Annotated in this window: 96 protein-coding genes, 1 tRNA gene, 11 pseudogenes and 1 other annotated feature (1 of these 109 cut by a window edge); of the genes and pseudogenes, 56 read left to right on the top strand and 52 right to left on the bottom strand. The window is 66.0% G+C overall.

Annotation, left to right across the window (positions count from 1 at the left end; genetic code table 11):
- Both G6N07_RS05350 and G6N07_RS20160 read left to right on the top strand, forming a co-directional pair.
- On the top strand, positions 1-116 hold the 3' portion of the coding sequence (locus G6N07_RS05350) for an acyl-CoA dehydrogenase family protein (RefSeq protein ID WP_085192003.1). 1,099 nt of this gene lie to the left of the window's left edge; the window shows 116 of its 1,215 coding nt (coding positions 1,100-1,215); its start codon lies beyond the left edge, outside the window; it ends in the stop codon at positions 114-116.
- A gap of 71 nt (positions 117-187) precedes the next feature.
- Positions 188-504, top strand: a pseudogene (locus G6N07_RS20160) (oxidoreductase); the annotation flags it as partial.
- A 125-nt stretch (positions 505-629) separates the two neighbouring features.
- Here G6N07_RS20160 and G6N07_RS05340 read toward each other — a convergent pair.
- The gene (locus G6N07_RS05340) at positions 630-1,604 is read right to left on the bottom strand and encodes an esterase family protein (RefSeq protein ID WP_099050260.1); all 975 of its coding nucleotides are present in this window, start codon (positions 1,602-1,604) and stop codon (positions 630-632) included.
- Positions 1,605-2,178: 574 nt separating this feature from the next.
- On the opposite strand from G6N07_RS05340, the gene G6N07_RS05335 reads away from it, so the two are divergent.
- From G6N07_RS05335 to G6N07_RS05250, 18 genes are all read left to right on the top strand, one after another.
- Complete coding sequence (locus G6N07_RS05335; RefSeq protein WP_085192005.1) at positions 2,179-3,381, top strand: CaiB/BaiF CoA transferase family protein; 1,203 nt, start codon at positions 2,179-2,181, stop codon at positions 3,379-3,381.
- Positions 3,378-4,283, top strand: a complete 906-nt coding sequence (locus G6N07_RS05330; RefSeq protein ID WP_085192006.1) for a hydroxymethylglutaryl-CoA lyase — start codon at positions 3,378-3,380, stop codon at positions 4,281-4,283. Before G6N07_RS05335 ends, G6N07_RS05330 begins: the two co-directional genes overlap by 4 nt.
- A 164-nt stretch (positions 4,284-4,447) precedes the next feature.
- Positions 4,448-4,849 (top strand): Rv3143 family two-component system response regulator, encoded by a 402-nt coding sequence (locus G6N07_RS05325; protein WP_085192007.1) that lies wholly within the window; start codon positions 4,448-4,450, stop codon positions 4,847-4,849.
- 169 nt (positions 4,850-5,018) lie between these two features.
- Positions 5,019-5,393: an NADH-quinone oxidoreductase subunit A gene (locus tag G6N07_RS05320; protein WP_059089607.1), complete on the top strand. Its 375-nt coding sequence runs from the start codon at positions 5,019-5,021 to the stop codon at positions 5,391-5,393.
- On the top strand, positions 5,384-5,938 hold the full coding sequence (locus G6N07_RS05315; RefSeq protein WP_085192008.1) for a NuoB/complex I 20 kDa subunit family protein: 555 nt from the start codon (positions 5,384-5,386) through the stop codon (positions 5,936-5,938). The genes G6N07_RS05320 and G6N07_RS05315 overlap by 10 nt, the downstream gene beginning before the upstream one ends.
- Positions 5,935-6,630 (top strand): NADH-quinone oxidoreductase subunit C, encoded by a 696-nt coding sequence (locus G6N07_RS05310; RefSeq protein WP_085192009.1) that lies wholly within the window; start codon positions 5,935-5,937, stop codon positions 6,628-6,630. Before G6N07_RS05315 ends, G6N07_RS05310 begins: the two co-directional genes overlap by 4 nt.
- Positions 6,630-7,970 carry an NADH dehydrogenase (quinone) subunit D gene (gene nuoD / locus G6N07_RS05305; RefSeq protein ID WP_085192010.1) on the top strand — a complete coding sequence of 447 codons (1,341 nt, stop codon included), beginning with the start codon at positions 6,630-6,632 and terminating at the stop codon, positions 7,968-7,970. Before G6N07_RS05310 ends, nuoD begins: the two co-directional genes overlap by 1 nt.
- Before the next feature lie 28 nt (positions 7,971-7,998).
- A complete protein-coding gene (nuoE, locus tag G6N07_RS05300) occupies positions 7,999-8,847 on the top strand; it encodes an NADH-quinone oxidoreductase subunit NuoE (protein WP_085192011.1) in 849 nt (282 codons plus the stop codon).
- Positions 8,844-10,202, top strand: coding sequence for an NADH-quinone oxidoreductase subunit NuoF (gene nuoF / locus G6N07_RS05295; protein WP_085192012.1), 1,359 nt, complete (start codon positions 8,844-8,846; stop codon positions 10,200-10,202). The genes nuoE and nuoF overlap by 4 nt, the downstream gene beginning before the upstream one ends.
- Positions 10,202-12,595, top strand: a complete 2,394-nt coding sequence (locus tag G6N07_RS05290; RefSeq protein ID WP_085192013.1) for an NADH-quinone oxidoreductase subunit G — start codon at positions 10,202-10,204, stop codon at positions 12,593-12,595. The genes nuoF and G6N07_RS05290 overlap by 1 nt, the downstream gene beginning before the upstream one ends.
- Positions 12,592-13,842, top strand: coding sequence for an NADH-quinone oxidoreductase subunit NuoH (gene nuoH, locus G6N07_RS05285; RefSeq protein WP_085192014.1), 1,251 nt, complete (start codon positions 12,592-12,594; stop codon positions 13,840-13,842). Before G6N07_RS05290 ends, nuoH begins: the two co-directional genes overlap by 4 nt.
- Positions 13,835-14,359 (top strand): NADH-quinone oxidoreductase subunit NuoI, encoded by a 525-nt coding sequence (gene nuoI / locus G6N07_RS05280; RefSeq protein WP_085192015.1) that lies wholly within the window; start codon positions 13,835-13,837, stop codon positions 14,357-14,359. Before nuoH ends, nuoI begins: the two co-directional genes overlap by 8 nt.
- Positions 14,356-15,159 (top strand): NADH-quinone oxidoreductase subunit J, encoded by an 804-nt coding sequence (locus tag G6N07_RS05275; protein ID WP_165756769.1) that lies wholly within the window; start codon positions 14,356-14,358, stop codon positions 15,157-15,159. The genes nuoI and G6N07_RS05275 overlap by 4 nt, the downstream gene beginning before the upstream one ends.
- On the top strand, positions 15,156-15,455 hold the full coding sequence (gene nuoK, locus G6N07_RS05270; protein ID WP_085192016.1) for an NADH-quinone oxidoreductase subunit NuoK: 300 nt from the start codon (positions 15,156-15,158) through the stop codon (positions 15,453-15,455). The genes G6N07_RS05275 and nuoK overlap by 4 nt, the downstream gene beginning before the upstream one ends.
- A 135-nt stretch (positions 15,456-15,590) precedes the next feature.
- On the top strand, positions 15,591-17,471 hold the full coding sequence (gene nuoL, locus G6N07_RS05265) for an NADH-quinone oxidoreductase subunit L (RefSeq protein WP_085192017.1): 1,881 nt from the start codon (positions 15,591-15,593) through the stop codon (positions 17,469-17,471).
- Positions 17,465-19,024, top strand: coding sequence for an NADH-quinone oxidoreductase subunit M (locus G6N07_RS05260; protein WP_085192018.1), 1,560 nt, complete (start codon positions 17,465-17,467; stop codon positions 19,022-19,024). The genes nuoL and G6N07_RS05260 overlap by 7 nt, the downstream gene beginning before the upstream one ends.
- A 38-nt stretch (positions 19,025-19,062) precedes the next feature.
- On the top strand, positions 19,063-20,595 hold the full coding sequence (gene nuoN / locus G6N07_RS05255; protein ID WP_235849845.1) for an NADH-quinone oxidoreductase subunit NuoN: 1,533 nt from the start codon (positions 19,063-19,065) through the stop codon (positions 20,593-20,595).
- Positions 20,596-20,686: 91 nt separating this feature from the next.
- A complete protein-coding gene (locus tag G6N07_RS05250; protein WP_085192038.1) occupies positions 20,687-21,460 on the top strand; it encodes an enoyl-CoA hydratase in 774 nt (257 codons plus the stop codon).
- 216 nt (positions 21,461-21,676) lie between these two features.
- On the opposite strand, the gene G6N07_RS05245 is transcribed toward G6N07_RS05250, so the two are convergent.
- Positions 21,677-23,161: a flavin-containing monooxygenase gene (locus G6N07_RS05245; protein WP_085192020.1), complete on the bottom strand. Its 1,485-nt coding sequence runs from the start codon at positions 23,159-23,161 to the stop codon at positions 21,677-21,679.
- A 164-nt stretch (positions 23,162-23,325) separates the two neighbouring features.
- On the opposite strand from G6N07_RS05245, the pseudogene G6N07_RS05240 reads away from it, so the two are divergent.
- Positions 23,326-23,825, top strand: a pseudogene (locus G6N07_RS05240) (flavin monoamine oxidase family protein); the annotation flags it as partial.
- A gap of 139 nt (positions 23,826-23,964) precedes the next feature.
- On the opposite strand, the gene G6N07_RS05235 reads toward G6N07_RS05240, so the two are convergent.
- Together G6N07_RS05235 and G6N07_RS20675 are read right to left on the bottom strand one after the other, a co-directional pair.
- Complete coding sequence (locus tag G6N07_RS05235) at positions 23,965-24,921, bottom strand: alpha/beta fold hydrolase (protein ID WP_085192021.1); 957 nt, start codon at positions 24,919-24,921, stop codon at positions 23,965-23,967.
- A gap of 46 nt (positions 24,922-24,967) precedes the next feature.
- A complete protein-coding gene (locus G6N07_RS20675; protein WP_263858026.1) occupies positions 24,968-25,093 on the bottom strand; it encodes a hypothetical protein in 126 nt (41 codons plus the stop codon).
- A 43-nt stretch (positions 25,094-25,136) separates the two neighbouring features.
- On the opposite strand from G6N07_RS20675, the gene G6N07_RS05230 reads away from it, so the two are divergent.
- Positions 25,137-26,108 (top strand): NADPH:quinone oxidoreductase family protein, encoded by a 972-nt coding sequence (locus tag G6N07_RS05230; protein WP_165756770.1) that lies wholly within the window; start codon positions 25,137-25,139, stop codon positions 26,106-26,108.
- A 4-nt stretch (positions 26,109-26,112) separates the two neighbouring features.
- On the opposite strand, the gene G6N07_RS05225 is transcribed toward G6N07_RS05230, so the two are convergent.
- Positions 26,113-26,577, bottom strand: a complete 465-nt coding sequence (locus tag G6N07_RS05225) for a hypothetical protein (protein WP_085192023.1) — start codon at positions 26,575-26,577, stop codon at positions 26,113-26,115.
- A gap of 260 nt (positions 26,578-26,837) precedes the next feature.
- Here G6N07_RS05225 and G6N07_RS05220 point away from each other — a divergent pair, with 260 nt between their 5' ends.
- The 3 genes from G6N07_RS05220 (at position 26,838) to G6N07_RS05210 (ending at position 33,117) form a co-directional block, all read left to right on the top strand.
- A complete protein-coding gene (locus tag G6N07_RS05220) occupies positions 26,838-29,741 on the top strand; it encodes an FAD-binding and (Fe-S)-binding domain-containing protein (protein WP_085192039.1) in 2,904 nt (967 codons plus the stop codon).
- A gap of 134 nt (positions 29,742-29,875) precedes the next feature.
- Positions 29,876-31,543, top strand: coding sequence for a dynamin family protein (locus G6N07_RS05215; protein ID WP_235849840.1), 1,668 nt, complete (start codon positions 29,876-29,878; stop codon positions 31,541-31,543).
- Positions 31,540-33,117: a GTPase gene (locus tag G6N07_RS05210; RefSeq protein ID WP_085192024.1), complete on the top strand. Its 1,578-nt coding sequence runs from the start codon at positions 31,540-31,542 to the stop codon at positions 33,115-33,117. The genes G6N07_RS05215 and G6N07_RS05210 overlap by 4 nt, the downstream gene beginning before the upstream one ends.
- Before the next feature lie 185 nt (positions 33,118-33,302).
- Here G6N07_RS05210 and G6N07_RS05205 read toward each other — a convergent pair whose 3' ends face one another.
- The 3 genes from G6N07_RS05205 to G6N07_RS05195 all read right to left on the bottom strand — a co-directional run bounded on the left by G6N07_RS05205 (position 33,303) and on the right by G6N07_RS05195 (position 36,226).
- Positions 33,303-34,943, bottom strand: coding sequence for a peptide chain release factor 3 (locus tag G6N07_RS05205; RefSeq protein ID WP_085192025.1), 1,641 nt, complete (start codon positions 34,941-34,943; stop codon positions 33,303-33,305).
- 81 nt (positions 34,944-35,024) lie between these two features.
- A complete protein-coding gene (locus G6N07_RS05200; protein WP_165756771.1) occupies positions 35,025-35,312 on the bottom strand; it encodes a DUF4873 domain-containing protein in 288 nt (95 codons plus the stop codon).
- Positions 35,309-36,226, bottom strand: a complete 918-nt coding sequence (locus tag G6N07_RS05195) for an AurF N-oxygenase family protein (protein ID WP_085192026.1) — start codon at positions 36,224-36,226, stop codon at positions 35,309-35,311. The genes G6N07_RS05200 and G6N07_RS05195 overlap by 4 nt, the downstream gene beginning before the upstream one ends.
- Before the next feature lie 157 nt (positions 36,227-36,383).
- Here G6N07_RS05195 and G6N07_RS05190 point away from each other — a divergent pair, with 157 nt between their 5' ends.
- Positions 36,384-37,016: a TetR/AcrR family transcriptional regulator gene (locus G6N07_RS05190; protein WP_085192027.1), complete on the top strand. Its 633-nt coding sequence runs from the start codon at positions 36,384-36,386 to the stop codon at positions 37,014-37,016.
- Between the two features lie 70 nt (positions 37,017-37,086).
- Here G6N07_RS05190 and G6N07_RS05185 read toward each other — a convergent pair whose 3' ends face one another.
- Entirely contained in the window at positions 37,087-38,112 is a 1,026-nt protein-coding gene (locus G6N07_RS05185; RefSeq protein ID WP_085192028.1) for a cation diffusion facilitator family transporter, read from the bottom strand.
- On the bottom strand, positions 38,109-38,525 hold the full coding sequence (locus G6N07_RS05180) for an ArsR/SmtB family transcription factor (protein ID WP_133055555.1): 417 nt from the start codon (positions 38,523-38,525) through the stop codon (positions 38,109-38,111). Before G6N07_RS05180 ends, G6N07_RS05185 begins: the two co-directional genes overlap by 4 nt.
- Positions 38,526-38,624: 99 nt before the next feature.
- On the opposite strand from G6N07_RS05180, the gene G6N07_RS05175 reads away from it, so the two are divergent.
- A complete protein-coding gene (locus tag G6N07_RS05175; RefSeq protein WP_179960023.1) occupies positions 38,625-38,990 on the top strand; it encodes a SpoIIAA family protein in 366 nt (121 codons plus the stop codon).
- A 62-nt stretch (positions 38,991-39,052) separates the two neighbouring features.
- On the opposite strand, the gene G6N07_RS05170 is transcribed toward G6N07_RS05175, so the two are convergent.
- The 3 genes from G6N07_RS05170 to G6N07_RS05165 all read right to left on the bottom strand — a co-directional run bounded on the left by G6N07_RS05170 (position 39,053) and on the right by G6N07_RS05165 (position 41,380).
- Complete coding sequence (locus G6N07_RS05170; RefSeq protein WP_235849841.1) at positions 39,053-39,514, bottom strand: hypothetical protein; 462 nt, start codon at positions 39,512-39,514, stop codon at positions 39,053-39,055.
- A gap of 27 nt (positions 39,515-39,541) precedes the next feature.
- Positions 39,542-39,673 (bottom strand): hypothetical protein, encoded by a 132-nt coding sequence (locus G6N07_RS20670; protein ID WP_263858025.1) that lies wholly within the window; start codon positions 39,671-39,673, stop codon positions 39,542-39,544.
- Between the two features lie 105 nt (positions 39,674-39,778).
- Positions 39,779-41,380 (bottom strand): hypothetical protein, encoded by a 1,602-nt coding sequence (locus tag G6N07_RS05165; protein WP_197913015.1) that lies wholly within the window; start codon positions 41,378-41,380, stop codon positions 39,779-39,781.
- Positions 41,381-41,384: 4 nt separating this feature from the next.
- Here G6N07_RS05165 and G6N07_RS05160 point away from each other — a divergent pair, with 4 nt between their 5' ends.
- The gene (locus G6N07_RS05160) at positions 41,385-41,726 is read left to right on the top strand and encodes a hypothetical protein (protein WP_133055556.1); all 342 of its coding nucleotides are present in this window, start codon (positions 41,385-41,387) and stop codon (positions 41,724-41,726) included.
- A 19-nt stretch (positions 41,727-41,745) separates the two neighbouring features.
- Here G6N07_RS05160 and G6N07_RS20920 read toward each other — a convergent pair whose 3' ends face one another.
- The 7 genes and pseudogenes from G6N07_RS20920 to G6N07_RS05125 form a co-directional block, all read right to left on the bottom strand.
- Positions 41,746-42,219, bottom strand: a complete 474-nt coding sequence (locus G6N07_RS20920) for a nucleotide-binding domain-containing protein (RefSeq protein ID WP_404822151.1) — start codon at positions 42,217-42,219, stop codon at positions 41,746-41,748.
- A 136-nt stretch (positions 42,220-42,355) separates the two neighbouring features.
- Positions 42,356-43,142, bottom strand: a pseudogene (gene istB / locus G6N07_RS05150) (IS21-like element helper ATPase IstB).
- A 14-nt stretch (positions 43,143-43,156) separates the two neighbouring features.
- The gene (gene istA, locus G6N07_RS05145; protein ID WP_085187172.1) at positions 43,157-44,782 is read right to left on the bottom strand and encodes an IS21 family transposase; all 1,626 of its coding nucleotides are present in this window, start codon (positions 44,780-44,782) and stop codon (positions 43,157-43,159) included.
- Between the two features lie 109 nt (positions 44,783-44,891).
- Positions 44,892-45,773, bottom strand: coding sequence for an SMODS domain-containing nucleotidyltransferase (locus tag G6N07_RS05140; RefSeq protein ID WP_163784096.1), 882 nt, complete (start codon positions 45,771-45,773; stop codon positions 44,892-44,894).
- Entirely contained in the window at positions 45,770-46,444 is a 675-nt protein-coding gene (locus tag G6N07_RS20915) for a type I restriction-modification system subunit M N-terminal domain-containing protein (RefSeq protein WP_372507559.1), read from the bottom strand. The genes G6N07_RS05140 and G6N07_RS20915 overlap by 4 nt, the downstream gene beginning before the upstream one ends.
- Positions 46,445-46,600: 156 nt before the next feature.
- Positions 46,601-47,050 (bottom strand): hypothetical protein, encoded by a 450-nt coding sequence (locus tag G6N07_RS05130; protein WP_235849956.1) that lies wholly within the window; start codon positions 47,048-47,050, stop codon positions 46,601-46,603.
- Between the two features lie 203 nt (positions 47,051-47,253).
- Positions 47,254-48,906: an alpha/beta hydrolase gene (locus G6N07_RS05125; protein WP_085192933.1), complete on the bottom strand. Its 1,653-nt coding sequence runs from the start codon at positions 48,904-48,906 to the stop codon at positions 47,254-47,256.
- A 308-nt stretch (positions 48,907-49,214) separates the two neighbouring features.
- Here G6N07_RS05125 and G6N07_RS05120 point away from each other — a divergent pair.
- The 4 genes and pseudogenes from G6N07_RS05120 to G6N07_RS05105 all read left to right on the top strand — a co-directional run bounded on the left by G6N07_RS05120 (position 49,215) and on the right by G6N07_RS05105 (position 53,302).
- A pseudogene (locus G6N07_RS05120) lies at positions 49,215-50,483 on the top strand (IS3 family transposase).
- Positions 49,515-49,646: a sequence feature (AL1L pseudoknot), on the top strand. It overlaps the preceding pseudogene by 132 nt.
- A 251-nt stretch (positions 50,484-50,734) precedes the next feature.
- Entirely contained in the window at positions 50,735-51,979 is a 1,245-nt protein-coding gene (locus G6N07_RS05115; RefSeq protein WP_163784094.1) for an alpha/beta hydrolase, read from the top strand.
- A 227-nt stretch (positions 51,980-52,206) separates the two neighbouring features.
- The gene (locus G6N07_RS05110) at positions 52,207-52,689 is read left to right on the top strand and encodes a hypothetical protein (protein WP_165756789.1); all 483 of its coding nucleotides are present in this window, start codon (positions 52,207-52,209) and stop codon (positions 52,687-52,689) included.
- A 16-nt stretch (positions 52,690-52,705) separates the two neighbouring features.
- A complete protein-coding gene (locus G6N07_RS05105; RefSeq protein WP_085192936.1) occupies positions 52,706-53,302 on the top strand; it encodes a DUF7255 family protein in 597 nt (198 codons plus the stop codon).
- Positions 53,303-53,404: 102 nt separating this feature from the next.
- On the opposite strand, the pseudogene G6N07_RS05100 reads toward G6N07_RS05105, so the two are convergent.
- Both G6N07_RS05100 and G6N07_RS05095 read right to left on the bottom strand, forming a co-directional pair.
- A pseudogene (locus G6N07_RS05100) lies at positions 53,405-53,632 on the bottom strand (IS3 family transposase); the annotation flags it as partial.
- 336 nt (positions 53,633-53,968) lie between these two features.
- The gene (locus G6N07_RS05095) at positions 53,969-54,466 is read right to left on the bottom strand and encodes a hypothetical protein (protein ID WP_133055585.1); all 498 of its coding nucleotides are present in this window, start codon (positions 54,464-54,466) and stop codon (positions 53,969-53,971) included.
- 550 nt (positions 54,467-55,016) lie between these two features.
- On the opposite strand from G6N07_RS05095, the gene G6N07_RS05090 reads away from it, so the two are divergent.
- The 3 genes from G6N07_RS05090 to G6N07_RS05080 all read left to right on the top strand — a co-directional run bounded on the left by G6N07_RS05090 (position 55,017) and on the right by G6N07_RS05080 (position 59,629).
- Positions 55,017-56,594: an Rv0964c family protein gene (locus G6N07_RS05090; RefSeq protein WP_085192939.1), complete on the top strand. Its 1,578-nt coding sequence runs from the start codon at positions 55,017-55,019 to the stop codon at positions 56,592-56,594.
- A gap of 9 nt (positions 56,595-56,603) precedes the next feature.
- Positions 56,604-57,494 (top strand): Imm52 family immunity protein, encoded by an 891-nt coding sequence (locus G6N07_RS05085; protein ID WP_133055586.1) that lies wholly within the window; start codon positions 56,604-56,606, stop codon positions 57,492-57,494.
- Between the two features lie 945 nt (positions 57,495-58,439).
- A protein-coding gene (locus tag G6N07_RS05080) for an IS3 family transposase (RefSeq protein WP_163784090.1) occupies positions 58,440-59,629 on the top strand; the annotation gives its coding sequence in 2 pieces (ribosomal slippage) (positions 58,440-58,695 and positions 58,695-59,629; 1,191 coding nt in all).
- A gap of 1,005 nt (positions 59,630-60,634) precedes the next feature.
- On the opposite strand, the gene G6N07_RS20665 is transcribed toward G6N07_RS05080, so the two are convergent.
- From G6N07_RS20665 to G6N07_RS05070, 3 genes and pseudogenes are all read right to left on the bottom strand, one after another.
- Positions 60,635-61,177 carry a transposase gene (locus G6N07_RS20665; protein ID WP_263858024.1) on the bottom strand — a complete coding sequence of 181 codons (543 nt, stop codon included), beginning with the start codon at positions 61,175-61,177 and terminating at the stop codon, positions 60,635-60,637.
- The gene (locus G6N07_RS20660) at positions 61,116-61,856 is read right to left on the bottom strand and encodes a helix-turn-helix domain-containing protein (protein ID WP_263858023.1); all 741 of its coding nucleotides are present in this window, start codon (positions 61,854-61,856) and stop codon (positions 61,116-61,118) included. Before G6N07_RS20660 ends, G6N07_RS20665 begins: the two co-directional genes overlap by 62 nt.
- A gap of 365 nt (positions 61,857-62,221) precedes the next feature.
- Positions 62,222-62,746: pseudogene (locus G6N07_RS05070) on the bottom strand (IS3 family transposase); the annotation flags it as partial.
- Here G6N07_RS05070 and G6N07_RS05065 point away from each other — a divergent pair.
- From G6N07_RS05065 to G6N07_RS05055, 3 genes are all read left to right on the top strand, one after another.
- Positions 62,746-63,396, top strand: coding sequence for a hypothetical protein (locus tag G6N07_RS05065; protein ID WP_085191702.1), 651 nt, complete (start codon positions 62,746-62,748; stop codon positions 63,394-63,396). The pseudogene G6N07_RS05070 and the gene G6N07_RS05065 overlap by 1 nt on opposite strands.
- A 30-nt stretch (positions 63,397-63,426) precedes the next feature.
- Positions 63,427-64,296 carry an ETEC_3214 domain-containing protein gene (locus G6N07_RS05060; protein WP_133055550.1) on the top strand — a complete coding sequence of 290 codons (870 nt, stop codon included), beginning with the start codon at positions 63,427-63,429 and terminating at the stop codon, positions 64,294-64,296.
- A gap of 181 nt (positions 64,297-64,477) precedes the next feature.
- Entirely contained in the window at positions 64,478-64,807 is a 330-nt protein-coding gene (locus G6N07_RS05055; protein WP_133055549.1) for a hypothetical protein, read from the top strand.
- A 65-nt stretch (positions 64,808-64,872) separates the two neighbouring features.
- On the opposite strand, the gene G6N07_RS05050 is transcribed toward G6N07_RS05055, so the two are convergent.
- Genes G6N07_RS05050 through G6N07_RS05040 form a run of 3 tightly spaced genes read right to left on the bottom strand, consistent with a single transcriptional unit; the run spans position 64,873 to position 67,859 of the window.
- Entirely contained in the window at positions 64,873-65,688 is an 816-nt protein-coding gene (locus G6N07_RS05050; protein ID WP_085191700.1) for an ExeA family protein, read from the bottom strand.
- Entirely contained in the window at positions 65,685-67,154 is a 1,470-nt protein-coding gene (locus G6N07_RS05045) for a DDE-type integrase/transposase/recombinase (protein WP_085191704.1), read from the bottom strand. The genes G6N07_RS05050 and G6N07_RS05045 overlap by 4 nt, the downstream gene beginning before the upstream one ends.
- Positions 67,155-67,202: 48 nt before the next feature.
- A complete protein-coding gene (locus tag G6N07_RS05040) occupies positions 67,203-67,859 on the bottom strand; it encodes a hypothetical protein (protein WP_085191706.1) in 657 nt (218 codons plus the stop codon).
- Between the two features lie 262 nt (positions 67,860-68,121).
- On the opposite strand from G6N07_RS05040, the gene G6N07_RS20910 reads away from it, so the two are divergent.
- On the top strand, positions 68,122-68,583 hold the full coding sequence (locus G6N07_RS20910; RefSeq protein WP_372507511.1) for an excalibur calcium-binding domain-containing protein: 462 nt from the start codon (positions 68,122-68,124) through the stop codon (positions 68,581-68,583).
- A 201-nt stretch (positions 68,584-68,784) separates the two neighbouring features.
- Here G6N07_RS20910 and G6N07_RS05030 read toward each other — a convergent pair whose 3' ends face one another.
- The gene (locus G6N07_RS05030; protein ID WP_085191698.1) at positions 68,785-71,115 is read right to left on the bottom strand and encodes a hypothetical protein; all 2,331 of its coding nucleotides are present in this window, start codon (positions 71,113-71,115) and stop codon (positions 68,785-68,787) included.
- Positions 71,116-71,755: 640 nt separating this feature from the next.
- Here G6N07_RS05030 and G6N07_RS05025 point away from each other — a divergent pair.
- Together G6N07_RS05025 and G6N07_RS05020 are read left to right on the top strand one after the other, a co-directional pair.
- The gene (locus G6N07_RS05025; RefSeq protein ID WP_133055547.1) at positions 71,756-72,274 is read left to right on the top strand and encodes a hypothetical protein; all 519 of its coding nucleotides are present in this window, start codon (positions 71,756-71,758) and stop codon (positions 72,272-72,274) included.
- Positions 72,237-73,160 carry a hypothetical protein gene (locus G6N07_RS05020; RefSeq protein ID WP_133055546.1) on the top strand — a complete coding sequence of 308 codons (924 nt, stop codon included), beginning with the start codon at positions 72,237-72,239 and terminating at the stop codon, positions 73,158-73,160. Before G6N07_RS05025 ends, G6N07_RS05020 begins: the two co-directional genes overlap by 38 nt.
- 371 nt (positions 73,161-73,531) lie before the next feature.
- Here the strand turns inward: G6N07_RS05020 and G6N07_RS20905 are convergent, their stop codons facing one another.
- Together G6N07_RS20905 and G6N07_RS21170 are read right to left on the bottom strand one after the other, a co-directional pair.
- Positions 73,532-73,714 (bottom strand): transposase, encoded by a 183-nt coding sequence (locus tag G6N07_RS20905; protein WP_197913013.1) that lies wholly within the window; start codon positions 73,712-73,714, stop codon positions 73,532-73,534.
- A 59-nt stretch (positions 73,715-73,773) separates the two neighbouring features.
- Positions 73,774-74,694: pseudogene (locus G6N07_RS21170) on the bottom strand (helix-turn-helix domain-containing protein); the annotation flags it as partial.
- Here G6N07_RS21170 and G6N07_RS19945 point away from each other — a divergent pair.
- Positions 74,675-75,676, top strand: a complete 1,002-nt coding sequence (locus tag G6N07_RS19945; protein ID WP_220096636.1) for a hypothetical protein — start codon at positions 74,675-74,677, stop codon at positions 75,674-75,676. The pseudogene G6N07_RS21170 and the gene G6N07_RS19945 sit on opposite strands and share 20 nt — an antisense overlap.
- A 206-nt stretch (positions 75,677-75,882) precedes the next feature.
- Here G6N07_RS19945 and G6N07_RS05005 read toward each other — a convergent pair whose 3' ends face one another.
- Positions 75,883-76,683, bottom strand: a complete 801-nt coding sequence (locus G6N07_RS05005; protein WP_085190010.1) for a transposase family protein — start codon at positions 76,681-76,683, stop codon at positions 75,883-75,885.
- 330 nt (positions 76,684-77,013) lie between these two features.
- Positions 77,014-78,096, bottom strand: a pseudogene (locus G6N07_RS05000) (AAA family ATPase); the annotation flags it as partial.
- An 82-nt stretch (positions 78,097-78,178) separates the two neighbouring features.
- Here G6N07_RS05000 and G6N07_RS04995 point away from each other — a divergent pair.
- A pseudogene (locus tag G6N07_RS04995) lies at positions 78,179-79,863 on the top strand (IS1634 family transposase).
- 104 nt (positions 79,864-79,967) lie between these two features.
- Here G6N07_RS04995 and G6N07_RS04990 read toward each other — a convergent pair.
- The 3 genes and pseudogenes from G6N07_RS04990 to mobF form a co-directional block, all read right to left on the bottom strand.
- Positions 79,968-80,414, bottom strand: a pseudogene (locus G6N07_RS04990) (AAA family ATPase); the annotation flags it as partial.
- A 24-nt stretch (positions 80,415-80,438) separates the two neighbouring features.
- Positions 80,439-81,709, bottom strand: a protein-coding gene (locus G6N07_RS04985) for an IS3 family transposase (protein ID WP_099050197.1) whose coding sequence is annotated in 2 segments (ribosomal slippage) — positions 80,439-81,430 and positions 81,430-81,709 — 1,272 coding nt in all. Because the reading frame shifts where the segments join, the coding sequence is not laid out codon by codon here.
- Between the two features lie 51 nt (positions 81,710-81,760).
- A pseudogene (gene mobF / locus G6N07_RS04980) lies at positions 81,761-83,035 on the bottom strand (MobF family relaxase); the annotation flags it as partial.
- Between the two features lie 476 nt (positions 83,036-83,511).
- On the opposite strand from mobF, the gene G6N07_RS04975 reads away from it, so the two are divergent.
- The 4 genes from G6N07_RS04975 to G6N07_RS04960 are packed head-to-tail and all read left to right on the top strand — an operon-like array spanning position 83,512 to position 85,743.
- The gene (locus G6N07_RS04975; RefSeq protein WP_064917597.1) at positions 83,512-83,691 is read left to right on the top strand and encodes a helix-turn-helix domain-containing protein; all 180 of its coding nucleotides are present in this window, start codon (positions 83,512-83,514) and stop codon (positions 83,689-83,691) included.
- Entirely contained in the window at positions 83,688-85,031 is a 1,344-nt protein-coding gene (locus G6N07_RS04970; RefSeq protein WP_109749304.1) for a site-specific integrase, read from the top strand. The genes G6N07_RS04975 and G6N07_RS04970 overlap by 4 nt, the downstream gene beginning before the upstream one ends.
- 35 nt (positions 85,032-85,066) lie before the next feature.
- Entirely contained in the window at positions 85,067-85,417 is a 351-nt protein-coding gene (locus G6N07_RS04965) for a type II toxin-antitoxin system RelE/ParE family toxin (protein ID WP_085190014.1), read from the top strand.
- Positions 85,418-85,419: 2 nt separating this feature from the next.
- Positions 85,420-85,743, top strand: coding sequence for a type II toxin-antitoxin system RelB family anti-toxin (locus G6N07_RS04960; protein WP_085190015.1), 324 nt, complete (start codon positions 85,420-85,422; stop codon positions 85,741-85,743).
- Positions 85,744-85,840: 97 nt separating this feature from the next.
- Here G6N07_RS04960 and G6N07_RS04955 read toward each other — a convergent pair whose 3' ends face one another.
- From G6N07_RS04955 to G6N07_RS04940, 4 genes are all read right to left on the bottom strand, one after another.
- On the bottom strand, positions 85,841-88,291 hold the full coding sequence (locus G6N07_RS04955) for an ATP-binding protein (protein ID WP_085190017.1): 2,451 nt from the start codon (positions 88,289-88,291) through the stop codon (positions 85,841-85,843).
- A 581-nt stretch (positions 88,292-88,872) separates the two neighbouring features.
- A tRNA-Met gene (locus G6N07_RS04950) sits at positions 88,873-88,949 on the bottom strand.
- A gap of 100 nt (positions 88,950-89,049) precedes the next feature.
- Positions 89,050-92,061, bottom strand: coding sequence for a UPF0182 family protein (locus G6N07_RS04945; protein WP_085190019.1), 3,012 nt, complete (start codon positions 92,059-92,061; stop codon positions 89,050-89,052).
- Between the two features lie 84 nt (positions 92,062-92,145).
- Entirely contained in the window at positions 92,146-93,174 is a 1,029-nt protein-coding gene (locus G6N07_RS04940; protein WP_085190280.1) for a YlbL family protein, read from the bottom strand.
- A gap of 90 nt (positions 93,175-93,264) precedes the next feature.
- Between G6N07_RS04940 and G6N07_RS04935 the strand changes: the two genes are divergently transcribed.
- The 3 genes from G6N07_RS04935 (at position 93,265) to G6N07_RS04925 (ending at position 96,991) form a co-directional block, all read left to right on the top strand.
- Complete coding sequence (locus G6N07_RS04935) at positions 93,265-94,680, top strand: zinc-dependent metalloprotease (protein WP_085190021.1); 1,416 nt, start codon at positions 93,265-93,267, stop codon at positions 94,678-94,680.
- Positions 94,681-94,741: 61 nt separating this feature from the next.
- The gene (locus tag G6N07_RS04930) at positions 94,742-95,611 is read left to right on the top strand and encodes a cyclodehydratase (protein WP_235849683.1); all 870 of its coding nucleotides are present in this window, start codon (positions 94,742-94,744) and stop codon (positions 95,609-95,611) included.
- Between the two features lie 45 nt (positions 95,612-95,656).
- The gene (locus G6N07_RS04925; protein WP_085190023.1) at positions 95,657-96,991 is read left to right on the top strand and encodes a macrolide-binding ATPase MABP-1; all 1,335 of its coding nucleotides are present in this window, start codon (positions 95,657-95,659) and stop codon (positions 96,989-96,991) included.
- Positions 96,992-97,012: 21 nt separating this feature from the next.
- On the opposite strand, the gene G6N07_RS04920 is transcribed toward G6N07_RS04925, so the two are convergent.
- A complete protein-coding gene (locus tag G6N07_RS04920; RefSeq protein WP_085190024.1) occupies positions 97,013-97,294 on the bottom strand; it encodes a WhiB family transcriptional regulator in 282 nt (93 codons plus the stop codon).
- Between the two features lie 499 nt (positions 97,295-97,793).
- A complete protein-coding gene (locus G6N07_RS04915; RefSeq protein ID WP_085190026.1) occupies positions 97,794-99,917 on the bottom strand; it encodes an ATP-dependent DNA helicase UvrD2 in 2,124 nt (707 codons plus the stop codon).
- A gap of 72 nt (positions 99,918-99,989) precedes the next feature.
- On the opposite strand from G6N07_RS04915, the gene G6N07_RS04910 reads away from it, so the two are divergent.
- Positions 99,990-100,238 carry a mycoredoxin gene (locus G6N07_RS04910; protein WP_085190028.1) on the top strand — a complete coding sequence of 83 codons (249 nt, stop codon included), beginning with the start codon at positions 99,990-99,992 and terminating at the stop codon, positions 100,236-100,238.
- 106 nt (positions 100,239-100,344) lie between these two features.
- On the opposite strand, the gene hypB is transcribed toward G6N07_RS04910, so the two are convergent.
- A complete protein-coding gene (hypB, locus tag G6N07_RS04905; protein WP_085190030.1) occupies positions 100,345-101,136 on the bottom strand; it encodes a hydrogenase nickel incorporation protein HypB in 792 nt (263 codons plus the stop codon).
- Positions 101,137-101,145: 9 nt separating this feature from the next.
- Positions 101,146-101,508, bottom strand: a complete 363-nt coding sequence (locus G6N07_RS04900) for a hydrogenase maturation nickel metallochaperone HypA (protein ID WP_085190285.1) — start codon at positions 101,506-101,508, stop codon at positions 101,146-101,148.
- 163 nt (positions 101,509-101,671) lie between these two features.
- On the opposite strand from G6N07_RS04900, the gene hypF reads away from it, so the two are divergent.
- Genes hypF through hypE form a run of 4 tightly spaced genes read left to right on the top strand, consistent with a single transcriptional unit; the run spans position 101,672 to position 106,431 of the window.
- On the top strand, positions 101,672-104,032 hold the full coding sequence (gene hypF / locus G6N07_RS04895) for a carbamoyltransferase HypF (RefSeq protein WP_085190286.1): 2,361 nt from the start codon (positions 101,672-101,674) through the stop codon (positions 104,030-104,032).
- The gene (locus tag G6N07_RS04890) at positions 103,975-104,259 is read left to right on the top strand and encodes a HypC/HybG/HupF family hydrogenase formation chaperone (protein WP_085190032.1); all 285 of its coding nucleotides are present in this window, start codon (positions 103,975-103,977) and stop codon (positions 104,257-104,259) included. The genes hypF and G6N07_RS04890 overlap by 58 nt, the downstream gene beginning before the upstream one ends.
- Positions 104,256-105,365 carry a hydrogenase formation protein HypD gene (gene hypD / locus G6N07_RS04885; RefSeq protein WP_085190034.1) on the top strand — a complete coding sequence of 370 codons (1,110 nt, stop codon included), beginning with the start codon at positions 104,256-104,258 and terminating at the stop codon, positions 105,363-105,365. Before G6N07_RS04890 ends, hypD begins: the two co-directional genes overlap by 4 nt.
- Positions 105,358-106,431, top strand: a complete 1,074-nt coding sequence (gene hypE / locus G6N07_RS04880; RefSeq protein WP_085190288.1) for a hydrogenase expression/formation protein HypE — start codon at positions 105,358-105,360, stop codon at positions 106,429-106,431. The genes hypD and hypE overlap by 8 nt, the downstream gene beginning before the upstream one ends.
- A gap of 8 nt (positions 106,432-106,439) precedes the next feature.
- Here the strand turns inward: hypE and G6N07_RS04875 are convergent, their stop codons facing one another.
- The 8 genes from G6N07_RS04875 to G6N07_RS04840 all read right to left on the bottom strand — a co-directional run bounded on the left by G6N07_RS04875 (position 106,440) and on the right by G6N07_RS04840 (position 114,601).
- Positions 106,440-106,691 (bottom strand): hypothetical protein, encoded by a 252-nt coding sequence (locus tag G6N07_RS04875; protein ID WP_085190035.1) that lies wholly within the window; start codon positions 106,689-106,691, stop codon positions 106,440-106,442.
- A gap of 89 nt (positions 106,692-106,780) precedes the next feature.
- Positions 106,781-106,999, bottom strand: coding sequence for a hypothetical protein (locus tag G6N07_RS04870; protein ID WP_133055529.1), 219 nt, complete (start codon positions 106,997-106,999; stop codon positions 106,781-106,783).
- Positions 106,992-107,480 carry a hydrogenase maturation protease gene (locus G6N07_RS04865; RefSeq protein ID WP_085190039.1) on the bottom strand — a complete coding sequence of 163 codons (489 nt, stop codon included), beginning with the start codon at positions 107,478-107,480 and terminating at the stop codon, positions 106,992-106,994. Before G6N07_RS04865 ends, G6N07_RS04870 begins: the two co-directional genes overlap by 8 nt.
- Positions 107,464-108,930 (bottom strand): Ni/Fe hydrogenase subunit alpha, encoded by a 1,467-nt coding sequence (locus tag G6N07_RS04860; RefSeq protein ID WP_085190040.1) that lies wholly within the window; start codon positions 108,928-108,930, stop codon positions 107,464-107,466. The genes G6N07_RS04865 and G6N07_RS04860 overlap by 17 nt, the downstream gene beginning before the upstream one ends.
- A gap of 20 nt (positions 108,931-108,950) precedes the next feature.
- On the bottom strand, positions 108,951-109,475 hold the full coding sequence (locus G6N07_RS04855) for an NADH-quinone oxidoreductase subunit B family protein (RefSeq protein ID WP_235849684.1): 525 nt from the start codon (positions 109,473-109,475) through the stop codon (positions 108,951-108,953).
- A gap of 98 nt (positions 109,476-109,573) precedes the next feature.
- Positions 109,574-110,278 carry a 2Fe-2S iron-sulfur cluster-binding protein gene (locus G6N07_RS04850; protein ID WP_085190043.1) on the bottom strand — a complete coding sequence of 235 codons (705 nt, stop codon included), beginning with the start codon at positions 110,276-110,278 and terminating at the stop codon, positions 109,574-109,576.
- Positions 110,275-112,062, bottom strand: a complete 1,788-nt coding sequence (locus tag G6N07_RS04845; RefSeq protein WP_085190290.1) for an NAD(P)H-dependent oxidoreductase subunit E — start codon at positions 112,060-112,062, stop codon at positions 110,275-110,277. Before G6N07_RS04845 ends, G6N07_RS04850 begins: the two co-directional genes overlap by 4 nt.
- A gap of 178 nt (positions 112,063-112,240) precedes the next feature.
- Entirely contained in the window at positions 112,241-114,601 is a 2,361-nt protein-coding gene (locus G6N07_RS04840) for a glycoside hydrolase family 65 protein (protein WP_085190292.1), read from the bottom strand.
- A gap of 299 nt (positions 114,602-114,900) precedes the next feature.
- Here G6N07_RS04840 and G6N07_RS04835 point away from each other — a divergent pair, with 299 nt between their 5' ends.
- Positions 114,901-115,335 carry a pyridoxamine 5'-phosphate oxidase family protein gene (locus tag G6N07_RS04835; protein ID WP_085190045.1) on the top strand — a complete coding sequence of 145 codons (435 nt, stop codon included), beginning with the start codon at positions 114,901-114,903 and terminating at the stop codon, positions 115,333-115,335.
- The last annotated feature ends 8 nt before the right edge of the window (positions 115,336-115,343 follow it).

Below are 115,343 nucleotides of genomic sequence, written 5' to 3'. Positions count from 1 at the left end.
TGGAAAAGTGGGCGCGCGACAGCAAGATACTCGACATCTTCGAGGGCACCCAGCAGATCCAGCAGCTCGTGGTGGCCCGCCGACTGCTCGGCCTGACCTCGGCACAACTGAAGTAACAACTGAAGTAAGTAGGCGCTCCCATTTCGAGCAGCTGTCGAGCCGGTACGAACGCGGCGAGCCGGAGCCCTTGGTAGCCAAGGACCGAAGTCCACAACGGGTCGACGAAGACGCCGGCGTCTTCAAGGACGCTCTGGCCTTGACACCCAAGGGCGGTGTGGTGCGCGACTACCCGATCCTACCGGGCATCGAACTGACCGTGAGGTGGTGGCCTCCCAAAGCGACGAGAGTTCGGTGTCGGCGACCTGGTGCTGGCCCACGGCGATGACATCGGCACCCCAAAGCACGGCGGTTACGCGGAGTCCGCCCGGCTTCACCGAGCGCGGCATCCGCCCCGACGATGGTTCGATCGTCGTGACCGGCGCCAGCAGAGGCGTCGGATCGATCTGCGCCGCTGGGTGAGGCCCGCTGGGCGGGCGCCGTGGACTGCGTCGGCGTGCGCGCCGGCCGGTATTCCGGCAGGCCAGTGGTTCGGGTGGCCGGCGGCTTCCAGGCCGCCGGCCGTCGGCGGCTCAGCCCAGCAGCACGCGCTGCAGGTCGGGCTTCATCTGCTGCAGCTGCTGGCCCCAGTACTGCCAGGTGTGCGTGCCGCCGGCCGGGAAGTTGAACACCCCGTTCTGTCCGCCGGCCGCGATGTAGCGCTCCTGGAAGGTGATGTTGGTGCGCAGCGTCAGGCTCTCCAGGAACTCCTGAGGCAGACCGGCGCCGCCGAGTTCGCCCGGCTTGCCGCTGCCGCAGTACACCCAGATCCGGGTGCCGTTGGCCACGAGCTTGTCGATGTTCACCATCGGGTCGTTGCGCAGCCACGCCTCGCTGCCGCCCGGGCCCCACATCGGCTCGCTCTTGTAACCGCCGGCGTCACCCATAGCCAGGCCGACCAGGAACGGCCACCAGCCCTCGGACAGATTCAGGAAGCCCGACAGCGACGCCGCGTAGATGAACTGCTGCGGGTGGTAGATCGAGAGCACCAGCGATGCGGACCCGGCCATCGACAGGCCGACCGCGGCGCTGCCCGTCGGCTTGACGTCGCGGTTGGCCGCCAGCCAGTTCGGCAGCTCCGAGGTCAGGAACGTCTCCCACTTGTAGGTCTGGCAGCCCGCGTTGCCGCAGGCGGGGGCGTACCAGTCGGTGTAGAAGCTGGACTGTCCGCCGACCGGCATCACCACCGACAGACCGGAGTCCAGGTACCACTCGAAGGCCTGGGTCTCGATGTCCCAGCCGCTGAAGTCGTCGCGGGCACGCAACCCGTCGAGCATGTAGACCGCAGGAGATCCGGGGCCACCGCTTTGGAACTGGACCTTGATGTCACGTCCCATCGCCGGTGACGGGACCATCAGGTACTCAACCGGCAATCCCGGCCGCGAGAACGCTCCCGCGAGTGCCGTGTTTCCGGTGAGGCCGATCATGCCGGGAAGCAGTGCCGCCACGGCGGTGGCCACCGCGATGCGGCGTGCCCAATGGCCTCGAATCTTGTCAACGATCGTCATAAAGCAATCCATCCATCTTCCGGTTAACGCGTATCACGCTCGTCCCAGCGGACACAGTCCCCAAAGGCCCCGCAGCGCATTTCTGCACTGTGTTGTCCGCGCCCGCTCAACTGACCGGTGCGGCAGAGAGCGGACCGAGAGATTCAGTTGTTGCGCACTGAGTAAAACATGGGCCCTTAACTGAGAAAACCCCATAAAGGCGCAGGCAGGGCCCTAGCCGCGGGGAAACCTCCGGCGAAGCACCGTTCTGCGACTTTCGAACGAAACCATGTCACCTGCGGAAACGGCTGTTGTCGAGGGCTATGCCGAGGTCTCGTTCGTCCGGGCACCGGCCGGCTTTGTGTCCACAACTGGATACACCACGGTTACCTGATCGTTGCCGCGGAGGACCTGCCCTGCTGCCGATCTCCAAGGTCGCCGTCGAGGACGCGTCGGGCACGGCATGCGGCCCACCGGCAGGAAATCGGCGGCGCCAACCACCACCACGCCGGACCCCAGCCACGTGAGACGCTGTGGAGGCGGTCGGCATCTGTACGGAGCGGCTGCACCGCCACGGGTTCTCAATGGAGGGCGAATGACAGCAGGCGCACTGGACGGTATCCGGGTCATCGAGATCGGGACGCTAATCTCCGGACCGTTCGCCGGTCGGTTGCTCGGCGACATGGGCGCCGAGGTGCTCAAGATCGAACCGCCCGGCGCCCCGGACCCATTGCGCACCTGGGGCCAGGCCGAACTCGACGGCCACCACTTCTTCTGGACCGTTCACGCCCGTAACAAGAAGGCGATCACGCTCGATCTGCGCACTCCACGCGGTCGTGCGATCTTCCTGGAGCTCGTCGAGCAGACCGACGTCATCGTCGAGAACTTCCGGCCCGGCACCCTCGAACGCTGGGAGCTGGGCTACGACAGCCTCAAGGCCCGGAACAAGGGAATCATCCTGGTGCGGGTGTCCGGCTACGGCCAGACCGGGCCGGACGCGCGCCGCGCCGGCTACGCGTCGGTCGCCGAGGCCGCCAGCGGCCTGCGCCACCTCAACGGTTTCCCGGGCGGCCCGCCGCCCCGGCTGGCCCTGTCGCTGGGCGACAGCCTGGCCGGGATGTTCGCCGCCCAAGGCGCGTTGGCGGCGTTGTACCGGCGCACCGTCACCGGCGAGGGTCAGGTGGTCGACACCGCCCTCACCGAGTCGTGCCTGGCGGTGCAGGAGTCAACGATCCCCGACTACGACGTCGGCGGCGTGGTGCGCGGCCCGTCGGGAACCCGGCTCGACGGCATCGCCCCGTCGAACATCTACCGCACCGCCGACGGCAGCTGGGTCGTGATCGCGGCCAACCAGGACACCGTGTTCCGCCGGTTGTGCGCCGCGATGGGGCAACCGGAACTGGCCGTCGACGACCGGTTCGTCGATCACCCTGCGCGGGGCCGCAATCAGGACGAACTCGACAAGATCATCGGCGACTGGGCGGCAGAACGTCAGCCCGTCGACATCATCGATACACTCTCGGCGGCCGGTGTCATCGCCGGGCCGATCAACACCGTCGCCGACGTGGTCGAGGATCCGCAACTTCGGGTGCGCGGTATGATCGCCGAGCACTGGGACGAACGCGTCGGACGCGCCGTCCTGGGACCGGGCATCGTTCCGGTGTTGTCGGAATCGCCGGGCACCATCCGCAACGCGGGTCCGGCGCGTCCGGGTCAGCACAACGACGAGGTCTATGCCGGAATCCTCGGCAAGACCGCCGACGAACTGGCCGAACTGCGAGCGGAGGGCGTGCTGTGAGTGCACTGCCCGCCAAGGTGGCCATCCGCGAGGTCTCGATGCGCGACGGCTTGCAGATCGAAACGCCGATTCCGTTGTCGGCCAAGCTACAGCTGCTCGAGGCGATCGTCGCCACCGGTGTCCGCGAGGTGGAGGCCACCGCGTTCGTCTCGCCGTCGAAAGTCCCCGCGCTCGCCGACGCCGCCGAACTCGTCGCCGAACTCGGCCGATTCGACCAGGTCGAGTTCTCGGCTCTGGTCGCCAGCGCCAACGGCGCCAAACGGGCCATCGCCGCCGGGCTGCGGTCGATCGAGTACGTGGTGTCGGCGGCCGACGGCCACAGCCGGGCCAACGTCGGCCGGTCCAGCGCGGAGGCGACCGCCGCCATTTCGGACATCGCCGCAATCGCCCACGACAGCGGCGCGACCGTCGAAGTGATCGTCGCGACGGCGTGGGACTGCCCGTTCGACGGCCCGACACCACGGCAGCGGGTCCTCGACGTCGTCGAGGCGGCAACCGGATTCGGCGCCGACCGGTTGACGATCGCCGACACCATCGGCACGGCCACCCCCAGGCGCGTCAGCGATCTCGTCGCGCTGGTGCGCTCCCGCATCGGCGACCTGGCCCTCGGCGCCCACTTCCACAACACTCGCGGCGCCGGGCTGGCCAGCGCCTACGCCGCCGTGCGGAGTGGCGTCACACGGCTCGACGCGTCGGTGGGGGGTCTGGGCGGTTGTCCGTTCGCGCCGGGTGCGAGCGGAAACATCGCCACCGAGGATCTCGTCTACCTGTTGCGCGACAGTGGTGTCGACACCGACGTCGACCTGCGGGCCGCCATCGCCGCCGCCGAGGTCGCCCGCACGGTCGTCGGCCATGACCTACCCAGTGCGCTGCTGCGCGCCGGCGACCGGATCACCGGCTGAGCGCGGCCATGGCCCCGGAGCCGTCCGCGCTGAGCAGCAAGGGCAGCCAGACCCGGTACCCGATCGAGCAGGCGACCAAAAGTCGTTCGTCGCGCCGTCGTGGTACAGCAGAGGAAATTCCTCGAGTCGGTCGCGATGGGCGACGCAGCCGTTAACATCGGCCCATGGCAGCACCGCCTCCTACGCTGCAGATCCTCGTCTACAGCGACAATCCGCAGACCCGGGAGGCGGTGCGAATGGCGCTCGGCAGGCGGGTCCACCCCGAGTTACCCGAGCTCGACTACCTTGACGTCGCAACTGCCCCGATGGTGATCAATCAGCTCGACGCAGGTGGTTTCGACCTGGCCATCCTGGACGGCGAAGCCTCCCCCGCCGGCGGTATGGGCCTGGCGAAGCAGATCAAGGACGAGATCCCCGGCGCTCCGCCGATCTTGGTGCTGACCGGCCGGCCCGACGACGCCTGGCTGGCGACCTGGTCGCGTGCGGAAGCGGCGGTCCCGCACCCGATCGACCCGATCCGCCTCGGTGACGCGGTGGTGTCGCTGCTGCGGCTTTCCGCGCAGTAGCGAATCCCTCAAACCTGCTGGCCCGCTGCGGGATACGTCCAAGTCCGGGCATGCCGACGCGCCACGCCGCACTGGTGAATGATACTAACGAAAGATGTGGCGCAGATCTTAAACATGGCTAAGCTGTGGGTCAGCTCACATTTGACAGTCGAGGGAGCGTTTCGCCGGTATGGACCTGTACACGCCGATCTTGGTACTCGGCGCCATCGCAGCGGTGTTCGCGGTGGTGTCGGTGGTGATCGCCGGCGTGATCGGTCCGACCCGCTACAACCGGGCGAAACTCGAGGCCTATGAATGCGGCATCGAACCCCTGTCACCCACAGGGGCCAACGCCCAGGCGACCGGTCAGCGGTTCCCGATCAAGTACTACCTGACCGCGATGCTGTTCATCGTCTTCGACATCGAGATCGTGTTCCTCTACCCGTGGGCAGTGGCGTTCGACAGCCTTGGCCTCTTTGCTCTGGTGGAGATGCTGCTCTTCATGCTCACCGTGTTCGTGGCCTACGCCTACGTATGGCGGCGGGGAGGACTCAATTGGGACTAGAGGAACGCCTGCCGGGCGGCATCCTGCTGTCGACGGTCGAGAAGGTCGCAGGTTACGTTCGCAGCGGCTCGCTGTGGCCGGCGACGTTCGGCCTCGCCTGCTGCGCGATCGAGATGATGTCCACCGCGGGACCACGGTTCGACATCTCCCGCTTCGGCATGGAGCGCTTCTCTGCGACGCCGCGACAGGCCGACTTGATGATCGTCGCCGGCCGCGTCAGCCAGAAGATGGCACCGGTGCTGCGGCAGATCTACGACCAGATGGCCGAACCGAAATGGGTGCTGGCGATGGGCGTGTGTGCGTCCTCGGGCGGCATGTTCAATAACTACGCGATCGTGCAGGGCGTCGATCACGTCGTCCCGGTGGACATCTATCTGCCCGGCTGCCCACCCCGTCCCGAGATGTTACTCCACGCAATCATCAAGCTGCACGAGAAGATTCAGGAGATGCCGCTGGGCGTCAACCGCGACGAGGCCATCCGGGAGGCCGAACGGGCGGCGCTGGCGGTGCCGTCCACGATCGAGCTGAAGGGTCTGCTGCGGTGACGGACGCAGACCAGGCCACCGCTGACGGCACCGGAGACCCGGAGGTCATCGGCGTGCGCCGAGGGATGTTCGGCGTCAGAGACTCTGGTGACACGTCGGGTTACGGCAGGCTGATCCGGCCGGTCACGCTGCCCGGCGGTTCGCCGCCGCCGTACGGCGGATACTTCGACGAGGTGGTCGACGCCCTGACTACCGCACTGGGCCAGGACGAATACGACGCATCGGTCGAGCGCGTCGTGGCGTACCGCGACGAACTGACCCTCGAGATCACCCGGGCCCGATTACCCCGCGTCGCAAAGGCGCTGCGCGACGACGCCGCCCTGCGGTTCGAACTGTGCCTCGGCGTCAGCGGCGTCCACTATCCCGACGACGCCGGGCGCGAACTGCATGCGGTCTACCCCCTGATGTCGATCACCCACAACCGCCGGATCCGGTTGGAAGTGGTCGCCCCCGACGGTGATCCACACATCCCGTCGCTGTTCTCGGTGTATCCCACCACCGACTGGCACGAACGCGAGACCTATGACTTCTTCGGCATTGTCTTCGACGGCCACCCGTCGCTGACCCGGATCGAGATGCCCGACGACTGGGTCGGACATCCACAGCGCAAGGACTACCCGCTGGGCGGCATCCCGGTCGAGTACCACGGCGCCCGGATACCACCGCCCGACGAGCGGAGGGCCTACAACTGATGAGCACCCCCACTGACCCGCCCGTCGCGGGCGGTGACGCACGCGATGGTACCGACACCGTGATCGTCGTCGGCGGTGAGGACTGGGAGCAGGTCGTGGCCGCCGCCGAACAGGCGCAGGCCGGTGAACGCATCGTGGTCAACATGGGCCCGCAGCACCCGTCCACCCATGGGGTGCTGCGCTTGATCCTCGAGATCGAGGGCGAGACGATCACCGAAGCCCGTTGCGGGATCGGCTATCTGCACACCGGCATCGAGAAGAACCTGGAGTACCGGAACTGGACCCAGGGCGTCACCTTCGTCACCCGGATGGATTACCTGTCGCCGTTGTTCAACGAGACGGCCTACTGCCTTGGTGTGGAGAAGCTACTCGGAGTCGCCGACGCGATTCCAGACCGTGCCAACGTCATCCGGGTGATGATGATGGAACTCAACCGCATCTCGTCGCATCTGGTCGCGCTGGCCACCGGCGGTATGGAGCTCGGGGCGATGAGCGCGATGTTCTACGGCTTCCGAGAACGCGAAGAGATCCTGTCGGTGTTGGAGATGATCACCGGGCTGCGGATGAACCACGCGTACGTCCGGCCGGGTGGGCTGGCCGCCGACTTGCCTGACGGTGCCGTCGAACGCATCCGCGAACTGCTCGCGCTGTTGCCGGTGCGGCTGCGCGACCTGGAGAACCTGCTCAACGAGAACTACATCTGGAAGGCGCGCACGCAGGGCATCGGCTACCTCGACCTGGCCGGCTGCATGGCACTCGGCGTCACCGGCCCGGTGCTGCGTTCGACCGGGCTGCCGCACGATCTGCGCCGGGCCCAGCCGTACTGCGGCTACCAGGACTACGAATTCGACGTGATCACCGACGACGGCTGCGACGCCTACGGCCGCTATTTGATCCGGGTCAAGGAGATGCGCGAATCGCTCAAGATCGTCGAACAGTGTGTGGACCGGCTGAAACCCGGACCGGTGATGATCGAGGACCGGAAGCTGGCCTGGCCGGCCGACCTCGAACTGGGGCCCGACGGTCTGGGCAACTCTCCCGCCCACATCGCCCGCATCATGGGGCACTCGATGGAGGGCCTGATCCACCATTTCAAGCTGGTGACCGAGGGCATCCGGGTGCCGGCCGGGCAGGTGTACACGGCCGTCGAGTCACCGCGCGGCGAACTGGGAGTGCACATGGTCTCCGACGGCGGTACGCGGCCCTATCGCGTCCACTACCGCGATCCGTCGTTCACGAATCTGCAAGCTGTAGCGGCGATGTGCGAGGGCGGAATGGTCGCCGACGCCATCTCCGCCGTCGCGTCGATCGATCCGGTCATGGGCGGGGTGGACCGCTGATGAGCGCTCGCGCGAAGAAGAGACGACCATGAGCATCTTCCTCGAACTCGGCCAGCGGCCGGACGAACCCGGACCGCCGATCAGCGGACCGGTGTCCTACGAGCCAGCGGTCGCCGCACGCCTGACCGACGACGCCGCCCGGATCATCGCGCGGTACCCTCAGGGCCGGTCGGCGCTGCTACCGCTGCTGCACCTGGTGCAGGCCGAGGACGGCTGCGTCACCACCGCCGGAACCGCCTTCTGCGCCGAGCGACTCGGCTTGACCGACGCCGAGGTGACGGCAGTGGCCACGTTCTACTCGATGTACCGGCGCACGCCCACCGGCGACTACCTGGTCGGGGTCTGCACCAACACCCTGTGCGCGATCATGGGCGGTGACGAGATTCTCGACGCGCTGCAGGACCATCTCGGCATACCCGCCGGGCAGACCACCGCCGACGGCCGCGTAACGCTGGAACACATCGAATGCAACGCCGCGTGTGACTACGCCCCGGTCGTGATGGTGAACTGGGAGTTCTTCGACAACCAGACGCCCGCCTCGGCCCGCGATCTCGTCGACTCGCTGAGCGCGGGCACTCCCGCCGCTCCCACCCGCGGCGCACCGCTGTGCACCTTCCGCGACACCGCACGCACCCTCGCCGGACTCGCCGACCAGCGTGCGGTCACCACTCCCGGGGGGACGGGTGACGCGACGCTGGCCGGCCTACGGGTGGCACGAGCGAACGGTATGTCGGCCCCGGATCCCGCCAGCACCGAAGGGGAAGGGAGGCAGCCGGATCCGGAGATCACCGAGGCGGCCGACTCGACCACCGATGAACCTGCCCCCGCGCCCACGGAGGGCGTGCCGGCTAAACCCGTCGACGGGCCGGCGCCATGACCGCGCTGACCCCGGTGTTGAGCCGGTTCTGGGACGAACCCGAACCCTGGACGCTGGACACCTACCGGCGCCACGGCGGGTACCGCGCGCTGGAACGGGCGCTCGGCACCGCTCCCGACGACGTCATCGCCACCGTCAAGAACTCCGGGTTACGCGGCCGGGGCGGTGCGGGTTTTCCCACCGGCACCAAGTGGTCGTTCATCCCCCAGCAGCCGAGCTCGCGGAGCGACCAGAAAGCAGCGGGCGACGACGGGCCCGCCGCCAAACCGCACTACCTCGTGGTCAACGCCGACGAGTCGGAACCGGGTACGTGCAAGGACATCCCGCTGCTGCTGACCACCCCCCACTTCCTGGTGGAGGGCGCGATCATCGCCGCGTACGCGATCCGAGCCCATCACGCCTTCGTCTACGTTCGCGGTGAGGTGGTACCGGTGTTGCGCCGGCTGCAGGCGGCGGTCGCCGAAGCCTACGAAGCCGGCTATCTGGGCGCCGACATCCGCGGATCCGGATTCGACCTCGACTTGATCGTGCACGCCGGGGCGGGCGCGTACATCTGCGGTGAGGAGACCGCGCTGCTCGACTCGTTGGAAGGTCGTCGCGGCCAGCCGCGCCTGCGCCCCCCGTTCCCGGCCGTGGCCGGGCTCTACGCCTGTCCGACGGTGGTCAACAACGTCGAGTCCATCGCGAGCGTGCCGCCGATCCTGCTCAACGGCATCGACTGGTTCCGCTCGATGGGGTCGGAGAAATCGCCTGGCTTCACGCTCTATTCGCTGTCCGGCCACGTCACCCGGCCAGGACAGTACGAGGCGCCGCTGGGAATCACGCTGCGCGAACTACTCACCTACGCCGGCGGTGTCCGCGCCGATCACCAGTTGAAATTCTGGACGCCGGGAGGCTCCTCGACGCCGCTGCTCACCGCTGAACACCTCGACGTGCCACTCGACTACGAGGGGATGGCCTCGGTCGGGTCGATGCTCGGCACCAAGGCGCTGCAGATCTTCGACGAGACCACCTGCGTGGTGCGTGCGGTGCGCCGCTGGACGCAGTTCTACGCCCACGAATCCTGCGGCAAGTGCACCCCCTGCCGCGAAGGCACCTACTGGCTCACCCAGATCTACGCGCGCCTGGAAAGCGGCGACGCCACCGAGGCCGACGTCGACAAACTGCTCGACATCTCCGACACCATCCTGGGGAAGTCGTTCTGCGCGTTGGGCGACGGTGCGGCGAGCCCCATCGTCTCGTCGATCAAGTTCTTCCGCGACGAATACCTCGCGCATCTCGGCCCCGACTCTGCTGGGTGCCCGTTCGATCCCCACGCCTCAACACTGACGGCCAGGCGAGAGGTGGGCGTGTGATGACCCGGACCGCCGACACCGGAACGCCCAGCACACCGCCGGTCGAGATGGTGGAGCTGACCGTCGATGGCGTCACGGTCAGCGTGCCGAAGGGCACGTTGGTGATCCGGGCCGCCGAGCTGATCGGCATCCAGATCCCCCGGTTCTGTGACCACCCGCTCCTCGACCCGGTCGGGGCGTGCCGGCAGTGCCTCGTCGAGGTGGAGGGCCAGCGCAAGCCGATGGCGTCGTGCACCACCGCCGTGAGCCACGACATGGTGGTACGCACTCAGTTCAGCTCCGAAGCCGCCGACAAGGCGCAACGTGGCGTGATGGAACTGCTGCTGATCAACCATCCGCTCGACTGCCCGGTCTGCGACAAGGGCGGTGAATGCCCGCTGCAGAACCAGGCGATGTCCAACGGACGCACCGAAACCCGGTTCACCGACGTCAAACGCACATTTCCGAAACCGATCAACATCAGCTCCCAGGTATTGCTGGACCGGGAACGCTGCGTGCTGTGCGCGCGGTGCACCCGGTTCTCCCAGCAGATCGCCGGCGACCCGTTCATCGAACTGCTGGAACGCGGTGCGTTGCAGCAGGTCGGCATCGCTCCCGGCGAACCGTTCCAGTCGTATTTCTCCGGCAACACCGTGCAGATCTGCCCGGTCGGCGCGCTGACCGGGGCCGCGTACCGGTTCCGTGCCCGGCCGTTCGACCTGGTCTCCACGCCCAGCGTGTGCGAGCACTGCGCCTCGGGCTGCGCCCAGCGCACCGACCACCGCCGCGGAAAAGTCCTGCGCCGCTTGGCCGGTGACGATCCGCAGGTGAACGAGGAGTGGAACTGCGACAAGGGCCGCTGGGCGTTCACCTACACGGCCGTCGGTGACCGAATCACCACGCCGATGGTCCGCGCCGAGGACGGTGCACTGCGGCCGACGTCGTGGTCGCAGGCACTCGCGGTGGCGGCCACCGGACTGGCCGGCGCGGTAGGCAGCGCCGGGGTGCTGGTGGGCGGACGGGCCACGGTGGAAGACGCCTACGCCTACGCGAAGTTCACGCGGATGGTGCTCGGTACGAACGACGTCGACTTCCGGGCGCGGCCGCACAGCGCCGAGGAGGCCGATTTCCTGACCGCCCACGTGGCGGGCCGTCCCATGCAGGTGACCTACGCCGACCTGGAGAACGCGCCCGCGGTCCTGCTGGCCGGGTTGGAACCGCAGGACGAGTCACCGATCGTGTTCCTGCGGCTGCGCAAGGCCGTCCGCAAGAACGGACTTCAGGTGCTGTCGGTCGCGCCGTTCGCCGGCCGTGGGCTCACCAAGCTGTCCGGTCGCCTCGTCGCGGCCGCGCCGGGCGGTGAGACCGCCGCCCTCGACGGCCTGACCGACGAACCGCTGCTGCGTCTGCCCGGTGCGGTCGTCGTCGTGGGGGAACGCCTGGCCACCACACCGGGGGCATTGACGGCGGCCGCCCGGCTGGCCGGCGTGACCGGTGCCCGTCTGGCGTGGATTCCGCGGCGCGCCGGTGAGCGCGGCGCCGTGGAGGCCGGCGCGCTGCCCACCCTGCTGCCCGGCGGCCGCCCCGTCACCGACGGCTCCGCCCGTGCTCAGCTGGCAGCCACCTGGCACAGCGACGCACTGCCGGAAACCCCGGGCCGCGACACCGGCGCGATGATCGACGCCGCGCGTTCCGGGGCACTGGGCGCACTGGTGGTCGGCGGTGTCGAGGTGACCGATCTGCCGGACCCGGACGCCGCGCTCGCCGCGCTGACGGCGGTACCGTTCGTGGTGAGCCTCGAGCTACGCGAGAGCGACGTCACCCGCGCCGCCGACGTGGTGTTCCCGGTGGCGCCGGTGGCCGAGAAGGCCGGGGCGTTCCTCGACTGGGAAGGCAGGCTGCGGTCCTTCGAACCGGCGTTACGCAGCAACGCGATCCCCGACCTGCGGGTGCTGAACTTCCTGGCCGACGAGATGGGCGTCGACCTCGGCCTGCCGGATGTGCAGAGCGCCGGCGCGGAACTCGCGCGGCTGGGCTGGTGGGACGGTCCGCGCCCGCCATGCGCGCACCAAGTGTCGGCGCCGCCGCGCATCGGGGCGGGGCAGGCGGTGCTGGCGGGGTGGCGCACGCTCCTCGACCTCGGGCGGATGCAGGACGGCGAACCGCATCTGGCGGGCACCGCGCCGCCCGCCGTCGTGCGGCTGTCCGGCGCCACCGCGGAGGTCATCGGCGCGGCGCCCGGTGAGCTGGTCACGGTCGGGACCGGCCGCGGACAGGTGAGGCTCCCCCTCACCGTCACCGACATGCCCGACGGCGTCGTGTGGCTGCCGCTGAACTCCCCCGGCTCACAGGTACACCGCCAACTGGGTGTGAGCACCGGCGCCGTCGTGTCGATCGGGCGGGCCGCCCCGTGACCTACCCCGACCCCACGCTGTTCGGCCACGACCCGTGGTGGCTGATCCTGGCCAAAGCCGTCGGCGTCTTCGGGTTCCTGGTGCTCACCGTGCTGGCCGCGATCCTGATCGAGCGCAAGGTGCTGGGCCGCATGCAGATGCGGTTCGGCCCCAACCGGGTCGGCCCCAAAGGGCTGTTGCAGTCCCTGGCCGACGGCATCAAGCTGGCCCTGAAGGAAGGCATCACGCCGGCCGCGGTCGACAAACCGATCTACCTACTGGCCCCGGTGATCTCGGTCATTCCCGCGTTCCTGGCGTTCGCGGTGATCCCGATGGGCGGTGAGGTCTCGGTGTTCGGCCACCGCACCGCACTGCAACTGACCGATCTCCCGGTGGCGGTGCTCTACATCCTCGCCGTCACCTCCGTGGGGGTGTACGGCATCGTGCTGGCAGGCTGGGCCTCCGGATCGACGTATCCGCTTCTCGGCGGGCTGCGTTCAAGCGCGCAAGTGGTGTCCTACGAGATCGCGATGGCGCTGTCGTTCGCGACCGTCTTTCTCTACGCAGGCACGATGTCCACGTCCGGGATCGTCGCCGCCCAGAATTCGACCTGGTATGTCTTCCTGCTCCTGCCGTCGTTCCTGGTGTACGTGACGTCTATGGTCGGGGAGACCAACCGCGCGCCGTTCGATCTGCCCGAGGCCGAGGGCGAACTGGTGGGCGGCTTCCACACCGAGTACTCGTCGCTGAAGTTCGCGATGTTCATGCTCGCCGAGTACGTCAACATGACGACGGTCTCGGCGTTGGCCACCACCATGTTCCTGGGCGGCTGGCAGGCGCCGTGGCCGATCAGCCTGTGGGACGGCGCGAACAGCGGGTGGTGGCCGTTGCTGTGGTTCACGGCGAAGGTGTGGGTGTTCCTGTTCGTCTACATCTGGTTGCGAGCCACGCTGCCACGACTGCGCTACGACCAGTTCATGGCGATCGGATGGAAGGTGCTGATCCCGGTGTCACTGGGCTGGATCATGGTCGTTGCGACCGCGCACGCGCTGCGCAGCACCGGCTACGGCGGTGGGGCGAGCGGTGTGCTGATCCTCGGCACCGTGCTGACTTTCGTACTGGCCGCGATCCTGTGGCACACCCTGCGATTCCGTCCGGACCGGGCGGTGCCCGAACGCACCGCCGCGGATGTATTCCCGATTCCGCCGATACCCGGCCGCGCGGACACCGCGCGTGCGGCCGAAACCAGGGAGACGACAGATGCCTAAGTTGTGGGACGCGGTCGCCGGTTTCGCCGTCACATTCGGGACGCTGTTCAAGAAGCCGATCACCGAGGAGTATCCGGAGAAACCGGGTCCGGTCGCCCCTCGATATCACGGCCGCCACCAATTGAACCGGTATCCCGACGGTCTCGAGAAGTGCATCGGTTGTGAACTGTGCGCCTGGGCTTGTCCTGCCGACGCGATCTACGTCGAAGGCGACGACAACACCCCCGAGGAACGCTATTCCCCCGGTGAACGTTTCGGCCGCGTCTACCAGATCAACTACCTACGCTGCATCGGCTGCGGTCTGTGCATCGAGGCGTGTCCGACCCGAGCGCTGACGATGACCAACGACTACGAGATGGCCGACGACAACCGGGAGAACCTGATCTGGGGCAAGGAGAAACTGCTCGCACCGCTGCGCGACGGCATGCTGGCGCCACCGCATCCGATGGCGCCCGGCGCTACCGACGAGGACTACTACCTGGGCCGCATCGGGCCCGTCACCGAGGACGTCAGGTGAGCACGGAGATCGTGGTGATCGCCGCGGAGGGCGCGGCGATCACCTCGACCAGCGAGGCCGTCGTGTTCTGGATCGTCGGTGGCGTCGCGCTGATCGGGGCGCTCGGCGTGATCTCCGCGCCCAAGGCGGTGTACTCGGCGATCTTCCTCGCCACCACCATGATCGCGCTGGCGGTGCTCTACATCGCCCAGGAGGCGCTGTTCCTCGGGGTGGTGCAGGTCGTGGTCTACACCGGCGCGGTGATGATGCTGTTTTTGTTCGTGCTGATGCTCGTCGGCGTCGACTCCTCGGAGTCGCTGGTGGAGACCATCCGGGGGCAACGAGCCGCGGCCATCGCCGTCGGCGTCGGATTCGGCATCCTGCTGATCGCGGGCATCGGAACCGTATCGACGACCGGTCGCTCGGGCCGATCCGCAAGCTCCTCGGCCACTTTCACCGGCCGGCCCAGCGCCGACAGCGGCGGCAACGTCGAGGGTCTTGCGGCGCTGATCTTCACCCGATATCTGTGGGCCTTCGAGCTCACCGGTGCGCTGCTGATCACCGCGGCACTCGGCGCCATGGTGCTGGCGCACCGCGAACGCTTCGAAAACCGCAAGACCCAGCGGGAGTTGTCCATCGAACGTTTCCGAGACGGCGGTCATGCCACCCCGATGCCCAATCCGGGGGTCTACGCCCGCCACAACGCGGTCGACATGCCCGGCCGGCTTCCGGACGGCAGCGGGGCGAAGTCGTCGGTCAGCACGGTCCTGCAGCCACGTGAGGTGCCGCCGTCGGAGAGCGGAAGGAACGGCGACCGGTGAACCCCGACAACTACCTCTACCTGTCCGCGCTGCTGTTCACCGTCGGCGCCACCGGGGTGTTGTTGCGCCGCAACGTCATCGTGGTGTTCATGTGCGTGGAGCTGATGCTCAACTCCGCCAACCTCGCGTTCGTGGCGTTCTCCCGCATGCACGGAAACCTCGACGGTCAGGTGGTGGCGTTCTTCACGATGGTGGTCGCGGCCTGCGAGGTGGTCATCGGCCTGGCCATCATCATGACCATCTACCGGGCCCGCCGGTCGGCGTCGGTCGACGACGCCAACCTGCTGAGGCATTGATGAGCGCTTGCGCGAAGAACAGAAGGCACCGATGAGCGCTTGCGCGAAGAACAGAAGGCACCGATGAGCGCTTGCGCGAAGAAGAGAAGGCACCGATGAGCGCTTGCGCGAAGAAGAGAAGGCACTGAGGCGCCGATGACCACTGGGGTGTGGCTGCTGATCGCGCTGCCGCTGGCCGGTGCCGTCGTCCTACTGCTGGCCGGGCGCCGTTCGGACCGGTGGGGGCACCTGCTCGCCACGGCGGCGTCGGTCGCGTCGTTCGTCGTGGGTGCGGTGCTGTTCACCGGAATGCTCGGCCGCGCCGCCGAGGACCGCGCCGTGCACGAGACCCTGTTCTCCTGGGTCCCGGTCGGCGAACTGCAGGTCGACTTCGGTCTGCAACTCGACCAGTTGTCGATGTGCTTTGTCCTGCTGATCACCGGAGTCGGCTCGCTGATCCATGTCTACTCAATCGGGTATATGGCGCACGACCCCGGAAAGCGGCGCTTTTTCGCCTACCTCAACCTGTTCCTGGCCGCGATGCTGCTACTCGTTCTGGCCGACAACTACCTCGGGCTCTACGTCGGCTGGGAGGGCGTCGGGCTGGCGTCCTACCTGCTGATCGGGTTCTGGTCGGACAAACCGTCGGCGGCGACGGCCGCGAAGAAGGCGTTCATCGTCAACCGGGTCGGCGACACGGGGTTGGCGATCGCGCTGATGATCATGTTCGCGACCGTCGGTTCGGTGTCGTTCGCCGGAGTGTTCGGCGCCGCCTCGCAGCTCGGCGAGGGCACCCTCACCGCGATCGGTCTGCTGCTGCTGCTCGGCGCGTGCGGCAAGTCCGCTCAGGTGCCGCTGCAGTCCTGGCTGGGCGACGCGATGGAGGGCCCCACGCCTGTGTCGGCGCTCATTCACGCGGCCACCATGGTGACCGCGGGCGTGTACCTGATCGTGCGTTCGGGCCCGGTGTTCGATCTGGCGCCGACCGCGCAACTCGGCGTCGTCATCGTCGGCACCGTCACGCTGCTGTTCGGCGCGATCATCGGCTGCGCCAAGGACGACATCAAGAAGGCGTTGGCGGCGTCCACCATGAGCCAGATCGGCTACATGGTGCTCGCCGCCGGGCTGGGCCCGGCCGGATACGCGTTCGCGATCATGCACCTGCTGACTCACGGATTCTTCAAGGCCGGGCTTTTCCTCGGCGCCGGATCGGTCATGCACGCCATGGACGACGAGGTGAACATGCGCCGCTACGGCGGTCTGCGCAAAGCCCTGCCGATCACGTTCGCGACGTTCGGGCTCGGCTACCTGGCGATCATCGGGGTGCCGCCGCTGGCCGGGTTCTTCTCCAAGGACGGCATCATCGAAGCCGCGCTGGGCGCCGGAGGTGTCAAGGGCTGGTTCCTCGGCGGTGCGGCGATCCTCGGTGCGGGCATCACCGCGTTCTACATGACCCGGGTGATGCTGATGACGTTCTTCGGTGAGAAGCGTTGGGCCGAAGGGGTTCGTCCGCACGAGGCGCCGGCCGTCATGACCGCGCCGATGGTTGTCCTGGCCATCGGATCGGTGGCGTCGGGAGGGCTGCTGGCGGTCGGCGGCACACTCTCGCACTGGCTCGAGCCCGTCGTCGGAACGCACGAGGAGGCGCACGCGGTTCCGGTGGTGGTGGCGACCGCCGTGATCCTGTCGGTGGTGGCCGTCGGCATCGCGGTGGCCTACCGCACGTACGCGACCCGAGCGGTACCCGCCGACGTACCCGCCGGGTCGGCGCTGACCGTCGCCGCGCGCCGCGACCTCTACGGGGATGCGCTCAACGAGGCCGTGTTCATGCGACCCGGTCAGGTGGTGACGGCGGGCATGGTCAGTGTCGACGACAGGGCTGTCGACGGCGCCGCGACCGGCCTCGCCACGCTCGTGGCGCGCACCTCGGACGGATTGCGCCGTCTGCAGACCGGACTCGCGCGGTCGTATGCGCTGGGTATGCTCGGCGGCGCGGCGCTCGTGGTGGCGGCGATCCTGGTGGTGAACCTGTGGTGATCCCCTGGTTGAGCGCGCTGTGGGCGGCGCCGATCGTCGGTGCCGGCGTGGTGATGGTGATTCCCCGCCGCGCGCTGGCGAAGTGGGTGGCGCTGGCGGTGTCGCTGGTGGCGCTGGCGGTCACCGCGGTCATCGCCGTTGGTTTCGACCCCGGCGGTCAGCAGTACCAGTTCGTCGAATCCCGCCGCTGGATACCGTCGTTCGGGACCGGCTACACCCTCGGTGTCGACGGCATCGCGCTGGCGCTGATCGTGCTGACCGCGGTGCTGGTGCCGATACTCATCGTCGCCGGGTGGAACGACGCCGACCGGGCACCGCAACGCCGCTCGGTCCACACATATCTCGCGCTGACGCTGGCCGTCGAGGGCATGGTGTTCATGTCGCTGGTCGCCCTCGACGTGCTGCTGTTCTACGTGTTCTTCGAAGCCATGCTGATCCCGATGTACTTCCTCATCGGCGGGTTCGGGTCAGGCGGCGCGCTGGATCGTTCCAAGGCGGCGGTGAAGTTCTTGCTGTACAACCTTTTCGGCGGCCTGATCATGCTCGCCGCGGTGATCGGGTTGTACGTCACCACCGCAGGCAGCGACGCCTTCGACAGCGGGACCTTCGACTTCCGTGCGATCGTCGCGGCCGTTGCGGCCGGCGATCTCGTCGTCAACCCTGCGGTGCTCAACCTGATGTTCGCCGGGTTCATGTTCGCGTTCGCGGTGAAGGCCCCGCTGTGGCCGCTGCACCGTTGGCTGCCCGACGCCGCGGTCGAGGCCACACCCGCCAGCGCCGTGCTGATGATGGCGGTGATGGACAAGGTCGGCACGTTCGGCATGCTGCGCTACTGCCTGCAGTTGTTCCCCGACGCCGCGACACTGTTCCGGCCGTTGATCATCACGCTCGCGGTGGTCGGCATCGTGTACGGGGCGGTGGTCGCGATCGGGCAGACCGACGTGATGCGGCTGATCGCCTACACGTCGATCTCACACTTCGGGTTCATCATCCTCGGCATCTTCGTGATGACGAGCCAGGGCCAGTCCGGTTCGGCGCTGTACATGGTCAACCACGGCATCTCCACCGCGGCGCTGTTCCTCATCGCGGGCTTCCTGGTCTCGCGGCGCGGGTCGCGTCTCATCGCCTCCTACGGCGGCGTGCAGAAAGTGGCGCCCGTACTGGCCGGCACCTTCCTCGTCGCGGGTCTGGCGACGTTGTCGCTGCCCGGGCTGGCACCGTTCATCAGTGAATTCCTGGTGCTCATCGGCACGTACACCCGTTATCCGGTGCTGGCGGTGCTGGCGGCCAGCGCGCTGGTGCTCTCTGCGATCTACGTGCTGTGGACCTACCAGCGGATGATGACGGGTCCGGTTGCCGACGGCAACGAGCGGTTGCGCGACCTGGTCCCGCGTGAACTCGCCGTGGTCACCCCGCTGATCGTGCTGCTGCTGGTGCTGGGGGTGTATCCCAAACCCGCACTCGACGTGATCGACCCGGCGGTCGGGCACACGCTGACGACCATCAACCAACCCGACCCGGCGCCGACGCCGGTAGTGGCGGCGAACCCGTGATCCCCGCCCCTACCGTCGAATACGGCCTGATCTCACCCATGCTGATCGTGCTGGGCGCCGCAATCGCCGGCGTACTCATCGAGGCGTTCCTGCCCGTGCGCAGCCGCTACGCCGCCCAGCTCACGCTCGCACTCGGCGCCACGGTGGGCGCGCTGGCCGCCGTCGTCGTGGTGAGCTGGCAGATGAGCGAGGAGGTCGGCCGATCCGCCGTGATGGGTTCGGTGGTCATCGACCGGCCGGCGCTGTTCCTCCAGGGCACCATCCTGCTCGTCACCGTCCTCGGCATCGCACTCATCGCGCAACGGCAGATCCCGGTCGGCGCCGAGGACCGCGACGCCGCCAGCGGACTCGACGCGTTCACCCCGCAGGCCTCGGCGATACCGGGCAGCGTCACCGAGCGAGTCGCCACCCGCATGGGGCTGGTGCAGACCGAGGTGTTCCCGCTGACCATGTTCGCCGTCGCCGGCATGCTGCTGTTCCCCGCAACCGACGACCTGCTCACCATGTTCGTCGCGCTCGAGGTGCTCTCCCTGCCGCTGTACCTGCTGTGCGGGCTGGCCCGCCGCCGGCGGCTGCTCTCCCAGGAGGCTGCGCTCAAGTACTTCCTGCTCGGTGCATTCTCCTCGGCGTTCTTCCTCTACGGCGTCGCGATGCTGTACGGCTACGCGGGGACCCTTGACCTGCGCAGGATCGCCGCCGTGGTCGCCGAGGACGCCGGCAGGACGTCGCTTGCGCTGACCGGTACCGGCCTGATCCTGGTCGGCGTGTTGTTCAAGGTCGGCGCCGCACCGTTCCATTCCTGGATCCCCGACGTCTACCAGGGGGCGCCGACCCCGGTGACCGCATTTATGGCGGCCGCCACCAAGATCGCGGCGTTCGGCGCCCTGCTGCGGATCGTCTACGTGGCGCTGCCTGAACTGCGCGACGACTGGCGCCCGGTGCTGTGGGCGATCGCGATCCTGACGATGATCGTCGGCACCGTGACGGCGGTGACCCAGACCGACGTGAAACGGATGCTCGCATACTCGGCGATCGCCCATTCCGGGTTCATCCTCACCGGCGTGATCGCCCAGAACCGGCCCGGCCTGTCGTCGGTGCTGTTCTATCTTTTCGCCTACGGGTTCTCCACCGTCGGGGCGTTTGCGATTGTCAGTTTGGTCCGCGACGCCGACGGGCAGGAGGTGACGGCGATGGCCCGGTGGGCGGGAATCGGCCGGCGCAGTCCCCTTGTCGGGGTGGTGTTCTCGCTGTTCCTGCTGGCGTTCGCCGGGATCCCGTTGACCAGCGGCTTCGTCAGTAAGTTCGCCGTGTTCAAGGCGGCGGGCGAGGGCGGGGCGATCCCGTTGGTGGTGGTCGGTGTGGTCGCCAGCGCGATCGCCGCCTACTTCTACGTGCGGGTGATCGTGTTGATGTTCTTCACCGATCCGCCCGCCGACGCACCGCAGATCGTCGTACCCAGCGGACTGACCACCGCGGCCATCACCGTGACCGCCGCTGTCACGCTGGCCCTCGGCGCGCTGCCGCAACCGCTGCTCGACCTCGCCGACAGCGCCGACCTGTTCCTGCGCTAGCGTTCTGTTCGCCCAAACGAACAAACGGGTGGAAAAGTGCGAGTAGATGTGGGCAAAACGTCGATCTCGACGAACCGGAAGGATGGCGGACATGACCTCCCTCGTTCAGGTGGCCGACATCGACCACGTCCGCCTGCTCACCATGAACCGGCCGGAGGCGCGAAATGCTCTCAGCCGCGACCTGATCCGGGAGCTGTACACGGCGCTGTCCAAGGCGGACGACGACGAGTCGGTGCACGCCGTGGTACTCACCGGAGCGGACCCGGCGTTCTGCGCCGGGGTGGACCTCAAGGAGGCCGCCCGCGACGGCACAGAATACTTCGCCGAGCTCAAGTCGCAGAGCTGCATCGCCCGGGTCGCGCAGATGCGCACACCGGTCATCGGGGCGGTCAACGGTGCCGTGTTCACCGGCGGGTTGGAGATGGCGCTGGGCTGCGACTTCCTGATCGCCTCGCAGCGCGCCGTGTTCGCCGACACCCACGCCGGCGTCGGCATACTGCCCGCCGGCGGGATGACCGCGCGGCTGCCGCAGGTGGTCGGCGCCGCGATGGCGCGGCGGCTGTCGATGACCGGCGAGGTGGTCGACGCCGAGCGGGCCGCGCAGATCGGCCTGGTGACCGAGGTGGTAGCCCACGACAAGCTACTCGACCGCGCGATCGAATTGGCCGCCCAGATCGCCGAATTACCCGCAGCCACCATGACGGGACTCAAGGAGATCTACACCCGCGGCACCGACCCCGTCATCTCCGCCGCCCTCGCGGCCGAACAGGACATCGTGGGTGCGCAGGCCCGCGACTTCTCCGAACTCAGCACACGATTCGACGACGTGTCCGCGCGCAACCGCTCTCAGATCGCGGCCGACTGACCGCACGCGCGTCTCGATTGTGTGCGGTGTCATCCGCAACCCGCCGGCCGGGGCGGATGAGGCCGCACATTCGTCGGACCTCAAGTAGATGCTTGGCGCCGAACCAGCCGGGCGGCATATTCGGTGGCCGGGCCGCACGTTCGAGGGCTGCGGCTGTTCGAGCGCCGGCCTTTAGCCTGTGATCGAGGTGTAGTTGGTCGCGCTCAGCGCGACCAACTACGCCGAAATCACCCGTTGTGAGGCTGGGACGCGGCCGAACACCATCGATTCCTCGATCCGGTCGAAACGGTGGTCGATGGCGTCGAGGACGTAGTTGTGCCGCACATTCCACGGCCGCTGGGTGCCGGATTTCGGCAGTGCGTGCGGCGCTCGCTGGACGTAGCCGGCGTTGATGTTCCACGCCGGCTTCTCGGCCATCGGCTTGTCTCCCAGGTGCGGGTAGGCGTGGGTGTAGCCGTGGTCGTCCATGAACGCGACCAGTCGGGCGAAGGCTCGCGCGGTCAGGTCGGCACGCAACGTCCACGACGCGTTGATGTACCCCACACACCACGCCAGGTTGGGCACGTCTTCGAGCATGTGCTCCTTGAACACGAACCGGTCCTGCGGTTTGACCTCCGCACCGTCGATGCTCAGCGCCACCCCACCGAGGGCCTGCAATTGCAGTCCCGTGGCGGTGACGATCACGTCGGCATCGATGTGCTCACCGGACCGCAGCACGACGCCGTTCTCATCGAACGTGTCGATGTGGTCGGTGACGACTTCGGCCCGCCCCTCCGCGATCGCCGAGTACAGGTCGTCGTCGAGGCTCAGGCACATCCGCTGGTCCCACGGGTCGTAGTGCGGGTTGAAGTGCACGTCGACCGGATAGCCCGCCGGCAGCGTCTTGGCCGCCTGGTGGCGGATGAACCGCCGCACCAGGCCGGGGGTCTTTCGCGACAGCGCGTACGTGGAGACCACGAACGCCAGGTTGTAGAACCGCACGAGGTGAAAGGCCAGCCGGGCCGGGAAAACCTTTCGGATGGCCTGCACCACCGGGTTGATCCGCGGCGAGGAAAGCACATAGGTCGGCGAGCGCTGCAACATCGTGACGCGGCCGGCCTCACGCGCCAACGCCGGAACCATGCTCACCGCGGTGGCACCGCTGCCTATCACCACGACCTTCTTCCCCGCGAAGTCCAGGGTTTCCGGCCAGTGCTGTGGGTGCACCACCTCGCCGGTGAACTTTTCGATCCCGGGGAACTCGGGTCGATAGGGCTCGTCGTAGTTGTAGTAGCCGGTGCCGAAGAACAGGAACCGGCTGCGGTAGGTCCGCGCCTGGCCGTCCTGCTCGGTGCGCACCGTCCAGGTGTCGGTGGCCGAATCCCAGTCGGCTGCCAGCACATGGGTGTTGAACCGAATGTGGGAGTCGATACCGTGCTTGCGGGCGGTCGCGGTGAGGTACTCGCGGATGTCGGCGCCGTCGGCGATGTTCTCGGGTCTGGTCCACCGCTCGAACGGGAAGCTCAGCGTGAAGATGTCGCTGTCCGAGCGGATGCCCGGGTAGCGGAACAGGTCCCAGGTGCCGCCGATGCGCGCCCGGCGCTCGAGGACCGTGTACGTCAGCCCCGGATTCTTCTCCTGCAGGCGGTAGGCCGCGCCTATCCCCGAAATCCCCGCCCCGATGATCAGGACATCGGTGTGACCAGCATCGACGCTGCTCATGTAACCTCCATTGGTCCGCTTACGTACGACCCGCACCATAGGGCTCACCTATGCACCCGTCGCCGTTCCGGCCGACGAATCCACGTCGGGCCGAAGAGCGCCGTCACACCTGCACAACATGAGAGCCTTGTCACACGAGCGTACCGGTCGACGCCGATGTCGTCGTGGTCGGGGCCGGATTCGCCGGGCTCACGGCGGCCCGTGAACTCAGCCGCCGCGGACACGGCGTCGTGGTGTTCGAGGGACGCGACCGGGTCGGCGGCCGGGCCTACACCACGACGGTCGCCGGCGTCCCCGTCGATCTGGGGGCCACGTTCATCGGTCCAAACCCCAGGACGCGGTCACCGCGCAGGCGGCAGAGCTGGGTTGCCACACCGTCCGCACGTACAACCGTGGCAAAAACCTCATCCGCTGGCGCGGTCGGTGCGGTCGTATCGCAGCACCGTCCCGCGGTTGTCGATCCTCGAGCTGCTCGACGTCTCCCGCATCCAGTGGCGGTTCGAGCGGTTGTGTAAGCAGATCCCGGTCGCGGCGCCGTGGACCGCGCCGAGCGCCCACCGCCTCGACCCGAGACCTGATGGCGGTCATGTCGCGGGTGACGTGGGGGTCTGAACCCGGCGCGGTGTCGATGCTGCATGCCGTGCGCGACGTCAAGGCAGGCGGCTGAAGCGTTCGCTCCAGGCGGCCCTACCGCGGACCAGTGGACCGGCTTCCTCGACGGTGCGGTGCGCTCGGGCCAGCGGGCGGCTGCCGAGGTGCACGACCGGTTGTCGCGTTAGGACCAGCGCGTTAAGACGAGGCTGTCACGACGTCGCGCGGCGCGGTGTGGCCACCGACTCCACCAGGTTTCGCAGCGCTCCGTTGACTTCGTCGGGGTGTTCGAGGATGGCGCAGTGCCCGCCGGTCAGCTCGAGGAAGGCCGCAAGGTTGGGCACGGTCTGGGCGATCCGTTTTGCCGACGTGATCGGCAGCAGGCGGTCCTTGTCGCTGCCGATGACGAGCGTCGGCACGTTGAGGTTCTCCAGGCCGATGTGGCGCGGCCCCAGCGACTCCACCAGGACCCGCGCCCAGCCGCCGCGGCCTGCAGCCGGGGTACCGGCGAACAGCTCGAACACGAACGCGGCGACCGCGGGGTCAGCGGCACGACCGACGGCCAGCTGGGAGACCAAGCGGCGACTCGGCCGCTGAGCCGCGGCCAGCAGGGGCGCCGCGCCGAAGGCCTTCACGATGGTTTCTGCGGCCCGCACCCGCTGCGCCGACAGCCGCTGCGGCACGGGGAGGAACTGGACGTCGCGAACCAGGTCTCCGGTAGTCGTGTTGATCAGCGCGACGCCTGCCGCGCGCCGCGCCACCCGCTCGGGGAAACGCTCGGCCCAACTGGTGATGGCGATACCGCCCATCGAATGACCCGCCACCACCGCCCGCTCGTCGGGCGCGACGGTCGCGTCGAGCACCGCGTCGAGGTCGGCGGCAAGGTAATCGAGGCTGTAGTTGCCGCGCCGCGGCGGCACTCCGCTGCGCCCGTGTCCGCGATGGTCGAAGGCGATGACCCGGTGATCGCGCGCGAGGTCGGCGATCTGATAGGCCCACACCCGGATCGCGCACGTGATGCCGTGTGAAAGCACGATTGGTGGAGCGTCTTCTGGCCCGAAGACCTCGGTGTGTAGCCGCACCCCGTCGACTGAACGCACCTGGACCACCCGGCTCGGCGGCAGTGCCTGCGCGGCAGCGAATTGGGTCGTTGATCTTGCCCTACTCACGGGGTCCTCCCATCGCGATCCGGCGGCGTTGCCCGGTGCCCTCAGCTTAGCTGCCGGTAACCAGTACCGGCTTGACGAGCCAGCTCGATTTCGCGGCCGAACAGGCCGCATCGAGCTCCTCGTACGGGAAGGTCGTGATCAACGGGCAGCACGCGGCACGGGTGTCGATCACCCCGGGATGTTAAATGGTTCCCGTCCACGGAAGGAAGGCGACCATGCGCGCGGTTCAGATTGCCCAGTTGGACGGTCCCGGTTCGGTACGGGTCGTCGATGTCGACGAGCCCGACGGCACCGATCAGGTGCTGATCGATGTGTACGCCGCGGGGGTCGCGTTCCCCGACGCCCTGCTCACCCGTGGGCTCTATCAGTACAAGCCGGACCTACCGTTCACGCCGGGTGCTGAGATCGCCGGCGTGGTGCGCAACGCACCTGCCGGTTCGGGGCTGTCGCCCGGTGACCGAGTGGCGGGTCTGACGATGCTGTCCGGCGGTATGGCGCAAGTCGTTGCGTTGGCACCCGATCAGGTGTTCCGGCTGCCCGAGGCGGTGTCCTTCGAAGCCGGGGCGGGCCTGTTGTTCAACGATCTGACCGTGCACTGCGCACTGCGCACCCGCGGTCGGTTGGCCCAGGGCGAAACCGTCCTCGTCCACGGCGCTGCGGGCGGGATCGGCACCTCGGCATTGCGTTTGGCTCCGGCCTTCGGCGCCGGACGCACCATCGCCGTGGTCAGCACCGAGGAGAAGGTCGCGGTGGCGCAGGCGGCCGGCGCCGATGACGTCGTGTTGGCCGACGGTTTCAAAGACGCGGTCAAGGAACTGACCGGTGGCCGGGGTGTCGACGTCGTGGTCGATCCCGTCGGCGGCGACCGGTTCACCGACTCACTGCGTTCACTGGCCCCCGGCGGACGCCTGCTGGTGATCGGTTTCACCGGCGGCGACATCCCCACCGTGAAGGTGAACCGACTGCTGCTCAACAACGTCGATGTGGTCGGAGTCGGTTGGGGTGGGTGGACTTTCGCGCATCCCGGCTACGTGCGCGAGCAGTGGGCCGAACTCGAGCCGTTGTTTGCCGCCGGTGCGGTGTCCGCGCCGCGGCCTGACGTCTACCCGCTCGACCGTGCAGCCGAAGCCATTGCCGCACTGGAGAATCGGACCGCCAGAGGCAAGGTCGTCATCGCGCTGCGGTGAGCGCTCACGGCGCGGCGATGTAGTCCATCGGAGGGCCGTCAGGGCCGACGGCGGCCTGGTCGGCGACGGCAGTCGCCACCGGCTGGCCGGCCTGGACGGTCGCGAAGACCGATACGCGGTCGTCGACCGCGAACGATGCGACCGGGCCGGCCGGCTGCCGGCGGTCCGCCGTCACGGCGTGGGTGTCTGGGGTGATCCGGTAGGTATGGATGAGCCCGTCGTCGCTGCGTGTGGTGACCGAGTCAGCGGTCACCGCAACCACGGTGCCGTTCTGGGTGACCGGCGCGCTGCCCGCGGCCTGCGGCGCGGCGGGCGCGGCGGCGGGTTCGGGCGAGGAGAAGTGCACGATCGCACCGGCGAGAACGCCGGCCGACGCCACGGCGAACGACAGGGAGCCGCCCACGACGACGGGCCACTGCGTCGTCCGGCCATAGGTCATCGGTTCGGGTGACCGGTGTTTTCCACTCATACCTCTCAGCTCCAGGATGTTGTGTGCGTCTGACGGGTCTCTACCCCTGCGCTGCATCGGGCAAACAGCATTGGCCCGGGAAAAGCCGCCCGCAGCCCCGCTGACCGGGGCAAACACCGGCGTCCGTTCATGCTCGACGCCGCCCTTGATGGGCCGAGGTCGAAGCAGGACCGACCGCCGGGCAGACTTGGAGTGTCGTGGCTGTCGCCGAGTCCGTGCTGGGGTCGGCCGGGTGAGATGCGGAGGTGGTGGAGGCCGTCATGAACGACCGCGGCGCCCCCGAACCAACGACAGACATCGCCACGGCCCCTGGCGTCCTGGCCGATCTGAGCGCTGTGGGCATCGACGTCGACACCTCGACCCGGCGGAGAGCGGAATACTCGTTCGACGCGTCGAACTACCGCCTCCAACCGCTCGGCGTGATCTTCCCGCGTTCGGCCGACGAGGTGGTTCACGCGGTGCGGGTGTGCGCCGAACACGGTGTTCCGGTGACCAGTCGCGGTGGCGGCACGTCCCTGGCCGGTAACGCGATCGGCCGCGGTCTGATCCTCGAGTTCTCCCGCCACATGAACGCGGTGGCGTCCGTCGACGAAATCCAACGCACCGCAAAGGTGCAGCCGGGCATCGTCCTGACCGAATTGCAGCGGCACGTGCAGGGCGCAACCGACGGCCGGCTGACGTTTGCCCCCGACCCGTCGAGCAAGTCCAGGGTCACAGTCGGCGGCGCTCTCGGAAACGATGCGTGCGGCAATCACTCGGTGCGTTACGGCCGCACGTCCGACCACGTCGTCGCCCTCGACCTGGTCACCGCGGCCGGTTACCGCCTCACCGCCACGAGCGACGGGCTGTGCGCCACCGACCCAGCCGATGGCCAGGCCGCTGAGGCGGCCGCGCACATCGCCGCCGAGCTTCGCGCACTGACCGAGGAACACCTCCTGGATTTCCGGCGCGAGCTGGCCCGCTTCCCCCGCCAGGTCTCGGGGTACCACCTCGCCAACCTGCTGCCAGAGAACGGCTTCGACGTGGCGCGCGCGCTGGTCGGTAGTGAGGGCACGTGTGCGGTGATCGTCGGTGCCACGGTGTCGCTCGTACCGGTGGCGCCGTCCGCCATGTTGTTGTGCCTGGGCTACCGGAATCTGGTCGACGCGGCGCGGGACAACGCGCTGATCCTGCGCTACTCCCCTGCCGCCGTCGAAGGAATCGACTCGTCGATCGTCGACACGATGCGCCGTCTGCGCGGGTCCGATTCGGTCACGGGCCTTCCACAAGGCGACGCATGGCTGTACGTCGACATCGACGGCGACGATCACGCGCAGGTTCAGGCGCGCGCCGCGGAACTGGTCGCCGAGTTGCAGTCCGCCGCGCGGCTGGTCGAGGCACGAGTCGTGGCTGATCCTGCCGAACGCGCCGCGCTGTGGCGGGTGCGCGAAGACGGCGCCGGACTGTCGGCGCGAATGGTCGACGGCGGCGAGTCGTGGCCCGGGTGGGAGGACTCCGCCGTCGCCCCTGATCGACTCGCCGACTACCTGGTCGAGATCAAGGCACTGCTCGCCGAGTTCGGGCTCACCGGTGTCATGTACGGGCACTTCGGCGCCGGCTGTATGCACGTCCGCATCGACTTCGATCAGCGAACCACACAGGGCCGGGAGGTCATGTCGCGGTTCATCCGCCGAGCGGCCGAGCTGTGCGTACAGTTCGGCGGTTCCATGTCCGGTGAGCACGGCGACGGCCGTGCGCGCTCGGAACTGCTGCCGCTGATGTACAGCCCGGCCACCATGGCGGCCTTCTCCCGGTTCAAGCAGATCTGGGATCCCCGCGGCAATCTGAATCCCGGATCGATCGTCGACCCGGAACCGCTGCTGGGCAACCTCTCCCTCGCCGGAATCGAACCGCGCAACTGGCCGACGTCATTCGACCTCACCCCCGCGCATGACGTCCCGGTCGCACCATTTGTCCATGCAGTTCAGGGCTGCATCGGAGTGGGACGCTGCCGCGCGTCGAGCGGTGGGGTGATGTGTCCCAGCTTCCGGGCCACGGGCGACGAGAAGGACTCCACCCGCGGACGTGCACGTGCCCTGCAGGAGATGGTGCGCAACTCACCGACGGTCGCCGAAGGCTGGCGGTCTGAGGACGTCAAGGAATCGCTCGATCTGTGCCTGTCGTGCAAGGCCTGCTCCACCGACTGCCCGGTGGGCGTCGACATGGCGACCTACAAGTCAGAGTTCCTCGACCACTACTACAGCGGCCGCCGGAGGCCGATGTCGCACTATTCGCTCGGATGGCTACCCACATGGCTCGCACTGGCCACCTGGACGGCGCCGCTGGTCAATCCGCTCACAAGGGGCCGGATAGGACGGATGGCGGCGCGCATCGGCGGTCTCACCCCGCACCGCACCATGCCGGCGTTCGCCTCCGCCAGGCAGATCCGCCGGGAGGTGGCGGCCGCCGGCACCGGGAGTGACGTCGTCCTACTGGCCGACACCTTCACCCGGGGCTTTCGCCCGGAGGTAATCGGGGCCGCAGCGCGGGTACTGGCAGACGCCGGGATGTCCGCGGAGTGCCGCACGGACGCCTGCTGCGGGCTGACCTGGATCTCCACCGGCCAACTCAAGAAGGCCAAGAAGCATCTCGCGAAGGCTGCCGAGGCGCTCGACGACGGAACCGACCGGCCGATCGTCGTCCTCGAACCCAGTTGTGCCGCAGCGTTGCGTAAAGACCTGCCGGAGCTGGTCCCCACGGACGCCGCACGCCGGGTCGCCGGTCGGGTCCGCACGTTCCCCCAGCTCGTTGTCGAATGGGCTGAGAAGGGGTGGCGGCCAGAGCATCCGGTTCCCGACGAGGTGACCGTTCAGACGCACTGCCATGAGTACTCGGTGTTCGGCGCCGCCACGCAACGGAAGGCCCTCGAGGTGCTCGGAGTGAACCAGATCCGTGAGGCCACCGGTTGTTGCGGTCTGGCAGGCAATTTCGGGTTCGAACCGGATCACTACGACGTCAGCATGAAAGTCGCCGAGCAAGGCCTCATCCCGGCTCTACACGACACTTCCGCCGGCGCGGCGGTCCTGACCGATGGATTCAGCTGCCACCTGCAGGTGCGGCAGTTGGACATCGATCGGTCATCACAGCACCTTGCGCAACTGCTCGACCCATTAGGCGATCACTGAGGCTTGCGCGTGCGCATCGGCGGCGGTGCTCGCCGCGACGAGAGTGCAGGACGCGCCCCCCACCGGTATCTCTGACAAGCATGCAGCTGGCCGAAGCCTTCCGCGGTGACCGCTTGGTGAGGCACGCTGAAGCGATGACGGCGGCCACGGATCTCCTCGACGCGGTGGCCGCCCTGGGCGCGGCTCTCGAGCGCACGACGTTCCCCCTTCCCACGCCGTCGGCGTGGCCGGCGGACCGCGACCGCCGGCAGCTGACCGGTCAGCTCTCGGATTATCTGATCCCGCGGCTGCGCAGCATCGACGCACCCTTACTCGCAGTGGTCGGGGGCTCGACCGGTGCGGGCAAGTCCACGTTGATCAACTCACTCGTCGGCGCGGACGTCAGCCAGTCGGGTGTTCTGCGTCCGACGACCCGTGGCCCGGTGATCGTCTGCCATCCGACGGATCTGCAGTGGTTCACCGACGACCGGATCTTGCCGCAGCTGCCGCGTTCGGCCGGCCCCGACGGGCTGCGGTTGGCGCCCCACCCGGGCATCGGACCGGGCCTCGCGCTGCTCGACGCCCCCGACATCGACAGCGTGGTGAGCAGCAATCGGGAGCTGGCGTCCACGTTGTTGGCCGCCGCCGATCTCTGGATCTTCCTCACCACCGCGGCTCGCTACGCCGATGCCGTGCCCTGGCAGATGCTGCACACCGCGCGTGACCGCGGCACCGCGATCGCCGTCGTGCTGGACCGCTGCCCGCCGGAGGCCGTGCACGACGTCGCGGGTCATCTGTCGGACATGCTCACCGCGGGCGGGCTGAACGGGGCTCCGCTGTTCGTCATCGCCGAGCAGCCGCTGCGCAACGGGCGACTGAAGGAGAAATCGATCGTGCCGATCCGCTCCTGGCTCGGTGGCCTGACCGCGGACGCCGAACAACGGGCGTCGGTGGTGCGCTACACGCTCGACGGCGCGCTGCGCAGCCTCCCGCCGCGGACCTACGCGCTCGCCGGGGCCGCCGACGAACAGGGCGACGTCCGCGCTCAGTTGACATCGTGTGTGCGGTCGTCCTACGACGGCGCGCTGACCCGGGTCGACGAGGCGATCCGCGACGGCGCGATGCTGCGCGGCGAGGTCCTGGCTCGGTGGCAGGACGTGGTGGGCACCGGTGAGCTCCTGCGACGACTGGAATCCCGTGTCGGCCGCACCCGCGACCGGATGGTCGCGGCGGTCACCGGGCGCTCGACCCCGGTGGAGGAGTTGGGGTCGGCGTTGGAGAGCGGCATCGCCACGGTCGTGCGTGCCGCGGTGGAGGACGCCGCCGAGGCCGCCTATGCCTGTTGGGCCCGCCACCAGGCCGGCGCACTGCTGCTCCACGACGAGTTGGCCAGGCCCGAACCAGGATTGCACGAGGCCGTCGAGCGGCTGGTCCGCGATTGGGAGGGGTTCGTCCTCGAGCTGGTCCGCACCGAGGGTGCGTCGAAGCGCTCCGGTGCCCGGTTGGCCTCCTACGGGGTCAACGGCGCGGGGCTCGTCGTGATGCTCGCCGTGTTCAGCCAGACGGCCGGGTTGACCGGGGCCGAGATCGCGGTCGCCGGTGGGACGACGGTGGCCGGTCAGAAGGTGCTGGAGGCGATCTTCGGTGAGCAGGCGGTGCGCGGCCTGGCTCGTCAAGCCCGAGACGAGCTCCTCACCCGGGTCGGACAGCTGCTGAGCGAGGATTCCGGCCGGTACCATCGGGTCCTGGGATCGGCGACGTCGGTGGTGAGCGGTGAGGACCTGCGGGCGGCCGCGAACCGCATTGCCGCGGTGCTGCAATGAGCCTCGTCGAACGGCTGGCCGCGTTGTCGTCGGTGGCGGTGTTGGGTGCCGGCCGGCTGCCCGAGGAGGTGCTGGCCGAGGTCCACGACCTCGACGGGCGCGCCGGGACCCGACTGCGACTGTCCGGCGAGCACACCGTCGTGGCGTTGGCCGGGGCCACCGGAAGCGGGAAGTCCTCGTTGTTCAACGCGATCGCAGGGGCGCCACTGGCGCAGGTGGGAATCCGGCGGCCGACCACATCGGCCACGCAGGCCGTCGTCTTCGGACCGTCACCTGCCACCGAACTCCTCGACTGGCTCGAGATCCGCAACCGTCAGGGCGGCGACGGCTCCGCCACTCCACAGCTTGGGGGTCTGGTGTTGCTCGACCTGCCCGACCACGACTCCGTCGAGGCTGCACACCGCGCGGAAGTCGACCGGCTGATTCGACTCGTCGACGCGTTCGTCTGGGTGCTCGATCCACAGAAGTACGCCGACGCCGTGCTGCACGACGAATATCTGCGTCCCCTGGCGCCGCACCGCGAGGTCATGGTCGTCGTCCTCAACCAGGCCGACCGACTGCCCCTCCCCGATCTGGCGTCGTGCATGCACGATCTGCACCGGCTACTCGCCGACGACGGCCTGATCGGCGTGCCGGTACTCGCCACCTCGGCCGTGAAACCCGAGGGAGCCTCGGAGTTGCACGAATTCCTGGTCTGCACCGTGGCCGATCACCGGGCCCGCACGGCACGCGTGAGCGCCGATCTCGACGCGATGGCCGCCCGGCTCACGCCGCTGGTCCCGGCGCGGCGCTCCGAACCCGCGCTCGGCGACGCCGCACGGCAGCTGCGCAGCGCCCTCGCCGGTGCCGCGGGAGTGCCGACGGTGGTAGACGCCGTCGGCCGGGCCCACACCCGTCGGGGCCTGGTCGCGACGGGATGGCCACCGGTGCGCTGGCTCCCCAAGTTGCGCCCGGATCCGTTGCGCCGTCTGGGTTTGGATGCGCCCGACACCCAAGAGATCCTGCGGCGGACGTCGATGCCCTCGGGTTCGGCCGCTGCGCGCGCCGGAGTCGACAGTGCGGTGCGGGCGCTGGCCGACACCGCGTCCGACGGGCTGCCCGCGCCGTGGCCGCGGATCATGCGGCAGGCCGCGAGATCACAGGCCGATACGGTCCCCGACGCCCTCGACAGGGCGGTGGGCGGGGCCGATCTGGGGATGGCCCGGCCACCGCGATGGTGGCGGCTGGTCGGGGTGCTGCAATGGCTTTTCGTCGCGGTGGCCGTCGCGGGAGGTGGGTGGCTGGGTGCGCTCGCCGTCTTGGCGTACCTGCAGATCGACCTCGACACTCCTTCGCTCGGTCCGTTCGCGCTGCCGACGGTTCTGCTCCTGGGCGGGCTCGCCCTCGGACTCGTGCTGCGAGTTCTCGTGCGGCCCTTCGTGGCGGTGGGCGCGGCGAGACGGCGGCGGAAGGTGGCATCCGAACTGCACCGACGGGTCGACGGGGTAGCCGAGGAGCTGGTGTTGGCGCCGTTGCGCACCGAGCTCATGCGCTACGCGCAGCTCTCGACAGCCGTGCACGCGATCAGCCGCTGAGACTCACCCGTGCCGGAGCACCTTCGTCGAACTGTTACGGGCCGACGGCGGCGGCCTGGCCGCTACGCGCGCACAGCCGGAGCGGAGCAGAAAGGGCGACGGGCCCCGACGGCGTCGTCGCAAAGCCGCGGGAGTAGCCCCGCTTGCACGGTGCACGCGGTGAACGTTCGCGAGGAACGATGCGGCTAGTCCGCTGCCGCCACCAGCGAGCGCAGGCGTACGCCGGGCAGTTCCCGCTCGACGTTCTCCAGGCGCCACTTCGTCGAGAACACCGCGATGACCACTCCGTCGGTCCGGGTGAACACCTCCACCGACGCCTGCTGCTGCAGGATCTCGGCATCGGCGGGGTCGGCCACTCGCGCCACCGTGTACGGGAGGAACTCGAGCGCGATCGGCGCATTGAACTCGCCGGCCATCCGGTGACTAGCGACCTCGAACTGCATCGGGCCGACCGCGGCGAACACCGGCGCCTGCTCACCTCGCCGGTCCGAGCGCAGCACCTGGATGACGCCTTCCTGGTCCAACTGCTCGATGCCTTTGCGGAATTGCTTGTGCTTGCCGGGGTCGGTGCCCCGTGCGACGGCGAAATGCTCGGGAGAGAAGCTCGGTATCGGCGGGTACTGCACCGGGATGTCGCGGTACAAGGTGTCGCCCGGACGCAGCGCGGCGGCGTTGGCGAGCCCGATGACGTCCCCCGGCCACGCGGTGTCGAGCGTGGAGCGCTGCTGCCCGAAGACCGATTGCGCGTACTTGGTGACGAACGGCTTGCCAGTGGCGGCGTGGGTGAGGACCTCGCCGCGTTCGAACGTGCCCGAGCACACCCGCGCGTAGGCGATCCGGTCGCGGTGCGCTGAGTCCATTCCCGCCTGCACCTTGAAGACGAACGCGCTGAACGGGGCGGTCGCTTCGCGCCGGTTGCCATCGACGTCGAGTTGACCGCTCGGCGACGGTGCGAGCTGGGCGAGCACGTCGAGGAGTTGATTGACACCGAAGTTGAGGATGGCGGAGGTGAACAGGACCGGAGTCGACGTACAGCGGAGGAACGAGTCCCGGTCGAAGTCGGCGCCGTCCGCGCTCAGCAGCTCGGACTCTTCTACCGCGTTGTCCCAGTCGGCGCCCACGGCCTCGTGCGCGCGGGAGGCATCGATGTGTTCCTCGGGTGCGGCGGTGGCACCACCCGCGGTCCGGGTGTACCGGATGTACGTGCCGGTGCGCCGGTCGAGGACCCCCTTGAAGTCGCCGGCGATGCCGACCGGCCACGTCAACGGTGTGGTCTGCAACTGGATCCGGTCGTGGATCTCGTCCATCAACTCCAGAGCGTGCCGGCCTGGTCGGTCCCACTTGTTCACCACCGTGATGATGGGGATGCCGCGGTGGCGGCAGACCTGGAAGAGTTTCAGCGTCTGTGGTTCCAGGCCTTTCGCGGCGTCGATGAGCATCACCGCAGCGTCGACCGCGGTCAGGACTCGGTAAGTGTCCTCGGAGAAGTCGGCGTGGCCCGGGGTGTCGAGCAGGTTGATGATGCAGGTGTCCCCACCCTGGGTGCGGTACGGGAACTGCAGGGCCGTCGAGGTGATGGAGATGCCGCGGGCCTTCTCCATCTCCATCCAGTCCGACACCGTGGCGCGGCGGCCCGCCTTGCCGTGGATGGCGCCTGCTTCGGTGATCGCCTTGGCGTGCAGCACCAGCGCCTCGGTCAAGGTGGACTTGCCGGCGTCGGGATGGCTGATCACAGCGAACGTCCTGCGGCGTCGTGCTTCAGCGGAGATGCGGTCTGCCTGCGGCCCGGTGGCCGTCGTCGACACTCCTGAGGCGGTATCGGTCATTGCTGACGATTTTATTGGCCGCGGCGCCGAAACGATAATCGCCGCTCCACCCGACGGGCACAACGACCCGTCAGGTGACGCTCAGACCGGCGAAAGGTCGTATGGAGGGGCACCCACGCCGCTGACCATGAGTTGCCCGGACGGGATCTTCTCCACGAGCCGCACCGCGGCGCTGCGGTTTCCGATCCGCAACTGCGCGGGCCTACCCGCCTGGACGTCCTCGGGCGCACCGTAGGCGAGGCCCTGCCAGTGGTACCGGCCGTCGATCGGGCTCAGGTGACCGGTGAGGCGGACCCGGACCGGGCAGCGTACTCCGGCGACGTCCAGTTCGGCGTCGCCGTCGAAGACACCGCCCTCATCCACGGTCACAGGAAGTTGCTCCGCTTCCACATCCACCGGCCGATCCGGCTCATCAACCCGACCTCTTCGAGGAACGCCGCCAGCGGCGCGAATCCGTCCCGCATCGCCTGGTGGAAGTGCGGGTTGCTGCGGGCCTGCCGGCGTGCCTCCCGGGGGTCGAGTCCGAGGCGGCGATACACCGCGCGGTTGGTGAACAGATACCGGTAGAACGGCCCACCGGCACCGTGGATCGTGGCGAGCAGGTACCGGTTGACCGGGCGCATGGTGGGGACGGCCCGGCGGGCACCGTCGCGCGCGAACTGGATGTGGCGCGCCTCCTCGGTGACGTGAATCCGCATGATGCGCCGCACGATCGGCTGAATCTCGGGATCGTCGAGGATCCGGCGCTGCAACGCGTCGAAGATCTCCTCACCGACGAGCGCGGCGATCCACAGCACCGATTTCTGGAACACCAGCGGCAGTGTGTTGATGATCATGCGCTGCATGCGGTTGGGCTGGAACGGTTTTCCGCCGACTGCCTCGATGGTGCGCCCGAACATGACCATGTGGCGGGTCTCGTCACCGAGTTCGGTGAGCGAGTAGTGGGTCGACGGCGACGTGACGTCGGCGTGCATGAGGCCGCGCAGCAGCGCCTGGTTGAGGATGTTCTCGAACCAGACCCCGGCCGACAGCAGGTTGATGAACTCCTGGCGCGACAGTTCGATCTGCTGCTCGCGGGTCATCTCGGACCAGAGCGGAGTGCCGTACAACGACACCACCCGGGGCGGGAGGAAGAACTGATCCGGAACGACCGGTGTGTCCCAGTCGATGTCGACCACGGGGGCGTACGACTTCTTGGCCGACCCCCGGAGCAGTCGCTCGGAGAATTCGTCGCGACTGGGAACGGTCCCCGTCGAAGAAGCCCGATCGATGGTGCTGGCCATGAGAAGCCTCCTGCTGGTCCTGGGTGCCCAAGGCATCGAGTGCCATCTGAACCAAAGATACATTCGCGGTTAGTTTGTATCAATAGCGGCGGGTGCACGCTCTACACTGCGACCCAGCACCGTCGTCCCCGGGCGCGTCCATGTCAAGGAGACACCGATGAAGTACAGCGGGCTGCTCGCCAAAGCGGTGCAGCGCTTCGGGTCGCCGACGGCAGAAGGCAATGCCGAGCGCATCCTCGACGCCGCGTTGAAGCAATTCGAGCTCCTGGGCATCCGCCGCGCCACGGTCGAGGACATCACCCGCCGATCCGGGTTGGCGCGCGTCACGCTGTACCGTAACTTCGCCAACAAGGACGCCGTCGTCGAGGCCGTGCTGTTACGGGAACTCGAGCGGTTCCTGTCCGACCTCGCCGCCGGGGCCGGCGGCTACGCCGACGCGGAAGACAAACTGGTCGAAGGGTTCGTGCTCACGCTGACCACGCTGCGCGGCCACGCGCTTCTACAGCGGTTGCTGGCCACCGAACCCGACACCGTGCTGCCGTTCCTGACGGTCGAGGGTGAGAGCGTCATCCGGACGGCCTCCTCATTCCTGGCCCATCAACTCGCGGTGGCGTTGCCCGACGACAGCCGTTCGCAGATCGAGTTACTCGAGGTTGCCGAGGTCACCGTCCGGGTCATCGTGTCGTTCGTGTTGACGCCGTCGCAGAATGTCGCCCTCGGTGACGACGACGCCGCCCGGTCGTTCGCGCGCCGCTACCTCGTCCCCCCGCTGCTGGGGTTGGCGCGCTAGCCGACTGGCGATACGAACTTGCGGTGCCGTGGCTACGGGCTCGTCGCGCTCGCGGCGCCGGGGCCGCTGTTCACCCACCACCACGGCGAGCCGAATCCGTCGCCGGATAGGCGTGCACCAGTGCCGAAGACAGTTTCGGGACGGCATGAGTCAGCGTGTGCTCGGCTTCGTGTGCGATGCGGTGCGCGTCGGCGAGGCTGGTGGCGGGGTCGATGTCGAGTTCGGCGTCGGCGTGCAGCCGGTGACCGACCCACCGCATCCGCACGGCACGCACGTCGGTGACGCCGGGCTCAGCGGCGAGCGCGGCCTCGGCCATGTCGACCAGTTCTGGTTCCACACCGTCCATGAGGCGGCGGAAGACGTCGCGCACCGCGGTGCCCAGAACGGCGAGGATGGCGACCGTGATGACCAAGCCGATGATGGGGTCCGCCAGCGGAAACCCCAAGGCGACGCCGCCGGCGCCGACAAGCACCGCCAGTGAGGTGAACCCGTCGGTGCGTGCGTGCAGCCCGTCAGCGACCAGGGCGACCGAGCCGATGCGACGCCCGACCCGGATGCGGTACAGCGCAACGAGTTCGTTGCCGATGAACCCGACCAGACCGGCGGCGCCCACCCACCCGACGTTCTCGATCGGCGCCGGTTCGATGAGGCGCCGGATCGATTCGACCCCGGCCACGACGGCCGACAGGGCGATCATCGCGACGACGAACAGCCCGGCGATGTCCTCGGCGCGACCGAATCCATAGGTGTAGCGCCGGGTGGCGGCCTTGGTGCCGACCATGAATGCGATCCACAGCGGGATGGCGGTGAGGGCGTCGGAGAAGTTGTGGATGGTGTCGGCGAGCAGCGCGACCGACCCGGAGATCATCACGATCACCAACTGCGCTAGCGAGGTCGCGCCGAGAGCGAGCAGGCTGATCTTCACCGCCCGAATGCCGGCTGCGCTGGACTCCAGCGCGTCGTCGATGCTGTCGGAGGCGTCGTGGCTGTGCGGAGCGAACACCTCGCGGATCGCGGTACCCAGCTTGCCCCCACGATGCTCATGAAAGTGGTCGTGGTCGCGGCTGTGGTGCGCGCGCTTGAATTCGTGGGTCATCCGCGTCGTCCGTTCCTCGATGGATAGGCGGCGGGAACGTCCGCGTGCAAGGCGGCGAGGTCGGACGCGTCACGGTGATGACCGGGGACGCCCGGCCCGGCATGCTCGGCATTGAAGACCGCGTCGGTGACCAACTGCGCGACGTGGTTGTTGTCCAGGCTGTAGTAGATGGTGGTGCCCTCCCGGCGGGTGCGGACCAGTCGCGCCATGCGCAGTTTCGCCAGGTGCTGCGAAACCGACGGGGCCGGCTTCCCAACGTGGGAGGCGAGGTCGTTGACCGATTTCTCGTGACTCACCAACGCCCAGAGAATCTGCACGCGGGTGGGGTCGGCCAACATCCGGAAGACCTCGGCCACGAGGTTCGCCTCGTCGTCGGGCAGGCACCGACCGCATCGCGCGCTATCTGCATTCATACGCAGATAATAGACCGGCTCGACCGGGTCGAACACCACGTCCCCTGGCCACGGCGCGAATATCGGCCTACCGTCGCCCCAGGGGTATTGGAGGTTCCCATTATCGAGGTACTGCAGGACATGCCCGCCGGCGTCGCCGGTATCCGGGTGTCAGGGCGTGTCACCGCCAACGATTTCCACCAGTTCACACCGGCCCTGGACCGGATGCTGGACACCGACGAAATCCGCTTCGTCGAGGTCATCGGGTCTGACTACGAGGGTTTCGGCCCCGGCGGGCTGCTCGCCGATGTCAAGCAGGGCTTCAGGACGATCAAGCACCTTCGCGGGTTTAAACGCACTGCCGTGGTCACCGACAAGGAGTGGATCGGCCACACCCTGCACGCGCTGGCCTGGATGATTCCCGGCGAGGTGGCGCTGTTCGGTCTCGACCAGATAGACGCCGCCAAACAGTGGGCGGCGAGCTGAGCCGCAAGCGCTAGCCCTTCCCGCAGCAACCGGCGAGCCAGTGATTGGTCACATCGTGAACCTCAGGTTGCGAGCGGCGCGGTCGCCGAGCTCGTCGTCGCCCGTCCAGCTGATCGCACCGGAGTCGATCTGCTCCTGCGGGTCGATGCGCCCGCACGCGAGCTGGATGAACGTCTGGAGTCCGCAGTCACTGTGACGTCCGGGCGCTCGACGTGGTCGACCCGCGCAGCCCGTCCGTCGACGGCGACGTGGAGGCGACGGGCGAGTGGTCCGGTGAGGTGGAATGTGAGGCTCTTGCCGTCGTGCAAGCCCACCCACTTGCCGACGTTGTAGCCGATCGAGTTCTCCACCTGTTCCAGCGCGATCTCCGCAGCGACTCCGCCGTGGTCGGTGTCCCGGCCGAGCGGCGTTGTGATGTCACGCTCGTGCACCCAGAAGTCGAAGACCCGGATCGCCAGGAAGCGACCGTACGTGCCGGGGCCGACGGGCATCCAGGACGGGCGGGCCTGATCTTCGTCCGTCAAGGCGGCTCAACACGACGCCGCCGGTCGTCAGACGCCATGCACCTTGTCGACGTACGGTGTCTCGTCGGCGAGGAACCCGCCGGCCCGCTCGAACGGCGGTGGGGTCTTGTCGTCGTCGGGCCCTCTTGGCGGCGAGAAGCTTCCAGGCGGTCGTTGCATTGAGAATGTTCCCATCGGGGATGAAACCGGCCCCCGGAGAGGCTCCGAGGGCCGTTCTACCTAGCGAACCTTGGTCGCTAGAGCTTTGAGAGCTGTCTTGAGTTTTCAGGCTGCGTTTGCCAGGATGCGCGCCTGGCCCATAGTTTCGGTGATGTGAATATCGATGTTCTGCAACGCTTTTCGTATCGGTGGTGGAGCTGGCGGCTGGTCGGCGGCCAGTAGCGGTCGTAGCAGCCGGTCGTGGACTTTGGTGTAGAAGATCGCAAACCGCAGTCCGTCGCTGGTGAGGCGGTAGCGATTCTTGCCCGGAACCCGGGTGATCAAGCCGTTGGTCCGCAGCCGAGCCAGGTCGTAGCTGGCCTGGTTCATCGTGTAGGGCGTACCGCCCAGCAGTCCGGTCATCAAGGCGCGCAGGCTCTTGTTGGTGATGCCGGTGACGGCGAGCACGCTGGTGCATAGGGCGCCGGCCAGGGCTTGGACCCGAGGGTCGCCGAACCGCAAGGCCGGGGCCCTCCTGCCATCCTCGGTGAGGGTGGGCTGGGCGATCCGCTCAAAGGCTGGACTCGCCAGGACGCAGCCCTGACCGACACGTTCAGTATCGAGCAGGGCGGTGTTGACCGCCCGGGCGCGGGTGTGCAGCTCATCGAGATGAGCCAGGCGCCGCAGACAGCCCAGGTCGGCGGGGTCGTTGATGACGGTCTCGATCCGCAGCGCGCGGCCGTCCTTCAGATACTGCTTGATGCGGGAGTGCCGGTAGAAAGCGTTGACGTTGACCTCGGTGCCGTAGGTGACGATCTTGGTCTTGAATTGACCGGCCGCCGGTCGACCGCGGCGTTGGCCGCGTTTGAAGATCAGCTCGATGAGTTCCGGGCGGCCGATGTCGAGGTTGTCGGTGACCAAGGCCTCGAAGAACCCGCGAGCGTGCCGGGGTGCGTCGAACACCAGGGTGCGTGAAGTCTCGATTTGGCGCATCGACAGTTCCCACCAATACCCTGCGGCGCGGTCATGCTCGGTCAGCGGCAGCGGCAGGATCGACCACCACCGTTCGGCGAACACCTGGATCGTTCCCGGGCCGAGCCGATCGCAGATCGCCTGCAACGCGGCGGGATCGTCACAGGTGGCGAACCCGTTGGACAGCTCGGTGAACCCAATGCCGGCCTTGGTGGCCTGCCGTTTGGCCCACTCATGTCCATTGACCCAGATCTTCATCGGATACGGGAAGTAGGCGCAGATCTTCACAAACGCCGGCCCGAAATCATCGTCCCAGAGGTAAAAGTAAAAACAGGTGACCCGGCGCTGGGCCTTGGTGAAGGAGAACCACACGCCCGTGGTATGTCCGGTGCGCTTGTTCGCCACAAACACCGGCGCGAACTCCTGCGCCACCCCGATCGCGGCTACCCCCGACCGACCGGTTGCCGCCTGTCGGGCCAGGTACGGCCGCATCCGATCGATCTTGCGGTCGTCCTTTCCGAACCGCACCACCGGGATCTTGTTGTCGCCGGCGAACCGGTCCACCGCCCTGCGGAACCCGGTGCCGATCTTCTCCATGATCGCCGGCGACGGAATCGGATAACCCAGATGCGCGGTCATGAACGACACCACCTGACCACCCACCTGCAGATTCGGCACATAGCCGTTCAGATAAATGCGATCCATGCACTCCAGATCGAGCGCCACATAACCGTCGAGCACATCATTCACAGTCACCGGCTTGTCCATGACCCTGAGCGTGACCGCAGCTCACGCTCCCAACAAGACCCCAGACTCGGCGGTCAGAGGCGAAGCCTCACTGGTAGCCCTGGGCCGATTCAGTCCGAGCAATGAATCGCCTGATCAGGACGACAGCGCACATGCGAAGGCCAAGGATCGGTTCGACACACCACCGCGCAAGCGCCAGCGACTGACCGCCAGGTTGCGAGCCGACGTCGTCGCTGCCTACGTGACGGGACAGACAAGCAGGCAAGTAGCTGAGACGTTCGATCTCGGCAAGAGCACGGTACTCGGAATCCTGAAAGATGCAGGAGTAGTACGTCCGCAGGGTCTCAAGTACTGAGGTTGTTCGGTATCGACAGCTATCGTCGGAACACCGGGAACTTCCGCGAGAATACGTTGACCCTGAAGGGCTCGGACTGTGCGATGACTCGCCCACCTCGAACCATGAACGCCTCAATGATGTGTGCGCCTGTGTAGGCGGCGGATTCGTGATTAATGGAGGGGTTGTCGCCTGGAGATTTGCAGTCGGGTCCCTTGCCCCTGAAGAAGTCACCCCGCAACTGTTTGACTCCGGTCTCGCGTGCGTGGGCACCCGTGTTAGTCACGCGCCACCAGATCGAGGCGCCGCTATCTCCCGAGGTGAGCGCGCGAAATCGAAGCGTGGTTTGAGCCGACGCAAAAATGGGTGGCCCTCCGCTGCGATAGTCGCGAAACTTACCCTTTCGCCCCCTTAGCTTCTGCACGCTGATACGAACCGAGCAGTCGGGCCGAAGGTCGACGACCCAATCCTTCGTGCGCGGGTGCTTAGCGTGCGACCTGTCCCCGACCTCCATACTGAGCTCATCGCTGGTGACAACCGGGAAAGCGTTGCCAAAAATCTCGTTCCACTTCTCGCACGCTTCGACGAGTGTCGCTTGCCAGGGTGATGGGACCACCTGGTTGCCAGTGGGATGGGACCACCGTGGCGCGTTATTGAGGATGCTCGTCGGGGTGGTCTGGGTCAAGCCGGCCGCCGCGGGTCCGTTGGCGGTAGGACGGTCCTTCGATGACGAGGGTGTGGGCGGTGGCGGTCAGCCGGTCGATCGCCGATTGGGCCAGCAGGGTGTCGGCGGTCATGGTCAGCCATTCGGCGGGTTCGCGGTTGGAGGTCACGATGGTGGTTTTGGTGCGGTGGCGTTCGACGACGATTTCGTAGAAGTCGCTGGTCTCGGTGGCGTCGAGGGGCCGCAGCGCGAAGTCGTCGATGATGAGGACGTCGGTGGCGGCCAGTCGGCGGATTTCGGTGTCGACGGTGTTGTCGAGGCGGGCGGCGCGCAGCCTGGTGAACAGCTTGTCGGCACGGCCGAACAGGACGGTGTGTTTGCGGCGGATTGCTATGTGTCCCAGGGCTGTTGCTAGGTGGGTCTTGCCGACGCCGACGGGTCCGAGGATGATCGCTGACTGGCCGGCGTCGAGGAATCTCAGTGAGGTGAGGTCGCCGAGTAGGGTGCGGTCATAGCGCAGGTCGTGTTGTGCGGTCCAGGTGTCCAAACGCATGCCCGGGTCGAGTCCGGCTTTGGTGGCTCGTAGTGCTGCTGAACGGGATTCGCGGCGGGACACTTCGTCGGCGAGCAGTGTTTCGAGGAATCCGATGTGGCTGAGTTTGTGTTGGCGGGCCAGGGCGGCGCGTTCGGGGCAGGGTGTCGGCCAGCGCGCCGAGTTTGAGGGTTTTGAGCAGTCGGGTCAGGTCAGCGCCGACCGGGTCGGCGGGGGGCACGGTGGGTGGTCATGTCAGCAGGTCTCCTCGGAATCGATAACGGGCACTACGGTCAATGATGTTGTGGTGACGTTGAATTCGGATGGGTTGCGGGTGAACCGGGTGGCTGTTTGGCCGACTGCTTGCGGTAGTGTCGGGGCGGTGTTCTCGGTGGCGCGTTGCAGCATGGAGGCGATCTTGTTGACCGAGACGACGTCGAGGTCCAGCGATAAGGAGCATGCTTGTTCGACGCGCTGCGCGCCGTAGCGGCGCACCAGGCCTTGGAGCCGGTAGACGGTGCGCATCCGGGTCCAGGGCAGCGGGTCATCGAGGATGCGTTCGGCGTAGATCCCGATATTGGGGCCGTGCGCCGCGCACGCGGCGATCAACGCCGCCAGGTCCCGCAGCGCGTAACCCGCTTTGTGTTCGGGCAGGTCAGCACGGTCGGTGCTGCGGCCACCGGCCGGCTGGCGAGGATGGACTTTCACCAGCGTGGCGCGGTGATAGAACTTCACCAGCTCACTGTCGGCGCGTACGTCCAACGTGTGCCCGATCCAGCACTCGGGCAGCGAATACAGGGCTTTGGCGACTTCGGCGTGGAAATCGCGGTGTACCTTGACCGCTTTGAACATCGGCACGTCATAGGTCCCCGGCACCGTGAGTAGCGTCGGTTGTTCTTCGGCGGTGAACACCTCCAGGGGACGTGCGCAGGTGGTGCCGTGGATGCGGGTACCGGCAGTGCGCGCACACCAAGTCATCACAGCCTGCTGCGCCTGTTCGAGACTGGTGAATGTTTCACCGTCCCAGAAGTTTCGGCGCACATACTGCACAGTCCGCTCCACCCGCGGCTTGTCTTTGGGGGAGCGAACCCGGGCCGGGTCGGTGAGGAATCCGGCATGACCGGCGTAGTCGAGCCACCCGCGGGTGAACTGCGGGTTGACCGCATCGGCGGCGGCGATCACCGGCTTGAGATTGTCGGGGATCAGCACCGCGAACACGCCGCCGAAGAATCCCCACGCCGCCTGGCACCCGGCGATCACCGCCGCCAGGGTCTGCGAATACGACAACCACACGAACATGTGCCGGGAATAGACGGCGGTGAAGATCAACGCGTGCACCTTGCGGCGCCGCCCATCAGCAGCATCGGTGAGCATCCCCAGATAGCCGAAATCGATCTGGCATTCCACCCCCGGATCACCATCAGCGACCCGCACCGTGGTGCCCTTGCGGCCGAAACCGCAACGCTCACTGGCGAATCGGTGCAACGTCCGATACGGAACCACACACCCCTGCCGGGCCAGCAACGTCTCAATCTTGGTGATCGTCAACGGCCGCTGCTCACCATCGCCGGCCACCCAAACTTTGATCTGCTCCTCGAACCCCAACAGCTGCTCCCAGGCGGCGCCGTGACCATCTGGGCGGGCAGGACGCACCGCGTCGGCGACCACCCCGATCAACCCGTCATCGAGGGCGCTGACATCGCCGTCGCGGCGCAGCCCGGCTGCCTGCGCGGCCTCCACGTAGCGGCGCACCGTTTTGCGGTCCACGCCGCAATGCGCGGCGATCGTGCGGTACCCCGGCTCCGGCGGTAGCCCCGCCACCCCCAGCCACACCCGCAGCACTTCCCTGATCTCGTTCACACTGACCTCCCGAAAAACCATGCCCGCCGCCCTCCGTGACTTGAGCTGTCACAGCGATCGAACGAACAAACGAAGAGACCACCGACGCGACGCGCCGGTGGTCCCATAACTGGCAATCCAGGTGGTCCCATCACCCTGGCAAAATCAGGTCACACTGGTCCCAAGCTCCTGGCAAACGACAGACGAGTGTGTCTGCTTCATCCGCCTCGCTCGCGAGTTCAGCTGCCGACTCGAGCTCGGTCTTGAAGTTTAGGAGATCGGTATCGCTCCAGCGAGCAGCAAGGTCCTCCGACTCCAGCACTGGATTGAGCACTTCGGGGGCGGACTCAAGATCTTTGAGTTCCTCATGCATTCCGGCGAAAGTTACGGCAACCCGCCTAGCATCGTCGTCGATGTCCGCTGGCATGTACTCCGAGATGAGGACCTGCAACACGATGGATTTGACCGCCTTACGAACGTCCTGCTGTTCGTCGCGCCACCGTTTGAACATCATAACGGTGCGCTGGAAACGCTCTCCCTGCCCGCTACACCAGTCGGTGTACTCGCCCGGCGCGGTGCCGTGCCATCCACTTCCCTTGCGTGGTGCCTCATACGGTGCGTCATGCTCGTCACTCGTCGAGACTCGCAGCGGAATGACGTCAACGTGGAAGCCGCCGATCACCTCGTCCGCGTGCGTCACGCGGACACACGGCTTCCGTTCCATGATCATGTCCTTGTATCGACTGTCCTCAAGCTTTTCGAATAGATCATGGATCGCTTCGGTCGCGCCCTCCTCGCTGTCGGCCGACACAACAACGATGTCAATGTCGTATTCACCGCCCTCTACCGGTCGGACGGCGGTGTTGTTGGCGTACGAGCCCTGAACAAACACATCGTCTTCACTCAAGTCGTACGACTCCTTGAGGAGCTTCGTCAGCGACGTACGCGCGCTCTCAATACGTTCGACCTGCGTCTGCTTGAGCTTGATCGCATCCGCAAACTCGGCAAACTGGGTGGAGGTGTCCGTCTTCATCGGCCGTCCTCGCGGTTACGCCACCAAACGGCGGGCCATCGCCATGGCTGCAGTGACAAATGCGACCGTACGTCAAGCAAATAGTTATCCATCGCCGACGACGGGATCTTCGGATGGTTGGTGTCAGGATCGGCGTTCCCTGATCTCCCTCTCGCCTCCCACGCGGTTTGAAGATCGCCCTTCGTCGCACCTTTGATCACTGTAACCAGGCGCCTAAAGCTCCGACGCATATACCTCGATTCGCTGCCGATCCAGCCCTCGTAGTAATCGAGTCGCTCCTGCAGTTCGTGAAATCGGTCGATGAGCACTCGGTCGTGCTCCTTCGAGTTATCCCTGCGACGCACCCGATACACCATCTCGCGCCACTCCAGCGCCACACGGAACGCCTCGCCGTACATTTGGCGACGTCGGTCACGGCCAATAAGGACACGCGCGATGAACGCAGACAGAACCGCGACCAACACCGCACTGACCAGTGCGATGTCGTCGAACGAACCGCCTTCGGGTACGTCGATCAGACTGTTCGAATCAGCCTTCGCTTTGTCCGAGACGTATTTCACGAATAGCAGCGTCAAAATGTAGTCCTTATATTGCGAAGCGTCCATTCCGCCACGCAGCTGATCACAGCTCGCCCATAGCGATGCGTAAAGATCCGACTTTTTGAGCGCCACTATGGGCCTCCCTTTTTTGCCATTCTGCATCCTGTGATGATTTTAGCATTGGCTAGTCGTATTCGCTATGAAGTATCCGGATTTAAGCTATTCCCCAAACAATTCCACATGAATTACTGAGATTCTGCATCGTAGAGACATATCCGGTGTTCGCCGTCAGGCGGGATTGACCACCAAGGGAAACGGAATCCCGTCCGCCGCGATCTCACCAGGGAAGCATGGCGATGAACCACTCAGCGTGGGCGCGTACCCCGGCCGGCCGGCCGTGACAATTTGCAGCCGGTAGCCGTCGGGTCCGTACCCGAACTCGTTCGGCGTCCTGAAGCCGTCTCGCTCGTAGACGTACCAGCCCCAGCTACGCCAGATATCACCGACCTGTCGCACGAGCGCATCGGCATTTATTCCGGCCGGGACGGTCAGGTCACCGGTGGTATGAAATCGTGTCGGGACATTCTTCGGGTCTTTCGGCTCGTCCTCGCACCAACTGTTGTGCCCGGAGCTGCCGTACCGCGTCGCATCCAGGACGCTTCCCTTCGGGAGCTGGCGCACGGTCCGCGTCAGGTAATCAAGCAAGGTGTCCTGCGCCTGCTGCTGGGACTGCGGCACGACGTCTTTTGGACTCCAACCGGGAGGGGGCGGTGGTGCGGATGTCACGGACGGACCTCCAATGTCAGTAGCGCCGGTTGGCGTCGGTGGGCCGAGCTTCCCGTCGTCACCGCAGCCGGCGGCGACGAGGGAGAGCAGCGTCAGGACTGCCGTGAATCGACGCCCGCGCGGCATCCGCCGACGCCCGTGTAGATGATCTGCACTCATGGCACGACCTTCGGAGGCGGCATGCCCGCGATGATCGCGCCCATATTGGCCAGCGCCGGATTGCCCTCGTCCCAGTAGCTGCTGTGGGCGGCGACCGACGGGATGTTCAGCACTTCAGGGCCGAGGGCGGGGCCGGGAGCAGCCTCGAGTTCGATCGCCCCAAATCCATCCCATGTCGGATTGGGACCGAGGGCCGCGCCGGCAACAAGGTGAATGATGTCGTGCTGCGCCCGGGTGGCGTACACCTGGCCACCCGGATCGAGGTTGAGTTCCGAGGCATGGCCCACCATCATGCCCGGACTGCCGACGCCGATCACGTTCTCGACGGCCAAGTGATGATCACCGGCACCGGCTGCCCCCACCAGCGTCGAGCCGTAACTATGTCCGATGACGGTGTCGATGGCGGCTGGGACGCCGTCAGCATGTGAAGCCTGCACCCCGTTCAAGTAGGCGTCCAAGGATCCGGCGCCATTGGTTGCGTAGCTCGTATCAGCTGCTTGGCCGAGATCCATTGGGCGGTCGTACCCCATCCACGTGGTGACGGAGACGTCGGCGCCTGTCAGGCTCGGATCGACATCGAGAGCCGCGTTATACATATCGAGCGACTTGCCGTCGCTGCCTGTGAAGGCCGCCATGTCCTGTCCCGTCCCCGGAACCAGCGTGGCGTTTCGGATGGCCGTATCCGGATTGCCGATCGAGACGGCGGCGTGGCCCTGGTCGTCGACGAGACCAAGGAAGCGCGGCACACCGTCTTTGCGACCGAGCGTTTCCGTCACCGCGTGGTAACCGTCCAACGTGTGGTTTGCCTTGTCCCACTGCTGCTTCCAGTCTCGCCACTGGCGCCAGTTCTGGTAGTCGCCCTTCGGGTTGGGCACCGTGCCGTTCGCCCACGCGGGATGTTCCGCCCGCAGCCGGTCCACCTCTGACTGACTGGTCTGCGTCAGCTCGCCGAGGTGCCTCTGGTTGAAGAGATTTTTGTCGGCGAACGGCATACCGGGGTGATTACCGACGCTGTGATCTTGCCGGTACAGGAACTCCTTTTGCTCCGGTGACAGCCTGTCCCACAGGTCGTTGAACTGCTGTGGGTCCTCGGGCAGCGGCCGCGAAAGCGCGTCCTGCAGCTCGGGGTCATTGGTGTGCGGGGTGTCGGGGATTGGCGCGTCACCGGTTGCCATAGCGATCGCTTGCGCCAGCTCCTGATCGGCGCGGGCAGCATCGGCCATGATGGCGTCAAGGCGCGGCTGCAGTTGCATTTGCTTGAGCATGACCTCCATCGGGTCGGCACCCTCCGCACCTGGCCCCGGCTCGATGCTGTTACTGACCGGATCGACCACCATGCCAAGGCTCTCGGCGTCCGCCCGCAGTTGAGCGAGATTTGACTTGACCTGCTCGACGTCGTCCGCCGCTCTGCTCGCCGCCTGAGCGACCGCTAACGCTTCTTGGCCGTGCGCATCGAGGTCCTTACGGGTCTGGTTGATCGCCTCCTTGGCCGCCTCCGATGCGTCGCCACCCCACGAGCCGAAGGCCGGCAACTCGGCGATACCGTTGGCGGCTTCAAACGCCGCCTCCGCCCGGCTACGCGTGGCATGGAAGACCTCGCGGACGTCACCGGCGTCCCAGCGGTCGATCTCCTCGACAGAAACGGTCACGGTGCGGGGCTAGAGGCCCATGTCTTCGGGGCGAATGGGCACCGGCGCCGACCTAAGGATAGTGGCTCTGACTCTAGCCGCCGTGCATCAGTTGCTCTTGGCTCGTACAGACAGCGGCGTGTGGGTCGCAACTGCAACACTTGATGCGTAGAGATAGCGCCCACAAAGAGATAGTGGGACGCCGCGCGACCACGGATGACTGGTTCCATCTCGAGGCAGGAAACGACGAACCATCGCGGCCAGCGAACGCTATGTGAATCGCCCTGGAAATGCTGGAGGCTCCTGACCTTGGAAACGAGGATGCAGGTATGCCGAAGGAACAGTCCCCAGGAAACCCGACGACACGTAGATACAGCTCGGAGGAGAAGGCCGCCGCGGTGCGGATGGTGCGGGCGCTGCGCGCGGAGTTGGGCACCACGCAGGGAACCGTGCAACGGGTGGCCCGCCAGCTCGGCTACGGCGTGGAGTCGGTGCGCATGTGGGTTGCGCCAGGCTGACATCGACGAGGGCCTGTCTCCCTGGGTGACGACTGCTGAATCGCAGCGGCTCAAAGAACTTGAGCAGGAGAACCGAGAACTCGAGCGCGCCAACGAGATACTCAAGCGGGCGGCGAGTTTCTTCGGGGCGGAGCTCGACCGCCAACACAAGAAATAGTCGACTTCATCGACGACAACCGCGCCGAGTTCGGGGTCGAGCCCATCTGCACCGTCCTGCGATCAGCAGGGGTGTCGGTGGCCCCGAGCACCTACTACGCGGCCAAGACCCGCGGTCCGTCGCAGCGGGCCTGCCGTGACGCCGTGCTGGGTCCGGCCCTGGTCGGGTTGTGGAGGGACAACTACTGCGTCTACGGGGCGCACAAGCTGTGGAAAACGGCACGCCGGGCCGGTCACGATGTGGGCCGCGATCAGGTCGCCCGGCTGATGCGGGCCGCCGGCATCGAAGGAGTCCGCCGCTGTAAACGGGTCCGCACCACCAAACCCGACCCCGCCGCGGCGCGGCATCCCGATCTGGTCAAGAGGGACTTCACCGCGACCGCACCGAATCAGTTGTGGGTGACCGACCTGACGTTCGTGCCGACCCGGGCCGGGGTGGCTTACGTCTGCTTCATCACCGACGTGTTCAGCCGGATGATCGTGGGATGGCGGGTCGCGTCGAACATGCGGACCACGATGGTGCTCGACGCGATCGAGATGGCCCGCTGGTCGCGTGGAATCACATTTCCTCACTTGCGATGTCACTCCGATGCCGGGTCACAAGGCGGATTCACCTCGGTCCGCTACGGTGAGCGCCTCGCCGAGATCGGCGCGGTACCCTCCATCGGATCGGTCGGGGACAGCTACGATAACGCCCTCGCCGAGACGGTGAACGGCTACTACAAGTCCGAGCTGATCTACGGGCCCGCCCGCACCGGGCCCTGGAAGACCGTCGAGGACGTCGAGCTGGCCACCCTCGGATGGGTGCACTGGCACAACACCAGCCGCCTCCACGGCTACCTCAACGACCAACTGCCCACAGAGTTCGAAGCCACTTTCTACGCTACGAAACGGACCGACCAACCCCTGGTCGAAATCCAATAGCCCGAGCCTCCACCAGAACCAGGGCGATTCATTCGAGGCGGCCGACGGCATTGCTGAGTTGCCTGCGTTCGGCACCTGGGGCGGCGATGCGTCGGCGGCAGCGAAAGAGGCAGTCGACGGGGTGCGCAAGGACCTCGACGCGCACGGGCAAAGGCTTTGGCGGTTGCCCAGGCGGCGGGCCGAGCCGCCGACGACGTCGAGCAGGTCAAGTCGGACTGGCGCAGCTGCGCGCCGAGGCGGAAGGCCTTGGCATGGTGGTCGATCCGGTAAGCAACACCATCGAGCCGGGGCCGGGCGCGACAGGCGCTGACCCGATGGAAGTCATGCTCAAGCGGATGCAGCTGCAGCCGCGCCTCGATGCCATCCTGGCGGACGCGGTGCGCGCCGACCAAGAGCTGGCCCGGGCGATCAGCATGGCGACCGGCGCCGAGCCCATACCCGACACGCCGCATACCAATGATCCAGCACTCCAGGATGCGCTGTCGCGGCCGATGCCCGAGGACCCACAGCAGTTCAACGATCTGTGGGAGAAGCTGGACCAGGAGGAGAAGGACTGGCTGTACGAGCGGGACCATTCGATCGGGAACCATCCCGGCATGCCGTTCGTTGACAAAAACCGTTACAACCGGATGTACCTCGACGAGTTGCAGGTGGCGAACCAAGCCGAGCTTGACCGTCTGCGCGCCGAGCATCCGGACTGGGCCAGCGGCGAGAGCGGGGCTCCCTCAGAGGAGTGGCAGAGCTGGAAAGCCGAGTGGGACGCGGCAAACCACACGCGCCACGGTTATGAAGAGATCGACAAGGCGCTTGCATCGCCCGATGGGTTGCCGCGCTACCTCGCCACTATCGATGACCAGGGCCATGCCGCGGTGTCGATCAACAATCCTGATACCGCCAAGCGCAATGCCACGTTTGTACCGGGCACCGGTCAGGATCTCACCCGCTTCGAGGGCAGCGCCGATAAGTCCGAGCAGATGCTGCAGGCCGCACTGCGGGCGGACCCAAATCTTCGGGTCGAAGACGTTTCGGTGACGACCTGGATGGGTTACGACCGGCCGATGAATCTGTGGGAGGCGGCCTCGCCGGACTATGCCCATGGTGGAGGCGACGATCTGGCGGCATTCCAGGCCGGAATGCGGGCATCGCATGACGACGGCGCTGCGGCTGGCCCGTCAGTCAACACGGTGATCGGTCATAGCTACGGCTCCACCCTGATGGGGGCCGCAGGGCTGGAGGGCAACCACCTCGACGCCAATAACCTTGTCGCCGTGGGCAGCCCAGGAATCCTCGCCGAGAATGCGAGCGATTTGAGTCTTGCTCCCGGCGCGAATCTTTTTGCGTCCCGAGCTGAAAACGACGTCATCGGCATCGCCACGTACGCCACTCTCGGCCCTGACCCTATGGCGCGCCAGTTCGGCGGCATCCCGTTTGAGGCGGCACCCGGGGCTGCCGGTCCGCTGGGCTTACCCACCGTCGACGCCCACAGCAGCTATTAAAGCGCCGGCAATCCGGCGCTGGATAACATGGGCCGCATCATCGCTGGAAGGACCGACGTGACCCCACCGACGTTTACGCCATGAGTCGACAAACACTGCTGCACGTCTGCGCCGCGATGCTGCTTGCCGGGCTTGTCGCCGCGTGCACGTCGTCATCGCCGACAGAGCCCGCTGAATCACTCGGACCGTCCGTCCCGACGGGCGCCACTGCCATCCCAGGAGGGCCCATGGAGCAGACACCAGTTCCCGCCTCACCGAAAATCCCCGCGAGCCAACAGGAAGCGCAAGACACGGTGGTGCGCTACTTGCAGCAGACCGTCGATGCGCTCCCAAAGGGCACCAGCCTTGACGGAACGCGCTACATCGTCGGCGACGGGACGACGTACTGCGAAGACAACCCCAGCGGACCGGATGCGCCGGTGCACGTCGAAGACTGGCGTGACATGCGGCTTCCTCCCGGTGCCGACGTCAATGGCATCATCGCCCAGACCGGTGACATCTGGAGGCAATGGGGCTGGCAAGTGATGGAGCGTGACGGCTTCAGCAAACCGAATCGGTTCGGCTACGCCCCGGACGGCTACGTACTCCAGATTCAGGCGCGACCCGACCCAACCCAGCCGCCCTCGCTTATCGGTTCATCGCCGTGCTTTCCCGGCACTCTCCGCAGCGATGACGTGCGACGACCCGCGGTCATTCAGCAGCCGGCATAACTGAGACACTGTCGTCGTGCCCGTCGGAGATACGCAGCGCGGATTCGCTTCGGCGGCGGCGCTGGACGGCATTGTCCTTACTGGGCAATCGGTCGACTGGCTCAACCGACGTGGCCACCTCGGCTTACCTGGCGGCCAACTCATGCCGAGCACCATCGCGGCGTTGGAGCGCATTTATCTCGCCCTTGGCGGCGATCTCAAGACGCTCGCCACAGCCAAACTGACGCCGCTCCGCGGTGACTTCCTCCACGCGGCGACGGGAACCTTGATCGAAATCGATGAATCGCAACACTTTACGTCATTTCGGCAGCTGACACTCAAGATGTACCCGCCTGGTGTACCGCTCGGATTCGACATCGATGAGTACAAGCAGCTGTGCCGGACGTGGCAGCGAAAGTCCGATAACTACTTCCGCTCCAAGGAAGCCCGCGGGTTCGGTGTCGGCGGCAGGCAACGGCAGCGTGCCTACTACGACGCGCTCCGCGATCTAGCAACACCGGCGATGGGGAGACCTCCGCTGATCCGGATCGACGCTGCCGACCGTGATCCTGTTGATGCGTATCGCCGCTACCGACATGCGCCCATGGCCGCACTTGCAGGCGGTGTCCCTTAGCCTGAATCCGTGGATGGGCCGGTGATTTTGCCGGCGTGTGAATAGCGAAAAGGCCTTCTGAACTGGGACAATTGAATCGCCCCGGGTTTGATGCACACCTGGTTACTGGTGTGCAGCCCCGGTTTGGGCTGTCTTTGTAGCGTAGTGGATGGCCTCGTATTCGACGGGTGGGATGCGGTCCAGTCGGTGCATGAGCCGGTCGGAGTTGTACCAGTGCACCCACTCGGCGGTGAGCAGTTCGACGTCGGCCAGTCGGTGTAGTGCGCCTCGCCGGAACGGTGAGTCGTCGCGGATTGCTTCGGTCTTGTACAGCCCTATCGTCGTTTCGGCCTCCCGGTCGTACTTCTTCCGGAGTACTGACATTCCCCGAGACCGTGGAGGAAGTTGACGATCGAAGAGTCCATCGCCCGAATCCGCGACCTCCACATCGTCCGCCACGACGATGACGCGGCCTGGCCGTTCAGCATCTGGTTCGCGCTTACCGACCAAGGCGAACAAGTGGCCGGGCAATCTTCGACAGCGTCTTAATTGCGTCGCGCGCTGTTACTCGGCTGTGTCGAGAAGCGGCATCCGAATTCCGTGGCCCCTTCGCTCCGGTCTCTCCGTGCGTCATCGGCTCTGGCCGCTCAGAGTGCCACTGTCAGCGGGCGCTTGCAGTGCCGGGGCTCAGTTGGTTGCCTGCCCCAAGTCGACCCACTCGCCGTTGGCTGTCCAACCGCCGATCGGCCGGACGGCGTATTCGCGCGGAATGTTGCCGGTCGTGTAGTACGCATAAAAAAGATGGGCAGCTTCGTCGGCCGCGAAAACCTCTGCCTCAGTTATCATTTGCGGCCTGCTCGGGACATTGATTGCCACGTCACGTCTCATCTTGGTGTCGTGTTGGTGCCCAACGACGCCCCATATCGACTCGACCCCGACCTCCTGACCGCCGGGGCGGCGGATCTCAAGGGTCATAGCATCGGCGCTGCCACCGGCCTGCAAGAACTTGTCCGTCTGCCAGCTCAATGCGAGCAGTTCGTCGTAGTCCGCGCCTTCAGGCAGGGGCATCAGAGTTAGGGCCCACGGTTGTTGACCGTTCATGCAACTCAGCGGCCGTCGGAAGGTGCTGATCTCTCTCCGAGGGCCAATCTCAACGGAGAATGTGCCACCGTTGTACTTCAGCACGTGGGTACCTCCCATGATCTTCAACCTATCTGGGTCTTGAATTCCCTGCGGTCGGGATGACTCGGACTTGGTGGCGCCGTCGCCGCATCAGGTAGAAACCGCGGTAGATGCGGCGCAAATGAGTGCACATGCAGCCTCGAGCGGGCGCTAGCGTAGAGGCGAGGTGACGATCGCCCGACGAAGGGAAAGTCGCGTGCCCGCGGAAGAGATACGGCTCATTCCGGAAGATCTGCTGCTTTCGGCTCGGAGGATCGCTGGGTGCGCCGACGAGCTGCAACTGCGCCATCCTCAAGCGCCGGACGTATCGAGGCCTCTCAACCCGGTGTCCCCGGCGGAGCTGCTGTTGCCCTCAGTGGTGCCGTTGCCAAGTGGCAGATTGACACCGAGGTGCTGTTCGGCCGGCTATCGGCACACGGCGCTGCCATGGCAAGCACCGCCGGGGAGTTCACGACGACCGACTCGTCGAACGCTGCGGCGATCAAAGCGGTCGGTGAGGCGGGGACTTCGGCCGTCGCCACGGACGCCAACGTCTTGTAGCGGGACCCACATCATGACGGTGTCGGTCGCCGATATTCATCGCTGGGATCCCGGCGATGTCCGCGAGGTGTTCCATGCCACGCGCAGCCGGGCTGAAGCTGCCTACGAGGCTGCCGACGGCATCACCCAGCTACCCGCGTTCGAGAACTGGGGCGGCGACGCCGCCACCGCGGCCCAGGATGCCAACGACCGGCTCCGGGTCGATCTAGATGCCGCCGGGAACGAGGCGCTGGCTGTCGCCCATGCAGCGTCGGATGCCGCGGACGGCATGGAGCGGATCAAATCGGCGCTGTCGCAACTGGAATCAGATGCCAGCGACGGCGGCTACCAAATTGATCCGGCGACGAGTCGGGTGATTCCAGGGCCAGTGCCCAAAGCACCCATGCTGATCGCTATCGCCGAGATGGCCGAACTCCAGGCCCGCCTTGATGCCATCCTCGCCGACGCCGCTCTGGTCGACGACGACTTGGCCAGCGCTATCAACATGGCAACCGGCCAAGCGCCCATCCCCGCCTCGGCAGGGTCATTCCCCGACAGTCAACCCGAAGGCGTCGGCGAGGACGTGCAGGTCGGGCAGGACGGCCGGTCAGTCCTCACTGACCTCAACCGTGCGAATAACCAGGCTCTCGTCGACGCCATGGCGCGGGTACGGGCTGCCCAAGCCGAGGTGGACAAGGCGGCCAGCGCGGCCTACACCTATGGTCCCGGCAGTCCTGAGGCTGAGGCGGCATTGGCGCAGCTGCCGCAGCTGAAGCAAGATCTGGCGCAGGCCCTCGACGACCTTGGCAAAATCCCGGACTACTCCGGCATCCACCCGAACTCGATCGCCGTTGGGCCGAACGGCAACGTGCTGTTCCCCTACGGGGCGGCCGGCACCACCCAGCAGGTGCTCGGCACGCTGAAGAACGGCACCGGAGAGATCTTCGACCAGGGCACGTCGGCCTACTACACCTACAAAGACGGCAAGCTGATCGCCACCCGCTTCCTCGACCCGGGGCAAGCCACCGCGACCAACGAACCCCTGCTCACCGCCGTCACCACGGCGGTCGGCGCCGGACCGCTCGTCAAAGGCGGCGAGGGAGCCTGGCTGGGGCTGCGTGCCTTATTCGGCCGAGAAGGTGCCGACGCGCTCGCTGCCGTCAGCGGCGAAACCGTCCTTCCTCGTGCTGCCGAGCTGGCTGCGGGACGAGCTTCCTCAGCACTCGACAACTTGGCCGCCATGGGTCCAGGGACATGGACACCGGTCACCGAGTCGATGTCCGCGCGTGCTGCGGCCTACCAGGTACAGGTCACCGGGCACCCCATCACAGAGGGCTACCTGGTCAACGGCGTCAAGTTCGATGGCTTCGCCAACGGTATCCTCACCGATACCAAAGGCTATTACTCACAGTTCATAGACGACGGCGCGTGGAAACCATGGTTATCTGGAGAACAGGCACTCATCAGCCACGCCCAACGCCAACTAGCGGCGGCGCCAGGAACGCCGATCCAGTGGGTTTTCGCCGAAGCCGATAGCGCCGCAGTCGTCAGCCGAATGCTCGCCGAGAACAACCTCTCGGGCATCGAAATCCTCATCGTGGCACCGAAATAAGGAAGGCCAATGTCGAAGTCCTACGTCGGAGGGTACTGGGGACCACGTCCCGAAGGTATCGAGTCGTGCGCCAGGCGGCTCTCTGGCTTTCTTAAAGCGCTCGCTGACATTGACGCGCTGCTTACTGAGTGGCGCAACAAAGGCAAGACCAAGCGCCAAGCAGAGTCGGCTTCAGTGGTCACCACAAACTACGACGATCTGGTGGAAAGACTCCTCGCAGGAGTCAACCGCCGCGACGACAATCAGCAAGTCATCGGCGAACTTGGTTCCACAGTTTCTTGGTGGAACGCGGCGCCATCACGCGCCGCCGCCACGCTCAGTATCGGCTGTGGGGCGGAGGCACCAAACATCTCAAATTGGGTTGTGCTCAACCTGCCAGACTCTCGGGAGCACAAGACGCTCTACGAACCGGCAACAGCTAAGCAACTCGTGAAGACGATCATCAAGCACTTCGAACCAGATTGGGCCGTCTTCACCAACAACGGGCTCGTCGACCGGCAACGTGAACCCAACCGGCAAACGGACGACGGACGCGTAATCCTCGGCCAGCTAAACGGGCGCCCCGCAGGATGGGCAAACTATACAAAGAACGTCAGCGCCGCCCAGGTGGATCACCTCAACGCGCTACCGCCATCGACTACCGTCGAACCCGCGGAATCCGGCGTCCTGATCACAACAGGAAATAACCCTGCAGACCCGGACCTACACGACGTACTCGCGTTGCGGCCGGTCCTCCACCGCCTTGATCAGGCCATACAATATCTCCCCACCGTTCCCCACGCGGCAGGTCGACCATCCGCAACCAAAGAGGGCGCTGCGACACAGGCGACTATTCAGCCGGCGTCTCCGCCCGCGGCAGACGAACGAGGCACCACGCAGCAGCCGCGAAGAGCCAACTAGTCCGGGTGTCTTTTCAGATGTCCTGCGCCCACCTTCGTCACCACTAATTGCCAATTGCGAAGTCGCTTTTCGTGCATGGGTGCTTTCAGTCATGAAGTCGAGCGCTACGAGCTCAGGCGATTTGGGCCTGCTGCACCGAGTCCCGCCGCCCGGAGGGAGTTATCGCTGCTGGCCGGTGTCGAAATCCTCGACGCACTCCGAGCCGGAACCGCTTGTTCGCGTATCTATCTGCCCGCCGTCGCGTCCGACCACCCGCTTGCCGGACATCCACTGGGGGTCGGTATGGCGTTCTAGACTTGCTGCGGCTGATGGGAGGTCGCGATGATTACTGCCCGCGAGCTTGCGGCGGAGTGCGAAGTGCCCGTGAGTGAAGTACTCACGCTGCTCACCGATTTGCGAGAGCTGACCCTGACACCCGATAGTGGCGTCCGCAACGAAGCCGCAGACGCCGAGCGCTACTAGGCATGCGACGTCCACGCCGGAGACTGGACTGCGGTGCTGCCCGCCGTCATCGCCTTCCTGGCGCCTTTCCCGGCCAGCGCCGACACTGCCGCCATCTCCCACGCCGCGCGACCACGAGCCGTTCGCCACCCTCACCGCGGCGGACCGCCGGTTGGCGCTGGCACTGCTGAGCTACAGCGACTCGCTGCGCATCTAACACCAACGGTCACGGCCAGCGCGAAACGATTGGCCAGCACCGCGTCTGCTGTGCCCGCACAGCCGGCGTGTGCGCGGTGCCGGTGTGGTTCGACGCCACCACGGTGCACCGCCGCGCGAGGCGACGCTCCTGCAGCGCGGCTAAACCCCCGCTCGGTCGCTGCCACGGCCCGCCCAACTCAGCGGTGCGACACCGCCCGCCACGGCTCGGTAAGCCCCGCCTGGGGTTGACCCCTGGAGGTGGACATCTGATCGCGGGACTGCTGGTCCTGCGGGGAGGATGTTCCCGTGTCGGGAAACCGCAAGAAGTACACCCCGGAGTATCGCGAGCAGGCCGTGCGTCTGGTCGTCGATACCGGACGCCCGATCGCGCACGTCGCCGCGGAGATCGGCGTTGGAGAACAATTGCTCGGCCGGTGGGTCGCGGCGGCCAAAGCGCGCTCGGCAGCCGATAATCCCGAGGTGCTCGATGACGATGAACGCGCAGAGCTGCACCGCTTGCGCAAGGAGAATGCTGAATTACGTTTGGACAGGGCGTTTTTGAAAAAAGCCGCGGCCTTCTTCGCCTCCGAACAGAACCGGTAGAGATGTACCGGCTGATCGAGGCGGAGAAGGCCGAGTTCACGGTGATCCGCATGACTGCACTGTTGGAGGTGTCGCGGTCGGGCTTCTACAAGTGGCGCGCGGCGCAGGTGGCGGGGCCCTCGCCGGCCCAGCAGCGCCGTGAGGTCATCGACGCGAAGGTCAAGGGGTTCCACGACGCCTCCGATCAGGTGTACGGCTCACCGCGGATCCTGGCCGATCTGCGCGACGACGGAGAAGTGATCTCACGCAAGACGGTGGCGGCCTCGATGCGCCGCCAGCAGATCGCCGGGATCAGCCCGCGGCAGTTCACCCCGGTCACCACGGTCGTCGACCTGGACGCGCATCGACCCCCCAAGGACCTGGTGGATCGCCGATTCGACCGCGGTGAGCTCGACAAGGTCTGGACGTCGGACATCACCTACCTGGCCACCGGCGAGGGCTGGCTGTATCTGTGCGCGGTCCGCGACGGGTGCTCGCGGCGGGTTCTGGGCTGGGCGGTGGAGGATCACCTGCGCACCGATCTGGTGGAGTCCGCGCTGTCAATGGCGGTCACCATGCGCGGGCACTTACCAGGGCAGGTCATCTTCCATGCCGATCGCGGCACCCAGTACACCTCCGGGCAGCTCGCCCGGTTCGCCCGCGCTCACGACATCGCCCAATCGGTCGGCCGGACCGGGGTGTGTTGGGATAACGCTCAGGCCGAATCTTTCTGGAGCACAATGAAATCAGAGTTCTACAACCGCTACACCTGGCCGACCAAGGCTGCTGCTAGGCTGGCGGTCGGCGACTGGATCGAACGGGTCTACAACCGCCGACGACGGCACTCGAAGATCGGCATGATCAGCCCAGTCGAGTTCGAGGACCGCCACAATCAGACGGCACAAGCCGCCTGACCCCGTGTCCACTATCAGGGGTCAACCTCACTCCTGCCGCCATGGCGTTTCGTTTCGTTTCGTCATTTCGTTTCGTTTCGTTTCGTCGTTTCGTTTCGTTAATTGCTCTCGTCGTCGCGCCTGCGGAAGTACCTCGATGCGCTCGCCGTGGAGCATCTGTGCCGCCGGCGACAGCGACACCCAACCCGCTCACCGAGGCCGAGCAAACCACTCGCGATCAGCTCATGCTCGTAGTTGCGAGCGAAGCCACAGACCGGCGCGGACGGCCCCCGGATGAGTGCGCGCGCTCTCGCGTTTGTTTAGTGTGGCTAATGTTCACAAATGCGTTCACAAACCGCATGAAAACGGCCCCCGGAGAGGCTCCGAGGGCCGTTCTACCTAGTAGCGGGGACAGGATTCGAACCTGCGACCTCTGGGTTATGAGCTGGCTTCCGGGGATTTCTGGAGTGCCGCTAAGTCTCATTTGCGCAGGTCAGAGGGGGTATGCGGTTCGGCCCGTGGCGCCCCGTTGCACCGATTTCGGGGGGTTTCGCAGAGTTTTGTTCCCAAATCCGTTCCCAAATCGGGTTTGCTGGAGCGCGGTCGAGCCAGCAAATAAGTCGTCGCGGGCGACAGACAGGCAGGGGCAAGCAGAGCGTGACGTCGGCGGACAGGCTGAGACGTCGGCGCCGACCGGGTCTCACCAGACAGCGCCTGAGAAAGCTGACGAGTACCCCACCAGAACCATGGCTAGTGACCGGTGAGTTCCGGTTAGGTCATGATGGGTGAAGATGCGCCGTCATCGAGCGCCGATGGCCGTGCGAGCGGAGGCTCGGAACTTCCTCACCGGTTTGGCGAACCTCGATGAACGGAAATTTGCGCTGTGGTCGCTCGGCTTCTGAGCGACCACAGCGCTAGTACGGCAGAGGTTCACCGCGCGAACCCGCGACCAATGGATTTGAAACTGGCCTATCTCGATGCCACCGCTTTGTGCTCGATAAGGGCTCTTCGATTTTGAGCGGGCAATCAGCATGATGTCTGGGTTGCGGCCCGCTGTTTGCGGGTGCAGTGGAATCGTATCCGGCGGGCCGAGTTGTCTCGATTCCGGAAGCCGCAGCCGACGCGCTTGACCTGCTTGACGAGCCGGTTGTATCCCTCGGTGCCGGCGTTGGTGATGCCGGTTTGGATGAAGGCGTTGATCTCGGGCCACCAGGTGTCCACGGTGGCGGCCAGGGTCAGCAGTTCCGGGATTTGCGAATCGATGCACCAGGACAGGAACCGGTGCAGGCGGTGCCGCGTCAGATGCGGGTCGCCGCCGACCCGCACGGTGGACAGCACGGTGCGCAGCTCTTCCTTGGCGATCCACGCTGAGAGGATCTGTGCGCTGTCGTCCTCGGCGACGATCGCATTCCACATCTTCGCGAAACTCTTGTCTGACAGACATTCCCGTGCGCGCAGCAGCCGTCGGCGGTTCGCCCATTCGGGATCGAGTTTACGGCCGCGACGATCACGGAGGTCCCAGGTTACGCGGCGGCGCACCTTGGTGACCGCGTCGTTGCCGAGCTTCACCAGATGGAAGTGATCGACCACGATCGTCGCGTTCGGCAGCAGGTCCGGGGTGCGGGATCGCCGTCGCGTAGACCGCGGCCGGGTCGATGGCCACGAACTGCACCCCGGCCCGGAACTCCTCGCTGCGTTCGCGCAGCCAGTCGATCACGGTGGCGCTGCTGCGGCCTTCTCGCTGACCGAGCAGGCCCTGATCGCCGGCCAGGTCGACGAACCCGGTGTCCCACGGGTCCACCCGCGTCCACCGCTGCGTCGCGGCGCAGCGTTCCCACCTGGGCTTTCCGCGACGGGTCTCATCGATGCCCAGCACCGCGGCTGGCTGTGGCTCAACCAGCAGCGACTCGGCGTGTGCGACGAACGCGCGGTGCGCGGTCGGCCACGACACGCCGTGGCTGTCTGCGACCTCGGCCACAGAACGGGCCGCATCCCCAATCGCCGCGCCGACCTGAGTGCGCAACCGCAGGGTCGTGCGAGCCCGCGCCGGCACCTGCGCGATGGACTCGGTAAAGGATCCACGTTCGCAGTAGTCCTCCCGGCAACGCCAGCGGGTCTTGTTCCACTGCAGCATGATTCGTTCCTCACCGTACGGGATATCCTTCGGCGCGGTGGCGACTCGGGCCTTCACCGAGGTGGACAACACCCCACACGACGGGCACGCCGCCGCCGACTCGCTCGCGGTCACCGCGTGTACTACCCGTGTCCCGTCGGCCCAGCGCTCGACACGCTCAACCCTCACTCCTGGCAGCCCAAACAACAATGTCGTACCGTCGGACACGGCCCTTGGTTCCCTTCGTCAGCCTGAATGCTTCGCAACTTTCAGACTTCCGAAGGCCAAGGGCCTCCCCACGCAGCGACACGCCCTACGAGAGCGAAATCACAACTGCCCCATTAAAATCGAAGAGCCTCGATAAGTGCTGCGGCACAATGCCTTCCGACGCTCAACTGATACGGAAAGGAGGCGCCCAATCCGGTCGACTCCGACTCATTTGGGGTGGATAAACGGCAATGGGACTGCCCCGAGTTCAGTTGACCCGCGGGGTGTGAATTTCAGGCCGCGGTTGCGACTGGTGTGTGGAGCAGTTCGAACTCTTTCGGGGTGAGCCTGCCGAGTGCGCAATGCCGACGGCGTCGGTGGTAGGTCCGCTCGATCCAAGACACGATCGCTAGGCGCAGCTCGGCTCGGGTGGACCACCGTTTCCGGTCGAGGACGTTGCGTTGTAGAAGGGCGAAGAACGACTCCATGGCGGCATTGTCGCCGCACGCTCCGACGCGGCCCAGTGCTCCGTGTAACCCGTTGTGCGACAGCGCATAGACAAAGTTCCGAGACCTGAACTGGCTGCCCCAGTCGGAGTGGACAACCGTTGCCTCCGGCGATCGCAACGCGACAGCGTGATCTAGGGCGGCCACCGCGAGTGAGGACTTCATCTGGGAGTCGATCGAGTACCCCACGATCCGGTTGGAGTGAACATCTTTGATGGCACAGAGGTAGAGCTTGCCTTCATCGGTGCGGTGCTCGTTGATGTCGGCCTACCAGACCTGGTTGGGGCCGGCTGCGCTGAATTGACGTTGCATTGGCTAGTGACGAGGGGCTGGACGCGGGCATCCTCTCGGTCAGCGATCTTGAGCCAGCGGTGGATGGTCAGACGCGCAAGGTAGTCGAACGGTTCCATGTGTCGGAGAACCTGCCTAGCATCCAGCGGGGCGGAACAATCACACAACCGGAGGGCGGGCAGTTGACCAACGCAGAACAGCTAGCTTACGACCAGAAATCGGTGTCAGCGCTTCTTGAAGTCAATAAGATCGTGCGAAGCCACATTATCGATGAGCTGAAATCAATCCCACCTGAGCGTCTTGCACCAGAGCGGCACACTGACGTCAGTTTCGTCTTAGTGAACCAAACCCCGGACGAAATGGACGTGCTTGCCGATCTAGCAGCGTACATACAGGCAGACTCTGATTATCCCGTGATTCCTGCATACGTGCCTTTGGGTGGCTCAGGAATCCCGGACTTGGCGTTGGACATCTTCATGTATGTCGCGACCAAAGCCGGTGACGAAGGGATCAACATCGGCATAGGCATCGCCATTGAGGCCATCCGGCGTTACTTTGCAGACAAACGCAAAAGGCCCAGCGCAATCTCGATCACAATCAAAGACCCAGAAAACAACTCGCGCAAAACAATTCGGATCAATAAAGATGGCGAACTCATGGAAGAAGATTAGGCTGGCTTCGCCGGTGCTGGTGGTAGTTTCATGACTTTAGACTGGTTGAGCGATGGCTGGAATTGGTTTCTGGCGTTGGAGTGGTCGCGATTAGACAACATCTTCAGCGCGCTAGCGGCTGTCACCGTCATTGCGGGCATCGTTTGGGCTGCGATCAAATTCGGCCTGAATCCGCTAGCCGCACGGCTAGGCCGCCGCCGTGCTCAAGCGAAGCTACTAGATAAGTTAGCCTGCGGAAGCTCTGTGCCTTTCGTTGAGTCCGTATTTGGCGTCGCACAGTTCGTTGACCATAAATCAGGTCATGAACGGCGCACCTACCAATTGCCCGGCGCATGGGTCCTCGTCGAAATACGCGACCACGCCGTCTATTCATACGCAATCACCATCACCAACCGCAAGATGCATTACAACACCAAGCGGCTGACGTTTGACATCTTTAATATCAAGCTCGGCAAGGACAAATTTCCACCGCGCCCCGAAATGGGTTTTGAACGGGAACATCTATGGTCTGCCGTTCCAGCGAGAACGGGCTATACCCAGAGCTACAGTTTTCGGTACAGCGGCGTAACTCTTTACTACCACCTGTCTTACAACCAGGCTGGCGCGGGTGGAATTGGATTCCCTATGACGTATTGCGATATCGTTAATTCGGCTGACACACCGGAAGATCAATGCGTAGAGGCATCGAGTATAACTGCCAATACGCTCACTGTGGTGTCATCCGAGGCAATTTCAAGTGAAGGAGGACAATACCCTCTAGCTGTCGATGAAGCGGATGTTCGTTTCGCAAGAACAGTTAAGCCACCGACAACAATGAACTTTCGTCAAAGACTCGGCTATCGGCGGTATCGGATCAAGTTGGCTGCGAAAAAGGTGTGGCGCTGGATTTGGCGCTTCTGACCTCACCATTGATTCCGGGTTTGCTGTGGGCGGTTTGTGCCGTTGATTGCGTCCTTTGATTGCGTAACACTTGCGTGTATCTCGGCCGTTTTGGGCGGTTGGTTCACCAGTCAGCAACCGCGAAAACCTCTCTACCTCGCTATTTAGTTTGCGGGGCGGGCGGGGCTCGAACCCGCGACCAATGGATTCGTTTTTGGCCGTTCTCGGAGTACGCGCGCTGATCCGGTTATCTCCCAGCGGCACACAGGCTTTCCAGATCCGACAAACCGAGGCGAGACCGAGCGATTCTTGGCAGAATCTGGCCGATTCTCGATCATTATCGCTGAATATTCGATGGCAAAATGTGTCTGGACATAACCCGCAATTTAGGACCAAATTGCGGGGTTCCGGCATTCAGCGCACAAGCCAAGTTGTGGTCTCGGACGGTCTGTTGACCGTCACTGAGGATGCAGACGTTGCCGTCATGGTCGGTGCGGATGGTTCTGATGAAACAAAGACCCTGCCCGTGTAGCGGACAGGGTCTTCGTCGGTGCGGTGACGGCGTCGTCGGTGTAGTGACGTCGCATGATCAGTGATTCAGTCGTGGCCCGTTTCAGTGACGGCGATGCGGGCGGATTTCTCGTCGACGATCGAGGACTTCGCGGCGAACGCCGCGGTCAACGCGTGCACTGCGAGGTTGTTCACCGCGCGTGGATATCCTCGGGCGGCGTTGTGGATCAGCGTGATCGCATCATCGGAGAACAATGGATCGGTTCGCCCGGCGATCTTGGCGTGATGGGCGATGTAGTCAGCGGTGTCGGCTGGTTGCATGCCGGCTATCGCGTAGCGGACCGCGATGCGCTGATCTAGTGCGGCGAGCACGCCTAGGTGAAGGCGATGCCGCAAGGTCGGTTGCCCGACCAGCAGGGCGGCGAACGGCGACCCGGAGTCCATGTCGTGATTGGTCAGCATCCGGATCGCCTCCATCTGCGCGTTGTCGAGCAGGTGGGCTTCGTCGATCACCACGACCGGGGTGCGACCCCGTTCGGCGTGCTCGGCAGCCAGTGCCTCGGCGGCTTGCGGCGCCAACGTCGCGGTGTAGAAGTTCGGCACCCGGCCCAACGCGGTCACGACGTGATGCAACATGCCGCGCACCCCGACCGAGGGATTGGGCAGGTAGATGATCACGTGCCGCGCGGGGTCCAGCGCCGAGGTCGCCGCGCGGATCGCGACGGTCTTGCCCGCGCCGACCTCCCCGGTGATGACCCCGATGGCGTGTTGATCCACGCACCAGGTGATGCGGGCGACCGCCTCGGCGTGTCCGGGATGACGGTGCAGCATCGCGGGGGCCAAGCCCCGCCCGAAGGGCATACGGGTGAAACCGTAATGTGATTGCAGGCGTTCGATGCTCATGCAGTTGTTCCGTTCCGCTCGATGTCGTCTACGTCGTGGAGGCTGAGTTCCCCGTGAATCTGACCCTCGTCGCCGCTTGGGTCTTGGCCATCGCCGAAGAGGGCGTCGTAACCGATCCGCCGGTCGGCGCGGACCTGCTGATGATGGGTTCGCTCGGTCAGCTCGAGGTAGTCGATCCCCGTCGCGGGCACCACCGCCGGATCGGGCGTCTCGGGTCGGGCCTTCGGATGAACGTGGCGGGTGATGTTGTGCGGCAACGCCTTCCCATGACTCATGTTCCGGTATCGAACTTCCACGGTCTCCATGTCGAACGGTGAGAACACCAACTCGACCTTGCGGCCTACCAGCGCCGCGTCGACTTGGAAGGTGTTGCCATGCAATGACACTGTCGCGGTCTTGGTGACCATGCGGTACTCCGACCACAGGAACGCCTCGGTCAGATCATCGGAGGTCGGCATCGCCGGAGTCCGCCCCAGCCGCTGCCACCCCGCATCCCAGCGGTCCAGCGGGGCTTGCCCGGTCTCGGTGTGAATCCGGCGGTGGTACTCGGTTTCGATCCACGCGGTCAGCAACCGGTTGAGTTCCCACAGCGCGGTGCGGTGATCAGTGCCGGCGGCGGCCAGCTCGTCGGCAGTCGTGTCGACGACCTCCACGAGGAACTGCTCACGCACGGTCCGGAAGAACCGTTCGATCTTCCCGCGGCCTTGGGGACGGTGCGGGGTGGAATGCACCAGCCGGATCCCCAGTTTCGCGCACGCCCGCAACAACCAGGCATCAACGAACGCCGACCCGTTGTCGACGTAGACACTGGCCGAAACTCCACGAGCGGCCAACGCCGGTTCCAGAGCGACGCCCAACCGGACGGTGTCCTCGCTGAAGCCGAACCGATAGCCGCAGACCAGCCGGGAATGATCGTCCAAGAAAGCGAACAGATAGGTCTTGCGGCCACCAATCTTCGGGCCATGCAACGCATCCCCGGTCCACCGATCATTGGGGTTCTCGGCCTCGAACCGGCCGAACACCGCCGGGACGTCCCCGGCGGCCGGGCCGATCAACTCGAGGCGGTGAAACAGCCGCAGCAGCGTCGACTCAGACGGTGACCACCCCGTGGCCGCCCGCAGGATGCGCCCCACCTGCGCGGCGGTCCGCGCCGGATTCTCCCGCTTGAGCGAGGCCGCCAACTCCAACGTGGCGCCGTCGGTGCGCGGCGCCGACGATCGCGATGAGGGGATCAACTCGACGAACCCGCCAGCGCGGTAGCGGCGGATCCAGCGGTCCAAGGTGTCGCGCGAGTAGCGCACCGACGTCCCGAACGGGTCGGTGTGCTCACGGGCGGCGATCTCACGGACCAGCCGGCCACGAGCCTTCGTCGACAAATCCTTGTCCAATGCCGGGCAGATCAACTGGTAGCGGAACAACCCCACGGCGTGACTTCTCTGGCGGCGCTTCTCGTCCTCGGTACTGATGACACCCACTCCTGTCTCGGTGATGCCACCCAACCGTTTGCCGGGCAGTCATCCTCGCGACGATGACCCATCCACACCGCTGATGTCAGGGTCAACTGGTGTTGCACCGACCGGTTTCGGTGCCGGCGGCCAACCCGGTGACAGCAGCCGGCCACCGCTGCACGCAGCAGCCACCCGCGCCGACGTCACCGCACCGATCACCGACCGCTCACCGAAACGCGCCCCGACCGCGGCCCGCGCAGCGCCGACCGCGGCGACAACGTCCCCGCACCCCGACCCGGTCGACCTCGGTATCGACACGTCTACCCCCGCAGCGACCGCGACCGAGAGGAACCAGTGCCGCACCACCTGCGCGCGCCCGGTGATCACTCGCAGCCAGCCGCGGACCGTCGATCCGGGAATCCCCAACCGCGCCCCGATCCGGCGGTGCCCCCCACCGGCCGCCTTCGCCACCACCGCCGCCCAGATCAGCTCCGCGACATAGGCCCTGCGCAGCAGCAACGTCACCGGCAGCAACACATGGGTCACCAAACACGTGCGGCACCGAGACCGCCGCGGCCGCACCGGCGCGGCCGACCCAACCACCTGGCGAGAACGGGCGAAACCCCACCGCACCAACACCCCGTCCGGGCATGACGGGCACGACACCTCCCCAGCAGCCAACCGGGACTCGACGCGCTCGGAATCGACCTCTACCGTGACCATCAGTGCCTTTCGCACTACGCACGGCGTCGCCGAAGGTTCGGCCAAGAAATCAGCGGCGGCGCCGTGCACCCATCAGTTCATCGACACACTGACGGTGCAGACCACCAAGATCAAACCCACCCCAACGCCGGCCACCACATCGGCACGATCAACGACGGCACAACACCCCGTGGTCGTCACCCCCAGAGACGGTCAACAACGGTCACGACGCCCACGGCCTCGCCCCGGCCGAGCGATCAAGGCGTCGGAGTGGCCTGGTGGGATGCGACTCGCCTCGGCGTCGATGGTGGGCCGCGCACAGTGGTACGCGAGGTCCTGGCGGCACTCGACCACACGGGGCAGTCTGCTCTCGACCTCCAAGCTGCTCATCACCGGCGGGCAAGAACGTCCGCTTGCCTGTCAGCTCGCGTCTGGTGATTGCCCAGTGATCTTGACCGCGGCCCGGTCGCATTCGCGCGTTCGGCTGCCAGACGTCGGGGGGATACATGGTCAGGTCTGCACTTTTCGCAGCTTTCGGTATTGCTGCCGTGATCGCCGGACTCCAATTTGGTGTGGCACCGGCGGCACACGCCGACAGCAGTTGGGAACCGCGCGCGTGCCGCTAGCGCCTTGCCGCTTATTTGCCGGACAACCCGGCTACTCCAGGAAGCTCGACCGCGACGGTGACGACGGAGTTGCGTGCGAGACGGGATACCGGCGATTGCCGGTGAAGATTCCCGTCTGACTCGATGCCATGCCAATCCTGCCCGCGACCGATGCCCTTGCCCCTGAACCGTGCGCCGCCCCCACGCCGCGTCAGTTTCGAAGCCGCGTGCCAATAAATACCGCATGGGCGACGTGGCCGTATCCCGCAGCTTGCCGTTACCGCAAACGCTTCTCGGCAGTGCGACGCTAACCGAGGATGCCGGCCGGGTATTCCCCACACCTATCGCCGTTTGCCACGCCGTGTATTAGGAAGCTTTGGAAGCGATTTCTGCCATTTATCAGCCGGGAATAGTTTTGCGACCAAACCATCCAAGTATTCGTCTGCAACTAAGGGAGTCCCATCGTAGAGGGCGGTGTGCAGCTGCCCCGATTGCGAGTCGAAAAGTAGCGCCATCGCGCGCGGAAAACGTAGTTGATACTTCTTCGCTCGGATGTAGTCCTTCAGATTGGCGATCGCCGCCCCAAATTCGGGCGTCGACGAGTCTTCGACGGCCCACACCTGAACCCACGCATCCGCGCGGTTCGATCCGTAGGGCCGTGTTACGGAGTGCCCATGACCGTCGAACCTGGCTCGCTTGATCAGATCCTTCGGAGTGTTCATCCACTCCTGCTGCGTCCGGGTAGATCCCGACAACAAAGTAGCGCCGATACTGCACCAACCGAAGTCCCTACGGGTCTGCAACTCCCGAAGCAGCGGGATCGTCGGCGAATTCCTAATCTCGGGCTTTCTAGCGGGTACATCCGAATAGCCAGATGTATAGGCGTGCCAAGCGTCGAGCGGATCCGTTCTGCTGGTGATGAATTGGCGAGCTTGCCCATCCCTTCGCCTCCGGTAGCCAGTCTGCGTTCCGGTCATATATGGCAGTTCGGCTCTCATGAGCTCGGGATCCGGCTGAACGTACAAACCATTTTCGAAAAAATTGAGGAAGAAGTCAAGCTCGTCCACCGCAGCGAACACTACCGTGGCCTCTGGGTGCCGACGGCGCCGCAAGTACAGCAGAAATACTGCGACTGCGGATGGGTCCACCAGCTCGACTATGAGCCTCAGATCATTTAACGAGACCGTCCATGGAATACTCTCGGCGTCTAACAGACCCGCTCGAAGCATGTCAGCCGTCGCGGTGCTCACTCCAGACAGATCTTCCAGACTCACTGCCATGGTGTGGATTTCACGAACGTTCTCGGTGTTTACCCAGGTGCCGTCTCGGAGACGAAATCCCCTGTCCTTCTCCATTCGTTCTTTCAGCCGGCCAGCCTGCTCCGCCGCTCTTGTCACGATGCGAACCAAGTCATTGCGCAGGCGTCGAGTGTTGCCAGCTCGTGCACTAGGAGCGAGCGCTACCGCCTTTTCCTCAGCGACGACCGCGACATCATCCAGCAGATAGAGGAGGTCACCCTCGACCAACTTTGTGTAGCCAGCCGGATCGCCCGCGGCCTCGGTCTCGTCAGCCGGGATGAAGTATTCGAAGCCTGAACGAACGTCCGCACCCGGTAGCACTTGACTAAGGCATTTGGACGTCTCATATTCGAGGTATTTGCCGCGGTGTGCTTGGTATTCGTTCCAGAACGGCGACTGCTTCAGGCGCTGCTCTAGATTCTCGCGGATCGCGGGGAGGACCAAAGAGGGATGAACCAGCAAGAAGCGGCCGTTCCCGTCAGAGATGACGGGGTTTGTCCGCAGAGCGTTGTCGCCGGTAGTAAAGCTCGAAACTACTTCTTCAGGCGACCCAAGATCGCTCGGTAGAACGAACTGGGCAAGTACCGCGGCAACCGTACTTTCAGGAATTCGGAGTCGTTCCGCTATCTCAGCAACACTCGCGGACACGTCGTCGTCTGACGGGTCCCAGGTGATGTTCACCCTGTTTCCTATTTCTTCTTTGTCAGCGTCAGTCAGATTCTCTTCGTTCGCCATGCCCTGATCGAGCGCAGCTCTCATCGCAGCAAGTCGCTCATTGAGCTTGTCGGTCTGAATCTCGTCGCACGCCTCCAGCACACTAATTGCACCGCCGAGGTCGAAGGACAGAAGATCTACCAGAGCAGATTTAATTTGGGGCGGATCAAACAGATCCGTCAGTGTCGCCTTTACCATGTCCCCATACGATGATTCGCGAAGCAACACTTCGCTCGCGCGGGTGCTGGCCTGGATCTTAGCCATGGGATCAAGCGCGCCGTCTTCGATTGCGCGGTAGAGGTTGATCATCGCCGACAGCTGAATTATCTTGTCCGCCGCCGTCTTCCACTCAGCGAACTGTTTCCATATTGGTAGCGCATCACCGTTGTGCCTCTGCGAGGTCGCAGCGGCGAGCAAGGTCAGCAATTCGAGCCGCGCGGGACCACCATCCGTGTCCATGAAATTGACGCCCTGCATGAAGGTCCACGGCAACAAGTTAAGCCGGGACACCTCGCAAACAGCGAATGTGGTGTACCGGCTGAGCCCAGCAGATAGCGAGTCGATGGTGTCTGCCAGTTGCTGTTCCAGCCACGGGAGGGTGGCTTCGCCACCAGGTGCCTGCTGCAGCAAGGCCGCGGACTCCGCTATCACAGTCATCATTACTGCACCGTGGCGGTCGATGCCCGGGCTTGTCGCCTCTGCCTTTGCTCGTCTACGGCGCCGTGTTTCACGGCGTTTTGTCCTAGAGGTCATCCCTCGATGGTCACATGTGCCAGGGGTTAGCCGCCACTCATTTTCTCTGGCGCGATCCGTACGTCACCAACAAGTCGACCGCACCCGAACATTTGCCCGGTGCCCCATTCACTGACGCAAGCAAGGCGGACGTGATCCTCCACAAGGAAAAATCTGTGTGACCTAGGCAGCGGTCCCACGATCGCCCCCCCTGCAGGAATAGAATGCGTATACGGGACCGGTTACATAAACAGGGGCATCTGCTCGAAAATAAACGCCGCTGGTTGGATCGGGACCGGGGACGACAAGTCACAGCTAAAACCGGGCATTTTCGACTGTCTCTCCATCGAAGCATCAGCAAAATGGGTCCGTATCGGCGTGTTCGCCTCGTTGCCGGAAGCGCAGGATCAAATAGCTTTCCTCCCACCAGTTGGCGCACCGATTTGGACGAACTCGTTAGACCGCTCGGGGCCTTCGCAAAAGCTTCGAGGACTGCAATATCGAGACCTGCCCGAGGCTTGACCGACCGCGCTGCCCCTTGTGGGGCTTACAAAGCTATACGTGTCCCATGTCAGCGCGCGTCACGCGGGGTATCTGGATACCGCTCGCTGGGGCCTTGCCCGCGCAGGTCGAGGCAGAAACGGTCTACGTACTACCGACGCGCACTTCGGCTGAGGACACTGACGAACGTTTTCCGTTGTATACCGACAACGTTCGTTACTTGCCTAAGGTGGCCCGCGCTGGGGGCGCCGCCGTAGAGTTTTCGACCCCTGCAAATTCGCGGAGATACTTGCAGGAGTTCAGTGCTGTCGAAGTTTGGGCACTCGCTGTCGCCGTCGTGAGTCTCGCAAGCGACTGGTTGATCCCCACGATTCAGCACTTCATTGAAATACGTCGACAGTCTCAAGGCTGGACGACGAGCGAAGCAGAGGCGCTGCCCTTGAAAGTCTCCATCGCCAAGCTGGATATGAACGCGGGAATTTCGGAAACCTACGAACTTGAGGGCAGCGGCGCGGACGTTATGGACGCGCTTAATCTGCTATCAAAAGGTGATCAACGCCGACTCACGGATGACCTTGAAGAATAAGGGCCTGCAGTTCAAGGCGACGGTAGTTCAGTGGGGGCCAGTTCCACCCGCGGGCGGCCCGAGTCGGGTCCGCTATCTTGATGTGAATGGTCGCCGGGCTTTGCAGGTGGCCGACGATAAATTCGCCGCTGTTATGCAGATGCTTGACGCACAGCGGGGCTCAGTGCCCGTCATGCACATGCCTCTCATGGAGGACGATGACGATGCACGCCTGCGTATTCAGAGCCGTCTCCGCGCGCAGTGGGACGAATTCACCACGACGCTTAGCCCAGATCTTTTGCAGGAGATTGAACCGCGAATCCGCAAGTCTGAGAAATCAGCTGTTGCCGCTCTGAATTTCCTCGAGGATCACAATCTGAGCGAAACCGCACACGAGGCAATCCATCGAGCGGCTTTCGTTCGACGAGGGCTTTTCGGCTGCCCAATCACATTTCGCGACGGTGATTTTTGGACTAGTTGTTCAATTCGGATGTCGCACATCCGTATAGGTATGTCCGCGGGCCTGACAAGCGAATTCGAGTGTTCAGTATGCGACCGTCTCGTGGATGAGTGCGACCACACCACGGGGCTTACGTATGACAAGGTTGCCGAACGGGACAGCGCAGGGGATTGCACTGTTTGCAAATCCAAGGATTGCGAGCACCGAATCGGCTCCACGTATCCAATACTCGCGTACGGAAACGCGCGTAACGTAATGGCTCACGAAGTCTCAATGGTTGCCCGTCCTAGATATCCACAGGCGCGTTTCACCGAGCTCACGCTGGATCTTAGCAATTCTCGTCGCTACGAGATTTTGAAATGGGGAGCCGAGCAAGGTTATCTTCATTGCGACGGCTGCTTGGGCCCATGCAAGGGGTTCAGCGGGATGGCGGACGCGGAGCCATAGATAAGTTATGGGTAAATGTCGCAGCAGCTCGTCGCTGACAAGCATTGCATTGTCGGACGCGAGCCCTCCCCTTGCGGGCGTGTCCAACGTGAGTGCCAAACGAGTCCTCGGTCCACTACGAAATTGACGTTGACTCTTCACCTGCGGTATGTGCGGCGACAAGCGCCGAATGACGAAGGCCCACGTACCTCCACGGTGCGCCGGCAACGAAATGCTCGTGAACCGGTTCTCTCTGCGGGTTAGCGGGCACGAGGTGGATGCTGGCCGTAATGCAATGTGCGGAATGCATTTCTACGGGCATTGCAGTGATTGCAACGGCAAAGCGAGCGCTTACGATGCGGCATACGGGCTCTTCGATTTTGAGCGGGCAATCAGCATGATGTCTGGGTTGCGGCCCGCTGTTTGCGGGTGCAGTGGAATCGTATCCGGCGGGCCGAGTTGTCTCGATTCCGGAAGCCGCAGCCGACGCGCTTGACCTGCTTGACGAGCCGGTTGTATCCCTCGGTGCCGGCGTTGGTGATTCCGGTTTGGATGAAGGCGTTGATCTCGGGCACCAGGTGTCCACGGTGGCGGCCAGGGTCAGCAGTTCCGGGATTTGCGAATCGATGCACCAGGACAGGAACCGGTGCAGGCGGTGCCGCGTCAGATGCGGGTCGCCGCCGACCCGCACGGTGGACAGCACGGTGCGCAGCTCTTCCTTGGCGATCCACGCTGAGAGGATCTGTGCGCTGTCGTCCTCGGCGACGATCGCATTCCACATCTTCGCGAAACTCTTGTCTGACAGACATTCCCGTGCGCGCAGCAGCCGTCGGCGGTTCGCCCATTCGGGATCGAGTTTACGGCCGCGACGATCACGGAGGTCCCAGGTTACGCGGCGGCGCACCTGGTGACCGCGTCGTTGCCGAGCTTCACCAGATGGAAGTGATCGACCACGATCGTCGCGTTCGGCAGCAGGTCCGGGGTGCGGGATCGCCGTCGCGTAGACCGCGGCCGGGTCGATGGCCACGAACTGCACCCCGGCCCGGAACTCCTCGCTGCGTTCGCGCAGCCAGTCGATCACGGTGGCGCTGCTGCGGCCTTCTCGCTGACCGAGCAGGCCCTGATCGCCGGCCAGGTCGACGAACCCGGTGTCCCACGGGTCCACCCGCGTCCACCGCTGCGTCGCGGCGCAGCGTTCCCACCTGGGCTTTCCGCGACGGGTCTCATCGATGCCCAGCACCGCGGCTGGCTGTGGCTCAACCAGCAGCGACTCGGCGTGTGCGACGAACGCGCGGTGCGCGGTCGGCCACGACACGCCGTGGCTGTCTGCGACCTCGGCCACAGAACGGGCCGCATCCCCAATCGCCGCGCCGACCTGAGTGCGCAACCGCAGGGTCGTGCGAGCCCGCGCCGGCACCTGCGCGATGGACTCGGTAAAGGATCCACGTTCGCAGTAGTCCTCCCGGCAACGCCAGCGGGTCTTGTTCCACTGCAGCATGATTCGTTCCTCACCGTACGGGATATCCTTCGGCGCGGTGGCGACTCGGGCCTTCACCGAGGTGGACAACACCCCACACGACGGGCACGCCGCCGCCGACTCGCTCGCGGTCACCGCGTGTACTACCCGTGTCCCGTCGGCCCAGCGCTCGACACGCTCAACCCTCACTCCTGGCAGCCCAAACAACAATGTCGTACCGTCGGACACGGCCCTTGGTTCCCTTCGTCAGCCTGAATGCTTCGCAACTTTCAGACTTCCGAAGGCCAAGGGCCTCCCCACGCAGCGACACGCCCTACGAGAGCGAAATCACAACTGCCCCATTAAAATCGAAGAGCCGGCATACGGCCAGTTTGCAAATGATCTACGCGTTGTATGGATCAAGAACTGGAATATCGAGGTACCCCGCCTTATCGCAATGCCGCCAGTTTTGATCGATCCAGGCGCGGTAGCTCGCTCGATCCTCATCGGTATGTGTGCAACGGGGCCTTCGATTCAACGCCAGTGGACGAGTCTTGCGGAGGGGCTCCTGAGCGGCGGCCCTTTTCAAATGCCGTCGAGCATCGGTATATATCTGGCGTTGGCTCGCGGCAAAACAGCCCGCGTCGCGGGTCCCATCGCCGGGTTTCACGTTACCGGGCCTTACGTGCGTCGAAATCTTGCCGGCGTGCCGCGCGGAATTAATGCTATTGCATCGGTCTACTTTCCGCCTCTCGCCTGGGAGCTGGTCCATAAGAGTAATACCACGCTCGTAGATGACGCCTGGGTTGACGTCAGCTGCTGGACGGAGTTACATCCGGGCGAGATTCACCCGTTCACCGATCTTGTTTCTGGGCTACCCGCTGTATGCCACTCCTGGCATCACCCGTCTCGCAATGAGGGTTGGGCCGAGCTGATGGACTCCAACCTGGTCGCCATTGTGGAGTGCTTCAACGTCGAAGGCGGCCCAGCAGATTTCGCGACGCCGCCGACCGTGAGCAAGCGCGCGCACATCACCACCGATGAGATCGAAACGCTGGCTCGCCGGCATCCTATGCGGTAGGTAGATCTACTCCATTGGCCAGACAGAACCAGGGATCGCCGCGTGCACCGATGCGCCCCGCAATTCGCCTATGCTTCATCACGGAGTGCCACCGAGGCGACTCGTAGAAATCTGTTGAGCTGAGGTCAATTTGCACCGAAGCTCGCGCGTCGACAAAATGTGCGCGGCCAACACATTCGGTGCGGATAACGTGGACTGACGTTTTCTCAGTAGTTTCCCCTCTGGAGAGTTGATAGGACGATTGCGGCGGCAACAATCTGGCCGATTCTGGTTGGGCACAGTCTGATTCGCCGGAGACACCGCCAGCGTTCTTTGAGTTCGGCATTGGCGCGTTCCCCGATTGCCCGGGTCGCGGTCAGCAGCGTGTTGTAGCTGCGATTGGCGACATCGAGGTCGCGGCCTTTGACCGGGCTGTGCACCCCGATCCCGGCGCCCTCGTATCCCTTGTCCGTCAGCGTCGGCACGCCGTCGGCGGCTGCCTTGTACAACGCGCCCAGACAGTGCGCGCGGGCAGCGGTGATGTCGTGCACGCTGCCCGGTTCGACCTCGCTCGACCACACCGGGAACCCGCCCGGGTCGGCGAGGATCTGCACGTTGCCGCCCTGAGTCTTGTGCTTGCCCGAGTACCACAGGTGATGACCGGCCTCGGCGCGCTCGTTCACCCGGTCGATCTCGATCAGCGTGCCGTCCAGCGTCAGATGCGACCACTGTTCCCGCTTCGCCCGGTCGAGCACGTCGTGCAGCTCGGGTGTTTGTTCGGCGATCACGTCGATCGCCTCGTGCAGGTACCGGTAGGAGGTGGAGATTGGCAGCTCGGCCTCGAAGGCCAGCAGCCGGATCGGGGCGTCGTCGCGGAACCAGCGCAGCACCAGCTTGGCCTGCGTGCGGGCTGTGCCCGCGCGACGCCCGGCGCGGGTGCCGATCTCGCGCCGGTGCGCGTGCAGCAACGCGGTCACATGAAGCAGGGTTTCCTCGGGGACGTCGCAGATGGCAGAGTAGGTGAACACGTGGGGTCCTCTTGCAGCGGAACGGCTTTCTTCGTCGGAACCGATCCTTGAGCAGGGACCCCACGTCCTGCTCTCACGACACGCCGGAAACTCCAGTCACACCAACCTCACACGCCCCAAGTGAGAAAACCTCACTGATACCGATTGTGGTGCTAGTCATGCCCACGGGGGCAATCACGAAGCAGACTGTGCGAATCGATGAGTTCGCGAATACTTCTGGTTTTCATATGATTCCGGCAATCCTCGATGGTGATGTGTGTCAAGTTGATGCTTGGTGGTAAAGGGATCGCGATAGCACAGTTTGTGTAGCTCGTCGCGACCTTGGTGAGCTTAGAGATCCAGACCGTTGTCACTACCTCGGCTCAGGCTGATGCCTCGGTCGCGCGCCAAATCCTGTCCCTGGTTTTGTTGAGCGATCGCGGCCTTCCAACTGCCGAAGGCCTCTCGTCGAGATTCGATCGCGTCGGTGCGGCAGCTCACGAACCCCGCGACGATTGCGGGCATCGCTGCGAGATTCGCCTGGGAGGCGATTTGATGGGCAGTCTGCGGCGTGTCGTCGCGGGCAGTCAGGGACCGCACGAGTTGCGCCGCTTCGGTGGAGTTTCCGCGGGCAAGTGGTACAGACTCCAGCGAAGGAAGGTTCTCCACGGTGCGTTCGTAGAGGTGTGCGGTGTTGGTGTGGCGGCCGCGAGTCATGGCTACGTAGAGCAGGTTTCGGGTGCTGTTTTCGCCGAGGATGGCGTGGCTGGTGTCGGCGGTGACGCCTTGGGCGGAGTGCACGGTGACGGCGTATCCGAGGTTGATGTGCTCGCGCACGTAGTCCCCTCTGAAAACGGCACCGACGCCGTCATCGAGCCGCACCGCGGCGATGCGATCGTTCCTCTCGTCGACTGCGGCGACTCGCCAGCGGTTTCCGTTGCGGACCATCGGGGCGGACTCGGTGGCTTGTGGATTGTCGATGACCGTGACGTCGGGATCGTTGCGGCGGCTGACGATCAGATCCCCCACCCCGACCTGCTCTCCATTCGCGACGGTCAGGGTGGGCTCGTCTCTACCGATGCGTTGTCCATGGAGGCGCCAATTGAGCGCGCGGGCCATTTCGGTGGTGTCGCAGATCAACAGCGCGTCATGGCCTTTCGACAGGTCAGTCTGGTAGGCGGCGAGTGCGTCTTGGGCCATGGTGACGGCGTCACCGCAGTGCAGCCGGTCATGAGTGCGATACCAAGAGACGGCGCGGGCCACCTCGGCCGGGTTTCCGTCGCGCAACGCAAGTGAGGCGGTGCGTTCCTCGGGGTCGCGCATCCGCCACACCTCGGACAGTTTCTGCGTCCAGGGCAGGTCGTCGCAGAGTTGGGCGAACATGCCGCCACGAGCTTTGACCGGGGCCAGCTGATGCTCATCGCCCACTAGCGGGAGTTTCCGGGCTCTGTAGTTGACCGGCGTGTCTTGTGTTGTGGTGCTTGAGGTTTGTGTGACAGGAGTGTATTACCCATATATGGCGTCGATCGTGGGGAAGCGCCGCGGGCAGCAGACCTACTACTACCTGGTGGAGTCCGCCCGGGTGGGCGGCAAGCCACGCATCGTGTCCCAGCAGTATCTGGGCAGCGCCGAGGAGGTGCTGGCCAAGCTGACGCAGACGCCGGGCGGGCAGCCGGTCCGCAGCCAGCACAAGCGGTTCGGCGACTTGGCGGCAGTGTGGTCGATGCTGGTCCGGCTGGACGTGGCCGGCATCGTCGATGAAGTGGCGCCCCGCCGCGGGGATGCGGCCGCGTCGGTGGGCACCTATGTGGCGTTGGCGTGTGCGAACCGGATTGTTGATCCGTGCTCCAAGCGCGGCTTCGCCGACTGGTGGGACACGACAGCCGGGGGCCGGTGGGTGAAACTGAACCGGGCCGCGACCGATCACCGCCGGTTCTGGGATGCGATGGACCGCCTCGACGAGGTGCAGCTGCGGCAGATCGAGAGCCGGCTGTCGCGGGCGATGGTGACCGAGTTCGGGCTGGACCTGAGCGGGCTGGCGCTGGACATAACCAACTTCGCCACCTTCATCGACACCGGCAACCAGCGCGCGCCGATCGCGCAGCGGGGCAAGGCCAAGCAGAAACGCACCGATCTGCGGCTGGTCGGGTTGGCGCTGGTCATCACCCGCGACGGCGGGGTGCCGGTGATCAGCCATGCCTACCCCGGAGACCGGCCCGACGTCACCCAGTTCAGCGCGGTCATCGACGAATTGGTGACCCGCTATGCGGACCTGGTCGCCGGGGTGGAGTCGCTGACCGTGGTCTATGACGCCGGGCAGAACAGCAGCGACAACCACACCGTGGTGGAAGAGCATGGCATCGGGTTCGTCGGCTCACTGCCGCCCAGCGATCACCCCGACCTGCTGGCGATCCCCGACCGCTCCTTCCGACCGGTGGACCCCGACCGCTACCCGGGACTGAGCTACGTCGACACCACCGTCACCGCGCTCGGGGTGACCCGCCGCGCGGTGCTCACCCATTCGGCGAACCTGCACGCCAAGCAGGCCCGCGGCCTGGACCAGACCCTGGCCAAGGCGCGGCGCCGCCTGGCCGAGCTGGCCGCCAGGCTGGCCCGCGGCCGCACCCGCCGTGACCGCGACAAGGTGGAGGCCGAGATCGCCGCCATCTGCAAGCCCCGCTGGGTCGCCGACATCCTCACCGTCACGCTGACCGGCGACGGGCCCGCCGAACTGCGTCTGACCTGGCGCACCGACCCCCGCGCCCGGGCCCGGCTCGAGGCGCGGCTGTTCGGAAAACGGATCCTGTTCACCAACCGCGACTGGCCGGTGCCCGATGTGGTGGCCGCCTACCGGTCCCAATCCGACGCCGAGTTCGGCTTCCGCCAACTCAAAGACCCCCACGTGGTCTCGTTCAGCCCGATGCACCACTGGACCGACTCCAAGATCCGCGTGCACGTGTTCTACTGCGTGCTCGCCCTGGCCGTCGCCCACCTGATGCGCCGCCACGCCGACCAGGCCGGCCTGCACCTGTCAGTGCGTGAACTACTCGACCAACTCGCCGGCATCGAAGAAACCGTGCTGCTCTACCACGACGGCGCCAAGGGCCGCCCCCGCGCCCAACGCATGCTCACCGACATGACCCCCACCCAGCGAAAACTAGCCGACCTGTTCAACTTCACCAATACGCGCCCACCCGCTGACCCACCCACAGCGCCCCACGACACGTTGGGTAATACACCACCACTGCCCGAAAACACCGCGCCACCAGGCACAATCAAACCATCCCTCACCGTAGCCCGGAAACTCCCGCTAGGACTGTCTTCGCCCCGGCGGCAGTCGTCGCGGTGAGGAGTTGACGGAGATCGTTGGTGCCGACCATGGCGGCCTCGTCGACGACGACCAATGTCGCCGGGCTCAGATCGAGTTGGTTGTCGCGCAGCAGTTGGAGGGCTTTGGCGACGGTGTGGCCGGTGTCGCCGGCCCCCTCCCGCATCGCGACATCGACCGCCTTGCCTGTCGGGGCGAGGACCAGGATGTGGCCGTAGTGGCGGCGGTGCACCGCCGGCATCAAGGCGCGCATGGTGGTGGTCTTGCCCGCACCCGCCGGCGCGGACAACGGCTGCACCAACCATGGCGATGCGCCGATGTTCTCCACGGCGCGGCGCTGATCGGCCGAGAGTCCGGCGGTGTCTTCGGGCTTGATCCACAGCATGGCGCGCGGCTCCTGCGCATCGACCAGATCCAGTGAAGCATCCCCGGTTTCATGCACACCTCGTTACGTGTGACCGGTGTGCTCTCCGGCCTGGAGTCGAGCGTAGTACTCGGCCTCGACCTCGGCCGGTGGGATGCGGCCCAGGCGGTGCATGAGCCTGCGCTCGTTGTACCAGCTAACCCACCCCGAGGTCATGTTCTCCAGGTCGGCGACGGTTCGGATCGGCCCCGTACGAAACGGGGAGCCAGGGCGAACGCACTCGGTCTTGTAGAGCCCGATCGTAGTTTCGCACAGCGCGTTGTCCAGGGCATCGCCGACGGTACCGATCGAGGGGATCAGCCCCTCCAACATCAGCGTTTCGCTGTAATGGATTGCGGTGTACTGGCTTCCGGCGTCGCTATGATGGATCGTGTCGTTGAATGGATGGCCTTGACGGGCCCGGAAGATTGCCGCGTGGCGCAGCGCGCGCTCGACGAATCCGGTGTCTTTGACCATCGAGCACTCCCAGCCTGGGATCAGCCCGGCATAGGCGTCGACGACGAACGCGGTGTAGCCGAACCCACCGGTGTCCAGCGGGACGTAGGTGAAGTCAGCTACCTCCAGCAAATTGGGTGCGCCAACGCGCCAGTTGCGGCCCACCAGGTCCGGCGCCCGGTCCGCGGCCGGGTCGCGCTCGGTGGTGCGCGGCGGGCGGCGAGCACGCATGACGCCCCGCCAGCCGTTGTGGCGCATGATCCGTTCCACCGTGCGCCGCGCCACCGGGATGCCCTGACGTTGCAGGTGCGCCCACATCTTCAGGCTGCCGTACAGGCTCTCTGGTGGGTGTTTCCCGTCGGCGTCGGGTTCGTAGTAGCCGGCCAGGATCTCGGTGATCGTGGTGTCCCACAGGGCCCGTTTTGATGGTGCCGACGAGCGGTGTGCCCAGTAGGTGCGCGGGGCGATCGCCACGCCCTGGATCCCCAGGGCGCGGCAGATCGGTACGACCCCGAACCGCTCCTTGTGTTCGTCGATGAACGCACAGATCAGCGGTGTAGCGGGTCGCACTCCCGCGCGAAGAAAGTCGTTGCGGCCTTGAGGATTTCGATCGTGGCCTCAAGCTCCCTGGTCTTGCGGCGTAGCTCCCGCAGCTCCCGGCTCTCCTCGCTGGACATCCCTGCCGCCTCACCGGCGTCGACCTCGGCCTGGCGAACCCACTTGCGCAGCGTCTCCGCGTTCATCCCCAGCCGGCCCGCGATCGCCTTCATCGCCGCCCACTCCGAGTCGTAATCATCGCGGTGCTCGCGGACCAACCGCACCGCCCTGGCCTTGGTGTTCTCGTCGTACTTACTCGGCATCGCGCCATCCTTCCCAACAAAGGAAGTGCGCACAAAACCGGGGACGGTTCACAGTACCGCTTTCTCTTCATTGAGGATTTGATCGAGGGTGAACCGCTCATGTCCCTCCCGCTGATGCGCCGCCCGCGGGGCGGTCAGCCTGACCCCCACTTCGTCGACCGCAGCCTCCACCAGTTCCCGCGGTGACTGGTCGCTGTCGACGGGAAGGTGCGCGCCGACGATCTCGACCAGGTCCGCGCGGGTGAACGCCGCCTTCTCGATCTTCTCCGCGGCCGCGGCCAGGCGCGCACGGTCGAACGGCGTCCGCGCGGCCGCGCGCCGCGCCGCGCGCGCCGCCTCGAACGCTGCGCGGTCCAGGCGCAGACCCCGCGCATCGGCGCGCCATTCCGCGACCAGCTGTCCCCAGGCCAATTCTTCGGGCTTGCCGGGGCGGGTGGCTTTCTGCGCGGCGGCAAGCTGCGCCGCCGACAAGGGCCCATCGACCACCTTGAGATTGCCGGCGGCCCACTCCCGCAACGCGGTCGATCGTCGCGACCACGCGGTGATTGTGTCGCGGTCCACTCCAGCCAGCTCGGCCATGCCGGTCGATGAATCGACCGGCGCCCACTCGAACACCATGGACCGGTGCAGTTCCCGGCGCAGCGTGGCTTGATAGATCACTCCGGCGGCCCGCGCTTCGTGATACAGCGATGTGCCGTCGATCGACACCAGCTGTCCGTCGACGCGGGCCTGCCGGTTGGGGACGATGACGTGGGTATGCAGATGCGGATCCCCGCACCGCGACGTCTCATGCTGATAGGCCACCGCCACCAAACCGGGCAGCCGCACCAGATCCTTCTCACCGGTCCGTGGGTTGTGCACCCGCGTGTACCCCGCGTGCGTCGACACATACTCCATCGCCTCACGTAACGCGGTGTCATGCGCATCGGCCATCGCCTTCATCACGACGTCGTCGACGCGCAACGCCCGCACCAACGACACACTCTTCGGCGCGCAGAACGTCAGATCGAAGCCATGCACCCCGCGCTCCCCGAACGCCCGACCACGCGCACCGCTCGGGGCGACCCCGTCATCGAGCCAGCGCGCCACCACCCCCGCGTCAGCCTCCCCGCCCGCGCGCTGGGCGTCTGTCAACCCGACCAAAGCCGCCGCGCGGCGGGTGTCACCCGCGCACAACCACACCGGAGTGCGGGTCTCGTGTTCGGAGTAGTACTCCCCCAGCCCACCGCCGGACCGGGCGCGATCTTTGGACGCGCGCTCGGCCGCCTGGGCGGTGTCGATGTAGTAGTTGATCGACCACCGCTTCAACTTGGCGATCGTCAACATCGTCTCGCCCCTCCCGCTGGCGCCCGCGGCACGTGCTGCGCCACAGCCATTCTCGCACCGTTGTGCAAATGTGCCATGCAGAACTTTGGGGGTGTCGGGGATGTGAGACGAGGTGAAGCGCCTGGGATAAGAGTAAGGGAGGCAGCGTGTTTGGAGACGCAGCGGTATGCATGGTGATGCGATTGACGGAAAGTGAGGCGATGGCGGGAAGGGGAGGATAGTGTGTAGTAAGTCCGGGGGTGTGAAAAGCATTGCGACATTGCGCATTGCGTGACTCGTCGTGAGTCGATGCGCGAAAACTCTGCACAAACCTGTCGTGCCGCGAATTACAGTGGTGTTGGGTGCCTGATGAACCTCAGCGCAGCCAAGCAGAACCGTCTGCGACGTGACGTCGCGGCGACAAATTCCACACACGCGCTGCAGCACGTCGCACGAGCCGTAGCCCCACACAACTCCAGTGGAGGGTGGTGATCAAAATGGAAGACAACCCGTTCAAGGGACTCCCCCTGCTTCTCTCCGTGCCGCACGCCGCGGAACTGCTGGGGATCAGCCGAGCAGCGGCGTATCGCCTCGTGAACTCCGGCGAGTTGCCGGTTCGCCGGCTGGGCGGCCGCGTCTATGTCGTGACCTCAGGTCTCCGTGAGCTCGCGTCATGAAGGGATCGGTGTATCACCGGGGCGCGAAGTGGTACTACAAATTCCGCTCCCCACAACGTGATCCCGCCACCGGCACCTACCCATGGATCACCAAGGGCGGCTTCGACACCGAGCGGGAGGCGTGGAAGGCCTGCCGTGACGCGATGCGCGACGCGGACCGCGGCCGCATCGTCAAACCCTCCACCCGCACCGTCGGCGAGTTCCTCACCGAGTGGCTCACCGCGGTCGAACCGACACTCGACGCCACCACCTGGCGCAGTTGGAGCGATTACGCGCGGTGGTACGTCATTCCGCACATCGGCGGCGAGCGCCTCCAACGACTCGACGAACCCACCCTGCTGAAGCTCTACGCGAAGCTGCTCGCCGAGGGACGCGTCAAACGCGACAACGACTCGGTGATGTACGCGTACTGGTCGAAGCGCGCCGCGCGCGGAGCCGAGCCCACACCGCGTGCGGTGTCCGAGGCCTGCGGCACCTCGATTCACGCCGCCCGCGCCGCGGTGCGCCGATACCGCTCCGGCATCGTGCCGGAACCGACGCCCCGCGGTCTCGCACCCAAGACGGTCCGCAACGTACATGCGTTCCTGCATCGCGCCTTGGTCGACGCGGTCGCGTGGAAGTTCCTCACCGACAACCCCGCAAGCAATGTGAAGCCGCCACGACGGCCGCGCACCCGCCGCCAGGTGTGGAAGCCGGAAGAGATCCAGACCTTCCTCGCGTCCGTCCGGCATGACCGCTTCGGCGCGCTCTTCCTGCTGGAGCTCACCACGGGTATCCGGCGCGGCCAGATCTGCGGGCTGCGGTGGTCGGCCGTCGACCTCGACGCCGGCCACATCGCGGTCCACGACAACCGCGTGGTCGTCGGCGGGCAGGCCCGCGACAAAGCGGGAGGCAAGACCCGCAATGCCGACAAAACCATCTCGATCGACCGCGCCACCGTGGCTGCACTGCGCCGCTGGCGTGAGGTCCAGGACGGCGAGCGGGCGTTCTTCGGGCCGGACTATCACCCCGGCGGCTACGTGTTCACCTACGAAGACGGCCGGCCGTTGCACCCAGACTCGATCCGGCAGCGCTTCGACCGTCTGTCGGCCGCGGCGGGCCTGTCCCGCATCACCTTTCACGACCTGCGCCACTCGTACGCCACCGGCGCCCTGCGGGCAGGGGTCAATCCGAAGGTCATCAGCGAACGCATCGGCCACGCCAACGTCGGCTTCTTCCTCGAGACGTACGCCCACGTGCTGGAGAACGACGACCGGGAGGCCGCCGAGCAGGCGGCCGGGTTCCTGATCGGTGACGCGTGGGCCGACGACGAGGACGCCGACCCGACGGACCTCGACTGACGGAGTCTGACCGATATAATGCTGGAGTTATACTGATGGCGTGGGCGGTACTCCTGCTGGAGGAGGTCGAACGGTGGTACTTCACGCTGGACGACGACACGATGACGTCGGTGACTGGCGCCATCGACCTACTCGAGGCGGAGGGGCCCGCCTTGGGCCGGCCGACGGTGGACCGGGTAAACGGGTCGAAGTTCCACAACATGAAGGAGCTGCGTCCCGCCGGTACGAGCGTCCGCATCCTGTTCATCTTCGATCCGCAACGCCAGGCGATTCTGCTGCTCGGCGGAGACAAGGCCGGGAACTGGAGAAGCTGGTACGACAAGAACATCCCGGTCGCCGACGAGCGTTACGCCAGATGGCTGGCGACCGGCCACGGAGGTGAGTAGGCATGGCGCGCAACTGGCGTGAGATCCGGGCCGAGGCGGTGGAACAAGGTCGCGTCGACCCGGCACGCGCGGACTCGGCACGCAAGAAGATGCACGAAGCCGTCCAGGCCTATCGTCTCGCCGAGATTCGCAAGGCACACGGTCATGCTCGCCAGGCCGACGTCGCGGCGCTCATGGGCGTCTCGCAGGCGCGGGTGTCGCAGCTCGAGAGTGGCGACCTGGCGCACACGGAGTTGGGGACGTTGCAATCCTACGTGGCCGCACTCGGCGGGCACCTGCGGATTGTTGCCGATTTCGGCGGCCAGACAGTCGAGCTGAACGCCTAACATACGAGCCTCGGCTCATCCGTTTGCGACGCGACCTAAGCTGGTTTCATTCTCGGCGAATAAGGAGCGACTGATAACCGAGAGATCGATGGAGCTCTTACTTCGACCGCAGATTAAGGTTGAGGGTGCCACATGCGCACCGCATTGCTTCTTCCTTTCCTGGTAGCCCGACTACGTACACCCATGCATCGCACTCGGAACCGCGGCACGTAAACAGGTCCAAGAAATCCTTGCATGCCTCAACAACCGGCGTGAAGTCCGCCTTTGCCATGACAGCCCAGTCGTTGTTGTGCACTAACGCGTTGATCGCCCAATTTTCGCCATCTTGTCCAAGCATTGCATTCTGTCTGGCTGCCTTCAACTCTTCAACTTGCTCCTTGGCCACCTCGTTCTTCCACGAGTTCGCCGATGTGGCAGCTTTTTTGAGTAGATCACCATGGCGGCCCTTGACCGCTGAGAAGAAGGACCCGAGATCGTAGTTATTGTCGGGGCGATATACGATTCTGCCCTGAATAGCAGCAGCAATATCGGCGAGTGACGCTTCCAGATTGCGGCGCAGTTTGTGGGCGGCCGCGGGTACATCATCTTTCGCAAGATCGGCATCGATCTGTGCCCAGAAATCCTGACCTTCGCCGTACACGGGTCCGCGGTCGACGTTCCATCCGTGAAATCGCGCTTGGGCACGCCGACGAATTAAGCCCGACGACTGCATCTGCCGTGCCCAGACCTCGTCGTGCGTCGTAATAATGAACTGCACGTCAGGAAAAGCGTCTTTGAGCAGGGTGCAAAATTGTCGACGGTGATTAGTGTCAACTGAAGTAACGACGTCGTCGAGCACCGCAATGCGGAAGTCTTCTCGCAATAGCTGCTTGATCAGTGCTAGGTACAGGCACACCCCCATACCGTCCTGATGACCTTCGCTGTGATACGCCATCGGCGGGAACATGCCTAAACCGTAGAAATCAACCTCTAAATCCAACTTTCCAGCAGACGGCGCCAAACCGGCTTTGAACGATGATTCGTCGTCAGCGTTGATTTGGCGATAGTAAGCACTGAAGTTGCCCTCAACGCTCTTATACAGATTCGTCAAAGCGGAGTCGGCAACATCGTTATAGGTTTTGTACACGGCATCTGCGGTATGTTGTGCGGCAGTGGCCTTTTCATGCTCGGCCCGTACTTGGCGAAGCCGGTTCCATCGTTCTTGAGCGATCGTGAGAGCGGTTCGCGCGCTAACGGTCGCGCCCTGATCAGGCAACGCTTCGAGCGCCCCACGAATGCCGTCTAAAATAGCCATCAACGTCGGGGGCTGCCCCAGCGGGTCGGAGTTGAGACGCGCTGCCTGTTCACGAGCGGTCTCGACATTGGTCAGGGCCGCGTTAAAGCTCGCCAAGTCGGCCGACCATTCCAACAATGTCGCTTGGTCGCTCGTAAGTCCGAGCCTCACGGCGTGTGGCTGAGCAGCCCCGATAAGAGCCTGGACGCGCTGTACCTGCCGAGCTACCCGCTCGGACGCTCGCTCCACGCGCTGCTGAAGGAATTTGGCAGCTTCAGACCGAGCCAGTTTCTCGCGGAGGTGATTTCGCAACGTCTCGACGTCGTCCCAGGTCTGGTCGCACAGCGGGCATGCGGCATCAGTGACTAGCGGCAATCCGACCTCAACGAGCGCGCGGTGCTTTAGCGCATCGAGCACTGAAGGGTCGCGTTCTAGCTCGGCAAGTTCAGAGGTTAGTTCGGTCGCTGCTGCGGACAACTCAGCGTGGTCGTCGATGTAATCAATTAGGACCGCGATATCTTGCAACGCGGAAGCCTTATTGAAGCCGGAGGGTTCTTCAGGATCTCCAGCGCCAACGCTCAAGTCAGTATCAGAGGTCAACAGCCCTAGTCGCTCAATGCCTAGCACGTCGCGGTGCTTATTTACCGCACCGAGTATCTCCGACTCCAGCAAGGAAGATAAGTCAAGATGTCGCCGCACGCTGTCCTCGGCGTCTTTCACCTTTGCGGCGCTTTGCTTCTCGTCGGTTGAGGACTTGGACAAGGCGGTACGCAAAAGTCGGCGCGTGTCGTCGATGCGATCCAATTTGAGGAGCGCCTGAACCTCTTGGGCTCGTTTCCCCGGTTCAGTGTTGACGTATTTAATGACCTCCCGCCGCGAAAGCGTGAGCTCAGGGTGCTGAGCAGCCCACTCCACGGCAGCAACAAGTTCCGGCGAACTAGGCTCCAGAGTGTATTGTCCAGCGGTCTTGATGCAACGTGTCAGCACACCCGTCTGGCCACTAGCGGTGTCGACGATCGTTAGCTCAACTCGTGCTACCGCCGGGTTGTCTCGCTGATGCACGTGTGGTCCGTGCTTCAGCAGGCTGACGCCGCCAGTGCCGGAGCCGCTGAGGCGGGTAATGCCGCCAGTGAGCGCAAAGTCAATTGCGTCGACTACACCACTCTTGCCCGAGCCATTGGGTCCAGCCACGACGAACGATTCGCAATTCAGGTTCAGATCTAGGCGCCGAATGCCCCGAAATTCTTCGATGTGTATGGCTTTTAGCTGGATCATGCGAGCCGATCCCCACTTTCCGTTGCATACAGCGCCACAAGGAGCTCGGGCTTAGGGAGCTTCTCCTGGGTAAGCAGCGTGCGCAGGCTTTCAGAGACCGTCGAGGGAACGGCGTCCGACTGTGCGAGTCGATTTATGAACTCTTCCAGCACGTCCGATTCTATCCGGGCCACTCCCGCTCTCTTTCCTCATGGGTTACAGACCGCCAGCGTGCACACGGTAGCGGAGCACTTGCGTCGATAAGCCATGTTCGCTGTCAGCGAGCGGATCTGCACGCCCAAGTTTTCCCGGGATAGCGATCCCCGTCCACGGTGCTCATTTTGCACCGTGCACAGTAGGGCGAACCGCCGGCTCGCGCCGTCTGAGACGGACTCGCGGCGGTACGTCCGCCCGGGGTCACGTTGGTCTACCGCCACAGGCTTCAGCCCAGGCGGCGCACTTGTCGTCCCGTCAGTGAGCCAAGGGAGGTTAGTCGGTTCCCATTCCGTTCCCACGAAGTCTTTGCGTTGGGAATGTTCCCAAAAGTGTTCCCATCGGGCATGAAAACGGCCCCCGGAGTAGTCTCCGGGGGCCGTTTTACCTGGTAGCGGGGACAGGATTCGAACCTGCGACCTCTGGGTTATGAGCCCAGCGAGCTACCGAGCTGCTCCACCCCGCGTTGGTGAACATGAGGTTACCCAGCCCGGCTTGGTATTCCAAATCGGGCCTCTACCACCACTTTGGCACTCTTGTCCGGCCGCGAACGTGCCCGTGTCGGCTCAGCGGGTCTCGGAGTACTGGCTCATCGCGTCGTCCAGCCGCTGCAGCGCCTCGCCGTACTCGGCGAAGTTGCCGCTGCGCTGCGCGTCCTGCAGTCCACTCATCGCTTCCTGGACCTCCTGCAGCGCCGCGGCCTTCGCCTCGGACAACTGCTGGGGACCCGACGGGACCGCGGCAGGCGGCGGCGCCGGCGGCACCCGGCCCGTCTGGTTGGCGGGTGGCTGCGCCGCGGGCTGCGGACCGTCGGCCGGTGGCGGGGCCGCCGGCTGCTGCCCGTCGGGCAGGTTGGTCGGCGCCGGGCCGGTGGCGGTCGCGTCGGCGCCTGGGCCGAACAGGTCGGTGAGAGCGTCACGGACCGTCGGGCCGTACCCGACCTGATCGTTGTAGAACATCGCCACGCGGATCAGGCGCGGGTACGTCGACGCCGCGTCACTGGTGCCCGGCGAGGCGTACACCGGCGCCACGTAAAGCAGGCCGCCAGGACCCACCGGCAGGGTCAACAAGTTGCCCCACCGGATCCGGTTCTGGTTGTCCCGGCCGATCACGCCGAGGTCCTGGCTGACCGCGGTGTCGGTGCTGATCGCGTTGAACGCCAGCTTCGGGCCGTTGACCTGACCCGGGATGGTCAACACCGTGATCTGCCCGTAGTTCTCCGGATCCGAACTGGCGCTCATGTACGCGGCGAGGAAGTCACGGCGGAACCGGTTCATCGCACTGGTCAGCTGGAACGCCGCTGAACTGTTGTTCTCGGCAAGGTCTTTGGCGACGATGTAGTACGGCGGCTGGAAGCTGCTGGCCGTGGGGTTCGGATCCAGCGGCACGTCCCAGAAGTCCGACGTGGAGAAGAACGTCACCGGATCGTCGACGTGGTACTTCGCCAGCAGGGCGCGCTGCACCTTGAAAAGGTCCTCGGGATAGCGCAGATGATCCTGCAATTCCGGCGAGATCTCGCTCTTGGGCTTGACCGTGTCCGGGAACACCTTCATCCACGCCTGCAGCACAGGGTCGTTCTCGTCCTGCGCGTACAGCGTCACCGTGCCGTCGTAGGCGTCGACGGTGGCCTTCACCGAGTTCCGGATATAGGACACCTGCTTGTTGAGGGCCAACCGGTTGACGGCCACCTCATTGGAGTCCGCCGTCGCCGACGACAAGGACGTCAACTCCGAGTACGGGTAGTTGTCCAGCGTGGTGTAGCCGTCGACGATCCACACGATCCTGCGGTTGACGATCGCCGGGTACACCGTGGTGTCGGTAGTCAGCCACGGCGCGGCGGCCTCCACCCGGTCAGCGGGGTCGCGGTTGAACAGGATCTTGCTGTCATCGCCGATGACGTTGGAGAACAGGAAGTTGCGCTCGGCGAATTTCGCCGCGAACAGGCTCCGCGTCAGCCAGTTGCCGATCTCCACACCACCGGATCCGGTGTAGGTGTAGTTGCGGGTCTCGACGTTGTTCTCGTAGTCGTACTCGCGCGGGGCACCGTTCTCACCGACGATCGCGTAGTCGTCGACGGTGTTGGCGATGACCGGGCCGAAGTAGATCCGCGGCTGGTCCAGTGGTGCCGGCCCGGGCGAGACCACCTTGCCGTTGGCGCCCACCACGCTGGCGAGGAACTCGGGGTAGCCGCCGTTCTGGTTGGGGTCGTTGGCGATCCCGCGCACGGTGTTGGCCGGTGACGCAATGAACCCGTTGCCGTGGGTGTAGACGGTGTGCCGGTTGATCCAGTCCTGCTGGTTGTCGATCAGCCGGTCCGGGTTGAGCTCACGGGCGGCGACCACATAGTCGCGCAGGTTCCCGTCGTCGTCGCGGTAGCGGTCCATCGCCAGCTGGTCGGGGAAGAAGTAGAAGTTCTTGCCCTGCTGGAACTGGGTGAACGCCGGGCTGACGATGTTGGGATCGAGCACGCGGATGTTCGACGTGGTCGCCCGGTCGGCGGCCACCTGCTGAGCGGTCGCCGGCGCGTCGCCCGGGTAGTCCCGGTAGGTCACCACGTCATCGGTCAACCCGTAGGCCTGCCGCGTCGCGGCGATGCTGCGCGAGATGTATTCACTTTCCTTCTGCGCGGCGTTGGGCTTGACGCTGAACTGCTCGACCACCAGCGGCCAGGCGGCGCCGACGACCAGCGACGACAGCAGGAGCAGCACCACACCGATGGCAGGGATCCGCAGGTCGCGCAGCACGATCGCGGAAAACACGGCAACCGCGCAGATCACCGCGATGGCCAGGAGGATCAGCTTGGCGGGCAGCACGGCGTTGATGTCGGTGTAGCCGGCGCCGGTGAACGGCTTGCCGCCGCGGGTGTGGCTGAGCAATTCGTAGCGGTCGAGCCAGTAGGCGAACGCCTTGAGCAGGATGAAGATGCCGACCAGGGTGACGAGTTGGATCCGCGCCGAGCGGGTCAGGGCCCCGTTGCGCCCGGTCAGCCGGATACCACCGAACAGATAGTGGGCTAACAGGTTCGCGATGAAGGCCAGGAACGTCGCCACGAACAGATAGCTCAGCACCAGCCGGTAGAACGGCAGTTCGAAGGCGTAGAAGCCGAGGTCGAGGCCGAACTGCGGGTCGGTGACACCGAATTCGCCGCCGTGGAGGAACAGCTGGATCCGCACCCAGTAGGTCTGCGCGACGATGCCGGACAGGATGCCGATGAACGCCGGGATGCCGATGCCGAACAGGCGCAGCCGCGACATCACCGTGGTGCGGTAGCGGGCGATCGGGTCGTTGGGTCCGACCGTCGGGACGAACACAGGCCGTGTCCGGTACGCCAACGCCAGGCCGGCGAAGACGATCGCACCGATCAGGACGGAGACGACCAGGAACACGATGATGCGGGTGAACAGCACCGTGGTGAACACCGACCGGTAACCCAATTCACCGAACCACAGCCAGTTGACGTAGGTGTCGATGAACCGCGGCCCGATCAGCAGCAGCACCACGGCGACAACGGCGACACCGATCAGAATCCGGCTTCGTCGTGTCAGCTTCGGCATCCTCGCGGGGGGCCGCATACCCACTTGGTGTCTCCGTTTCACTCACAGGAAAGGGGGACGTCGTCACCGACGTGCCCCAACTCTACGCATCGTCGGGTTCGTGTTCGGTCAGCACCGTGGTGGTTCACCACCAGCGGAAATCACGTTGAGTGCGTCGACGGCGTCGGTCAGTGTGCCGACCTTCACCAGCTCCAGCCCGTCCTGCGGGTCGGACTTGGCTTCGGCGCAGTTGTCGGCGGGAACGAGGAAGATCGAGGCGCCGGCTTCCTTGGCGGCGAGCATCTTGTGGGTGATGCCGCCGATCGACCCGACCTCGCCGTCGCCGGTGATGGTTCCGGTGCCCGCGACGAACTTGCCGTCGTTGAGGTCGCCCGCGGTGAGCTTGTCGATCACCGCGAGGCTGAACATCAACCCCGCCGACGGCCCGCCGATGTTGGCCAGGTTGAAGTCGATCGTGAACGACGCCCAGGGAGCGTCGATGACGCCGATGCCCAGGTATCCGTAGTCGCGGTCGGGGTTCGTGCCGAGTTTCACGGTGGTGCTGCCGCGCGGATCCTTCTGCCCCTTACGCCGGAAGTCGAGCACCAGCTCGTCACCGGGCTTAGTCGTCTTCAGCAGCGCCTGGAACTCGTCGACATTGGCGACCGGTCTGCCGTTGACCGCGTCGATCGCGTCGCCGTCCTTCAGCTTGCCGGCCGACGGCCCGGGGTCGGTGACGCTTTCGACGGTGACCGCGGGCGGGTACTTCAGGTACGACAGCGCGGCGTATTCGGCGTTGTCCTCGGAGTTGCGGAAATCGGCGGTGTTGGCCTCGTCGATCTCCTCCTTGCTCTTGTCGGGCGGGTAGACCAGTTCGCGGGGCACCAATTGTTCGCGGCCCGACATCCACAGGGTCAGTGCCTGTCCGAGGGTCAGCCCGTCGCGCTGGGACACCGTCGTCATGTTCAGATGCCCGGACGTCGGCTTCACCTCGGTGCCCGTGATGTCGACGACCTCTTTCCCGTCCACCTCACCGAGGGTGTCGAAGGTGGGTCCGGGGCCCAGCGAGACGAACGGGACCGTCACCGCAGAGAGCAGCACGCCGAACGCCACGACCGGGACCAGCGCGATCAGCAGCGTCAGAATCCGCCTGTTCACGCCGCCCACAGTAAGGGAGTCCCACCCTCGTTCTCCGAAAGCGTGACCGGCCCCCCGCGCGACCTGGCGCCGGTGAGTACCGTTGACGGTATGGCTGACCTGCCTTTCGGCTTCTCCTCGGGTGACGACCCGGAGCGAGACAAGAGCAAGAAGGACCCCGACGGGGGGTCCCGTTCGGGCGGTTCGCCGTCGGATCCGTTCGGCTCGATGTTCGGGCAGGGCGGCGCCGGTTTCGACGTGTCCGACCTCGGCCAGATCTTCACCAAACTCGGCGAGATGTTCAGCGCCGCAGGCACTGTGACCGCCGGTGGAGCCCAGTCCGGACCGGTCAACTACGACCTCGCCCGGCAGCTGGCGGCGAGCGCGATCGGGTTCGTCGCGCCCGTGCCCGAACAGACGGCATCGGCGATCGCGGATGCGGTGCGGCTCGCCGAGACCTGGCTCGACGGCGTCACCCCGCTGCCGGCGGGCACCACCCGCGCGGTCGCCTGGACGCCGACCGACTGGATCGACAACACCCTCGACACCTGGAAGCGGCTATGTGACCCGGTGGCCGAGCAGATCTCCACGGTGTGGGCCTCGGCGCTGCCGGAGGAGGCCCGCGCGATGGCCGGGCCGCTGCTGGCGATGATGTCGCAGATGGGCGGCATGGCGTTCGGCTCCCAGCTCGGGCAGGCGCTGGGCACGCTGTCCAAGGAGGTGCTGACCTCGACCGACATCGGGCTGCCGCTCGGCCCGAAGGGTGTCGCCGCGCTGCTGCCTGAGGCCGTCGAGGCGTTCTCGGAGGGGCTCGAGCAGCCGCGCAGCGAGGTGTTGACGTTCCTGGCCGCGCGGGAAGCCGCCCACCATCGGTTGTTCAGCCACGTGCCCTGGCTGGCGAGCCAGTTGCTGTCGGCGGTCGAGGCGTTCGCGCGCGGCATGAAGGTCGACATGAGCGGCATCGAGGACATGGCGCAGGGCCTCAACCCGGCCGCGTTGACCGATCCGTCGCACCTGGAACAGCTGCTCAACCAGGGCATCTTCGAACCGAAGGCGACCCCCGAGCAGGTCGCGGCGCTCGAACGGCTCGAGACCCTGCTCGCGCTGATCGAGGGCTGGGTGCAGACCGCGGTCACCGCCGCGCTGGGCGACCGCATTCCCGGCACCGGCGCCCTGTCGGAGACGCTGCGCCGCCGGAGGGCCACCGGCGGGCCTGCCGAGCAGACCTTCGCCACCCTGGTAGGGCTCGAACTGCGCCCGCGCAAGCTGCGCGAGGCCGCGGTGCTGTGGGAGCGGCTCACCGCGGCGGCCGGCCAGGATGCCCGCGACGGCGTGTGGCAGCACCCGGACCTGTTGCCGTCGTCGGACGATCTCGACGAACCGGCCGCGTTCATCGACCGGATCGTCGGCGGTGACACCAGCGGGGTGGACAGCGCCATCGAGCAGGCCCTCACCGACCTCGAAGCCGATCTGGAAAAGCCCGACGAGGACGGCCCGGACGACCGCCCCGAGGACGACCAGCGCTAGTTATCCACAGGCCTGTCGATGGGTGACAGGTGACGCGGTCGCCCCGTGGCAGAGTCCTTCCATGTCTTTCGCCGCGTCTCCCGCCGCGATTTCCCGTTACGCGCTCGACACGGCACTGCCCGTGCTCTTGCGCCCGGACGGCGCGGTGCAAGTCGGATGGGATCCGCGCCGCGCCACGCTGGTCCGCCCACCGGCCGGGCTCACCGCACCGGGGCTCGCCGATCTGCTGCGGGCCCTGCAGGCGGGGATGACGATGGCCGAACTGCGTGGCGAAGCGCACCAGCATGGGACGGCCGACCCAGCCGACCTCGCCGAACTCGTCGGCGACCTGGTCGACGCCGGCGTGCTGACCGCCGACCCGCCGCGCCGCTGCCGCACCCCGAACATCCGCATCCACGGTCGCGGACCGCTGTCCGATCTGCTGGTCGCCGGGCTGCAGTGTTCGGGCGCCCGGGTCGGGCACAGCCGTTCCCCAAAGGCGCCCGCCCCGCCGGAGTCCACCGACCTGGTGGTGCTGGCGGACTACCTGGTGACCGAACCGCGCATGGTGCGCGATCTGCACAACGCGCGCCTCGCCCACCTACCGGTCCGGATGCGCGACGGCTCCGGATTGATCGGACCGCTGGTGTTTCCGGGCCGCACGAGCTGTCTGTCCTGCGCCGACCTGCACCGCAGTGACCGCGACGCGGCGTGGCCGGCGCTGGCGGCCCAGCTGCGCGGCACCGTCGGCAGCGCCGACCGGGCCACCGTGTTGGCCACCGCTGCCGTCGCACTCGACCGCATCCACCGGGTGCTGCGGGCGATCCAGGACACCGGCGACCCGGTGAGCGCGGCGGACCCCGCCGCCACGGACACCACGTGGGAGTTCCACGTCGGCACCCGCACCACCGTCGTGCGACGTTGGTCGCGGCATCCGCGTTGTACCTGCTGACGGACCAGTTGTGACCCGTTCGTCGTCAGCCCGCCCGGCGGCGTCGTGGATGATGGTCTGGTGGCTGACATCAAGCGCGGGCGCGCCGCCCGCAACGCGAAGCTGGCGAGCCTGCCGGTCGGCATGGCCGGGCGCGCGGCGTTGGGCTTCGGCAAAAGGCTGACCGGCAAGTCCCGCGACGAGGTCAACGCCGAACTGATGGACAAGGCGGCTCAACAACTCTTCACCGTGCTCGGCGAACTCAAGGGCGGCGCGATGAAGGTCGGCCAGGCCCTCTCGGTGATGGAGGCCGCGATCCCTGAGCAGTACGGCAAGCCGTACCGCGAGGCCCTGACCAAGCTGCAGAAGGACGCCCCGCCGCTGCCCGCCGCCAAGGTCCACCGGGTGCTCGACGCGCAGCTGGGCACCAAGTGGCGGGATCGCTTCGCCTCGTTCGACGACAAGCCGATCGCCTCGGCCAGCATCGGCCAGGTGCACAAGGCGGTGTGGTCCGACGGCCGCGAGGTCGCGGTCAAGATCCAGTACCCCGGCGCCGACGAGGCGTTGCGCGCGGACCTGAAGACCATGCAGCGCATGGTCAGCGTGCTCAAGCAGCTCTCCCCCGGCGCCGACATCGAGGGCGTGGTCGACGAACTCGTCGAGCGCACCGAGATGGAACTCGACTACCGGCTGGAAGCCGACAACCAGCGGGCGTTCGCCCAGGCCTATCGCGACCACCCGCATTTCGTGGTACCCGCCGTCGTCGCCAGCGCACCCAAGGTGGTCGTCGCGGAGTGGATCGACGGCATTCCGATGTCGGTGATCATCCGGGACGGCACCCAGGAAGAGCGTGACCTGATGGGTACTCGGCTGTTCGAGCTGACCTACGACGCGCCGCGGCGGCTGGAGATGATGCACGGCGACGCGCATCCCGGCAACTTCATGCTGATGCCGGACGGGAAGATGGGCGTCATCGACTTCGGCGCGGTGGCACCGCTGCCGGGCGGCATCCCCGTCGACCTCGGCCTGGCGGTGCGGTACGCGCTGGCCAAGGACTACGACCGACTGCTGCCCACCCTGGAGAAGATCGGCTTCATCCAGCGCGGCGAACAGGTCTCCCCCGGGGATGTCGACGACATGCTGCGCCAGTACGTCGAACCCCTCGAGGTCGAGGTGTTCCACTACACCCGCAAGTGGCTGCAGAAGATGGCGGCGGTGAACATGGACCGCTCGGTGCAACAGATCAAGACGGTGCGCCAAATGGACGTTCCCGCCAAGCTCGCGATCCCGATGCGCGTCATCGCGTCGAACGTCGCGATCTCCTGCCAGCTCGACGCCTATATCCCCGCCAAAGCCCTTGCCACCGAACTGATCCCGGGATTTGCCGAGGGCGTGGACTGACCGTCAGGCCGGAACTCGGGGCTAGGCCGCCGCCGGGTTCGGCGCTGTGTTCTTGCGCGGGCGTCCCCGCGGACGCTTACGCGCGACGATGGTGCCGCGTTCGAAGATCTCCCCACCCCACACACCCCACGGCTCGCGACGCTCCAATGCCGCCGTCAGGCACCCTCGGCGGATCGGGCAGTTCACGCAGAGCGTCTTGGCGCGTTCGAGGTCGGCGGGGCTCTCGGCGAACCACAGGTCGGGATCACCGACTTCGCACGGCAAGTCGGGGACCGCGCTTTGTATGCATGCCTCCACAGACATGAAATTCCTGCTTCCTGGTCGTTGTTTCCTCGGCCACCTGTCTTTGGCTGAATCCGCGACCAGGTCCTCGTGGAGGGGCGTCCCCGAAAAAGACTGTGGCCACGGATCCGGCGACTGCGGGTCCGTGGCCATTCGGCTTGCTGGGGGCTTACCTGGGTGGAGCCCCACTCCACGGACTGCGGGTCGCGGCGATAGCGGCACGGCGCTTGGGCTGCGCGGGAATGGCAACACGCGTCGCCGCAGCCGGAGCCGGTGCACCGGCCACTGCCGTGCAGGCGGGATGCGTTGCTGCAACGGAGATCCCAGCGGCCGTCCGAACGGCACGCACGCTGCCGACAACGGCTACGCCGGTGAACACGAAATTGCTGTCCATGATCCGGGCACCCGCCTTCCTTGTCTCCGCCAAACGTGTGATCTTGAGGGTAGAGCCTCACAGCCGGATCGCACAACCAATTTATTGCCAGCGGTTTTGGCGCGATCTTGGTGGTCGTCGGCAGTTTCAGCCGCGGGCGTTGACCAAAGCGAGAACGTCGGCGCCGTACTGCTCGAGCTTGCGGGCGCCGATTCCGGGGATGGTGACCAGCGCCGCCTCGTCGGTGGGCAGCGATTCGGCGATCGCGATCAGCGTGTTGTCGGTGAACACCACGAACGCCGGGACGCCGAGTTCCTTTGACGTTTTGAGTCGCCATTCCTTGAGCGCCGCGAGCAGCTGTTCGTCGACGTCGGACGAGCACGTTTCGCAGCGACGCAACATGATCGACGGCGGTGTGGTCAGTGGTTCGTTGCACACCCGACAGCGCGGCGTGGCGCCACGGGGTCGGCGCGGCCTGGTCACCGACGCCTCGGGCGGCGAGTGCGGCGCCACACCGTTGAGGAACCGCGACGGCCGTCGGCTCTGGCGGCCGCCCGGCGTCCGGGACAACGCCCAACTCAACGTCAGATGCACCCGAGCCCTTGTTATCCCGACATAGAACAGCCGGCGCTCCTCCTCTACCGGCTCACTATCGGGGCCGTGGGTCAGCGCATGTGAGATCGGCAGAGTGCCGTCGGCCAGGCCGACGAGATAGACCGCATCCCACTCCAGGCCCTTGGCCGCATGCAACGACGCGAGCGTGACGCCCTGCACCACCGGTGGGTGCCGGGCGTCAGCGCGCTGGCGCAGTTCGGTGACCAGACCGCCGATGTCCAGACCCGGACGCAGGGCGACCTCTTCGTCGACGAGGTCGGCCAGCGCGGTCAGCGTTTCCCATCGTTCCCTGGCCCGGGTGCCCGCCGGCGGCTCTGCGGTGAGCCCGAGAGGTTCGAGCAGCGCGCGCACGACGTCGGCCACCTCCCCCTCGAGGTTGCGTTCAGCGGCGCGCTGCAGCGTGACGAGCGCCTGGCGGATCTCCTGACGGCTGAAGAACCCCTCGCCGCCGCGCACCTGGAACGCGATGCCGGCCTCGGTGAGCGCCTCCTCGTAGACCTCCGACTGCGCGTTGATCCGGTATAGCACGGCGATCTCCGCGGCCGGGGTGCCTGCGTCGAGCAGCCTGCGGATGTCCTTGGCCACGGCGACGGCCTCGGCCACCTCGTCGGAGTGCTCGGCGAAGGCCGGCGCGGGGCCGGGCGGGCGCTGGCCGACCAGGTGCAGCTTGCTGCCCGCCATGCGGCCGCGCGCGGCCGCGATCACGCGGTTGGCCAGCGACACCACTTGCGGTGTGGAGCGGTAGTCGCGTTCGAGCCGGATCACCGCGGCGTCGGGGAACCGGCGGGAGAAGTCCAGCAGGTAACGCGGGGTGGCCCCGGCGAACGAGTAGATGGTCTGGTTGGCGTCGCCGACGACGGTCAGATCGTCGCGCGGACCGAGCCACGCGTCGAGCACCCGCTGCTGCAGGGGCGTCACGTCCTGGTATTCGTCGACGACGAAACAGCGGTAGCGGTCCCGGAACTCCGTGGCCACCGCGGCGTCGTTCTCGATCGCGGCCGCGGTGTGGAGTAGCAGATCGTCGAAGTCGAGGAGCGCCGTGCCGTCGTGGCGGGCCTTGAGTGCCTCGTATCCGGCGTACACGGCGGCCACCTTCGGGGCGTCCATCGGGATGTCACGCCCGGCCTGCGCGACGGCACCCGGGTAGGCCTCCGGGCTGATCAGCGACGCCTTCGCCCACTCGATCTCGCCGGCGAGGTCGCGGACGTCGTCGGTGCCGGCCTGCACGCGCGCCCGGTTGGCGGCCTGCGCCACCACGGGGAACTTGCTGTCGAGCAGATGCCAGGAGGTGTCGCCGACGACGCGGGGCCAGAAATACCGCAACTGACGACGGGCGGCGGCGTGGAATGTCATGGCCTGCACCGACCCGGTGCCGACACCGCCGGCCTCCTGGTCGAGGGCCCGCAGCCGGGCCCGCATCTCGCCCGCAGCGCGGGAGGTGAAGGTCACGGCCAGGACCTGTCCAGGTGCGACCTGCCCCGCGGCGACGAGGTGGGCGATCCGGCGGGTGATGGTACGGGTCTTGCCGGTGCCGGCACCGGCCAACACGCAGACCGGCCCCCGAGGCGCCAGCACAGCCCCGCGCTGTTCCTCGTCGAGGTCGGCAAGCAGCCGCTCCCGCGACGAGGTGGGGACCTCGACTGGCATGCGACCCATCTTGGCAGGGCGCACGGACAACCGCCCAGTCCGTGTCGGCATGTCGAGGCGGTCGGTTACGTTGGAAGTCTTATGAGTGCTGCTGAGACCTTGACCATGTACACGACCAGTTGGTGCGGCTACTGTGTCCGGCTCAAGAAGGCGTTGCAGGTCGAGGGCATCCCATGGACCGAAGTCGACATCGAACGCGACTCCGCCGCGGCGGATTTCGTCATGTCGGTCAACGGGGGTAACCAGACCGTTCCGACGGTGAAGTTCGCGGACGGTTCGGCGCTGACCAACCCGAGCATCAAGGACGTCAAGGCCAAACTCGGCCGCTGACCTTTCGCCGAGATCGACGAACCGGCGCCATCTACTCGCAACTTCGCGCCCGTTTGTTCGTTTGGGCGGAGCGCCGCGGGCATTGTGGCACGGGGCCGGCCGCAGTTCACAGCGCCCGCCCGGCACCCGAGGTGCGAGGACCGGCCGCAAACCGGCGTAACCAGTCGTACCACGCCGGCATACCTTCGCCGGTGCGGGCGCTGACCGCGAAGATCGTCGCGGTCGGATTCACCCGCCGGACGTGGTCGGTGTAGCGCTCGACATCGGCGTCCAGATACGGCGCCAGGTCGATCTTGTTGAGCAGCACCACGTCCACCGACCGGAACATCACCGGGTACTTCAACGGCTTGTCCTCCCCCTCGGTCAGGGAGTACACCATGGCCTTGGCGTGCTCACCGACATCGAATTCGGCCGGACAGACGAGGTTGCCGACGTTCTCGATGATCACCAGCTCCAGGGACGACAGCGTGAGTCCCTGCAGCGCCCGGTGGACCATCGGGGCATCGAGGTGACATTCGCCGCCGAATCCGGCACTGGTGTTCAGCAGCGCGACCTGCGCACCCCGGCCGGCCAGTTTGGCGGCGTCGAGGTCGGTGGTGATGTCACCTTCGACGATACCGACGGCTAGCTCGCCGGCCAGCTGGTCCAGCGTCGCGGCCAGTACCGTGGTCTTGCCCGAGCCCGGTGAACTCATCAGGTTGACCGCACGAACACCGTTGAGGTCGAACGCTTCCCGGTTGCGGGCAGCGAGGGCATCGTTTTCGGCGAAGATCGACTCCAGCATCTCGATCCGGTGCGCGCCGGTCCGGTAGCCGGCATGGTTGCCGTGGTCGCGGGGTCCCCCGTCGTGGTGGTGGACGGATACCGTGCCGTCCTCGTGGCGGTGCAGCCTGCCCATGGGTGCCCCTCAGTCCAACTCGCCGACGTCCGGGACGTCGCTGACGTCGACCGACATCACGGCGAACTCGTCGCCGCAGATCAGATCGACCTCGCCGGTGTCGCAGCTCGGGCAGCGAACGGACCACCGGGACTCGATGGTGCTGTGGCGTCGACACCCGCGGCAGTGCACTTCGGCGGGCACCCAGTCGAGGTGCAGTTCGGCGTCGGGCATGCCTTCCTGCGTGCGGACCACCGACCAACAGTACTCGAGCGATTCCGGGACCACCTGCCGCAGCGCACCTACCTGCACCCGCACCACGTCGACGCGCCGGCCTTCGACATACGGCCTAACCACGTTCGCGATCGCGTGACACAGCGACAGCTCATGCACCCGTTCCATGCTGCCACCCGACGGCCGTGACCGCGCGACCGCCGTCCCACCATGGCGCGGATCGTGGTTTGAATTGTCGAGTTCGCTTGCCGGGTTTAGCCTGGGCACACCAACCTGTGTCCGACAGCCCATGTCCGCGCACGGCCCGGTGGTTCGGAGGTTCATGACGGCGGTCAGCGCACCTGATGCGCGGGTGCGCGTGCGTGTCGACGTCACCGGAGTGGTGCAGGGCGTCGGCTTCCGGCCCACCGTGGCGCGGATCGCGCAGCGGCATAACGTCAATGGGTTCGTGTGCAACGACAAGGGGGCGGTGCGCTGCGAGCTGGAGGGTGACGCCGACGCCGTGGCCGCCGCGGTCGACGCCATCAGAACCCGGCCGCCGCCGATGGCCCACATCGACGCCATCCTGCTCACGACGCTGCCCCCGCAGCATCCCGCACCGGGATTCCACATCGTGGCCGGAGCCGAGGCCGGTGCCACCGGCGACCCGCCCACCCTGATCCCGCCCGACCTCGCGACCTGCCCAGACTGCCTACGCGAGCTGTTCGACCCGGCCGACCGCCGGTACGGACACCCCTTCATCACCTGCGTGAACTGCGGGCCGCGCTACACCGTGATCACCGGCCTGCCCTACGACCGACCCCGCACCACGATGGCCGGGTTTCCCATGTGTGCGGACTGCGCGGCCGAGTACCGGGACCCCAACGACCGCCGATACCACGCGCAGACCATCGCCTGTCCGCAATGCGGCCCTGTGCTGTGGTGGTCGGGCCCGGGCGACGCAGCCGATCCGCCGGGCGCCGCCGCGACCGCCATTCTGGCCGGCTCGGTCGTCGCACTGAAGGGCATCGGGGGATACCACCTCGCCTGTCGCGCGGATCACGACGTCGCCGTGGCGACCCTGCGAGAGCGCAAGAAGCGGCCCGCCAAGCCGTTGGCGGTGATGGTCGCCGACCTGGAGGCGGCGGGGGTCGTCGCCGAGGTCGACACCGCTGCCGCGCGGGCACTGACCTCGGCGGCCGCACCGATCGTGCTCCTTCGGCGCCGCGCCGGCGTCGTGGACGGAGTGGCCCCCGGCCTTCGCGACATCGGGATCCTGCTGGCTTACTCGCCCGTGCACCACCTGCTCTTCGCCCGCATGGGTCCGGTGCCCCTCGTGCTGACGTCGGCCAACGGCAGCGGCTCACCGATGGTGTTCCGGGACGAGGACGTGGCGCGGATCGCCGGTATCGCGGACGGTGTGCTGGGCCACGACCGGCCGATCCGCCTACCGTGCGAGGACTCGGTGGTTACCGTCGCGCCGGACGGCGGCACGGTCGCGGTCCGGCGCTCCCGCGGCTTCGCTCCGCTTCCGGTGTCCACCGCGGCGCGTACGGATGCGGTGATCCTCGCCACGGGCGGTGACGTGAAGACCGTCGCCTGCCTCCTGGACCGGGCCGGACGTGGGCACCTGTCGCCACACCTGGGCGATATGGCCGACCCGCGCACCCAGGCCCTCTTCGAATCGGTGGTGCACCATCTGGCGGCCATGACCGCCGCACCTCCCGCGGTGGTCGCGTGCGACATGCATCCGCGTCACGCCACCGTCGGGTGGGCCCGACGCAGCGGGCTGGAGACCGTTCCGGTGCAGCACCACCACGCCCACGCGGTGGCGTTGCTCGCCGAACATGGGCGGTTGGACACTCCGATTGTGGCGGTCGCCTACGACGGCACCGGCTACGGCACTGACGGCACCATCTGGGGTGGGGAGTTGCTGGCGATCACCGAACCCGCCCGCTTCACCCGCGTCGGGCATGTGAAGCAGTTCAGCCTGCCCGGCGGCGAGGGTGCGCTGCGCCAACCCGCGCGCATCGCGCTGGACCTGCTCCACCGTGCCGGGGTCGCATGGGACCCTGCGCTGGCGCCGGTGCAGGCGGTCGGTGCCGACGGCCGCCGCATCCTGGCCCAGCAGATCCGACGCGGCGTCGGTTGTGTGCCGACCACCAGCATGGGTCGGCTGTTCGACGCGGTGGCCAGCCTGCTCGGGGTCTGTCAGGAGGTCACCTACGAGGGCCAGGCCGCCGTCGAACTCGAAGGGCTGGCCGGGGCGGGGCGGGCCGCGGCGCTCGACTTCGCCGTGGCGGACGGCGTCCTCGATCCCGCTCCGCTGATCGTCGGTCTGGCCGAGCAGTCGCGCGCGGGGGTGTGTCCGGCCGACCTTGCCGCCGGTTTCCACGCCGCGGTGATCCGCGCTACCGCGCACGCGGCCGCCACCTACGCGCGCGCGGCCGGTATCGCCACCATCGGGCTGACCGGCGGCGTGTTCGTCAATCAGCTATTGACCGACGGCCTGCGGAACGCTTTGTCACGTCAAGGATTCGAAGTTCTCACCCATCAGGCGGTGCCCTGCAACGACGGCGGTCTCGCGCTCGGTCAGGCGGTCGTCGCCGCCGCACTGCGCAGTGCCAACAGCGAACGGAGTCACACATGTGTCTCGGAATACCCGGACGGGTGGTCCGCGTCTGGGAGGAGTCGGGGACGTTGATGTCCACCGTCGACTTCGGCGGCACCACCAAGACGGTGTGCCTGGTGTACCTACCGGACATCCAGATCGGGGAATACGCGGTCGTGCATGCGGGGTTCGCGATCACCCGGCTGGACGAGGCCTCCGCTCGTGAAACTCTGGCGATGCTGGCCGAACTCGGCATGCTGGGCGAAGAGCTTGCCGGGGCCGCCGACGTGCCGCCGCCGGGCGGGAGGGAAGGGTCATGAAGTACGTCGAGGAGTTCCACGACCCCGCCCCGGCACACCGGCTGGTCGAGATCATCAAGCAGCGAGCCACCCGCAGGTGGACCATTATGGAAGTTTGCGGCGGACAGACGCATTCGATCATCCGCAACGGCATCGACCAGCTGCTGGGCGATGCGGTGGAGTTCGTGCACGGACCCGGCTGCCCGGTGTGCGTGACGCCGTTGGAGATGGTCGACCGCGCACTGGAGATCGCCGCCCGCGACGACGTGATCTTCTGCTCGTTCGGTGACATGTTGCGGGTGCCCGGCAGTCGCCGCGACCTGTTCGGAGTGCGGGCCCGCGGCGGTGACGTGCGAATCGTGTACTCGCCGCTGGACGCCACCCGCATCGCCGCCGACAACCCCGACCGCCAGGTGGTGTTCTTCGGTGTCGGGTTCGAAACCACCGCTCCGGGAAACGCGATGGCCGTGGTGCAGGCCCGGCGGACGGGGCTGAGGAACTTCTCGATGCTGGTGTCGCACGTGCTGGTGCCGCCGGCGATGACCGCGATCCTCAGCGGCCCCCGCAACCGGGTGCAAGGATTCCTGGCGGCGGGGCACGTGTGCTCGGTCATGGGCACCGCCGCATATGATCCGCTGGTCGAGAAGTTCCAGGTACCGATCGTGGTGACAGGGTTCGAGCCGCTCGACCTCCTCGAAGGGGTGCGCCAGCTGGTCGAGCTGCTGGAATCGGGCACCCCCGAGCTGCGCAACGCCTATCGGCGGGCGGTCACCGCGGAGGGCAACACTGTCGCGCAGCGCACCCTGGCCGAGGTGTTCACCGTGACCGACCGGCAGTGGCGCGGTATCGGGATGATCCCGGGCTCGGGTTGGACGCTGTCGCCCCGCTACGCCGAGTTCGACGCCGAAAGCCGTTTTGGGGTGCGCGATCTCGCCATCGAGGAGTCCGCCGAGTGCCGCAGCGGGGAGGTACTGCAGGGCCTGCTCAAACCCGACCAGTGCCCCGCGTTCGGCACCGCCTGCAGTCCGCGGACCCCACTGGGCGCCACGATGGTCTCCAGTGAGGGTGCCTGTGCCGCCTACTACCACTTCCGTCGCCTCGAGCACGGTGCCGGCGTCCGTGTGTGAGCCACGGGTGACCGTCGACCCGGCGAACTGGGTGTGCCCGCTGCCGTTGCGGGAAACCTCCCGAATCGTGCTCGGGCACGGTGGCGGGGGTGTGCTCTCGGAGGAGCTGATCGAGAACCTGTTCCTGCCCGCGTTCGGCTCGGCCGGTGTCCCGGCCCGGGACTCCGCCCTGCTGAGCGTCGGCGCCGGGCGGATCGCGGTGAGCACGGATTCCTATGTGGTGCAGCCGCTGTTCTTCCCCGGCGGCAATATCGGAGATCTCGCGGTCAACGGCACGATCAACGATCTGGCGTGCAGCGGTGCCCAACCGGTGGCGCTCACGGCAGGGTTCATCCTCGAGGAGGGGCTGGAACTCGACGTCATCGGCGCAGTCGCGCAGACCATGGGCCGGGCCGCGGCCCGCGCGGGGGCACCCATTGTCGCCGGAGATACCAAGGTCGTCGAACGAGGCAGCGCCGACCGGCTTTTCATCAACACCTCCGGCGTGGGCGTCGTGGCCGCCGGAGTGGAAATCGCCCCCGAACGGGCCCGCGCCGGCGACCACATCATCGTGTCGGGATCGATCGGTGAACATGGCCTGGCCATCCTGAGCATGCGTGAGGGAATCGACTTCGGAACCGTCCTGGTCACCGACAGCGCCCCGCTGCACCACCTGGTGGCGGCGATGCTGGCCGTTACCGAGGCCTCCGGTGCGGTGCACGCGCTGCGCGACCCGACCCGCGGTGGTCTGGTCGCCGCCGTGGTGGAGATCGCCAGGGCCGCCGGTGTGGGGGTCGAGCTGGACGAGCCCGCAATCCCGATTCCGGCGGCCGTGACGTCGGCGTGCTCATTCCTGGGCCTGGATCCACTGCACGTGGCCAACGAGGGGAAACTGGTCGCCTTCGTCGATCCCAAGCACAGTGGAGCCGTGCTGGAGGCGATGCAAGCCCGGCCCGAGGGCGCCGGCGCCGCGATCATCGGGCGGGTGGTCGAGGACCACGCGGGCATCGCAGTGGCCAAGACCCCGTTCGGAACCACCCGTGTTCTGGAACGCACGATCGGCGAACAGCTTCCACGGATCTGCTGAACCGATCGTCAGGCGTCGAGCATCGAACGCGGGTCGGCGGCGGCGCCATATCCCGGCAGCGGCATCGAAGCGCCGTCGACATCGAGCGCGTGCAGTCGTTCGATGACCGAGGCCATCACCGTTTCCACCGCGGCATGCGGTGTCTGGGCCGGTTCGGACTGCAGCGCAGGGAATTCGGCCACCGTGGCGATGTATCCGTGCCGGCCGGCAGACCAGTGGATCCGGTAGGAGTATTCGAGTGCTTTCATTCGCAGGTTCATGATTTCACCGTAGTTCCGCCGACCATACGCGCGACGTGCCATTGGTCCCGAACCGGAAGGCCAACGGACCCAAGCCGAGGCAGCCGGGATCACCTGCGCCGGATCGACCCGTTGCGCACCGCCGTGGCGTGTTGGCGGCAGTAGTAGCCCCATGTCGTGGGCAGCCATCCGCAGTCGACCAGCAATTCGTTGAGGCACTGTCGGGAAGCCCGTTCCCGGTCCGGTCTGACGATGACCGTCTCCAGGTCGACGCTGGCGGTGCACTGCTGGCAGACCACGTGGAAGTGGCGAACTGTCTGGTTAATCAAGCGATACGGTCTGGCGCGTCAACGTCAACGACTGGCTGAGGTTGGCCGCCGCCGGGGTGGTCAGTCCGGTGCGCAACTCCCACTCGTAGCCCCGGATCGCCAGCAGATACGCGTCGGGACAGCACCCGAAACACTGTACGGCGGTCGCCAAGACCGACGGAACCGACATCGCATGCGAGGCGAAGCTGAAGTCGAACTTCGCCTCCGGTCGCGTCAACCGGTAACTGGCCACCGCGGATTCCTTGGTGGCATCGACGAACAGCACGGTGTCGAATCGGTTGATCAGATCGGCGTCTTCCAGGTGCAGCTGGTAGCCGCGGTGCAGGACCGCCGCGCACCGGTGCGGGCCGGCTTCGAGCCGATCGACGAAGGCCCAGCCCAGCCCGTCGTCCTGCCGGCCGGAATTGCCGATGCCGTAGACCAAGGTCGACGGATCAGCCAGCAGGGCCGCGACGGACACCGATTCACCGGGTACGCGCATCGAGCACCCTGCCCTTCGGGTCCACGACGGACACGGTCAGCGGCATCTGGCCCAAAGCATGGGTGGCGCAACTGAAACACGGGTCGTAGGCCCGGATCCCCACCTCGATCGCGTTCATCATCCCTTCGGTGATCTCTGTTCTCCTATCCAGATACTGCTCGGCCACGCTGCGCACCGTCCGGTTGAGCACCTGGTTGTTCTGGGTGGTGGCCACGATGAGGTTGGCGAACGTCACGTCGCCGTCGGGCCCGGCACGGTAATGGTGCAGCAGGCTCCCGCGCGGCGCCTCGACCACGCCGACGCCCTCACCGGTCCACGCCTCGGCGCCTGGTGTGACGACCAAGCTGTCCTCCTGTACGTCGGGATCGGTCAGCAGTTCTCGAATCACCTCCGCGGCGTGGATCGTCTCGATGGTGCGGGCCCAATTGGTATGCAGGGTCATATTGTTCGCGCGCCCGCCGGTGTAGGCGTGAAATCGCGCCAACGCCTGCTGGGCCAGCGGGGTGGACAGGGTGCGGGTGACGTTCATCCGGGCCAGCGGTCCGACCCGCACCGACCCGGCCTCGCGACCCAAATCGGTGAGGAACGGGAACTTCATGTAACTCCACTTCTCGACCGCTTCGGAGAAGTGGTTCAGGTAGTCGTGATAGTCGAACTCGCGCACGACGTTCTTGTCGTCGTCGACCACCCGCAGCTTGCCGTCGTAGTAGTCGACGTTGCCGTCGTCGCCGACCAGGCACATGTTGAGGGAAGGCACGTTGGCGAAGCCGTCGACCTCCTCGCGGTGCTCGTCGTGGAACCGGTAGAACAGCTGCAGTCCCAACTGCGCGTATTCCATCACCTGGTCCATCGACAGCAGTCCGTCGTCGCCGTTGAGGAACCGGTTCACATCGGCGGCGGTGAGTGCCTTGTTGACTCCGCCCGGTACCGAGGAGATACCGTGCATCCGCTTGCCGAAGATGGCCACGAGCAGTTCCTGACCCCACTTGCGCAGCTGCACGACACGTTTCACCAGTTCGGGGTCGGCCTCGACGAGCCCGAGGACGTTGCGTTTCTCGGGCGGAGCATCGATACCGAACAGCATCTCAGGCACCACCAGATAGAAGTAGGCGGTGACGTGGGACTGCAGCATCTGCGCGTAGTGGCCGAGGCGGCGGACTTTCAATGCGGTCGGAGTCAGGTGCGTGCCCGAGGCGGGACCGACACCGATGATGTCGTCGAGCACCTTGGCGCCGGCCAGGTGGTGGCTGACGAAGCAGATGCCGCAGATGCGCTGCATCAGCACAGGTGCCTCCCAGAACGGGTGGCCCTGGATGAACTTCTCGTATCCGCGGAACTCGACCACGTGGAGTTTGGTGTCCACCACCCGGGCGTCGTCGTCGACTTCGATGACGACCTTGCCGTGCCCCTCGATCCGGCTGATCGGATCGATGACAAGCGTCTTACTCATGGCAGTTGACTTCCTCGGGCTCAGTCGAAGTGGGTGAGGGAGGTGGGCAACGTGACCGGCCGCCCGTCGATGATGTCCTCGAGCACCTCGAGAATGGCGTCGGGTTGAGGCGGACACCCGGGAATGAAGTAGTCCATGTGGACGACTTCGTGGCACGGATAGACCTTCCTGGTCAGGATCGGTATCTGGGGATGCAGCGGGAGGACCGCCTCGCCGGGCACCGCGGTGGGCGAATCGAGATATGCCTCGGCCAGACAGTCCTTCAGATCGCGAACATTGCGCAGCGCGGGGATACCACCCCAGATCGCGCAGGCGCCGACGGAGATCAGGACGTCGCAGTTCTCCCGGAAGTGTTGCAGCGTCTCGATGTTCTCCTCGTTGGCCACCCCTCCCTCGATGAAACCGACCGCACAGCGCTCGGGGATGCGCTTGATGTCGGTCAGCGAGGAACGCATGATCGTGATCCTGTCAAGCAGAGTCAGCAGTCGTTCGTCGATGTCGAGCAGAGACAACGTGCAACCCCAGCAGCCGCACAGGCTGATCATCGATACCTTGGTCTTGTCCGCCCGTTTCGCCGCCGTTTCCGGATCGAGGGGAGTGGCCGGAAGCTGGTGTGAGCCTATCCAATTGGCTCCCGAAGCAGTCATTCGGCCGGGCCGCCCAACGCGCGGTCGCGCACCGACTCGACTTCGTAGCGCCGCTGCCCTATCGGCGTGTCGTAACCGACCTGCTTTTCCAGGATGGTGCCGACCGGGCAGATCTGGACCGCCTCACGCACCTGATCGGGGGGCATCGCATCGGCCAGCTCCACGTCGATCTCGATGCGCGCGCCGTGGCCGCGGCCGCTGATGCTGAAGATCTTCTCTCCGGTGGTCCGGTCCCGGATGAATTCCACGCAGCGCTGACAGAAGATGCAGCGGTCGCGTTCCAGCCAGATGTGTTCGGAGGCGTGGTCGACGGCACGCACCGGGAACTGGTAGGGGAAGCGGGAGACCATCATGCCGACTTCGTAACCCACCGCCTGCAGTGTGCAGCGGCCGCTCTTCTCGCAGCTCGGGCAGTTGTGGTTTCCTTCGGCGAACAGCATCTCGACCAGCGCCTTGCGCATGTCGGTGGTCTCCGGTTCCTCCACCTCCACCCGCATGCCTGCGGCGACGCGAACCGTGCACGCCGCCGTCACCCGGCCGTCGACTTTGACCGAACAGGCGCGACACGTCCCGAGCGGGGGCTGGCCTTTCAGATAGCACAGCGTGGGAATGTAGACACCGGCTTCGGCGGCGACATCGACGAGGTAGGCGCCCTCTTCGGCCGTCACCGCGACACCGTCGATCTGGATTTCCACGGTCATCGCGACTCCTGCCCGGCGAGTTGGTCGACGGCTGCGGCGTAGCCGTTGAGTGCGGCATGGACATCGAAGGACGGCAGCAGCCCGTCGTCGTCCTCGGTACGCAGGGCGCCGGTGAACGCTCCGGGAAACTTCGCCATCGTGGTGAGGATGGGATTAGGCGACGTCGCACCGAGGCCACATCGACTAGTCGCGGCCACCACCGTGCCCCATCTGGTCATGTCGTCAAGATCCGCCGAGCTGGCCTGCCCCCTGATCACCAGGTCGACCTTGTCGCGCAGCGCCACGTTTCCGACCCGGCAGGGAACGCAGATGCCGCAGGACTCGTCGACGAAGAACTGCATAAAATCCCGTACCACGGAAAGCAGGTCACGGCGGGAGTCGAAGATCATGACCGAGCCGTTGCAGGAGATGTCCTCATAGCCCAGCCGGCGGTCCGAGTCGGCCTGCGCGGAGACCATCTCGCCGGACGGCCCGCTGATCTGCACGGCCACGGCGTCCTCGGCGCCCACCATGGCGAGCGTGTCACGCAGGGTGATACCCCATTCGACCTCGTAGACGCCCGGCGCCGCGCAATCGCCGGAGACGCTGAGCAACCGAGTGCCCCTCGACTTGGCGGTGCCCATGGCGGCGAACCAGTCCGCGCCCTTGTCCATGATGCGGGTGGCGGCCGCGAAGGTCTCGACGTTGTTCACGCACGTCGGTTTGCCGAGGTAACCGTGCTCGACAGGAAACGGCGGCTTCAACCGCGGTGTCCCACGCTTGCCTTCGCAGGACTCGATCAGCGCGGACTCGTCACCGCAGATGTAGGCACCCGCACCCATCTTGATCCGGATGTCGAAGCCGTACCCGAGCGCGCCGTCGTCGCGCAGTTCGGCCAGTTGTCGTTCGAGATAGCTGCGCAGGTATGCGTATTCGGCTCGCAGGTACAGGATCCCGTGCGACGCCCCGACGGCGACACCGGCGACGATCATGCCGACGAACACCTGCTTGGGCGAACGGGTCAACAGCACGCGATCCTTGAACGTTCCGGGCTCCCCCTCGTCGGCATTGCAGATGATGTACTTGTCGGTCCCCGCCGCGGCCCGGCACAGTCGCCACTTGTCTCCGGTGGGGAAGCCGGCGCCGCCCCGGCCGCGCAACCCCGAATCGGTGATGGTGGCGATCACCTCCTCGGCCGGGGTCACCAGGCACCGGCGCGCGAGGATGCCGTAGTCGGTCTCCTCGGCGAAGAACACCGGCCCGCGGGTGTGAACGGCGGTGTGGGCCAACACGTCGACGTATTCGACCTGGTCTTCGGCCAGCCCGGTCGGATCGGCCATCTCGGCCGGTGACCGGCCCTGTTTGAGGCCCGAGACGATCTCGGCCACCGAGGACGGGGTCAGGTCACCGAACACGACGCCGTCGACCAGCATCGACGGCTCCTGGTCGGCCAGGCCGATGCAGGCTGTCTCGGACAGCGCGAAGTCGGCGTTGCCCGGCTCCCCGAACCGGGCACCGGTCGCTGCCTCGAGGGTTTCGTATACCTCGCGGTACCCGCGCATCTTGGCGATGACGGTGTTGCTCAAGTAGATCCGGTACCGCCCCGACGGCGTGGTATGCAAGAAATGGTAGAAGGTGGCCGTCTCGAGGACATCCTCGACGGCCATGCCGAGCCAGTTCGCCACCTCGCGGGCCGCGTCGGGACCGACGTAGCCGTCGCCACGCTGAATCTCCCACAGGATCGCGAGCAGTTCGGTGCGGTCTCTGCCGTATCGGCGCAGAGTTCCTGCGACGTCGTGGGCCATGTTCTTCACCACTCGATTCTCGCGGACCCAGGCCTGCCGCGAAGGTTTCGATTCGAATCGGCGCGGCGGCGTTGGCAAACCCATAACCGGCGTCGGAGGAGCCCGGCTGGTGGCTGCGCTGACCCCGAGCCGACGTTACCACCGAGCCGGGCTCTTCGCCGGTTGGCGGGATCCATCGCTAGCCGGCCTGGTCGGTTCGTGACGAGTCGGCGAGGTCGAGCCGCAACCTGCTGCGGCGGTAGGGTTCCCGACCCGTCGGCTGGGCCGGCGGTATGCCGGGGTCGATCGGCGGCACCGCCCGGGTGACGGGATGCTCGGCCAAGCGGAACCGACGTCCGTGGTGGGCCAGTTCGATCGGCTCGCCGCTGACCAGCCGATACGTCACCGCGTCACGGTCGACGGTGACGAGGATCCTGCTGCCGCGGAAGACGAGCCGGAACGACAGCCGGTCGAGGCTGTCGGGTAGTCGGGGCGCGAAGGTGATCCGGTCACCGCGGTGTCGCATGCCGCCCAGGCCGGCGACACACCCCAGCCAGGCGCCGGCCAGCGCGGCGATGTGCAGGCCGCTGGAGACGTTGTCGTGTATGTCGTGCAGATCGGTGAACGCGGTCTCGACGAGATAGTCGAACGCGAGGTCCAGGTAGCCCACCTCGGCGGCGATCACCGCCTGGCAACAGGCCGAAAGCGACGAGTCCCGGACCGTCAGGGCTTCGTAGTAGTCGAAGTTGCGCCGCTTCTCCTCCGCGGTGAACGCGTCGCCGCGGACGTACATCGCCAGTACCAGGTCGGCCTGTTTGACGACCTGTTTGCGGTACAGGTCGTAGTACGGGTAGTGCAGAAGCAGCGGATAGTTGTCCGCGGTCGCCTCGAAGTCCCACGGCGCCAACGAGGTGAACGCGTCCGACTGCTGGTGTACCCCGCGCGTCGCGTCGTACGGGATGTGGACGGCGTCTGCGCAGCGCTGCCAGTTCGCCGTTTCGGACGCGTCGACACCGAGGCGGGCGGCCACCTCGGGACGCCGCCGGCACGCCTCGACTGCGTCCCAGAGATTCTGCTGGGCGACGAGATTGGTGAACGTGTTGTTGTTGGTCGTGGCGGTGTACTCGTCTGGGCCGGTGACCCCGTCGATGCGGAAGCTGCCGTCGCGGAGGTGGCCCAGCCGCGCCCACAGCCGCGCGCTCTCCACCAGCAGTTCCACCCCGCATTCCACCTCGAAGCGCGCGTCGCCGGTGGCGGCGAGATATCGTTCGGTGGCGTTCGCTATGTCGGCGGTGACGTGCACCGCTGCGGTTCCGGCCAGCCAGTACCCCGAACATTCGTCGCCGTTGATCGACCGCCAGGGGAACATCGCCCCGGCCTGCCCCATCTCGCGGGCCCGCTCCTTCGCCTGGCCCAGGGTCGAGTGCCGCCAGCGCAGTACCTCACGGGCCGCGGCCGGCATCGTGTACGTGAGCATGGGAAGGACGAAAGCCTCAGTGTCCCAAAAGGTATGGCCGTCATAACCAGGTCCGGTGAGGCCCTTGGCCGGTATGGCCCGGGCCTGCCCCCGCGCACCCGCCTGCAGCACGTGGAACATGGCGAATCGCACGGCCTGCTGCAATTCGGGGTCGCCGTCCACCTCGATGTCGGCGTCCAGCCAAAAGGCATCGAGGAATTGGCGCTGCGTGGTCAACAACTCGTCCCAACCGGCCTCCATCGCCATCGACAACGCCGCGTCGACCTGCGCCCGCAGCGACGGTACGGATCGATGCGCCGACCAGCCGTAACCGAGGTATTTCACGACGGTCAGCTGCTCGCCGGCGGGAACCATTGCCGCCACCGTGAGCCGGGCCAGGTCCTCCTCGGCGCGAATGGAGGACAGGCAGGTGTCGGGATAGTGCACTTCGTGGTCCATACCGGCCGCCATCCGCAGCTTGGACCGCCGGGTGTGGTGGGCCAGCAGCGCCCGCAGTCCGTGTGATTCGCTGTAGTCGTTGACCAGTGGAGCGTCGAGCGCCGCGGCCAGCCGTGGATCGTCGCCGGGCTGGGGAACCGGTTCGTTGGCGAGCAGGTCGGACTGCAGCACCAGCCTCATGTCCTCGTCCACCGGTTCCACCGTGTACCGGATGGCGGCGATCGTGCGTTTGGTGAACGAGACAAGGCGTTCCGAACGGATCCGAACGGTGCGCCCGGTCGGCGAGGTCCACACCGAATTGCGGCGCAGGGTGCCCGACCGGAAGTCCAGGGTGCGCTCGTGCTCCTCGGCGTACCCGTATCGCAGATCCATCGGCTCGTCCTCGACAAGCAGGCGGATGATCTTGCCGTCGGTCACGTTCACGATGGTCTGGCCGGATTCGGGATAGCCGTAGCCACTCTCAGCATAGGGCAGGTCACGTAGTTCGTAGAAGCCGTTGAGGTAGGTGCCCGGTAGGGCCACCGGTTCACCCTCGTCGAGTGCTCCGCGCAGGCCGACGTGACCGTTGGACAGCGCGAACACCGACTCCGTCAGCCCGAGTCGGCTCGGGTCCACTCCGCGCCACCGCAGTTCCCAGGGTGCCATGTCGAAGCCGGGCTCACTGGCGCTCACCGCCCGGGATCCGGCACGGCGCCGAACGTCGGTGGGCGGTACGTGGCCGCGTCGGGCGCAACCTGGCGAACGGGCACTGGCAATCTCCTCCGTCTGGTGTCGCCAACAGGGTTCCGCCAGGCCATGTCGAGTTCGTGACTCTGTTGTGAACCGCCGGAAAACTTCGGCGTGGTCCGATTCGCGAACCGGTCGCTCGCCGCCAGCATCCGGATGCGACATCCGAGAGCGTACGGGACGGGCGGGGCCGCTGGACCGGCAGTAGTATCCCGGAGGTGACCAGCCCCCATACCCCGGTTGCCGTACTCACCGAAGACGAGAGCTGGGAAAGGCTCTCCAGCGTCGCCTTAGGTCGCCTGGTGACCCGGATAGCCGACGAGATCTTCATCTTCCCGGTCAATTTCGTCACCCAGCGGGGCACCGTGTTGTTCCGCACCGCGGAAGGCACCAAGTTGTTCAGCGCCGTGGTCAGCGACGAGGTGCTCTTCGAAGCCGACAAGTACACCTCGTCGGTGGGCTGGAGCGTGATCGTTCGCGGCACCGCCGAGGTGTTGTCGGGTGCCTCGCAGATCGAAGAGGCCGAGCAGGCCGCGCTGCTGCCGTGGGTGGCCACCACGAAGCGGCGTTACGTACGGATCACCCCGACCGTGATGACCGGCCGACAGTTCATCTTCGGCCCCGAGCCCGACGACGGAAGTGTCGCCGGCTGACCCCTACC

This window comes from Mycolicibacterium doricum, assembly GCF_010728155.1.
In the GTDB taxonomy this organism is placed as follows: domain Bacteria; phylum Actinomycetota; class Actinomycetes; order Mycobacteriales; family Mycobacteriaceae; genus Mycobacterium; species Mycobacterium doricum.
Note: the sequence above shows the minus strand (reverse complement) of the source record. Positions and strands in the feature narration are given on the sequence as shown.

Excerpts from the sequence above, each read along its gene's own strand:
- nuoE (WP_085192011.1), top strand. The coding sequence starts at position 7,999 with ATGAGCATCTTCCTCGAACTCGGCCAGCGGCCGGACGAACCCGGACCG.
- G6N07_RS05115 (WP_163784094.1), top strand. The coding sequence starts at position 50,735 with ATGGTGGTCGATCCGGTAAGCAACACCATCGAGCCGGGGCCGGGCGCG.
- G6N07_RS05320 (WP_059089607.1), top strand. The coding sequence starts at position 5,019 with ATGGACCTGTACACGCCGATCTTGGTACTCGGCGCCATCGCAGCGGTG.
- G6N07_RS05055 (WP_133055549.1), top strand. The coding sequence starts at position 64,478 with ATGGATTCGTTTTTGGCCGTTCTCGGAGTACGCGCGCTGATCCGGTTA.
- G6N07_RS04910 (WP_085190028.1), top strand. The coding sequence starts at position 99,990 with ATGAGTGCTGCTGAGACCTTGACCATGTACACGACCAGTTGGTGCGGC.
- G6N07_RS05250 (WP_085192038.1), top strand. The coding sequence starts at position 20,687 with ATGACCTCCCTCGTTCAGGTGGCCGACATCGACCACGTCCGCCTGCTC.
- G6N07_RS05040 (WP_085191706.1), bottom strand. The coding sequence starts at position 67,859 with ATGGTCACGGTAGAGGTCGATTCCGAGCGCGTCGAGTCCCGGTTGGCT.
- G6N07_RS04955 (WP_085190017.1), bottom strand. The coding sequence starts at position 88,291 with ATGATCCAGCTAAAAGCCATACACATCGAAGAATTTCGGGGCATTCGG.
- nuoD (WP_085192010.1), top strand. The coding sequence starts at position 6,630 with ATGAGCACCCCCACTGACCCGCCCGTCGCGGGCGGTGACGCACGCGAT.
- G6N07_RS05090 (WP_085192939.1), top strand. The coding sequence starts at position 55,017 with ATGACGGTGTCGGTCGCCGATATTCATCGCTGGGATCCCGGCGATGTC.
- G6N07_RS05140 (WP_163784096.1), bottom strand. The coding sequence starts at position 45,773 with ATGAAGACGGACACCTCCACCCAGTTTGCCGAGTTTGCGGATGCGATC.
- G6N07_RS05245 (WP_085192020.1), bottom strand. The coding sequence starts at position 23,161 with ATGAGCAGCGTCGATGCTGGTCACACCGATGTCCTGATCATCGGGGCG.
- G6N07_RS04840 (WP_085190292.1), bottom strand. The coding sequence starts at position 114,601 with ATGGCACCCTGGGAACTGCGGTGGCGCGGAGTGGACCCGAGCCGACTC.
- G6N07_RS04890 (WP_085190032.1), top strand. The coding sequence starts at position 103,975 with ATGTGTCTCGGAATACCCGGACGGGTGGTCCGCGTCTGGGAGGAGTCG.
- G6N07_RS05110 (WP_165756789.1), top strand. The coding sequence starts at position 52,207 with ATGGAGCAGACACCAGTTCCCGCCTCACCGAAAATCCCCGCGAGCCAA.
- G6N07_RS05025 (WP_133055547.1), top strand. The coding sequence starts at position 71,756 with ATGTCAGCGCGCGTCACGCGGGGTATCTGGATACCGCTCGCTGGGGCC.
- G6N07_RS05230 (WP_165756770.1), top strand. The coding sequence starts at position 25,137 with ATGCGCGCGGTTCAGATTGCCCAGTTGGACGGTCCCGGTTCGGTACGG.
- nuoI (WP_085192015.1), top strand. The coding sequence starts at position 13,835 with ATGCCTAAGTTGTGGGACGCGGTCGCCGGTTTCGCCGTCACATTCGGG.
- G6N07_RS04855 (WP_235849684.1), bottom strand. The coding sequence starts at position 109,475 with ATGATCAGCCTGTGCGGCTGCTGGGGTTGCACGTTGTCTCTGCTCGAC.
- G6N07_RS04860 (WP_085190040.1), bottom strand. The coding sequence starts at position 108,930 with ATGAGTAAGACGCTTGTCATCGATCCGATCAGCCGGATCGAGGGGCAC.
- G6N07_RS04960 (WP_085190015.1), top strand. The coding sequence starts at position 85,420 with ATGGCGCGCAACTGGCGTGAGATCCGGGCCGAGGCGGTGGAACAAGGT.
- G6N07_RS05050 (WP_085191700.1), bottom strand. The coding sequence starts at position 65,688 with ATGAGCATCGAACGCCTGCAATCACATTACGGTTTCACCCGTATGCCC.
- G6N07_RS05335 (WP_085192005.1), top strand. The coding sequence starts at position 2,179 with ATGACAGCAGGCGCACTGGACGGTATCCGGGTCATCGAGATCGGGACG.
- G6N07_RS05180 (WP_133055555.1), bottom strand. The coding sequence starts at position 38,525 with ATGAATGCAGATAGCGCGCGATGCGGTCGGTGCCTGCCCGACGACGAG.
- G6N07_RS05290 (WP_085192013.1), top strand. The coding sequence starts at position 10,202 with ATGACCCGGACCGCCGACACCGGAACGCCCAGCACACCGCCGGTCGAG.
- G6N07_RS04915 (WP_085190026.1), bottom strand. The coding sequence starts at position 99,917 with ATGGGTCGCATGCCAGTCGAGGTCCCCACCTCGTCGCGGGAGCGGCTG.
- G6N07_RS04875 (WP_085190035.1), bottom strand. The coding sequence starts at position 106,691 with ATGAACCTGCGAATGAAAGCACTCGAATACTCCTACCGGATCCACTGG.
- G6N07_RS04935 (WP_085190021.1), top strand. The coding sequence starts at position 93,265 with ATGGCTGACCTGCCTTTCGGCTTCTCCTCGGGTGACGACCCGGAGCGA.
- G6N07_RS05195 (WP_085192026.1), bottom strand. The coding sequence starts at position 36,226 with ATGGCCAGCACCATCGATCGGGCTTCTTCGACGGGGACCGTTCCCAGT.
- G6N07_RS04920 (WP_085190024.1), bottom strand. The coding sequence starts at position 97,294 with ATGTCTGTGGAGGCATGCATACAAAGCGCGGTCCCCGACTTGCCGTGC.
- G6N07_RS05190 (WP_085192027.1), top strand. The coding sequence starts at position 36,384 with ATGAAGTACAGCGGGCTGCTCGCCAAAGCGGTGCAGCGCTTCGGGTCG.
- G6N07_RS04930 (WP_235849683.1), top strand. The coding sequence starts at position 94,742 with ATGTCTTTCGCCGCGTCTCCCGCCGCGATTTCCCGTTACGCGCTCGAC.
- G6N07_RS05215 (WP_235849840.1), top strand. The coding sequence starts at position 29,876 with ATGACGGCGGCCACGGATCTCCTCGACGCGGTGGCCGCCCTGGGCGCG.
- G6N07_RS04845 (WP_085190290.1), bottom strand. The coding sequence starts at position 112,062 with ATGGCCCACGACGTCGCAGGAACTCTGCGCCGATACGGCAGAGACCGC.
- nuoL (WP_085192017.1), top strand. The coding sequence starts at position 15,591 with ATGACCACTGGGGTGTGGCTGCTGATCGCGCTGCCGCTGGCCGGTGCC.
- G6N07_RS05340 (WP_099050260.1), bottom strand. The coding sequence starts at position 1,604 with ATGACGATCGTTGACAAGATTCGAGGCCATTGGGCACGCCGCATCGCG.
- G6N07_RS05210 (WP_085192024.1), top strand. The coding sequence starts at position 31,540 with ATGAGCCTCGTCGAACGGCTGGCCGCGTTGTCGTCGGTGGCGGTGTTG.
- G6N07_RS05030 (WP_085191698.1), bottom strand. The coding sequence starts at position 71,115 with ATGATGACTGTGATAGCGGAGTCCGCGGCCTTGCTGCAGCAGGCACCT.
- G6N07_RS04970 (WP_109749304.1), top strand. The coding sequence starts at position 83,688 with ATGAAGGGATCGGTGTATCACCGGGGCGCGAAGTGGTACTACAAATTC.
- nuoF (WP_085192012.1), top strand. The coding sequence starts at position 8,844 with ATGACCGCGCTGACCCCGGTGTTGAGCCGGTTCTGGGACGAACCCGAA.
- G6N07_RS05205 (WP_085192025.1), bottom strand. The coding sequence starts at position 34,943 with ATGACCGATACCGCCTCAGGAGTGTCGACGACGGCCACCGGGCCGCAG.
- G6N07_RS20920 (WP_404822151.1), bottom strand. The coding sequence starts at position 42,219 with ATGGAGGTCGGGGACAGGTCGCACGCTAAGCACCCGCGCACGAAGGAT.
- G6N07_RS05220 (WP_085192039.1), top strand. The coding sequence starts at position 26,838 with ATGAACGACCGCGGCGCCCCCGAACCAACGACAGACATCGCCACGGCC.
- G6N07_RS05325 (WP_085192007.1), top strand. The coding sequence starts at position 4,448 with ATGGCAGCACCGCCTCCTACGCTGCAGATCCTCGTCTACAGCGACAAT.
- G6N07_RS20910 (WP_372507511.1), top strand. The coding sequence starts at position 68,122 with ATGCGACTCGCCTCGGCGTCGATGGTGGGCCGCGCACAGTGGTACGCG.
- G6N07_RS05225 (WP_085192023.1), bottom strand. The coding sequence starts at position 26,577 with ATGAGTGGAAAACACCGGTCACCCGAACCGATGACCTATGGCCGGACG.
- hypB (WP_085190030.1), bottom strand. The coding sequence starts at position 101,136 with ATGGGCAGGCTGCACCGCCACGAGGACGGCACGGTATCCGTCCACCAC.
- hypF (WP_085190286.1), top strand. The coding sequence starts at position 101,672 with ATGACGGCGGTCAGCGCACCTGATGCGCGGGTGCGCGTGCGTGTCGAC.
- G6N07_RS04965 (WP_085190014.1), top strand. The coding sequence starts at position 85,067 with ATGGCGTGGGCGGTACTCCTGCTGGAGGAGGTCGAACGGTGGTACTTC.
- G6N07_RS04850 (WP_085190043.1), bottom strand. The coding sequence starts at position 110,278 with ATGACCGTGGAAATCCAGATCGACGGTGTCGCGGTGACGGCCGAAGAG.
- G6N07_RS05060 (WP_133055550.1), top strand. The coding sequence starts at position 63,427 with ATGACTTTAGACTGGTTGAGCGATGGCTGGAATTGGTTTCTGGCGTTG.
- G6N07_RS05085 (WP_133055586.1), top strand. The coding sequence starts at position 56,604 with ATGTCGAAGTCCTACGTCGGAGGGTACTGGGGACCACGTCCCGAAGGT.
- G6N07_RS04975 (WP_064917597.1), top strand. The coding sequence starts at position 83,512 with ATGGAAGACAACCCGTTCAAGGGACTCCCCCTGCTTCTCTCCGTGCCG.
- G6N07_RS04865 (WP_085190039.1), bottom strand. The coding sequence starts at position 107,480 with ATGCGCGTACCCGGTGAATCGGTGTCCGTCGCGGCCCTGCTGGCTGAT.
- G6N07_RS20670 (WP_263858025.1), bottom strand. The coding sequence starts at position 39,673 with ATGCAACGACCGCCTGGAAGCTTCTCGCCGCCAAGAGGGCCCGACGAC.
- istA (WP_085187172.1), bottom strand. The coding sequence starts at position 44,782 with ATGGTTTTTCGGGAGGTCAGTGTGAACGAGATCAGGGAAGTGCTGCGG.
- nuoN (WP_235849845.1), top strand. The coding sequence starts at position 19,063 with ATGCTGATCGTGCTGGGCGCCGCAATCGCCGGCGTACTCATCGAGGCG.
- hypD (WP_085190034.1), top strand. The coding sequence starts at position 104,256 with ATGAAGTACGTCGAGGAGTTCCACGACCCCGCCCCGGCACACCGGCTG.
- G6N07_RS05185 (WP_085192028.1), bottom strand. The coding sequence starts at position 38,112 with ATGACCCACGAATTCAAGCGCGCGCACCACAGCCGCGACCACGACCAC.